115 protein-coding genes, 1 tRNA gene, 1 other RNA gene and 2 pseudogenes (2 of these 119 cut by a window edge) are annotated in these 115,343 nt (G+C 48.0%); 47 read left to right on the top strand and 72 right to left on the bottom strand.

Features of this window, described 5'->3' with window-relative positions; translation table 11 throughout:
• A protein-coding gene (locus AYY17_RS20770; protein WP_067427146.1) for a NupC/NupG family nucleoside CNT transporter crosses the window boundary here: on the bottom strand, positions 1-906 show its 5' portion. 363 nt of this gene lie to the left of the window's left edge; only the first 906 of its 1,269 coding nucleotides appear in the window; its start codon is at positions 904-906; its stop codon lies beyond the left edge, outside the window.
• A gap of 145 nt (positions 907-1,051) precedes the next feature.
• Between AYY17_RS20770 and deoD the strand changes: the two genes are divergently transcribed.
• Positions 1,052-1,759, top strand: a complete 708-nt coding sequence (gene deoD, locus AYY17_RS20765) for a purine-nucleoside phosphorylase (RefSeq protein WP_067427143.1) — start codon at positions 1,052-1,054, stop codon at positions 1,757-1,759.
• Between the two features lie 60 nt (positions 1,760-1,819).
• Here deoD and AYY17_RS20760 read toward each other — a convergent pair whose 3' ends face one another.
• On the bottom strand, positions 1,820-2,314 hold the full coding sequence (locus AYY17_RS20760; protein ID WP_067427142.1) for a DUF4822 domain-containing protein: 495 nt from the start codon (positions 2,312-2,314) through the stop codon (positions 1,820-1,822).
• Between the two features lie 338 nt (positions 2,315-2,652).
• On the opposite strand from AYY17_RS20760, the gene AYY17_RS20755 reads away from it, so the two are divergent.
• Positions 2,653-3,180 carry a hypothetical protein gene (locus tag AYY17_RS20755; RefSeq protein ID WP_067427139.1) on the top strand — a complete coding sequence of 176 codons (528 nt, stop codon included), beginning with the start codon at positions 2,653-2,655 and terminating at the stop codon, positions 3,178-3,180.
• 124 nt (positions 3,181-3,304) lie between these two features.
• On the opposite strand, the gene AYY17_RS20750 is transcribed toward AYY17_RS20755, so the two are convergent.
• The 5 genes from AYY17_RS20750 to AYY17_RS20730 form a co-directional block, all read right to left on the bottom strand.
• Positions 3,305-4,465 (bottom strand): MFS transporter, encoded by a 1,161-nt coding sequence (locus AYY17_RS20750; RefSeq protein ID WP_067427233.1) that lies wholly within the window; start codon positions 4,463-4,465, stop codon positions 3,305-3,307.
• Between the two features lie 286 nt (positions 4,466-4,751).
• The gene (locus tag AYY17_RS20745; RefSeq protein WP_067427230.1) at positions 4,752-5,600 is read right to left on the bottom strand and encodes an alpha/beta hydrolase; all 849 of its coding nucleotides are present in this window, start codon (positions 5,598-5,600) and stop codon (positions 4,752-4,754) included.
• A gap of 407 nt (positions 5,601-6,007) precedes the next feature.
• Positions 6,008-8,050 carry a TonB-dependent receptor domain-containing protein gene (locus AYY17_RS20740; RefSeq protein ID WP_067427137.1) on the bottom strand — a complete coding sequence of 681 codons (2,043 nt, stop codon included), beginning with the start codon at positions 8,048-8,050 and terminating at the stop codon, positions 6,008-6,010.
• A 387-nt stretch (positions 8,051-8,437) separates the two neighbouring features.
• Complete coding sequence (gene galE / locus AYY17_RS20735) at positions 8,438-9,454, bottom strand: UDP-glucose 4-epimerase GalE (protein WP_067404881.1); 1,017 nt, start codon at positions 9,452-9,454, stop codon at positions 8,438-8,440.
• Between the two features lie 45 nt (positions 9,455-9,499).
• Positions 9,500-9,997, bottom strand: coding sequence for a hypothetical protein (locus tag AYY17_RS20730; protein WP_067427135.1), 498 nt, complete (start codon positions 9,995-9,997; stop codon positions 9,500-9,502).
• 195 nt (positions 9,998-10,192) lie between these two features.
• On the opposite strand from AYY17_RS20730, the gene AYY17_RS20725 reads away from it, so the two are divergent.
• Positions 10,193-10,615, top strand: a complete 423-nt coding sequence (locus AYY17_RS20725; RefSeq protein ID WP_067427132.1) for a hypothetical protein — start codon at positions 10,193-10,195, stop codon at positions 10,613-10,615.
• Positions 10,616-10,619: 4 nt separating this feature from the next.
• Here AYY17_RS20725 and AYY17_RS20720 read toward each other — a convergent pair whose 3' ends face one another.
• On the bottom strand, positions 10,620-11,924 hold the full coding sequence (locus AYY17_RS20720) for a uracil/xanthine transporter (RefSeq protein ID WP_067427128.1): 1,305 nt from the start codon (positions 11,922-11,924) through the stop codon (positions 10,620-10,622).
• A gap of 97 nt (positions 11,925-12,021) precedes the next feature.
• Here AYY17_RS20720 and ghrB point away from each other — a divergent pair, with 97 nt between their 5' ends.
• Entirely contained in the window at positions 12,022-12,999 is a 978-nt protein-coding gene (gene ghrB / locus AYY17_RS20715; RefSeq protein ID WP_067427125.1) for a glyoxylate/hydroxypyruvate reductase GhrB, read from the top strand.
• 203 nt (positions 13,000-13,202) lie between these two features.
• On the top strand, positions 13,203-13,610 hold the full coding sequence (locus AYY17_RS20710) for a hypothetical protein (protein WP_067404865.1): 408 nt from the start codon (positions 13,203-13,205) through the stop codon (positions 13,608-13,610).
• A gap of 59 nt (positions 13,611-13,669) precedes the next feature.
• Here the strand turns inward: AYY17_RS20710 and AYY17_RS20705 are convergent, their stop codons facing one another.
• Positions 13,670-14,617 carry a cation diffusion facilitator family transporter gene (locus tag AYY17_RS20705; protein ID WP_067427122.1) on the bottom strand — a complete coding sequence of 316 codons (948 nt, stop codon included), beginning with the start codon at positions 14,615-14,617 and terminating at the stop codon, positions 13,670-13,672.
• 584 nt (positions 14,618-15,201) lie between these two features.
• Here AYY17_RS20705 and AYY17_RS20695 point away from each other — a divergent pair.
• The gene (locus AYY17_RS20695) at positions 15,202-15,639 is read left to right on the top strand and encodes a universal stress protein (RefSeq protein WP_067404859.1); all 438 of its coding nucleotides are present in this window, start codon (positions 15,202-15,204) and stop codon (positions 15,637-15,639) included.
• Between the two features lie 143 nt (positions 15,640-15,782).
• On the opposite strand, the gene AYY17_RS20690 is transcribed toward AYY17_RS20695, so the two are convergent.
• The 3 genes from AYY17_RS20690 to eco form a co-directional block, all read right to left on the bottom strand.
• On the bottom strand, positions 15,783-16,238 hold the full coding sequence (locus AYY17_RS20690) for a hypothetical protein (protein ID WP_067427116.1): 456 nt from the start codon (positions 16,236-16,238) through the stop codon (positions 15,783-15,785).
• 37 nt (positions 16,239-16,275) lie between these two features.
• On the bottom strand, positions 16,276-16,677 hold the full coding sequence (gene psiE, locus AYY17_RS20685; protein ID WP_067404856.1) for a phosphate-starvation-inducible protein PsiE: 402 nt from the start codon (positions 16,675-16,677) through the stop codon (positions 16,276-16,278).
• A gap of 134 nt (positions 16,678-16,811) precedes the next feature.
• Entirely contained in the window at positions 16,812-17,375 is a 564-nt protein-coding gene (gene eco, locus AYY17_RS20680; protein WP_082981468.1) for a serine protease inhibitor ecotin, read from the bottom strand.
• A 334-nt stretch (positions 17,376-17,709) separates the two neighbouring features.
• On the opposite strand from eco, the gene AYY17_RS20675 reads away from it, so the two are divergent.
• On the top strand, positions 17,710-17,922 hold the full coding sequence (locus AYY17_RS20675; RefSeq protein WP_067427113.1) for a DUF465 domain-containing protein: 213 nt from the start codon (positions 17,710-17,712) through the stop codon (positions 17,920-17,922).
• Positions 17,923-18,073: 151 nt separating this feature from the next.
• Positions 18,074-18,322 carry a YecH family metal-binding protein gene (locus AYY17_RS20670; protein WP_067427110.1) on the top strand — a complete coding sequence of 83 codons (249 nt, stop codon included), beginning with the start codon at positions 18,074-18,076 and terminating at the stop codon, positions 18,320-18,322.
• A gap of 93 nt (positions 18,323-18,415) precedes the next feature.
• Here AYY17_RS20670 and AYY17_RS20665 read toward each other — a convergent pair whose 3' ends face one another.
• Positions 18,416-18,664 (bottom strand): DinI-like family protein, encoded by a 249-nt coding sequence (locus AYY17_RS20665; RefSeq protein WP_074401152.1) that lies wholly within the window; start codon positions 18,662-18,664, stop codon positions 18,416-18,418.
• A 119-nt stretch (positions 18,665-18,783) separates the two neighbouring features.
• Between AYY17_RS20665 and AYY17_RS20660 the strand changes: the two genes are divergently transcribed.
• On the top strand, positions 18,784-19,131 hold the full coding sequence (locus tag AYY17_RS20660; protein ID WP_067427107.1) for a nitrous oxide-stimulated promoter family protein: 348 nt from the start codon (positions 18,784-18,786) through the stop codon (positions 19,129-19,131).
• Positions 19,132-19,136: 5 nt separating this feature from the next.
• On the opposite strand, the gene AYY17_RS20655 is transcribed toward AYY17_RS20660, so the two are convergent.
• The 6 genes from AYY17_RS20655 to AYY17_RS20625 all read right to left on the bottom strand — a co-directional run bounded on the left by AYY17_RS20655 (position 19,137) and on the right by AYY17_RS20625 (position 23,785).
• Positions 19,137-19,691, bottom strand: coding sequence for a GNAT family N-acetyltransferase (locus tag AYY17_RS20655; RefSeq protein WP_067427104.1), 555 nt, complete (start codon positions 19,689-19,691; stop codon positions 19,137-19,139).
• Positions 19,692-19,819: 128 nt separating this feature from the next.
• Positions 19,820-20,749, bottom strand: coding sequence for a bactofilin family protein (locus tag AYY17_RS20650; RefSeq protein ID WP_162271126.1), 930 nt, complete (start codon positions 20,747-20,749; stop codon positions 19,820-19,822).
• A gap of 219 nt (positions 20,750-20,968) precedes the next feature.
• Positions 20,969-21,592 (bottom strand): ATP-binding cassette domain-containing protein, encoded by a 624-nt coding sequence (locus AYY17_RS20640; RefSeq protein ID WP_067427094.1) that lies wholly within the window; start codon positions 21,590-21,592, stop codon positions 20,969-20,971.
• Positions 21,579-22,361, bottom strand: coding sequence for an ABC transporter permease (locus tag AYY17_RS20635; RefSeq protein WP_412779029.1), 783 nt, complete (start codon positions 22,359-22,361; stop codon positions 21,579-21,581). The genes AYY17_RS20640 and AYY17_RS20635 overlap by 14 nt, the downstream gene beginning before the upstream one ends.
• A gap of 146 nt (positions 22,362-22,507) precedes the next feature.
• Positions 22,508-23,266: a molybdate ABC transporter substrate-binding protein gene (gene modA, locus AYY17_RS20630; RefSeq protein ID WP_067427221.1), complete on the bottom strand. Its 759-nt coding sequence runs from the start codon at positions 23,264-23,266 to the stop codon at positions 22,508-22,510.
• Between the two features lie 117 nt (positions 23,267-23,383).
• Positions 23,384-23,785, bottom strand: coding sequence for a SycD/LcrH family type III secretion system chaperone (locus AYY17_RS20625; RefSeq protein ID WP_082981465.1), 402 nt, complete (start codon positions 23,783-23,785; stop codon positions 23,384-23,386).
• 1,237 nt (positions 23,786-25,022) lie between these two features.
• On the opposite strand from AYY17_RS20625, the gene AYY17_RS20610 reads away from it, so the two are divergent.
• The 4 genes from AYY17_RS20610 to AYY17_RS20600 all read left to right on the top strand — a co-directional run bounded on the left by AYY17_RS20610 (position 25,023) and on the right by AYY17_RS20600 (position 27,679).
• Complete coding sequence (locus AYY17_RS20610) at positions 25,023-25,844, top strand: helix-turn-helix transcriptional regulator (RefSeq protein ID WP_067427086.1); 822 nt, start codon at positions 25,023-25,025, stop codon at positions 25,842-25,844.
• Between the two features lie 122 nt (positions 25,845-25,966).
• Positions 25,967-26,110: a hypothetical protein gene (locus tag AYY17_RS21675; protein ID WP_156656751.1), complete on the top strand. Its 144-nt coding sequence runs from the start codon at positions 25,967-25,969 to the stop codon at positions 26,108-26,110.
• A 274-nt stretch (positions 26,111-26,384) separates the two neighbouring features.
• The gene (locus tag AYY17_RS22490; RefSeq protein ID WP_067427083.1) at positions 26,385-26,702 is read left to right on the top strand and encodes a hypothetical protein; all 318 of its coding nucleotides are present in this window, start codon (positions 26,385-26,387) and stop codon (positions 26,700-26,702) included.
• A 614-nt stretch (positions 26,703-27,316) separates the two neighbouring features.
• Complete coding sequence (locus AYY17_RS20600; protein ID WP_235845448.1) at positions 27,317-27,679, top strand: guanylate kinase; 363 nt, start codon at positions 27,317-27,319, stop codon at positions 27,677-27,679.
• Between the two features lie 134 nt (positions 27,680-27,813).
• Here AYY17_RS20600 and AYY17_RS20595 read toward each other — a convergent pair whose 3' ends face one another.
• Entirely contained in the window at positions 27,814-28,554 is a 741-nt protein-coding gene (locus AYY17_RS20595; protein ID WP_067427076.1) for a cyclase family protein, read from the bottom strand.
• A 175-nt stretch (positions 28,555-28,729) separates the two neighbouring features.
• Between AYY17_RS20595 and AYY17_RS20590 the strand changes: the two genes are divergently transcribed.
• The gene (locus AYY17_RS20590) at positions 28,730-29,020 is read left to right on the top strand and encodes a putative quinol monooxygenase (RefSeq protein ID WP_067427073.1); all 291 of its coding nucleotides are present in this window, start codon (positions 28,730-28,732) and stop codon (positions 29,018-29,020) included.
• Between the two features lie 113 nt (positions 29,021-29,133).
• Here AYY17_RS20590 and AYY17_RS20585 read toward each other — a convergent pair whose 3' ends face one another.
• On the bottom strand, positions 29,134-30,063 hold the full coding sequence (locus tag AYY17_RS20585; protein ID WP_067427070.1) for a LysR family transcriptional regulator: 930 nt from the start codon (positions 30,061-30,063) through the stop codon (positions 29,134-29,136).
• A gap of 134 nt (positions 30,064-30,197) precedes the next feature.
• Here AYY17_RS20585 and AYY17_RS20580 point away from each other — a divergent pair, with 134 nt between their 5' ends.
• From AYY17_RS20580 to AYY17_RS20510, 17 genes are all read left to right on the top strand, one after another.
• Positions 30,198-30,650 (top strand): DMT family transporter, encoded by a 453-nt coding sequence (locus tag AYY17_RS20580; RefSeq protein WP_067427067.1) that lies wholly within the window; start codon positions 30,198-30,200, stop codon positions 30,648-30,650.
• Between the two features lie 2 nt (positions 30,651-30,652).
• Positions 30,653-31,081 (top strand): DMT family transporter, encoded by a 429-nt coding sequence (locus AYY17_RS20575; RefSeq protein ID WP_067427064.1) that lies wholly within the window; start codon positions 30,653-30,655, stop codon positions 31,079-31,081.
• Positions 31,082-31,692: 611 nt separating this feature from the next.
• Positions 31,693-31,995 carry a helix-turn-helix domain-containing protein gene (locus AYY17_RS22605; RefSeq protein ID WP_082981464.1) on the top strand — a complete coding sequence of 101 codons (303 nt, stop codon included), beginning with the start codon at positions 31,693-31,695 and terminating at the stop codon, positions 31,993-31,995.
• A 185-nt stretch (positions 31,996-32,180) separates the two neighbouring features.
• The gene (locus AYY17_RS22480) at positions 32,181-32,438 is read left to right on the top strand and encodes a hypothetical protein (protein WP_235845446.1); all 258 of its coding nucleotides are present in this window, start codon (positions 32,181-32,183) and stop codon (positions 32,436-32,438) included.
• On the top strand, positions 32,423-32,725 hold the full coding sequence (locus tag AYY17_RS22475) for a hypothetical protein (RefSeq protein ID WP_235845445.1): 303 nt from the start codon (positions 32,423-32,425) through the stop codon (positions 32,723-32,725). Before AYY17_RS22480 ends, AYY17_RS22475 begins: the two co-directional genes overlap by 16 nt.
• 74 nt (positions 32,726-32,799) lie before the next feature.
• Positions 32,800-33,525 carry a fimbrial biogenesis chaperone gene (locus tag AYY17_RS20565; protein ID WP_067427061.1) on the top strand — a complete coding sequence of 242 codons (726 nt, stop codon included), beginning with the start codon at positions 32,800-32,802 and terminating at the stop codon, positions 33,523-33,525.
• The gene (locus tag AYY17_RS20560; RefSeq protein WP_067427058.1) at positions 33,509-34,060 is read left to right on the top strand and encodes a fimbrial protein; all 552 of its coding nucleotides are present in this window, start codon (positions 33,509-33,511) and stop codon (positions 34,058-34,060) included. Before AYY17_RS20565 ends, AYY17_RS20560 begins: the two co-directional genes overlap by 17 nt.
• Positions 34,061-34,083: 23 nt before the next feature.
• Entirely contained in the window at positions 34,084-34,662 is a 579-nt protein-coding gene (locus AYY17_RS20555; RefSeq protein WP_067427055.1) for a fimbrial protein, read from the top strand.
• Positions 34,663-34,679: 17 nt separating this feature from the next.
• On the top strand, positions 34,680-35,258 hold the full coding sequence (locus tag AYY17_RS20550; protein ID WP_235845444.1) for a fimbrial protein: 579 nt from the start codon (positions 34,680-34,682) through the stop codon (positions 35,256-35,258).
• Between the two features lie 13 nt (positions 35,259-35,271).
• Positions 35,272-36,039: a fimbrial biogenesis chaperone gene (locus AYY17_RS20545; protein ID WP_067427052.1), complete on the top strand. Its 768-nt coding sequence runs from the start codon at positions 35,272-35,274 to the stop codon at positions 36,037-36,039.
• A complete protein-coding gene (locus AYY17_RS20540) occupies positions 36,026-36,775 on the top strand; it encodes a fimbrial biogenesis chaperone (RefSeq protein ID WP_067427049.1) in 750 nt (249 codons plus the stop codon). Before AYY17_RS20545 ends, AYY17_RS20540 begins: the two co-directional genes overlap by 14 nt.
• A gap of 76 nt (positions 36,776-36,851) precedes the next feature.
• Positions 36,852-39,578, top strand: a complete 2,727-nt coding sequence (locus AYY17_RS20535; protein WP_082981463.1) for a fimbria/pilus outer membrane usher protein — start codon at positions 36,852-36,854, stop codon at positions 39,576-39,578.
• Between the two features lie 49 nt (positions 39,579-39,627).
• The gene (locus AYY17_RS20530) at positions 39,628-40,260 is read left to right on the top strand and encodes a hypothetical protein (RefSeq protein ID WP_067427046.1); all 633 of its coding nucleotides are present in this window, start codon (positions 39,628-39,630) and stop codon (positions 40,258-40,260) included.
• A complete protein-coding gene (locus AYY17_RS20525) occupies positions 40,238-40,729 on the top strand; it encodes a spore coat protein U domain-containing protein (RefSeq protein WP_067427043.1) in 492 nt (163 codons plus the stop codon). The genes AYY17_RS20530 and AYY17_RS20525 overlap by 23 nt, the downstream gene beginning before the upstream one ends.
• A gap of 88 nt (positions 40,730-40,817) precedes the next feature.
• Positions 40,818-41,936 carry an SPOR domain-containing protein gene (locus tag AYY17_RS20520; RefSeq protein WP_082981462.1) on the top strand — a complete coding sequence of 373 codons (1,119 nt, stop codon included), beginning with the start codon at positions 40,818-40,820 and terminating at the stop codon, positions 41,934-41,936.
• A gap of 78 nt (positions 41,937-42,014) precedes the next feature.
• A complete protein-coding gene (locus tag AYY17_RS20515; protein ID WP_067427040.1) occupies positions 42,015-42,329 on the top strand; it encodes an antibiotic biosynthesis monooxygenase family protein in 315 nt (104 codons plus the stop codon).
• Positions 42,330-42,339: 10 nt separating this feature from the next.
• The gene (locus tag AYY17_RS20510) at positions 42,340-43,026 is read left to right on the top strand and encodes an ArsR/SmtB family transcription factor (RefSeq protein WP_067427037.1); all 687 of its coding nucleotides are present in this window, start codon (positions 42,340-42,342) and stop codon (positions 43,024-43,026) included.
• Between the two features lie 102 nt (positions 43,027-43,128).
• Here AYY17_RS20510 and AYY17_RS20505 read toward each other — a convergent pair whose 3' ends face one another.
• Positions 43,129-43,395 carry a DUF2798 domain-containing protein gene (locus tag AYY17_RS20505; protein ID WP_067427034.1) on the bottom strand — a complete coding sequence of 89 codons (267 nt, stop codon included), beginning with the start codon at positions 43,393-43,395 and terminating at the stop codon, positions 43,129-43,131.
• A gap of 445 nt (positions 43,396-43,840) precedes the next feature.
• On the opposite strand from AYY17_RS20505, the gene AYY17_RS20500 reads away from it, so the two are divergent.
• Entirely contained in the window at positions 43,841-44,020 is a 180-nt protein-coding gene (locus AYY17_RS20500) for a hypothetical protein (RefSeq protein ID WP_067427031.1), read from the top strand.
• A 141-nt stretch (positions 44,021-44,161) separates the two neighbouring features.
• On the opposite strand, the gene AYY17_RS20495 is transcribed toward AYY17_RS20500, so the two are convergent.
• Positions 44,162-45,574, bottom strand: a complete 1,413-nt coding sequence (locus AYY17_RS20495) for a DKNYY domain-containing protein (RefSeq protein WP_067427028.1) — start codon at positions 45,572-45,574, stop codon at positions 44,162-44,164.
• Positions 45,575-45,722: 148 nt separating this feature from the next.
• On the opposite strand from AYY17_RS20495, the gene AYY17_RS20490 reads away from it, so the two are divergent.
• Positions 45,723-46,607: an EamA family transporter gene (locus AYY17_RS20490; protein ID WP_067427026.1), complete on the top strand. Its 885-nt coding sequence runs from the start codon at positions 45,723-45,725 to the stop codon at positions 46,605-46,607.
• A 66-nt stretch (positions 46,608-46,673) separates the two neighbouring features.
• On the opposite strand, the gene fdhF is transcribed toward AYY17_RS20490, so the two are convergent.
• From fdhF to xerD, 9 genes are all read right to left on the bottom strand, one after another.
• Positions 46,674-48,839 (bottom strand): formate dehydrogenase subunit alpha, encoded by a 2,166-nt coding sequence (gene fdhF / locus AYY17_RS20485; RefSeq protein ID WP_067427024.1) that lies wholly within the window; start codon positions 48,837-48,839, stop codon positions 46,674-46,676.
• A gap of 399 nt (positions 48,840-49,238) precedes the next feature.
• Complete coding sequence (locus AYY17_RS20480; RefSeq protein ID WP_235845443.1) at positions 49,239-49,874, bottom strand: GNAT family N-acetyltransferase; 636 nt, start codon at positions 49,872-49,874, stop codon at positions 49,239-49,241.
• A 123-nt stretch (positions 49,875-49,997) separates the two neighbouring features.
• Positions 49,998-50,360, bottom strand: a complete 363-nt coding sequence (locus AYY17_RS20475; protein WP_067427018.1) for a DUF1622 domain-containing protein — start codon at positions 50,358-50,360, stop codon at positions 49,998-50,000.
• Positions 50,361-50,655: 295 nt separating this feature from the next.
• A tRNA-Gly gene (locus AYY17_RS20470) sits at positions 50,656-50,729 on the bottom strand.
• A 102-nt stretch (positions 50,730-50,831) separates the two neighbouring features.
• Positions 50,832-52,349, bottom strand: coding sequence for a lysine--tRNA ligase (gene lysS, locus AYY17_RS20465; RefSeq protein ID WP_067427015.1), 1,518 nt, complete (start codon positions 52,347-52,349; stop codon positions 50,832-50,834).
• Positions 52,350-52,358: 9 nt separating this feature from the next.
• Positions 52,359-53,457 (bottom strand): peptide chain release factor 2 gene (prfB, locus tag AYY17_RS20460; protein WP_156656749.1). Its coding sequence is split into 2 segments (ribosomal slippage): positions 52,359-53,381 and positions 53,383-53,457, totalling 1,098 coding nucleotides; the frame shifts between segments, so codons are not numbered across the junction.
• Between the two features lie 104 nt (positions 53,458-53,561).
• A complete protein-coding gene (recJ, locus tag AYY17_RS20455; protein WP_067427012.1) occupies positions 53,562-55,295 on the bottom strand; it encodes a single-stranded-DNA-specific exonuclease RecJ in 1,734 nt (577 codons plus the stop codon).
• 25 nt (positions 55,296-55,320) lie between these two features.
• Positions 55,321-56,016 carry a bifunctional protein-disulfide isomerase/oxidoreductase DsbC gene (gene dsbC / locus AYY17_RS20450; protein ID WP_082981461.1) on the bottom strand — a complete coding sequence of 232 codons (696 nt, stop codon included), beginning with the start codon at positions 56,014-56,016 and terminating at the stop codon, positions 55,321-55,323.
• A gap of 22 nt (positions 56,017-56,038) precedes the next feature.
• On the bottom strand, positions 56,039-56,953 hold the full coding sequence (gene xerD / locus AYY17_RS20445) for a site-specific tyrosine recombinase XerD (protein WP_067427010.1): 915 nt from the start codon (positions 56,951-56,953) through the stop codon (positions 56,039-56,041).
• Between the two features lie 135 nt (positions 56,954-57,088).
• On the opposite strand from xerD, the gene fldB reads away from it, so the two are divergent.
• A complete protein-coding gene (gene fldB / locus AYY17_RS20440) occupies positions 57,089-57,607 on the top strand; it encodes a flavodoxin FldB (RefSeq protein ID WP_067404731.1) in 519 nt (172 codons plus the stop codon).
• A 26-nt stretch (positions 57,608-57,633) separates the two neighbouring features.
• Here fldB and AYY17_RS20435 read toward each other — a convergent pair whose 3' ends face one another.
• On the bottom strand, positions 57,634-58,041 hold the full coding sequence (locus tag AYY17_RS20435) for a protein YgfX (RefSeq protein ID WP_067427007.1): 408 nt from the start codon (positions 58,039-58,041) through the stop codon (positions 57,634-57,636).
• 269 nt (positions 58,042-58,310) lie between these two features.
• Positions 58,311-58,604 carry an FAD assembly factor SdhE gene (sdhE, locus tag AYY17_RS20430; protein ID WP_067427006.1) on the bottom strand — a complete coding sequence of 98 codons (294 nt, stop codon included), beginning with the start codon at positions 58,602-58,604 and terminating at the stop codon, positions 58,311-58,313.
• A gap of 388 nt (positions 58,605-58,992) precedes the next feature.
• On the opposite strand from sdhE, the gene ygfZ reads away from it, so the two are divergent.
• Positions 58,993-59,976 carry a tRNA-modifying protein YgfZ gene (gene ygfZ, locus AYY17_RS20425; protein ID WP_067427003.1) on the top strand — a complete coding sequence of 328 codons (984 nt, stop codon included), beginning with the start codon at positions 58,993-58,995 and terminating at the stop codon, positions 59,974-59,976.
• 142 nt (positions 59,977-60,118) lie between these two features.
• Positions 60,119-60,733 carry an HD domain-containing protein gene (locus tag AYY17_RS20420; RefSeq protein WP_067427204.1) on the top strand — a complete coding sequence of 205 codons (615 nt, stop codon included), beginning with the start codon at positions 60,119-60,121 and terminating at the stop codon, positions 60,731-60,733.
• A gap of 63 nt (positions 60,734-60,796) precedes the next feature.
• On the opposite strand, the gene AYY17_RS20415 is transcribed toward AYY17_RS20420, so the two are convergent.
• The 8 genes from AYY17_RS20415 to AYY17_RS20375 form a co-directional block, all read right to left on the bottom strand.
• On the bottom strand, positions 60,797-61,555 hold the full coding sequence (locus AYY17_RS20415) for a DUF6933 domain-containing protein (protein WP_067427001.1): 759 nt from the start codon (positions 61,553-61,555) through the stop codon (positions 60,797-60,799).
• A 134-nt stretch (positions 61,556-61,689) separates the two neighbouring features.
• Entirely contained in the window at positions 61,690-64,566 is a 2,877-nt protein-coding gene (gene gcvP / locus AYY17_RS20410; protein ID WP_067426998.1) for an aminomethyl-transferring glycine dehydrogenase, read from the bottom strand.
• An 85-nt stretch (positions 64,567-64,651) separates the two neighbouring features.
• Positions 64,652-65,047: a glycine cleavage system protein GcvH gene (gene gcvH, locus AYY17_RS20405; protein WP_067426995.1), complete on the bottom strand. Its 396-nt coding sequence runs from the start codon at positions 65,045-65,047 to the stop codon at positions 64,652-64,654.
• Between the two features lie 116 nt (positions 65,048-65,163).
• Positions 65,164-66,258, bottom strand: coding sequence for a glycine cleavage system aminomethyltransferase GcvT (gene gcvT, locus AYY17_RS20400; RefSeq protein WP_067426992.1), 1,095 nt, complete (start codon positions 66,256-66,258; stop codon positions 65,164-65,166).
• A 305-nt stretch (positions 66,259-66,563) separates the two neighbouring features.
• Positions 66,564-67,799 (bottom strand): FAD-dependent 2-octaprenylphenol hydroxylase, encoded by a 1,236-nt coding sequence (gene ubiI, locus AYY17_RS20395; protein ID WP_067426989.1) that lies wholly within the window; start codon positions 67,797-67,799, stop codon positions 66,564-66,566.
• Positions 67,800-67,808: 9 nt separating this feature from the next.
• Positions 67,809-69,005, bottom strand: coding sequence for a 2-octaprenyl-6-methoxyphenyl hydroxylase (ubiH, locus tag AYY17_RS20390; RefSeq protein WP_067426986.1), 1,197 nt, complete (start codon positions 69,003-69,005; stop codon positions 67,809-67,811).
• Between the two features lie 3 nt (positions 69,006-69,008).
• Positions 69,009-70,328, bottom strand: a complete 1,320-nt coding sequence (pepP, locus tag AYY17_RS20385; protein ID WP_067426983.1) for a Xaa-Pro aminopeptidase — start codon at positions 70,326-70,328, stop codon at positions 69,009-69,011.
• Positions 70,329-70,579: 251 nt separating this feature from the next.
• Positions 70,580-71,161: a YecA/YgfB family protein gene (locus AYY17_RS20375; protein WP_067426978.1), complete on the bottom strand. Its 582-nt coding sequence runs from the start codon at positions 71,159-71,161 to the stop codon at positions 70,580-70,582.
• A 151-nt stretch (positions 71,162-71,312) separates the two neighbouring features.
• Between AYY17_RS20375 and zapA the strand changes: the two genes are divergently transcribed.
• The 3 genes from zapA to AYY17_RS20360 all read left to right on the top strand — a co-directional run bounded on the left by zapA (position 71,313) and on the right by AYY17_RS20360 (position 72,574).
• Positions 71,313-71,642, top strand: coding sequence for a cell division protein ZapA (gene zapA, locus AYY17_RS20370; RefSeq protein WP_067404690.1), 330 nt, complete (start codon positions 71,313-71,315; stop codon positions 71,640-71,642).
• 109 nt (positions 71,643-71,751) lie between these two features.
• Positions 71,752-71,934: non-coding RNA, 6S RNA (gene ssrS, locus AYY17_RS20365), on the top strand.
• A gap of 34 nt (positions 71,935-71,968) precedes the next feature.
• A complete protein-coding gene (locus AYY17_RS20360) occupies positions 71,969-72,574 on the top strand; it encodes a 5-formyltetrahydrofolate cyclo-ligase (RefSeq protein WP_067426975.1) in 606 nt (201 codons plus the stop codon).
• Between the two features lie 192 nt (positions 72,575-72,766).
• Here AYY17_RS20360 and serA read toward each other — a convergent pair whose 3' ends face one another.
• Both serA and rpiA read right to left on the bottom strand, forming a co-directional pair.
• On the bottom strand, positions 72,767-74,017 hold the full coding sequence (serA, locus tag AYY17_RS20355) for a phosphoglycerate dehydrogenase (protein WP_067404682.1): 1,251 nt from the start codon (positions 74,015-74,017) through the stop codon (positions 72,767-72,769).
• Positions 74,018-74,313: 296 nt separating this feature from the next.
• Positions 74,314-74,971: pseudogene (rpiA, locus tag AYY17_RS20350) on the bottom strand (ribose-5-phosphate isomerase RpiA).
• A 130-nt stretch (positions 74,972-75,101) separates the two neighbouring features.
• Here rpiA and AYY17_RS20345 point away from each other — a divergent pair.
• Entirely contained in the window at positions 75,102-76,010 is a 909-nt protein-coding gene (locus tag AYY17_RS20345) for a LysR family transcriptional regulator ArgP (protein ID WP_067360588.1), read from the top strand.
• Here AYY17_RS20345 and AYY17_RS20340 read toward each other — a convergent pair.
• The 12 genes from AYY17_RS20340 to ampD all read right to left on the bottom strand — a co-directional run bounded on the left by AYY17_RS20340 (position 76,007) and on the right by ampD (position 91,007).
• Complete coding sequence (locus AYY17_RS20340) at positions 76,007-76,735, bottom strand: oxidative stress defense protein (protein WP_067426972.1); 729 nt, start codon at positions 76,733-76,735, stop codon at positions 76,007-76,009. The genes AYY17_RS20345 and AYY17_RS20340 overlap by 4 nt on opposite strands.
• A gap of 212 nt (positions 76,736-76,947) precedes the next feature.
• Positions 76,948-77,574 (bottom strand): arginine exporter ArgO, encoded by a 627-nt coding sequence (gene argO, locus AYY17_RS20335; RefSeq protein ID WP_067426970.1) that lies wholly within the window; start codon positions 77,572-77,574, stop codon positions 76,948-76,950.
• 125 nt (positions 77,575-77,699) lie between these two features.
• Positions 77,700-78,182, bottom strand: a complete 483-nt coding sequence (locus AYY17_RS20330) for a hypothetical protein (protein ID WP_067426967.1) — start codon at positions 78,180-78,182, stop codon at positions 77,700-77,702.
• 68 nt (positions 78,183-78,250) lie between these two features.
• Entirely contained in the window at positions 78,251-79,111 is an 861-nt protein-coding gene (gene mscS / locus AYY17_RS20325) for a small-conductance mechanosensitive channel MscS (RefSeq protein ID WP_067404668.1), read from the bottom strand.
• A gap of 163 nt (positions 79,112-79,274) precedes the next feature.
• Positions 79,275-79,640 carry a YacL family protein gene (locus tag AYY17_RS20320; RefSeq protein WP_067404665.1) on the bottom strand — a complete coding sequence of 122 codons (366 nt, stop codon included), beginning with the start codon at positions 79,638-79,640 and terminating at the stop codon, positions 79,275-79,277.
• A 182-nt stretch (positions 79,641-79,822) separates the two neighbouring features.
• Positions 79,823-82,420: a bifunctional aconitate hydratase 2/2-methylisocitrate dehydratase gene (acnB, locus tag AYY17_RS20315; RefSeq protein ID WP_067427201.1), complete on the bottom strand. Its 2,598-nt coding sequence runs from the start codon at positions 82,418-82,420 to the stop codon at positions 79,823-79,825.
• Between the two features lie 147 nt (positions 82,421-82,567).
• A complete protein-coding gene (locus AYY17_RS21665) occupies positions 82,568-82,792 on the bottom strand; it encodes a hypothetical protein (protein ID WP_156656748.1) in 225 nt (74 codons plus the stop codon).
• 61 nt (positions 82,793-82,853) lie between these two features.
• A complete protein-coding gene (gene lpdA, locus AYY17_RS20305) occupies positions 82,854-84,281 on the bottom strand; it encodes a dihydrolipoyl dehydrogenase (protein WP_067404662.1) in 1,428 nt (475 codons plus the stop codon).
• Positions 84,282-84,483: 202 nt separating this feature from the next.
• A complete protein-coding gene (gene aceF, locus AYY17_RS20300; RefSeq protein ID WP_067426962.1) occupies positions 84,484-86,355 on the bottom strand; it encodes a pyruvate dehydrogenase complex dihydrolipoyllysine-residue acetyltransferase in 1,872 nt (623 codons plus the stop codon).
• A gap of 13 nt (positions 86,356-86,368) precedes the next feature.
• Complete coding sequence (aceE, locus tag AYY17_RS20295; RefSeq protein ID WP_067426957.1) at positions 86,369-89,032, bottom strand: pyruvate dehydrogenase (acetyl-transferring), homodimeric type; 2,664 nt, start codon at positions 89,030-89,032, stop codon at positions 86,369-86,371.
• Between the two features lie 169 nt (positions 89,033-89,201).
• Positions 89,202-89,966 carry a pyruvate dehydrogenase complex transcriptional repressor PdhR gene (gene pdhR / locus AYY17_RS20290; RefSeq protein WP_067404652.1) on the bottom strand — a complete coding sequence of 255 codons (765 nt, stop codon included), beginning with the start codon at positions 89,964-89,966 and terminating at the stop codon, positions 89,202-89,204.
• A 468-nt stretch (positions 89,967-90,434) separates the two neighbouring features.
• Positions 90,435-91,007 carry a 1,6-anhydro-N-acetylmuramyl-L-alanine amidase AmpD gene (ampD, locus tag AYY17_RS20285; RefSeq protein WP_067426954.1) on the bottom strand — a complete coding sequence of 191 codons (573 nt, stop codon included), beginning with the start codon at positions 91,005-91,007 and terminating at the stop codon, positions 90,435-90,437.
• Positions 91,008-91,315: 308 nt separating this feature from the next.
• Here ampD and ppdD point away from each other — a divergent pair, with 308 nt between their 5' ends.
• The 6 genes from ppdD (at position 91,316) to yacG (ending at position 96,268) form a co-directional block, all read left to right on the top strand.
• On the top strand, positions 91,316-91,735 hold the full coding sequence (ppdD, locus tag AYY17_RS20280; RefSeq protein ID WP_067426951.1) for a prepilin peptidase-dependent pilin: 420 nt from the start codon (positions 91,316-91,318) through the stop codon (positions 91,733-91,735).
• 26 nt (positions 91,736-91,761) lie between these two features.
• A complete protein-coding gene (locus AYY17_RS20275) occupies positions 91,762-93,333 on the top strand; it encodes an ATPase, T2SS/T4P/T4SS family (protein ID WP_067426946.1) in 1,572 nt (523 codons plus the stop codon).
• Between the two features lie 27 nt (positions 93,334-93,360).
• Complete coding sequence (locus AYY17_RS20270; RefSeq protein WP_235845442.1) at positions 93,361-94,458, top strand: type II secretion system F family protein; 1,098 nt, start codon at positions 93,361-93,363, stop codon at positions 94,456-94,458.
• A 223-nt stretch (positions 94,459-94,681) separates the two neighbouring features.
• Positions 94,682-95,287 carry a dephospho-CoA kinase gene (coaE, locus tag AYY17_RS20265; protein ID WP_067426943.1) on the top strand — a complete coding sequence of 202 codons (606 nt, stop codon included), beginning with the start codon at positions 94,682-94,684 and terminating at the stop codon, positions 95,285-95,287.
• Between the two features lie 8 nt (positions 95,288-95,295).
• Entirely contained in the window at positions 95,296-96,048 is a 753-nt protein-coding gene (zapD, locus tag AYY17_RS20260) for a cell division protein ZapD (protein ID WP_067426939.1), read from the top strand.
• 13 nt (positions 96,049-96,061) lie between these two features.
• On the top strand, positions 96,062-96,268 hold the full coding sequence (gene yacG / locus AYY17_RS20255; RefSeq protein WP_067426935.1) for a DNA gyrase inhibitor YacG: 207 nt from the start codon (positions 96,062-96,064) through the stop codon (positions 96,266-96,268).
• Positions 96,269-96,325: 57 nt separating this feature from the next.
• On the opposite strand, the gene mutT is transcribed toward yacG, so the two are convergent.
• The 3 genes from mutT to secM all read right to left on the bottom strand — a co-directional run bounded on the left by mutT (position 96,326) and on the right by secM (position 100,218).
• Entirely contained in the window at positions 96,326-96,718 is a 393-nt protein-coding gene (gene mutT, locus AYY17_RS20250; protein ID WP_067426932.1) for an 8-oxo-dGTP diphosphatase MutT, read from the bottom strand.
• 76 nt (positions 96,719-96,794) lie between these two features.
• Positions 96,795-99,506, bottom strand: coding sequence for a preprotein translocase subunit SecA (secA, locus tag AYY17_RS20245; protein ID WP_067426929.1), 2,712 nt, complete (start codon positions 99,504-99,506; stop codon positions 96,795-96,797).
• A gap of 199 nt (positions 99,507-99,705) precedes the next feature.
• On the bottom strand, positions 99,706-100,218 hold the full coding sequence (secM, locus tag AYY17_RS20240) for a secA translation cis-regulator SecM (protein WP_082981470.1): 513 nt from the start codon (positions 100,216-100,218) through the stop codon (positions 99,706-99,708).
• A 33-nt stretch (positions 100,219-100,251) separates the two neighbouring features.
• Here secM and AYY17_RS20235 point away from each other — a divergent pair, with 33 nt between their 5' ends.
• Positions 100,252-100,779, top strand: coding sequence for a DUF721 domain-containing protein (locus AYY17_RS20235; RefSeq protein ID WP_067426925.1), 528 nt, complete (start codon positions 100,252-100,254; stop codon positions 100,777-100,779).
• Positions 100,780-100,853: 74 nt separating this feature from the next.
• On the opposite strand, the gene lpxC is transcribed toward AYY17_RS20235, so the two are convergent.
• The 13 genes and pseudogenes from lpxC to ftsI all read right to left on the bottom strand — a co-directional run.
• Positions 100,854-101,771 (bottom strand): UDP-3-O-acyl-N-acetylglucosamine deacetylase, encoded by a 918-nt coding sequence (gene lpxC / locus AYY17_RS20230; RefSeq protein ID WP_067360536.1) that lies wholly within the window; start codon positions 101,769-101,771, stop codon positions 100,854-100,856.
• A 100-nt stretch (positions 101,772-101,871) separates the two neighbouring features.
• Positions 101,872-103,029, bottom strand: coding sequence for a cell division protein FtsZ (ftsZ, locus tag AYY17_RS20225; protein WP_067404608.1), 1,158 nt, complete (start codon positions 103,027-103,029; stop codon positions 101,872-101,874).
• Between the two features lie 70 nt (positions 103,030-103,099).
• A pseudogene (gene ftsA / locus AYY17_RS20220) lies at positions 103,100-104,357 on the bottom strand (cell division protein FtsA).
• Between the two features lie 34 nt (positions 104,358-104,391).
• On the bottom strand, positions 104,392-105,189 hold the full coding sequence (gene ftsQ, locus AYY17_RS20215; RefSeq protein ID WP_067426915.1) for a cell division protein FtsQ: 798 nt from the start codon (positions 105,187-105,189) through the stop codon (positions 104,392-104,394).
• A gap of 1 nt (position 105,190) precedes the next feature.
• Positions 105,191-106,108, bottom strand: coding sequence for a D-alanine--D-alanine ligase (locus AYY17_RS20210; protein ID WP_067426913.1), 918 nt, complete (start codon positions 106,106-106,108; stop codon positions 105,191-105,193).
• 2 nt (positions 106,109-106,110) lie between these two features.
• A complete protein-coding gene (murC, locus tag AYY17_RS20205; protein WP_067426910.1) occupies positions 106,111-107,577 on the bottom strand; it encodes a UDP-N-acetylmuramate--L-alanine ligase in 1,467 nt (488 codons plus the stop codon).
• A 25-nt stretch (positions 107,578-107,602) separates the two neighbouring features.
• A complete protein-coding gene (gene murG, locus AYY17_RS20200) occupies positions 107,603-108,676 on the bottom strand; it encodes an undecaprenyldiphospho-muramoylpentapeptide beta-N-acetylglucosaminyltransferase (protein ID WP_067404590.1) in 1,074 nt (357 codons plus the stop codon).
• Positions 108,669-109,865, bottom strand: coding sequence for a cell division protein FtsW (gene ftsW, locus AYY17_RS20195; RefSeq protein WP_067426907.1), 1,197 nt, complete (start codon positions 109,863-109,865; stop codon positions 108,669-108,671). Before ftsW ends, murG begins: the two co-directional genes overlap by 8 nt.
• Positions 109,862-111,178, bottom strand: a complete 1,317-nt coding sequence (gene murD / locus AYY17_RS20190; RefSeq protein WP_067426904.1) for a UDP-N-acetylmuramoyl-L-alanine--D-glutamate ligase — start codon at positions 111,176-111,178, stop codon at positions 109,862-109,864. The genes ftsW and murD overlap by 4 nt, the downstream gene beginning before the upstream one ends.
• Positions 111,179-111,180: 2 nt before the next feature.
• Positions 111,181-112,263 (bottom strand): phospho-N-acetylmuramoyl-pentapeptide-transferase, encoded by a 1,083-nt coding sequence (mraY, locus tag AYY17_RS20185; protein WP_067426901.1) that lies wholly within the window; start codon positions 112,261-112,263, stop codon positions 111,181-111,183.
• Complete coding sequence (gene murF / locus AYY17_RS20180; protein WP_067426898.1) at positions 112,257-113,630, bottom strand: UDP-N-acetylmuramoyl-tripeptide--D-alanyl-D-alanine ligase; 1,374 nt, start codon at positions 113,628-113,630, stop codon at positions 112,257-112,259. Before murF ends, mraY begins: the two co-directional genes overlap by 7 nt.
• On the bottom strand, positions 113,627-115,114 hold the full coding sequence (gene murE / locus AYY17_RS20175) for a UDP-N-acetylmuramoyl-L-alanyl-D-glutamate--2,6-diaminopimelate ligase (protein WP_067426895.1): 1,488 nt from the start codon (positions 115,112-115,114) through the stop codon (positions 113,627-113,629). Before murE ends, murF begins: the two co-directional genes overlap by 4 nt.
• On the bottom strand, positions 115,101-115,343 hold the end of the coding sequence (gene ftsI, locus AYY17_RS20170; RefSeq protein ID WP_067426892.1) for a peptidoglycan glycosyltransferase FtsI. The gene runs 1,551 nt beyond the window's last position; only the last 243 of its 1,794 coding nucleotides appear in the window; its start codon lies off the right edge, out of view; it ends in the stop codon at positions 115,101-115,103. The genes murE and ftsI overlap by 14 nt, the downstream gene beginning before the upstream one ends.

The raw sequence follows: 115,343 nt of genomic DNA, 5'->3' as shown, positions 1-115,343 counted from the left end.
CAACACATACCCCAGAACAAGCTCCATACTGAGATTCGGCAAGCCAAACCAGCCCCCGACACCGCCGAGCAACCCGTTCAGTAACGCAACCAAGCTGACAAACGCCAGAAGCATAGCGCCCACCGCCAGTGCCATATTTAAGCCATTGATTGCGCCTTCAGCAGCGGCGTCAATAATATTGGCGGGGCGATTTTCCTGCACCGGTTTGGCATTGGACTCATCGGCGGTCTCCTGCGTTTCCGGGATCATCAGTTTGGCGAATAACAAGCCGCCGGGAGCGGCCATAAATGACGCAGCCAGCAGATACTCCATTTTTACACCGAGTTGCGCATAACTCACCAGCATCGTACCGGCAATCGAGGCCAGCCCGCCACACAGCACGGCAAACAGTTCAGAGCGGGTCATACTGCCGAGGTATGGTTTAACCAGTAACGGCGCTTCAGTCACACCGAGGAAAATATTTGCCGCCGAGTTCATTGATTCTGCGCGGCTGGTTTTCAGCAATCGCTGTAATCCCCCGCCGACCCAGCGCACAATAAATTGCATGATCCCCAGATAATAGAGCACCGCAGACAGTGCAGAGAAAAAGACAATAATCGGCAGAACCCGCAGTGCAATAATAAAACCGCCGTTGCCGAAAACTTCATACATTTTATCGCTGACCAGGCCGCCGAAAATAAATTGAGTTCCCGCATTATTAAAGTTGATTACCGTTGTAACCGCGTCTGCCATCACGAGCAGGACATTTTGCCCGACCGGGGAATACAGAATTAATCCGCCCAAAATCAGTTCAATAATAAAAGCCAGCCCTACTGTGCGAAAATTTATCGCACGCCGGTTCTCAGATAACAAATATCCGATCCCCAGTAACACCACTATCCCCATAATGCCGATTGCTGTATTCATAATGTGTATCCGGTAGAAATCCCTGGGTGAAAAATCTGAGCTGAAAATCCCGCCGTAAACGGCGGTACAAAAAGCAAACCGTGCTAACATGCTGACTGACAAATACCGCCCCCGCACACAGTTTGATTGAGAGGAGAGCACGTTTATGGCAGTTGCAATTCAGGCAGACGCAAACGATTTCGCTGAAACCATTATTATGCCCGGAGATCCCCTGCGCGCCAAGTTTATTGCTGAACATTATTTAACGCAAACACGGGAAGTAAATCACGTCCGTAATATGCTGGGCTATACCGGTGAGTATAAAGGTAAGCGCGTTTCGGTCATGGCACACGGCATGGGCATCCCCTCAATTTCCATGTATGCCTATGAACTTATTAACGATTTCGGGGCTAAAAACCTGATCCGTATCGGCACCAGCGGCGCGGTACGTGATGATGTGAAATTGTTGGATGTGGTCATTGCCATGGGTGCGAGTACTGACTCAAAAGTAAACCGCGACCGCTTTTATAACAATGACCTGGCCGCGATCGCAGACTGGCATCTGCTCTCCTGCGCGGTGAAAACTGCACAGCGGCTGCAACAGCCGGTAAAAGTCGGCAATGTCTTCACCGCCGACCTGTTTTACAGCACCCGCCCTGAACTGTTTAAGGTGATGGAACAATACGGTATTCTCGGGGTGGATATGGAAGTTGCCGGGCTGTACACCGTGGCGGCAGAACTCGGCGCACGGGCACTGGCGATTCTCACTACCTCGGATCATATTAAAAACGGCGGAAAACTGACTATCGATCAGCGCCAGAATGCGATGCACAATATGATCGAACTGGCGCTCGAAACGGCGCTGATACTGTGATCCTGCTGTAAAAACAGAAAAAGCGCCATAACGGCGCTTCTTCTGCTGAAAAATCAGTATTTATTCTGCAGCTTTAGGTTTATGGACAATATCCGCATAGTGTGTTTTGTCATCCGCTTTCGGATAGACGCGATAAATATATTCATCCGGGGTGACTTTAACATTCTCCACAACCCGGGTGAATAAAACCTCACCTTTATCATTTTTACCGGTCAGTGAGCGGGTTTTACCGTCTTTACTGAATGACCAGTCACCCTGCAATTTCAGCTTACCTTCCGGTGTATACATTTTGACTGTGCCGTCTTTTTCATAATCAGCCAGCCCGAAGAAACCGGCTACACTCTCATCCGTTGCCGGGATAGCTTTACCGTTCTGATCCAGCGCCTGCGTTGTCACCCAGGTTTTACCAATCAGATAATCTGCCGTATTGCCGGCCTGCACACCTTCAGCCTGAGTGGTGAATTTAACTGTTCCGGATTGGGCAGTGGTTGCAGCCACCGCAGAAAGTGAAAATGCAGATACGATGATACCGGCAATCAGGGTAATTTTTTTCATATCATTTCCTCAGGTTATTTAAATTTAGGTCTCTGTTAGTGATAACAATTCATCTTATGAATAATAAGAAGATTAGTCCTATTAGCGCATTTTTTGTGTAAGTAAATATAAATTTTATTAAATTATTTCATAGATTATATACTATTTTGTCAGTTTTTCCGTCACCTGAAATAAGGAGAAAAAAAGAGAATTATGAAGAGATTATGATGAATTGTGCAGGGATTATGATTTCACCGTCAGAAAGGGTAAAACGGATTGTCAGCAAATCCGGAATGTTTAATGATAGCGCCAACAGCAACACGAAGATTCATTCAAATTAATACAGAAGGAAAATTAACATGAATAAAATGATTGCAGGCGTTATCAGTCTCAGCTTATTAGGCGCAGGTTTTGCAGCAGTTGCAGCACCGGCTCCGGTTAATCAGCAACAGCAAAATACACAGAACATGAATGATAACGGTAATTACCATCGTGGTAATAACAATGGTTATTGCGATGGTAACGGCGGACGTCATGGCATGATGCGCGGTAACCACAACGGCAATAATAATCACAATGGTCGTGGTAATCATAACAATCGCGCACCGGTTTATCAGGCATCACAAACTACCGCCACACCGGGTGAAACGCTGAAAAAAATGATATCAGATGCCCCGGCGGTGAATAAAGACGGTAAACAATATTATGCACGCGCCAGTGTCCGTGACATGAACCATAATCAAATGTACCAGTCATCTGTCACAACAGATGCACCAAAAGATGCACTGACAAAAATGGCAGGTGATGTACCGGCACCGGTAAGTGGTCAGCAGTATTATGTCCGCACCAGCATTGTTGAGATTCTGCCGGATAACACCGCACAGTAATTCACTGATTAAAAAAAAAGAACGCCGCATTTATCAATGCGGCGTTTTTTTTTGGATATATACCCTTATTCATTCAAACTGCAGGTGTGTTGGCTGCGGAATGACGTTGGGTATAGCAGAGAAATCAGCTTGCCAGAATGTGTGACTTGCGGCGCACAGCTGACAGCAACATATAAATTGCGGTGGACAACAGAACAACAAAGAAGAAATTCATAATACCGTCGGGCTGTTTCATAAATTGCCCGGCAACCAGCGGGCCTGCCGCTGAGCCGACGCTGTAACAAAACAGCATAACCTGAGTGGCGGCAACAATGACATTCGCTGTGAGCGTGTCGCACGCCAGTGTGATCGCTACCGGATAAAGGGCAAATGAAGACATACCCAGCAATGCCAGCCCGGTAACCATCACCAGATAATGGCCGGAAATATAAATCATTCCCATGGCAAATACACCAAGCAGGGAAACCATTGCCAGCAATAATACTTTGCTCATCCGGGAAGATAGCTTGCTGATCACCGGCTGAATTATCATGCCGCCGAGAATAATTGCCGCCATCAGTCCGCCGACCTGCTCTGTATTATACTGTTTTTCCTGTAATGCCAGCGGCATCAGACCATATATGGTTCCCATCACAATGCCGGATGTCATACAACCGACCATCGCCGGTTTACTCAGACGAAAAATTTGCTTCAGGGAAAGGTTTTTGTGCCCGCCGTGACAAACCGGCTGTGCATCGGAAAACAGCAGTGGCAAAACAGCAATCAGCAGCAACGCGATAACCACGGTAAACGGCACCACACCCGCCGTACCGAACACACCGATAGCCAATTGTCCCAGCGTGGTTCCGCCGTACAACGCCGTCATGTAGAAACTCAGTCGTTTAGCCCGGACAGCCGGGTTATCGCCAATCAGTAACCAGGACTCAATCACCACAAAAATACCGGCAACCGCAAACCCTGCCAGCAGGCGGGAAACCAGCCAGGCACTGAGTTCAGTATAAAACGGCAAAATAACGACCGTGGCAGCCAGTGCCAGGGCAAACAGAATAAATGACCGGCGATGACCAATGCGGGCAATAACCGGTTCAATCAGCATTGAGCCGAGCAATAAACCGACATAGTAAGCGCTGGCTAACCAGCCGGCATATTCACTGCCGATAGCAAAGCTACCCAGCGACAGCGGGATCAGGCTCATCAGATAACCGGATGCGATTGCAAACAGGGTCAGACCCGCGACAGGGATTAACACGCTGTCGTGACGCGGCGTGCCGGTATTGTGAATCACTGCTCTATCTCCACCTAAACAAAAAAACCAAAAAAATAACGCTGCTTTTTTCTCAGGTTGATCCATCGCCAAAATAGTTAATGGCGGGTTTTAGCCGGAAGCAGTGGATTTATATCAGAAACGTTGCGGAATATAGACTGTTATGAAAGAGAAATGAAATCAAAAAAACTAATGCTGACGAATAGTTTTTGTCATGCGGGGCGTTAACAGGGAAAAATGTGGTTTCCCCTGTTGTTAACGATACTTTTAAATAAAAATTAACAAAAAACCAACGTAATTTCCGGATTTACGGAAGCTGTAAAATAACCGTATTAATCGCATCCGGAATCACACTGCCGTGTGATTTACCGGCAAAGCTGTGCAACTGACACTGTTTGCCCTGCTGTTGTAATTGATCACACACTTCACGCGCCGTAATCTTACTGTAACGGGCAGCAAGATTCTGTTTTTGTTCATCACTCATGCGTGACGGATCTGGTTTTTCCTCCAGCCCGCCCTGTGTAATGGTCAGGCGGATATCCGGCGAAACGGCTGCAATACGTTCCTGAGTCATATAAGTACCGTGCCCCCACCAGAGCGAGGGACTGGCGCTGATATAGTCGGTAAAGATATCCGGCTCTGACATGGCGGTGCGCAATACAAATAGCCCGCCCAGACTGTGCCCGAAGAAATAGCACCGTTGATTATCGACAGCATAGTGATTACTTACCCACGGAATAACCTGTTGGCGGATAAACTGCCGGAAAGCGACTTCACCGCCGCCATCAGCAAACTGCTCACCAACCGCCGGGGGCGTATAATCCAACGTGCGTGTTTTCGGATAGGCAATATCAGACGGATAGCCAATCCCGACCACCAGCGGCAGCGTACGAATATTCCCGGCACTGAGCTGATTGAGCATCATCGGAAACTGTCCGTTACCATCCAGCATATAAACCACGGTATAAGCCGCCTGCGGCTGTTTCGGCTGCGCGATATACAACCGGTAAGCCCGCGTTCCGTTATTCATCTCATGATGCGTCACCGTAAACTGCTGCTCTGCCGCCTCACTCAGCGGTGTTATCTCCTGTGAAGGACGCGCCATCAGCGGAAAAGCCGCCATCAGGCAACTGAGCACAATTACTTTCTTCCACATCACATAACCCCAGACATCATTTAAAAACACACGTACACTAATCATAATCATGATGAAAAATAATTACACCACATCAGATATTACGCTAGATCATTCGTTCTGTACCAAGGCGGCAAAGTGAGGATATCCCCGGGAGCATACACAGGTATGTGACCGGGGTAGCCGAACGAAGCCAACGCAGGTACGGGGCGAAGGATGACGCGTAATTTAGGCAAAATCATTCGTTCTGTGTCAAGGCGGCAACCGAGAAAAACCGGGGAGCATACATCGGTATGTGACCCGGTTTTTTAAGGGCGGCCAACGCCGCCACAGGACGAAGGATGAAGCGTAAGGGAGCATACACAGGTATGTGACCGGGGTAGCCGAACGAAGCCAACGCAGGTACAGGGCGAAGGATGAAGCGTAATTTAGAAGTTGATTTTCAGATTAGCCCAATACCTGCGCCCTTCATCGATTTGCCAGTTGCCGTTCACATCAATATCATCGCCTTTTTCATTGGCGATATTCAGAACGGCCAGGTTCAGCAGTGCATTTGGCATCACTTTGTAGGTCATTCCCAGATCCATTGTTGTTATACCGCTGCGTTCACGCGGCTGTTTTGCCCCGTTGCGCTGTGCGGCCCAGATCTGTTTGCCGGTATAGTTTGCGCGGGTATAAAAATTAATATCCGGACGGAATTGCCAGTCGAGGTTTGCATTTGCGGCATGACGCGGTGTCATTTCCAGCGGTTGGCCTTTGAGTGATTGTCCGTTCAGCTTTTCATCATCACTTTTACGTTCTGAGTCTGTAAAGGTGTAATTCATGCTCAGGTTCCAATCTTGTGCCACCGGAATGCGTGTTGCCATTTCAATACCACGGATATTGGCTTTACCCACGTTATCGTAGATAAACATATTCAGCCCGGTCAGCGGATCGGTTTCACCGGCGACCTGATAGCTGGTCAGCTTGTTTTTAAATTCTGTATTAAACAGTGTTGCGCTGGCAGAGAAACCAGATTCATGATCGTACGCAATACCCAGCTCTTCCGTGACACTGGTTTCCGGCTTCAGGTCGCGGTTACCATACATAATTGCAGCCCCGCCCTGGGTCGATGTCCCGAAGTTCGGGCTGAGCTCACGCAATGATGGTGCACGGAACGCTTTTGCCACGCCGCCTTTAATGGTGATTTCATCGGTCAGTTTGTACACCGCATACGCGCGCGGATTCCAGTGTTTACCATAAAACTCATGATCATCCATACGCAGACCGCCGGTCAGCGTCAGAGAATCCGTTACGCTGAATTCATCTTCCACAAAGAGCGCTTTTTGATCTGCGGTGATGGTTTCAGTGACTGTTTTCTTTCCTTTAATCACTGAGTCATCTTTCAGTTTTGCATACTGATATTGTCCGCCGACCGTCAGAATATTATCCGGCAGGAAGGCAGTTACTTTTCCGTCAACTACCGTATTGGTAATTTCCGGACGGCGTGCATCATAGGCCATTTCCCAGATTTCACTGTTTTTTTCCCATTTTCCGGTATTGGTTTTACGGATGGTATTTTCCTGATAAACACTGACATCACTGTTTATTTCATCCCAGTCACCTTTCCAGGTTAATGCCCAGTGATCGCGGTCATTATGAACTTCAGATTTATTATTTTTCTGTTTCAGTCCGCCACGGATACTGAACTCATCAATAGATTTACCCGGCGTGGACGTATGTTCCTGCGTGCTGCGCCCCATTTCAGCTAAGAATTTCTGCCCTTCAACCGGGGTAAACGCCAGTTTGGCGGTGATGTTTTTGTCATCACGGCGCGGTGTACCTTCAAGTAACTTATCTTCACGGCGATAGTTCATTCCGCCATAAACCTGTAAGCCCAGTTTGTCTTTAATCAGCGGACCGGAAACATAAAAATCGGTATTAGCAGAATTCCCGTACTCATTGCTCTCCTGGAGAATTCCCCCCATACCCATGGAGCCATGCCATTCTTCGGAGACAGCTTTGGTGATGATATTAATCACGCCGCCCATGGCATCAGAACCATAGAGGGATGACATAGGTCCGCGGATAACTTCAATACGCTCAATAGCTTCAACCGGCGGAATAAAACCGGACTCATAACCACCGCTGCCGTTCGGACGGGATTCACGGCTGTTCTGCCGGCGTCCGTCCACCATGATCAAGGTATAATCACCGGACAGCCCGCGAATACTGATATCCGGCTTCATGCTGCCGCCGATAATACTGACACCTTCCACATCTTTAACGGCATCGTTCAGATTGCTGATAGGCTTATTCTGCAATTGTTCTTTGGTGATAACGGTAATGCTGGCAGGTGCGTCACGCATTTCCTGCGCAAAACCGGACGCCGTAACAACAATGGTATCTTCTTTTTTATTTTCAGCGTAAGCCGTGGTGGCTGCGGTTATAACCGCGACCGCCAATAATGAGCGTTTGAATGAAGTGTGCATAAAATCCCTGACAAGATTGATATTTCTTACAAGAAATACTAAATGAGAATGATTAATCCTATCATTGATATCTGCTAATGAGAATATAACCAATAATGATAATTATTATAGAAATGATAACTATTTGATAGTTTATCGTTAAAAAATGAAGAAAATCTGGATGATTCATCAGCGGAAGGAAAAAAGATAAAAAAAAATGCTGTAATTTCGGGTGAAATTACAGCTTTCTAATGAAATGCCAATATGAATACTGAGGGATGGTTGATAAATAAAATTAACGCATATACGTCAGGGATTTCTGTTCATCACATCAACAACATGTGACTGAACCGACAATACCGACAGCATAGCGCATCTTTATCTGCACCCGGCGGACAAATCGTGCGGTCAGTCGGCATACCCCTGAGGATTCTGTAGCTGCCAGCGCCAGGCGTCCTGTGCCATATCATCCACAGAACGGACTGCACGCCATTGCATATCACGCGCCGCTTTTTCCGGGCTTGACCAGCACTCGGCGATATCTCCCGGCCGACGATCACAAATTGCGTACGGGACAGGTTTACCCACCGCTTTACTGAAGGCGCTGATCATTTCCAGCACACTGGTTCCCCGCCCGGTGCCCAGATTATAAATGTGCAATCCGGACGATTGTGCGACCGTATTCAGTGCCGCCACATGTCCGTCAGCCAAATCCATCACATGAATATAATCGCGCACCCCGGTTCCGTCTGGTGTCGGGTAATCATTACCATAAACAGAGACTTTCTCACGGCGTCCGATGGCAACCTGAGTAATATACGGTGTCAGGTTATTCGGGATACCGGCGGGGTCTTCCCCCATCGTTCCTGACGGGTGTGCACCGACCGGGTTAAAGTAACGCAGCAGAGAAACAGACCAAGTGTTATCAGCGGTCCATACATCACTGAGAACCCGCTCAGACATATACTTACTGGTGCCGTAAGGATTGGTGGTATTACCAATTTCAGATGTTTCGGTAATCGGCACACTTGCCGGATCCCCGTAAACGGTTGCCGATGAACTGAAAATAATCCGTCTGACCTGTGCCCGCGCCATACTGCGCAGCAATACCAGCGTACCGTTGATATTATTATCATAGTATTCAACAGGCTTACTGACGGATTCCCCGACAGATTTCAGACCGGCAAAGTGAATCACCGCATTAATCTGATGGGCGGCAAAGACAGAGTCCAGAAAGGCTTCATCACGGACGTCACCCTGATAAAAAACAGGCTCTTTCCCGGTGATTGCCTTTATTCTGTCCAGAACTTTTTTATTGGCATTACACAGGTTGTCAATAATAACGGGGGTCATTCCGGCATGAATTAACTGTACACAGGTGTGGCTGCCGATATACCCCATGCCGCCGGTGACAAGAATTTCCACATAAACCTCTCTGACTCAATTCTGAATAATAAATAGACCACGCAATCAGCGCGGTGGCTGTAATTCTGTCGGTACAGCATCTGCTGTCTTAATCAGGTTAATAAAATCAATGCCTTCCGGACTGAAAATAAACAGCGCGTAGTCTGTCGCCATTTTGATTTTGTCATCACGGGCAATTCCCGGGAAGCCCGGCATTGATCCACCTTTTTCAACCTGTTTAATCAAACCAACCTGATCAATCATCACGCTGCAGGCCAGCTGACCGTTCATCTCTTTCTGATCCATCCGGACCATATCGCCCTGATACGGACGGGAGGTGAAATAATCAATTCCGCCTTTATCCTGAACCGCCACACTGTACTGATTGGTGGATTTATCTAACCGCACCAGTCCGATATTCTGTGCATCGCCACGGACAGGCAGCTTATAAACACCGGTAAAATCAGGGCAATCTGCCTGTGTCTGTGCCGGTGGCAGAGGCGCGGCACAGCCGCTGAGCAGTATCGGGAGCAGTGCCGTTGCCAGCCAGAGTTTCCGCGTCATAATTATCCTTTTGTCAGTCCATTTTCCGGGTCCGGAACAGACAGATAGCTTATCATATTTTCGCCATCATCCGGAAAACGGAACCTCTGGTGCTGATATTGTCACCTTTCACAGAGTTATCTCATTGAATACATGCTGTTCATTCCCATAATGAATGGCTTTATTTTCCTGCTATTCATCACATGGATGATACACATGCCCCCTTTCACCCGTTATCTCCCGTTTCTGCCCTTTATTGTGATAGCCATCATTCTGTCTGTTTTTGTTTATCAGTTTGCACAAACCGATCTGCAGGGACGCTACCGGGAAGATAACCGGTTTATGTATTTTCTGCATACCGACAGTGATATCCGTGGTGTGCCGCGTATCTCAGGTGATTTTTATTTTGATTATTCACGGGGTGATAATGACACCATAATCAACAGCATTACCTTCACCGGCACAACACAAACCGGTGAAATCGGTGCTTATCTGAACACTCTCGGTTATGAACAAGTCCTGCGCCGCCTCGACGGAACAACGCTTTGGGAGCCCCGCAAAGGACGGGGAAAAAGCGATTTCCAACTGGAAACCGATGCACCCGCGGATACCGTCCGTCTGACCAAAACCCGCCGCTGACAAACTATTTTATCTTATCCCAGCGCACCAGATTCTCAGACACCACCGCCAGTAAAATGGCAACCAGCATACCGTTACCGAGCAACGGACGCAGTAATACAGGCAGGTCACTGATAAAAACAGCCGGCGGATTAATCAGAAAAATACCTGTAAACAGCGGCACCGCAAGACGGTAAATATTACGCGGATTAAGAACCGTTTTATCGACAAACGAGAGCGACGAAAACAGCAGCGGCAGATAGGTTGCCAGCATCACCGCACTGCCGATTGCCAGTGGCAGCCCGCTGAAAAAGAGCGTCAGCGGTGTAATCAGCCCCATCAGCAAAAACAATCCCGCGCCGACGACCAGCGAAGTCCGGCTGCTGTCATTGGTCTGGGTAATCAACCCGACTGATGATACAAAGGGCGCAAACGGCACGACTGCCAGCGGCGATGTCAGTAATGTCACGGTGCCGGTCACCATAAAACTGCGCCGGTACATTTTGCTGTTCTCCTGCAACCTGTCCATGTAAAACACATCCGTCGCACGGATAGCCCCGAAGGTATTACTGATATTCAGCAACCCGGTCAGAACACAGGTGATAATCACTCCCCAGCGCAATTCAAACCCGGCGGTATTCCCCAGTGGCAGCAGTTGCCACGTACCGGAAGTCGCATCACGGGCAGGCGGTGAAAATAACAGCACATACGCGCCCCAGCCCAGTAATACCCCAATCAGTAAGGCATATTTTGCAACGGACGCAGGCGCATAAATAATCAGCCCGAGAACCAGGAACAACGTCGCCAGCGCAAGGAAAAAGACCGGGTAATTCACACCGGCATCCGGCGGCATAATACCAAACGGCAGTCCCAGCATCCCTTTAAGAAAAATAGAAATAAGCTGTGCGCCCATCATAAACATAAACACAGCCATGACGGTCGGCGTAAAAATACGGGCGATCCGCGCCCCGGCACCGGTTATACCAATCACCAGCGTGATAAGTCCGGCACAGGCAATACCGATAGCGATATTTGCGCCGGTAACACCAGCTGAAGTGCCGAAAGAGGCTTCTGCCACAGAGATCCCCAATATAGTCGCCCACCACAGCCCGGTCGGCCCTTCCATAATTGCCCGCTGATGACCGGCAAATACCTGTACCAGGCTGCCCAGCGCCGTGGCAATAAAACTGTATTGTGTGATGGTCAGTGTCACCGCATCAGAGAGATTAAACGCAGATTGCAGCGTCGGCGGGATAAGCACCGTGTTACAGAAAATAAAGAAATACCACTGAAAACCGGAGAGCCAGTGGTCTTTGTGCATTTTGATCATGAGGTGACGCCTTTTGAATACGGAGACAGAATTATTTTTAGTATCGTGATAATGATCATACTATCAAAGTTCCGTAACGTCCCCCAGTGAGGTCATAATGAAACCATCCGTTGTTGTTTACCGCGATGTCCCTGATGATTTACTCGCCCGCCTGTCTGCTGAATGTGATGTTCACCGTGTCCCGGAGATTGATCCCTATATCGATCCGTCCGTAAAACCGCTGCTGGCACAGGCGGATGCTATTCTCGGCTCCGGCGGAAAAATTGACGCCCGTTTCCTGGCGATGGCGCCAAAACTGCGCGTGGCATCAACCATCACGGTCGGGTATGACAATTTTGATGTTACCGCCCTGAGTGAACACAATGTCGTACTGATGCACACTCCGGATGTACTGACCGAAACTGTCGCCGATGCCACAATGGCACTGGTGCTGGCAACAGCACGACGGATGATTATCAGCTCAGAGCGGGTGAAACGCGGAGAGTGGACACAAAGTATTACGCCGGACTGGTACGGGTGCGATGTTCACCATAAAACCATGGGAATTGTCGGCATGGGCCGCATCGGTGATGCGCTTGCCCGCCGGGCGCACTGCGGATTCGGTATGAATATTCTCTACCATGCCCGCTCCCGCCATGAAAAAACAGAAAACGCGTATCAGGCACAATACCGCTCATTGGATGCCTTACTGTCAGAATCGGATTTTGTTTGTATTACACTGCCGCTGACAAAAGAGACACATCACCTGTTTGGGCGCGAACAATTTGAAAAAATGAAACGCAGCGCCATTCTGGTGAATATCGGACGCGGTGCAGTTATTGATGAAGCTGCACTGGCACAGGCACTGACAGATAAGACTATCCTTGCCGCCGGTCTGGATGTCTTTGAACAAGAGCCGCTCTCCCCGGACTCCCCGCTGCTGTCGTTACCCAATGTGGTTCTGATGCCGCATATCGGCTCGGCAACACATGAAACCCGCTATGCGATGGCCGCCTGTGCTGTCGATAATGTGATCCGCGCCCTGAACCGGAATGTCAGCCAAAACTGTGTCAATCCTCAGGCATTGCAACACTAACCATCCCCTGCTTACACAGCAGATTATCGTAACCGGATAATCTGCTGTTGCATAACACTTTAAGCAACTCTCCGGAAATCGTAATTTCTATAATTATCAGATAAATACGATGGCATTCATCTCCGATATCGTTTGATCTATACACTATATTCCGGAATACGGATATTCAAGAATAGTCACGACAGTGTATTAAAGGTCAGCGTATGAAAAAAATCGGATTACCGCTTCTTTGTATTCCTTTGTTGCTTTTTGGTTTGTTTCTGTTCTTTCATGAGACAGGAAGGATTATTTATCATGAATCAGATACTTACCGATATTATCTGTATACCGACAGCGGCATTCGTAATGCCCCGCGGATAACAGATAATTATCAGTTTGAGTATATTCCGACGGAAGGGTCTATTTCAGAAATGAGCAGCATTGTGTTCCGTGATGCCGGGGATTCCGCCCCGCTGAAAAATTACCTGAGTAATGCCGGATATTATCTCTACCGGATCCAGGATCAGGGACAGGATGAGATCTGGCTGTCAGCACAGAATAATAAAGCACTTTATTCTCTGCGCTGGGATAAACAATCCGGGCTTATCCGTCTCTCCAGCGGATCACTGTAAAGCAGATGTAAAAAAGGCGCACGTGAACGTGCGCCTCAGATTGCTTATAAAGCAGAATATCAGGTTGTCAGCCCTGCGCGGACAGATTGCGCGGGGTCAATATGTGTCATCACACTCAGGACCTGCGGGTCGCGCCGGATATTCATTTCTGCGGCTATCGCAATCTCATGTCCCTCTTTGACAGTCAGATTTTCATCAATTTCAAGATGCACATCCACCAGCAGATAATCGCCGGACTTACGCGTTTTCAGATCATGAATACCTTCCACACCGGGCGTCGCCATGACAGATTCGGTAATTTTAGCAATCGTCTCTTCATCTGCACCACGATCCATTAAATCCTGGAGTGACTGCAGCGTAAATTTGATCCCCATCCGCAGAATAAACAACCCGACGATCAGGGCCGCTATCGGATCCAGAATCCGGTATCCCAGCAGACTGCCGGTGATACCAATCGCCACCACCAGAGATGAGGCCGCATCCGAGCGGGCATGCCAGGCATTCGCTTCCAGCATGTTGGATTTCACTTTACGCGCCACATACAGCATGTAGCGGAATAAACCCTCTTTTGCCAACAGCGCCAGCAATGCCACATATAACGCCACTGAATGAACTTCAGGGATCGTTTCCGGTGACATAATGCGGGAACCGGCTGTCCACAGCATACCGCCGCCAACGACCAGCAGCAGCACGCCCAGCACCAGCGAGGCGACGTTTTCGTAACGGAAATGCCCGTAAGGATGCTCTTCATCGGGTGCTTTACTGCTGCCCCGGTTGGCAATCAGTACCACAAAATCGGCAATCAAATCAGACAGGGTGTGAATACCATCAGCAATCAGCCCCTGTGAATGAGAAAATACCCCGATAACTATCTGCCAGACAGACAAAATCGCGTTTACCCAGACACTTATCCAGGTACTTTTTTTCGCTGCCGCAAATTTCATGTCCTGATTAATCACAGGGGTCTCATCTGTGATTTTATCCACATGTACAGGTATATTTGACATAATTTAATTCCACATTTATTTTGTGGTTAATAGTTCCGGTAAACGGATACGATAAATTAATACTATTTTAGTTCAGCGGGCGGATTTATGCCGTCCTTCAGAACAAAAATAAAAAAAACTACAGATAACAGTGAAATGTAAGAATAACAACACACTATTTTTGTGTCATATTTTACGGTAAGCAGTATGCCACAATAATTTAAAAACGTCTCCAATTTTATGATTTCATTTGGTTTTTATAATTGAGAATCATTATTCTTATCGCTTATAAAAACCATTATTCAGCCTGTTTCGTTAATTTATAATTTCTCTTTTTTAATTTATTTTTTTTAGTCTGATTACCCTGAAAATAAACGAGAGTTATTTTCATTCCATAAATTAAACAAGCTGACGCTATGATCACAACATATCTGTTCATTTTTTGCCATACTGGAAAATACCCAACGTCATTCAAGATGCAGGCAGGCGGCAAGGGAAGATAGACGGGGAGCATACACAAGTATGTGACCCGGCTGGCTGACCGAAGCCAACGAACCTGCAGTTTGAATGAATAAGGGTATAGAGTTCAATTAACAGGAGGCAATATGTACAACACAATTCTGGTTCCGATTGATATCCTGGAAGATGACCTGACCGACAAAATGCTGCCCCATGTGGAAGCACTGGCCAAAATTGATAATCCGAAAATTCACTTTCTGACCGTGATCCCGAATGTGGAAATGTTTTTTGGTGTGGAATATGCGTCACTGCCGGTCAGTCTGCGTGAATCCGGCGAGCGTATTGAATTAGCACTTGCAGCACTTCAGGACTTACTGAAAGGTATTTCTGTCCCGGCACGCCAGTACACTCTGCACGCCGTCATCGGCTCGGCAAAAAATGAAATTCTGTCTTATGCCAAAGAGATTAACGCTGATTTGATTCTGATGGGCTCTCACCGCCCCGATGCTGCGACGTTTTTACTCGGCTCAACAGCGGCAGGTATTGTCCGTCACGCCAAAACCTCCGTGATGGTTGTCCGGTAACCCCGGATAAATAATCATATAGCCAACGTCATTCAGGCTGCAGGAAGGCGGCAAGCTCCGATTGCCGGGGAGCATACACAAGTATGTGACCCGGCAGGCGTAGCGCAGCCAACACACCTGCGGTTTGAATGAATAAGGGTATCTCAGGATTCCGGTAAATCAAAAATATGCTCCGCCAAATAATCCACAACCGTATCCGGCAGGCAATTTACCGTGGTAATTAATTTATCACCTTTATACACAGTTACACCGCCGTCATAACGGCTGCCGGTATAACCGGAAAAAATTTGATAATGGTAATCACCATTCATAAAATTAAGTTCATAGCTGCTTGCCGTGCCGGTATCCGTATCCGCTGCACGGGTATTTAAATAGTTTGATGTCAGCTGAGCGGGTGCACGATCTATTGAAATATCCGCACCTTTGCCGATTTTACCAAAGCTGTAGTTATAACGTCCGTCCTTGAGTATCACATCAATCACTTTTTTGTCTTTATTCACACAGTGAAAAACCGTGACCGTATGTGAAGCGGCAGCAGCGGGCAGCGCCAGACACAATGCAGAAGACAGCACGCCTGCAATAATAAAAACTTTATTCATCAGAAAAATCCTTCCGGGGTGAATATAAAAAAATAACTCAGGCACGTTTTAACTTATCCGTGTTCGCCAGATATAACGCCACGATCAGCACCAGTATAGATAATGTATGCAGGAATGTTGCCATCGCATCAGTATGATCAACAATAATCAGGCGTACCATCGCCGTGATCCCGATATAGATAAAATAGCGCAGCGGAAAGTGATAGCCGGATAAAAAATATTTCACAATTAAGGCAATAAACTCAAAATACAAAAAATAGGTCACAATACTGTCTAATAATAAATAGGTCGTTTTTTCCTGCACGGAAAAAACTAATCTCATCAGCGTCAGCGTCTCTTTTCCCATAAAAATAATCAGGAGTACGCCGAGCATCAGCAGAGCAATATTTAAGATCCATTGCAACGCAGTGGCAATCTGGCGGGATGGCTGAAATTCCATAATTAGTATCTCTGTAAAAATAGTATCAGTAAGGCTCACAAACAGTGAGGTATTTAGTGTACGACGAAATCATTACAGAACAGAATAAAAAAAACACGGCCGGAGCCGTGTTTCTGAAGAGAAGAGTAATACTGTTATTTCGCAGGCGCATCCGCCAACTGGTTATCCGTACTCCAGATACGATATTTAACATCCACATCTTTCGGCGCATAAACCACAACCGGCAGACGGCTGTTGTAACGGACAAAAGCATCGTCACCCATATTTGCGCTGACAAATGCCTCGTGCTTTTCATTATTCAGGCAGCCCATCATAGTGGACATCGGCCCGGTTAATTCGCCGGTTTCATAATAATCATAACCAAAACCTTGTACCGTTTTTTGTGTCAGGCTGCCGCCAAACCACTGGTGATTACAATCCACCATCTGTTTTTTACCGATCACAAGTTCAATTTTATACAGCCCTTCATCCGCTTTCGGCTCAACCGCAATCACATGACGAACCATATCAGATGCAGCCTGCGGGAAATGTTTCAGCTCACTCATCCCGTTGTCGGTTTTAACTTCAATCAGTGGCACGGCTTTCGTTGCGTCAGTTTTCACAATCTTCATTGGCACCTGTGTCGTTGATTTTGTGTCTTCCGCATAAGCGCCGGCGGCAACAAGCATCGCCATAACAGGAAGAATTAATTTTTTCATCAAATAATCACCTTATTTTATAAGTATATTTAATTATGAACTCATCTCACAATCTTCATACTAACTGATAAGAACATTATAATAAGCATTAGTTCATTGCCAGATGAAAAGACAGATTACTCTTATAATCCAGCGCATAATAACGACAAAAAACAGATAAACCAGTGTATTAAACCAATAAGCACACACCCGGGCATTGATGTTATCAATGTTACCGGGAGTTCTATAATGTAAATATGCCATTATGATCACGGTTATAACGACATGTTCCATGCAATTCAGTGCGCGTTTGTTATACTGAAAAGGCTACATTCCCCGTCAAACAGGAGGTTCTATGCCACTTGATCAACAAGCCCTTATCGTACAGCTTAAAGATTCAAATCCTCGTTTTGCCGCACTGTACCTGAAGCATCACCAGTTGAATGATGAAATTGCCAAACTTGAAGGCCCGAATGGCGCAGGATACAACGATAGTGTTGCCCGTCTCAAAAAAGAAAAATTGCATGCTAAAGATGAGATGCAACGTATCCTGGAAGAGTGCCGGTAATTTCACTTCACTGACAGATAACGCCTGTCACAGGCGTTATCTTATGTCTCTTTGTTTCACATCTGATTTCACAATAAACTGACCTGACGCAACCTATTGCGCCCCAAAAGATGCATAATATTTACATCTTTAATAAACAACCGGGGTTATTATGTCTGATAAACCATCCGTTCATGGTCATGAAGTGATGAATATGATCATCGACAGCGGCAAAAACTACACCACAGAATCACTGATTGCGGATATTCACGCAACATTTGGCACAGATACACGCTTTCATACCTGTTCTGCCGACAATATGGATGCAAAAGAATTGGTCAGTTTTCTCGCTGCACGCGGAAAATTTACCAGTAATGAAGAAGGGTTCAGCACGTCAGCGGATAAAATTTGTAACCACTGATTTGTAACCATTGAGTTATATGAAAAAACCGCTATCACCTCAGAAAACACATAAAATGAGGGATAGCGTTTCCTTTGACAGGAAAAAGAAGGGTTATTGTGCGTTTTCGTCGCCCATCCAGCTGTCGTCTTCCCAGATATTCTGAATGGTATCCATCAGTACCTGTTTTTCATCAGCCGATTTCATACCGGAAATGTTGATAGCAGTCTGACTGCTTTGCCCGATACGAAATTGCATCTCCGGGTATTCCGGCAGGATCAGACGTTTTAACTGCACTTCAAGTGATTGGAGTACATGCTCAGGCACCGCATTCCGTTTATCTAATAAGATTTCAATACGCATGATGTTGCTCCCGTGAACTGTATGCATGTACAGTATTTTATTTTGAAATAAAAAGAAAGCTAATTTTAAGCATATTATTAAAATTTATTATTTCATTGCTGTGTAAAAGAGGAAAAACGATGTCCGGAAAACGTATTTCGCGGGAGATAGCGACGGTTACCCGCATGGTTGCGCTTTATGAGCTCAAACATCCGGCACCGGCAGACGCGCCGGCGTATTACAGTGAACTGCTGATTTATGCCACAAAACGTCTGGAAAAATGCCGCTACGGGGAAGATAAACCCGCCTGTAAACAGTGCCCGGTTCACTGTTATCAGCCCAAACCACGGGAAGAGATGAAAACGATTATGCGCTGGTCAGGACCGCGGATGCTGTGGCATCACCCGATCCTGGCTATCCGCCATCTTATTGATGATAAAAAACCGGTTCCGCCCCTGCCGCCCCGCATCAGGACGCCCCGGGACTGATGTCATCAGGTTTGTTGTGTGCGGTAATCTGCCTGTGAGATTTTATACAGCACATGCGTTTGCAGCGGATGCCCTTCCGGCAATGCCGGATGAGCAAAGTCACGCTCATAGTGCATACCAATTTTTTCCATCACCCGGGCTGAGGGGCGGTTTACACTTGCGGTAAATGCCACAATCTCCGACATATCAAGCTCAGCGAAGGCATGATGCAAAACCGCTTTTGCGGCTTGTGTTGCATATCCTTTCCCATGAAACTGCTTTGCCAGACGCCAGCCAATCTCCGTACACGGACTGAAATCAAACTGTAATTTCGGGATATTCAGACCGGTGAACCCGGTAAACGCCCCGCTGCTCTTTTCTTCAACAGCCCAAAATCCGAACGTGTTTTGTTTCTCAAAACGGCGGATAATTTCATCTGCCAGCGCATCACTTTCTGCGCCACTCAGACAAGCAGGGAAAAAACGCATCACATCAGGAGAGCCATTCAGTGCCCGGAATGGTGCATAGTCTTCAGGCTTCCACGGACGCAGGCGCAGATCAGGAGTATCAAGAATAATCATGGTTTCCTCCGGTAATGTTGTAATTGAAACCTACCGGAGAAGTATACCCGTCACACTTCAGGATGCACGGGTGTTGACTGCATCCTGAAGTGTGACGGGTATAACGAATGAATACAAAAACGATGTAATTAAACGTTTTTGAAGACAGACGGTACTTTCTGCGGCTCTTTGCCTTTCGCGGCAGAGGACTGCTGAGATGATGATTTCTGCGGCTCAGGTGCTTTTGTCTGCTGCGGTTCCGGCTTTTGTTCCTGCTTCAGATCCTGTACCGGTTCAGATGCCGGCTGCACTTTTAGCGGTTCAGGACGGGACATCTGTGGCACAGCGGTCGTTTTACTTCCCGCAGGAGCAACATACGGCTCAGACTGACCAATAAAAATCCCGCCTTTACGGATAGAAAAATTAGATGCACGACAGATGCCGTTCAGCTCGCCATGCTCCAGAATCTCCAGTTGCTCCACACTGCAGGTGCCGCTCAGGACGCCGTCAATCAGCAGTGTTTCCGCAATAACATCGCCATCCACCACACCGGACTGCATAATGCTGACGGTTCCGGAACGGGCTTTAATCTGACCTGTAATTTTACCCCAGATTTGCAGATTACCACTCAGATCGATATCCCCTGTCAGACGGGTTTCTTTGCTGATAACAGTTGGCTGGCGGGATTCAAGGGAAGCCAGCGGACGCGGCTGCTTTTCATCACCACGAACAGACAATAACTGAGAGATTTCATTTGCCTGAGCATTGATCTCTGCTGCTTTCTTCTCTTCAGCTTCTTTGGTTTTCTGTGCAGGGACAGCTGCAACTGCCTGCTCAGTCGCCTGTGTTTCAGCTTGTTTTTTCTTTCCGAACATGGATTGTTTCCTTTTCCTCTTCGAGATAACCATCGTTAAACAGATAACGGCGACAATACCAACTAAGTACACCGGCCAGAATTTGTGCCCGGTTATCGCCGCGTACAATAACAATCCCCATAAAAACCACAAGGATGTCAGTAAAATATTGAGCATGGCAGACCTATAGTGATGGCATTCCTGCTTTTCGGGAAATACGGTCATTATTGTAAACAGGTGCAGCTCCGGTAAAGACCGGATTAAGACGAGTATCGGTATGTAATTGAGGAAATAAGGAAGAGACAGCGGCGACAACATATAGATACACTCCGGTATCCGATGACAGCATCCCTTCAATATAATCCGTCACCGCCATCTCTGAGTTCAACCTTACTGAAGATAGCGGGACAAAAATATCACTATTGCATCCGGATTTTATCTCTATCAACCCATTGTCGTCGTTCGGATTTTTCCGTCTTCCATTTGTATACGGTATTCTGCCAGTGCATCCGACTCTTTAGGTTCATGTGTAACCAAAACGAGGGTAATCCCTTCATCTTTCAGCAGATTAATCTGTGACCATAACTGTTTGCGGGTCGTCCAGTCCAGTCCGGAGAAAGGTTCATCCAGCAAAAGGAGTGACGGAGAGGAAATAAGCGCCCGCGCCAGTGCCACTCTTTGCTGCTCTCCGCCGGAAATCTGATGCGGATAACGTGCAGCCAGGTGCGCCACGCCCATTTTGTTCAGCAACGCACATGCCTGTTCTTTATCCCGGCGCAGACCTGCGGCATACTGCGCCAGGCGCAGATTGTTCAGTACTGTCAGCCAGGGGAATAGCCAGAGCCGCTGATTCAGATAGCGGCAGGGGCGTTTCCAGACAGGCAAAGTATCCAGTGCTGTGTCACCCAGACGGATAGTGCCCTGATAGGATTGATAGCCGGCAATACAGTTCAGCAAGGTTGTTTTACCGCTGCCGGACGGACCACAAACCGCACTGCATTGTCCTTGCGGCAGATTCAGCGAGAGATCCCGCAGGATCCCCGCACTCAGATGTTCAATATGCAGCATGAGATGTCTGCCTTTTCAGCCGGTGCAGCGCAAACAACAGAACAATCGCCAGCGCCATCAGGATAAGCGCACAGCCCAGCGCGAGAGAAAAATCACCACTGGCGATATTGAGATAAACCGCCATCGGCAGTGTTTCTGTTTTAAACCGGGTAGCCCCCGCCAGCATCAGTGTTGCCCCGAATTCGCCCAGCGCGCGGGAATAAGCCAGGATCCCGCCGCTGAGCAGACTTTGCAGACACAACGGGATTTCCACCAGCAATAACGTTTTACCGGGCGTGAGCCCCAGATTCATCGCCGTGCGCACATACGCCGGATCCACTGACGAAAATGCCCCCTGCGACGCGCGGTAAAGTACAGCACAGGCAACATAGGTCTGCGCAATAATCACACCGACAGGTGAAAACAACCAGCGACTGAGTTGCGGAAAAAGACCGGAGAGTGGCCCCTGACTTCCCAGGAGCAGCAACAGTCCGATACCAATAACCAGCGGCGGTGTCACCAGCGGAATATCAAGCAGTGCATCAGCTATCCGTTTTCCCGGGAAATTACCCCGCACCATCACCCAGGCTGCCGGAACCGCTATCAGAAATGCCAGCACAAGTGATGTTAAAGATGTCGCCAGCGACATCATCACCGCAAAGTGAAACTCAGGCTCAGTAAACAGCTGCCCTAATAGTGATGGCGTTACCTGAAACAATAATGCCATCAGTGAACCGACAATCAGGGTCAGCAACAGCAGCAGAGGCAACAGCGCCCATTTCATAGCCATATATATCAGGTGCCATTCAGGATGCAGGCAGACGGTAAGCTCCGTCCGCCGGGGAGCACAGGCAAACTATGCGGCCCGGCGGGCTTCGTTCCGCCAACTGACCTGCTGTTTGAATGAATAAAGGTGTACATCAGGAGGAGCAGACGTCAGCGGGATTCAGCCGGACGAACCGGCAGAAAACCATAATCCGTAAATGCTTTAATACCTTCCGGTGAACTGAAATACGCGGCAAGACGTTTTGCTTCTTCAGGTGCGGCACTGGTACTGAGTACGGCCAGTGTTGCCACTTCTTCGGGAGCCCCTTCCGGTGATGGCAGGACAAGCAATTTGTCCTGATTTTTCATAGCATCTGCCCGTCCGATAACCGCCGCATCCACTTCACCATTGAGCAGATACATGGAAAGGTGCTTAATCGTCGCCGCACGGACAATAACTTTGTCACGCAGCACATCGCCATAACCGCTCGCATCCAGTAGTAACTCGCCACTGCGCCCGAGCGCGATAGCTTTCGGGTCCCCCATGCCGATACGCAGATTACTGGCTGCCAGGTCCGCTACAGTTTTAATTCCGTCCGCTTTATCCCTGCGTACAGCAATAACCGGAATATGCCGGACAATCGGATGACTTTCCGTCACCAGATTCTCTTTTTGCAGTTTTTCCACATAGTCAGCTGACCCCGGAAAAAAAAGATCGCCCTGCTTTGTCAGTTCAAACCGGGTCAGAATTTGCCCGGAACCACCGTACTCCACGGCGACTTTATTGCCGGTCTCTTTTTCAAATTTATCAATAATTTTTTCTACCGGAGGACGAAGACCCGCTCCGGCATACATGTGTAATTGTGCTGCTATTGCAGCCGGAACAGAACAACAGAGTAATAATGCGGAAAGCATCAGACGACGTGACATAGAAATCTCACCCAATCGTTATATATTTTTTTACATAATGATTAAAACCGGCTACATAAGCAAGGAATAAAACGCGCCGGAAACAGAGAGCGTATTGCGAGACACGATCACGCAAAATCAGTGATATTTTGTATTTCCCGCCTCCGTCTGCTCTGTGACTGCAGCCAGCATCATACCGGCCTTTTCTGCCAGTGCCTCATAACCGGGCTGTGTTTTTGCCAGTAACTCCGCGCATGTAAATGCCTGTTTAGCCGTACTGAATTCTTTCATATGAAGTAAGCACTCACCTGCATGGAGCAAAAAACGCGGATCTGACGGTGACATCAGTGATGCATAACTGTACGTTTCCAAAGCCTGGTGATAATGCGCCTGATGCTGACGGCAGGCACCTAATGCGAGAAAAAGCCGGGTATCATAATGATTAAGAATACACAGTACCTGAAATAATCTCTCAGCATCCTGATATTTACCTGCCTTATAAAGATCGCATGCAACGGAATATATTTTTTTTTGATTCATCCTCAGATATATTTTTCAGCATGGTTAATATACAATCTTCAGAAACAGACTCATTCCGTTCTGTTTCAATGTTATTATCGGTAACTTCCATATTACTTTCCTTTAATTACAGCGCTCTTGATACACTTTTAAATCATACGTCAGTTTTTTTAATAAACATGGCAAATACTTAAATTGATGAGTTATCTATATTACTCAACTTTCAACCTGACACTCTGTTTAGCAGGTAATTCCAAAACTAGTTGATAATGGCTGAAGTCAGAGAGAGCATTATGGTCAGCCGCGCTAGCATTTTATTATATTACTTATGGTATCCTGCATATATTCTGAAAACAAAAAATATTATTAGCCAGAGTTTTATTTATTATTTATCATGAAAAGTATAATAAAGTACAAGTTTCTTATTTTATGTCACTATTCATCCGTGAGTTTATAACTTAATCGACTTTCATTCTTTCAAGAAGTTTAATGTTCATCATCGGAAGCCCCCCTGATAAGAAAAAACCGGTAATGACGTAAATTCCTGCTCAATAAACTGTTTTACATAACGGCGGATATCCCGTATCACCCGATATGACTGCCAATCTGACCGGTTTATTTCAGTCAGACTGACGCGGAGATGTCGTTTTTGTTTCACTTTTCCCGGCTCTGTACTAAAAATCGATATCCGTAATATCTCTCCACAGAAAAGCATTAAAACATCATATCACTGAGTAATGCTTCCCCCGCAACCCCGGAATTAATCGCAGAAATACTGTGCCGACCGGAAAAAAATGATTCAGACAAAACCTGATTAACCGATTAACGCTACAACAATAAGTTGTAAATAAAAACAATAACGCAACATTAAATGACATAATCAATACAACACATGATAACTCATTCGTGAAAATTACGTTATTTTCATTTTAATTATTTCTGACCTGCTATTCACCCTGATTTTGTTAAAAAATATAAATTATAATTATTTTTTTTGTTATGTTATTATTAAAAATCCATCTTTTTGCGCCAAACTATTTAACAAAAGCATCTAATTAATAATTGATCAATCATCTGATTATGCTTTTATTTATTCATAATGTGAATAAAGAACCAACCAAAGCCATAAATAAAGCCATTAATGCCATAAATTTGCGCATAGAAGTAGAAAGCATCCTGATTAGCTATATAATTATCTATATTGAATGGATTGAATCTGTTCCTTTTATTACACAGCATTTTTCACTCAGAGATGCCTATGAATTTATATACTTTACCTGATATTGATACTATCAGCATACAGCCTGTGATTATTGATTCATCCGATTTCAATATTATTGAACAGAAGGAGAAAGGATTGTATATTCTTATTTCCGGTTCAATGAAATGGCAGGACTGCACAAGCACTTTTACATTGAATAAAAATGAGGTTATCTTCTCAAATCAGGGAAGCTATGCTTATCAACATATATCCGGCCAGGTTTGTTTATTATGGATACCATTAAGCAACAACTTTTTACGTGATTTTCTTCAGCGGTTTTCTGATACTCTGAGCCATTTGCAGCGGATTACAGAACCAACATCCGGTATTATCTTTTTTTCACATTCAGATATGATGGAAGACAGTATTGCAGGTTTGTATCATGCTCATCAGCATAATACACCCGCTGCACTAATGAAGTTAAAGCTGGAAGAGTTATTACTCATTATCGCGCTCAGCGAACAAGGAATACGGTTAATGTCCGTATTACGTCAATTAAGTAATCGCCAGGCTGAGCGTTTACAGATATTCATGGAAAAATATTACCTTAATGACTGGAAGTTAAATGAATTTTCCAAAGAATTCGGTATGGGACTGACAACATTTAAGGAATTATTCGGCTCTGTTTATGGCACATCACCACGAGCCTGGATAAGCGAACGCCGGCTTTTATTTTCTCATCAGCTATTGCTTAACACACAGATGAGTATTGTGGATATTTCAATGGAAGCCGGATTCTCAAGCCAATCCTATTTTACACAAAGTTACCGTAAGCGCTTTGGGTTTACACCAAGTAAAACCAGGTCTAACCAGGTCTAACCAGGTCTAACCACGTCATCTGACGAATAGTGATAAAAAGGTAAAATAAAAATCACACTAATATTATAACAGTTTTGCTAAGCTATCCTTTTGATGTATTTTATATTTCACCAGAGGAAATCATGCTTAATAAAACTAAAGATAATGTATTTTTATCCGATATTGAAATTCATGCTTTTGATGAACTATACGATGAAAACCATTTATTATCAAAATATATTTGTCGTGAAAACATAGATAAACTAAAAAAAAACAGCGTGGTTTAGGCGAAAGAAAAAATGGGGTATACCTTTCAGATATAATGATTTAACTATAATAAGAGAATCTATACGTCATCACCCTGATAATTGGGTAGATTATCTCGTTGAGACTATCCGGTTATCAAAATCACGTTATTGGAATGACTGGCTGATTACAGAAACCTATGAACATTGGTTAAATAATAACTATAGTGATTTAAATGTATTGAAGAAAAAATATAATAAATATACTACCACACGAAATCAATTATCTGCCTTGATAATACTTTATAAAAATAATATGACGCTGATCGGGGAAAACAGAATTACACAAACGGAACAGAAATTAGCAGATTGCAACAACAGCTTGTCTCATCTGAAAATGAATATAGATACACTTAGCCAGTCTGTTCCGTTTACCCGCCGTGATTTTTATGATGCATTACGTGCTGCTGTTTATTACAACGATAAACAGCAATATACTGATATCCCGGATGAGTTAAAAACTGTTATTGATTCCATTCTGTTACTGAAAGAAAATGATAATAATGAACTCCTGCATAAATTATTGTATCAACGAAATATCTGTCTGCGTGGTGACATACTGTGCTGGAACTGACCTGATACGGAAAAATATTATCTGGCAGGGCATTATTTGGCAGGGATAGTAATATCCCTGCTTTTTTCTGTTTGTTTGACTGTGTCTTTTACATCAGATGAGCTCTGTATTTTATTGCAAACAATACTCCGTTATCTTAGGTGTTCCCAGCAATGCTTATATCATCATAGAAATCTATTGATGACAGCTCAGTAATCACTGACGAATATATAAAAAAAATCAGATTCACTGATAAATACGCTTCTGTCTGACCGTGTTATTCTTGATTTTACGTTATCAGTACAACCAATTGGCGTAACCAAAACTGATTATCAGAGTAATTTCACCCGAAAGAGTGCCTGACGTTATTTTACATGACGGGTAAATATCATGAAGGTGAAAATCAACCTTAGTTACTTTATGACATGCCCGAAAAAGACATGCTGATATTATTATATTTACCATCTGAAGAGTACTCTCAGTCTCTTTTTCTATTTTAAGCATTAAGAGAACACTATATCGGCATGAACTATAACCATAAAAAACACAATAAAAACATTAAAATCCGACGAGAATAACGACTTAATGGTCTTTGCCAAACAATTTCAAGAGGATTTATTTTTATGTACAACCACATGGAAATCATAACTGATACACCAGCAAAAGAAGATAGCCGTCAATTATTATGGGAAAAATTAAAATGTACTACTCCGGAAAGCAGGGAATACAATATTCTGTGCGATAATTTACTGGCACCTGTTATTTCTGACCTGAAGAAATTCAGTTACACAGAAAAAATTGACAGGAAAATGTTATTAAAAATATTATTAAGCTACGATGAATATGGTATCCGCCAGGAATTTATTTTATCGAAGCTGTGTCAGGCGTTACCGGAATCACTGGCGGATAGCTACCTTATTTCTCTGATATCCACAGAACTTAATCAACAGATTTCAGTAAATAATCAACTGGCTTTCTGTCAATATAATATCCGGTAATAATAATGTTCTCAGTTCCCCCGGACTCCCTCCTGCCGCTGACGGAAACCCGTCTGTGCGCTGCGCGGGGACAGACAGGTTATCCATGCCACTTTGGATGATCATCTGACTTTATTACGTCGTATTTTGCAGGTTCAATCCGGCAAAACAGCAAATGACCGGACGGGGAATCCTCCCGCATTGTCCGGTTTTGCCACAATATTAAAAATCACCGCACCTTTTGCCGGAACCTGATCCAGGTTAGTCAGTAATTCAATCTGATATGCATCCTGATCCAGGACGAAATATTCTGCAAGCAATGCCTTGTTTTTACGAAAATCCACCGCAGAATCTGTATCAAATGTCTCATGCCCGACAGCACTTATGCCGCGTTCACGGAACAAAAACGCCAGTGCATCTGTTCCCCAGCCCGGAATATGATTATGTCCGTCCGCATCTTTGTTATCCATCAGTGCCTGTGATGGCCAGCGTTTGCTCCAGTCGGTGCGCAATGCCACAAAGCTGCCCGCATCAATGCGCCCGTGCTCCTGCTCAAACGTCAGAATATCCGCAGCAGACAGAGCAAAATCAGGATCCAGGTGCGCACGGGCAGACTGATCAATAACCACCAGCGGCAGCACTAATTCTTTCAGTTCCAGCTCATGCACAAACCGCCGTCCCTCAACAAAGTGGCAAGGTGCATCAATGTGCGTACCGTACTGACCGGGAAACGTAAATTGCTGGGCAAAAAAGCCATCCTGATAATTAAATAATGTTTTAAATTCTGCCGGATCAAACATAAAAAAGTGCGGCGAATCAGCATTGAATGCATGTGTTAAATCAACCCATTTTTTAGATTTTAACAGTTTAACGGCGTCAATTAATGATGATGACATCAGGCCCCCTTAATATGTGCTTTTTAGTGTGATGTGTTTTGTACCCTTATTCACTCAAACTGCATTCTGAATGACGTTGAGTGTATACTTTGCGTATCAGCTGAATTTACACGGCATACCACATAAATTCAGTTGCAGATATTTCATGACTGTCCGCACACAATCAGGAGTAGGAATGTTAAAAGTAATTGCTGAAGATTTTATGCAGCCGGATGCCGTTGAAATCCTGATGCCGATGTATGAGGAATTAGTTGCAGCCACCCGTAAAGAGCCGCTGTGTATCAGTTACGATCTGTTTGTTGACCGCCGGGATCCGGGACATTTTGTCTTTATTGAAACCTGGCCTGATCAGGCTGCACTGGATATTCATTGTGCCAGTGAACATTTTCAGCGCCTGGTGCCGGCTATCAATAAATATCAGCGGGATGAGCCACGCTTTGTTCTGATGAACAGCGCGGTTGAATAACAGCGCTGAACTGACGGGGCGGATAACGGCCCCGTTACTGAAGTGTCATATAACAAATCGAGGCAGGGAACCGAAAAATAATATAACAGACAGATTGACGGCAATATTAAGAACTACACATCTGCGGACAGCGGTTGTTCATAATCCTGCTGATAATGTCCGGCTGCCCCCAGTTTCTCCTGTAAAAACTGCAAAAAAACCGCCACTTTGTTCGGCAGATACTCTCTGTCCGGGTACACCGCATAAATATGATGCACCGGTAAACTATAATCAGGTAACAGCACCTGCAATCTCCCGGCGCGGATATCCGGTGCGGCAATAAACTGTGGTAACTGGCAAATACCGGTGCCCTGTAAAACAGCCAGATGCAATGCCAGACTATTATTCGCCCGGTAATTTCCCTGCGGGGTAAAACGCACCGTTTCTCCCCTGTGTAAAAACGCCCATGTTTGTCCTGCCTGAAAATAACTGTAAAACAGGCAGTTATGTTCTTTCAGTTCGGTCAGATCCTGCGGGTTACCGTGCGCCGCCAGATATGCCGGGGAAGCACATAACACACTGCGGCACGGCGACAGTGTCCGGGCAATAAGTGAAGAATCTTTCAGTTCTCCGATACGCACAGCCAGATCAAACCCGTCCCCGACCAAATCAGTCAGCTTGTCATCAAAGACAAGCTCCGCAGTAAGCCGCGGCCAGCGCTGCAAAAATTCCGGCAGTAATTTGGCCAGATGCAGACGGCCAAAAACGGTCGGCGCACTGATTTTCAATACACCATCCACATCACTACGATACCGGGAAAGTGCATCCTGCCCGTCGAGAACCGCCTGATGTGCTTTTTTCAGCCAGGAATAATAAAGCAGCCCGGCTTCTGTTAACTGCAAATGCCGGGTTGAACGGGTGACTAAGCGGATCCCCGTGTGTGACTCCAGTGCTGTCAGCTTTTTACTGACCGCCGATTTGGTCATGTGCAGATACTCAGCCGCCTTTGTCAGACTACCCTGCTCTGTAATTGCAATAAATACCGGCAGAAGTGAAAAATCCATCCGGACGCCTCCATTATCAACCGTAAGGAAACTTAGTTTTTCCATTTATAGCGTTTATCACGCCCCCCGGCAATCTCTATACTCTGTCTGCTTCACCGCCATCCATACTGTGATAACTAAATATGATAAACATAATGAAAAAAAACACTGTACTGCCGCTGTTTGCCCTGCTCTCCGGTGTATTACTCACCCTGATGATTATGAGCAACAGCTATTTATCCACTTTTACCTCTCCGCTCCATGCCTCATGGCTGACACATGGCATCGGATCCGTTGTCGCGCTGGTTATCTGGCTGTCCGTAAAACGCCATTTACCACAGAGCAAATCATCAGGGGAAATTTCCCGCTGGTGTTACCTTGGCGGTATTCCCGGTGCCTTTACGGTATTACTGGCGGCGATCACCGTTAACAGCCCGCTTTCTCTTTCCGGATCACTTGTTCTGATGCTGGCAGGGCAAATTGTGACCGGGTTGATTATCGACCATACCGGTCTTATGGGATTAACAAAACGAAAAATCATATGGCGGGATATTCTGACACTGCTGCTTCTGCTTACCGGCTGCACACTCATCATTGCAGGAAAATAATTATGTTACTGTTTTATATTACAATCGCACTGACTAATGGTATCTGCATTATTTTCAGCCGCAGTATCAACGGACGCTTATCACAAAGCCGTAATGCTTTCTATGCCTCACTGGTTAATCACATAGTCGGTTTTCTGTTTTTAAGTGCCATAGTTCTGTATTCACTGCCACAATTTCCCGTTAATTTACATGATATTCCGTTAGTCGCTTTTTCCGGCGGAATTATCGGAGCGGGTTTTGTGGTGATAAACAGCTATATTCTGCCCCTGCTGGGAGCTACGTTAACGACTATCCTTGCCATTTGCGGGCAGATACTCTCCGGCTTTATTATCGACATCCTGCAACACGGCATTCCGGAGCATTTCTTCCTGCAATTAACCGGTATTCTCTTAATTCTTGTCGCTATCAGCGTGCGTTACCGAGGGAAATAACCTGTTACGAGATCTCGATCGGCAGGATGACTGATAATAAATTATTTATTTCTGATAACATTGTACACACAAAAAGTCATCCCACCGTTTTCCCTCTGACACAAACCCCAGACAGGACGGTGCTTCACGGCATCCCCGACACATAATGATACATGTAGCCACCTAATGTGTCTGTTTTGTGTTTTTTTCTTAAAAAATTAAATATACGATATATTATGTCATTTTAATCACCACATGCGGATTAATTTGAAATTAAATATCGTTAAATTTGAAATTTAATTAAATGATAAAAATAAAGAAAAACAGATACACCCTCATGATTTATAACATAAATTTCACATCACGATGAAACTATTCATCCTGTTTACAATTACGAAGAGTAACCAGATGAACAAATAACGACTATTGCATTGAGGCGTTTATCACACGTAGAATTAACTCATCCGAAAGGCACCACTAAATTAATCTGATTTCTTTTTTTTAGATTTCTATTTTATGTTTTGGTTTATTCTTTTTATTGTGTAAACAGCACGACAAATTTGAAGTCACTTATTTATTTTAAAGGCACCTAATTATGTCCGGTATGAAAAAACGGGACTCCGGGATGATTAATCAATCTTCCGGAGAGGTTATCCGTTTATTGCGTAAAAAAAAAACAATTATCCGGCTATGAGTTTGGTCAACTGACAGGATTAAGTCAGCAACAGATATCCCGCTACGAGCGTGGCAGGAATCACCTGACGTTAAATTTACTGATAAAAATGCTGATAGTACTTGATGTTACGCTGGAAGATTTCTTTTATCAGCTCAGCATCGTGTGTGGTTTTGCGGATACCAGGGATATGTTGTCCGTGTACGACAAACAGAGTATTGCGACTAAATCAACTGCGGATGATGAAGAAGAATACCTGTAAAAATTAATGTTATTACGGACTGAACATTAATTTACATAATTATACCTGATATATATAAATATCAACATAATTAAGCAAACACAAAACAATGACATCAATAACATTATTATCTCTAAGGGATAATTAATGCTTGTTGTCTCACCTGCACCTTTTATTTTTAATTAGAATATTGATAGGAATTTTATATGACGTTTAAAACTCAATTACTTTCTGTTGCACTGATTACCGGTATGTCTGCTGCCAGCCTGAATGCGGTTGCCGCGCCATCATCGGAAGTCACTCTTCAGGGCATCCTGACGGATACCACCTGTGACGTTACCATCAACGGCGGTAAATCTGTTCTGAACGTGGGTGTATTCAATACCAAAGTCGGCGGCGCGACGGCAGCTTTACAGCGGCAAATGCAATCACGCCTCAGCAGGTCGATATGCCGGTTACCCTGACAGGTTGTGCAAAAGGCGAAAGCGGTGAACTGATTGTTCAGGGAATTACCTCTGTCGGTAACAATGAGCAAAATGTTTTTGTTGCTCAGGATACTCAGACAACCGGCTTTATGATTCAGGATACTAACGGTCAGAATCTGATGAACGGCAAAGGGGCAGTCGTTGCCCTTGATGCAGAAGAAACCAGCGGTCAGTACACCTTTAAAGTCGGTATGGCGACAACCAACAGCTCTCCTGTAGCCGGTTCTTACAGCGCACCGATTCTGGTGGCTTATATCGTTAACTGATTCGCCTGCCCGATGTTCCGGCAGAGCGGTTTACCGCTCTGCCCTGTACCTGTTAATTTCCCGGAGAGACTGACATGAAAAACGTTACTGTAATTACGCATATTATCGGAAGTTTGGTTTTCCTCTCCGCATCAGCCTCCGCCGGGATAGCTATTGATAACACCCGGGTTGTTTTTCAGGCAACCGACGACACAACAGGGAAAAGTGTCGGGGTAACCAGTTCATCAAACTCACTGACGCCTTATCTGGTCAAAGCCCAGATATTGCAGACACCAACAGGCGACAATGCGGATACTCCGTTTTTGGTAACGCCTTCGCTGTTTCGTCTGGAACCGGGGTCGACCAACCAAATCCGGATTATGAAAAAACCCGGCGGATTACCACAAAATAAAGAATCTGTTTTTTATTTACGCACCATCGCTGTACCGGCCGGTGAAAAAGATAACAACAATCAGCAGAGCAATATCGGCGGTATGCTGCAGGTTTCAACCGGCAATGTTATCAAATTATTTTATCGTCCTGCCGGTCTTGGCATGACACAACAGCAGGCAATGCAGTCACTGCAATTCTCCGCTGCCGGAAACGGACTGAAAGTCACGAATCCGTCACCGTATTACATCTCGCTGGATACGCTGAATATTAACGGGCGCAAGGTTGCGATGAGTATTAAAAACGGCAGCACTATGATCGCACCGTTTTCGGACAATACCTTCGCCAATACACCACATCAGGGGCGCGCCGAATGGAAAGCCATTAATGATTATGGCGCAACGGAGGTGTTTTATGGTCAGGTCAGGTAAATGGCTGGCTGTGCTGTACCCGGCGCTGTTCAGTGCGTCACTGACCGCCCTTGCGGATACTACCGAAATCAGCGCGGTTATCACCGACGATATCGGGTGCGGCATGACAGTTGCGTCTGTACTTAAATTCACACCACAGCGCACATCTGATTTTCAGGGTGCGGTAACAACACATGAAATCAAACCATTACAGGCTATTTTCACCTGTACCGGTAAAACCGGAAAACTGACACCAAAAATCACATTGCAGGGCAATACGCCCTACAACAGCGACACTGTTTTTCTGGATGGCACGCCCAACAGCACCGGTTTTATGCTGCGCCTGAGTGACGGTTCACCGCCGTCTCTGAATGATTTTTACGATACCGGCAAGGCGATTCAACGCGGCAAACAGATCGCTCTGGGCCCGGTGAATACTGAAAACCAGTACCGGACAGAGGAAACCTTCCTGGTCGGACTGGTAGGTCCGCTCGATGGTCCCGCAACAGCGGGCACATTTTCAGCAGCACTCACGTTTAACCTGATATTTCAGTAACAGATTAACAGTGGAATACCATTATGCATTTGATTAAAAAGTTATTTTTTGTTTTCTCCCTGCCTGGCGCACTGGTTTTCACCTTACTTCAGAGCGCACAGGCAGCCACTTCTGCAACCACAGCCTTTACCGCCACCATTGTCGGCGGCGCCTGTGATATCAGCGCACCACCGACTGTGTCCGTTAACAGCGGTGCCGTCATTGCGTCAGAAGATATTGCTGCCGGTACCGGCCCTGAAGCACCTTTTAATCTGACGCTATCCGGCTGTAAAGGGTATGGACTGGTACCGTCAATCACCCTGGAAGGTGATGTCAGCAATACATCAGGAAAGCCGTTATTTCTCAGTAATACCAGTACCACCAAAGGTTACGGTATTTTGCTGACCACAAAGGGCAACACCAATTTCAAAATGAGTGACAACCTTGCCGCTGATATGAAAATCACCGCAGAAAATAAAACATGGGCCACCACAATGGCGTCATCCCTCAACGGGACGATCCCGGTTATAGCCTCAGTCAGTTGCGGCGACTGTGCCGCTGATGCGGATATTCAGGGCGGTGAACTGAAAGCCACTGTTGCCTTTAAATTTGAATATAACTGACCGCGGGCTACATACCCATGATGATGACACCTGAATTACGTATTTCCGCCCTGGCAGCCGTGCTGTTTTTATCCCTGTCCACCGCACGGGCGGACAGCAACTCGCAGGTGATTAACTTCAATGCCACGTTTTACGGCGGCAGTTGTGAAGTCACCGCTCCGGCGGAACTCCCGTTTGCTGACGGCGCACCGGTTGCCGATGATTCCATCCCCGGTGATAAACGTTTCCGGCAATTCAGTGTCACGCTCTCCGGCTGTCAGGGATATTTTATGGCGCCGAAATTATCCGTTTCCGGAAATACCATAACCGGCAGCGGTGGCACAAAATTATTTGCCGATGCTGCCAGTACCACAAAAGGGTATGGCATCCGGCTGGCAACCGACGGAAATACCCGCTTTGAGGCAAACAGTAATACCGCTGCCAACGGGCTGATTAAGGCAAAAAACTGGCCGGCTGCCGGCAGTAATACTGTTACGACACTAAACGGTCCGCTGGAATTCAAAGGCTATTTATCCTGCGGAACCTGTACTCCGGCCACTGGTTTACAGGGCGGCGAGCTTAAAGCAACTGTCACTTTTGCATTTTTATACGACTGATACCGGGGATGTTATGAAGACAATCCATTTTTTCCGCCACTTCGCAGTACTGACATTAACCCTGATGTCACTGACAACCGCTGTACACGCAACAGAAGGCGGACTTCGTCTGGGTCAGACACGCGTGATATTTAACGGACAAAACAACAGCGCCAAAGCGATTATTAAAAATAATGGTCAACAGGTGTACCTGATTAAAGCAGAAGTGATGAACACACCGGATGGTAATAATCCGCAGTTAATAACACCACCTTTTATTGTCACCCCGCCGATGTTTCGGCTGGAAAAAGAGAGTGTCAGTACCGCGTTGATTGTCCGCAACGGTACAACACAGTTACCGGCAGACCGTGAGTCGGTTTTTTATCTCAGCCTGCTGGCGATCCCCGCAGTCAGTAAAACCGGTACGCCCGGGGAAAATATGACCAGCGCACAGGTCTCTGTCGGGATCCGCAATGTGATTAAATTATTTTACCGCCCGGCAGGATTGAAACCCGGTGTTCAGGAAGCCGCGGAAAAACTGACCTTCCGCCAACACGGCGGGCAGATTCAGGTAAATAACCCGACGCCGTACTATCTGACACTGGCGGCACTGTCCGTTAATCAGCAGCCGGTCAATGTGCAGGATGCCAATCCGATGATAGCGCCCTTCTCCGCCAATTCTTATGCGGTCAGTGGTACGCCATCACAGGTGCAGTGGTCTGTTATCACTGATTTCGGTGATGCCGGGCAGACTTTTACCGCAGCGGTAACAGCGGGGGAGTTCACACATGAATCCCCGTAATTTTTATCGCGCCATCAGTCTGTTCTCTGTGCTGAGTGTCAGTGCGGCAATGTTTCCTGCCTCCGCACAGGACGGCATTACGCTCAGTACAACGCGGGTCATTTATCCGGGTGACGCCCGCAACGGCATTACCTATACGCTGACAAATAATACACGGAGCCCGTTTTTATTACAGTCACGGGTAATTGCGCGGGATACGGAAAAACAGCAAAACAGTGATGATGATGCGGAACAAACTCCCTTTATCGTGCTACCGCCATTAACCCGTTTTGAACCGGATACCGCCCTGACCCTGCGGATCCGCCTGACAAAAAACACACTGCCGGACGATCGGGAGTCTGTTTTTACCCTGGCACTCAATGCGATCCCGGCACAACAAAATAATGATGAAGCACAAACCAGTCTGGTGATGAGCACACAAAATAATTTAAAACTGTTTTACCGCCCGTCTGGTCTGCCACCGGCTGATATCGAACAGATTGCAAAACAAATTGAATTCCGGCGCGCTAATAACGGACTGACAGTTAAAAACCCGACGCCGTTTTACATCACGTTTAATACGCTTTTTATCGGAAATACAGAAGTTGAATTAGGTAATAACCGGATGATCGCTCCTTTTTCAGAACATAAATGGCCGTTGCAACCGGATATTTCCGGCGATATCCGCTGGCAGTTAATTACAGATGACGGTAGCTCAGGTAAAACAACAAGCCACCCGCTGACATCAGCCCGATAACACATAATAAGCATAAAAACTAACCCGTTTCCGGTGCAACGGCGGGTTTCCTGCATCCGCAGGAGAGAGGAAGAAAATGAAAGTATCCCGTAATATGATTAATACACCGCCGCGGCGCCCTTTTTTCCGTTACCGTCCGCTGGCATGGCTGTTATTTGCCGCCGCCCCGCCGATGATGGCAGATGATTATTTCGACCCGGGATTTTTAGGTGTTGCGGGTGAAAACAGTGATGTTGATTTGTCCGCATTCTCACAGGCGGGCGGCGTCGCTGAGGGCGAATATACCGTATCCGTTTTTATCAATCGAGAGGATGCCGGTCAGTACACACTCAGTTTTGTCAAAAATACAAAAGGTCAGATAGCACCGGAACTGACACCGGCACAACTGGAAACATTCGGTGTTAATGTTCCGCAGATCCCGGATTTAAAAAATCTGCCGTCCGATTTGCCGGTAACTGATTTAGGCACACTTATCCCGCAGGCAGAGACACGGCTGGATCTGGCCCGCCTGCGCCTTGATATCAGTATTCCGCAGGTTGCCATGCAATCTGTTATTAACCGTAACAGTGATCCTGCTTTATGGGATGACGGTATTCCGGCGCTGATGGCGAACTATAACCTGAGCGCCGGGCGCACAACCAATAGTTATGACGGCGGTCTGAAAACCCATAATAACAACCTGTTCGCCTCCGTTCGTGCGGGAGCCAATGCAGGTCCGTGGCGTCTGCGCAGCAATATTACCCATACCCGTTTTGAATACAGCGGCGGACAGAATCAATCTGCAACAAGTGAAAACCGGACCTATTTTTCCAATACCTATTTAGCCCGGGATATCCGCCCGCTGCGCTCATCATTACAAATTGGTGAAACCAGTACCGGCAGTGATGTTTTCGATGGCGTTTCATTTAAAGGCATAAAACTGACCTCCAATGAGCAGATGCTGCCGGGTCAGTTACGCGGCTATGCGCCGGCGATAAGCGGTGTGGCAAACAGTAATGCCCGTATCACCGTGCGCCAGAACGGCAACATTGTTTATGAAACCTATGTTGCACCCGGCGCATTCTACATAAATGATATTCAGCAGGCCGGATTATCCGGGGACTATGATGTCACGGTGACCGAAGCAGACGGTACTGAGCGTCAGTTTGTGGTGCCTTATTCATCACTGCCGGTCATGCTGCGCCCGGGCGGTTGGAAGTATGAAATAGCCGCCGGTCGTTATGACGGTAACATCACCACCAGCTCACGCCGTTCCGATTTTATGATGGGGACGGTTATCTATGGTCTGCACAATGATGTGACATTATTCGGCGGCGCATTACTGGCAAAAGATTATCAGGCACTTAATGCGGGCAGTGGCATTTCGCTGGGTGATTTCGGCGCCGTTTCTGCCGATGTGACACATTCCACCGTCCGCTTCGGCGGGGACAACAAACAGGATGATGAGCGCAAAACCGGTCAGTCATACCGGATCCGTTACTCAAAAAGTATGATGTCGACTGGGACATCGGTTGATTTAACCGCCCTGCGTTACTCAACTGAGCACTTCTATAATTTCAGTGAATTTAACAGTCACGGCTATCGTCTTGAAGACGGGTTAAGCCCCTGGACATTACAACGCCGCCGCAGCAGCTTTCAGACACAGCTCAGCCAGCAGATGGGGGAATACGGCTCACTGCATTTTCGCGCCAACCGTGATGATTACTGGGGAAGTGACCGCAAACTGACCGGGATGTCCCTGGGGTACAGTACCAGTATCAAAGGTATCAGTTACGGCGTGAACTACAATATCGATCGTGTGAAAGACAGCAACAATAACTGGCCGGAAAACCGTCAGTTATCCCTGAATGTCAGCGTGCCGTTCAGCCTGTTCGGTTACGGGCAGAATCTGCAATCCATGTATGCCACCTATTCAGTGACCCATGATAATAACGGCAGAACACAAAATAATACCGGACTGAGCGGCAGCCTGATGGATGGCAAACTCTCCTATGGTGCAACGCAAAGCTGGGGCAATCAGGGACAGGTTGCAAACACAAACCTGAATACCGGCTATCAGGGAAATAAAGGCAATATCAGCGCCGGTTACAGCTACAGCAATAATACTCAGGCCGTCAATATGAGTGCGTCAGGCGGTATGTTGATCCATTCAGAAGGTGTCACATTCGGTCGCTCAATGGGTGATTCAGTGGCATTAGTCAGCGCACCGGGCGCTGCCGGCGCCAGTGTTAACGGCGGGAGTGCTGTCACCGACAGCGGGGGTTATGCCGTCGCACCTTACCTTGCTGATTACAATAAAAACAGCATCGGGCTTGACCCGTCCACACTGCCGGATGATGTTGATTTAACACAGTCAAATATTAATGTTTACCCGACAAAAGGTGCCGTTGTAAAAGCAAACTTTGCCACGCGGATTGGGTATCAGGTATTGATGACTCTCAGACACGGTGCAAAAAGTGTTCCGTTCGGGGCGATTGCCACACTTATTGATGATAATGCAGCGGAAAGTGTCAGCAGTATCGTCGGTGATGCGGGTCAGGTCTATCTGACCGGTCTGCCGGAAACCGGGAAATTACAGGTGAAGTGGGGAGAATCAGATGCACAGCAATGTCAGGTCAGTTTCGATTTACGCCACCTGACCACAACTGACGATATGCCTGTCCGCCAGGTTACTTATAAGTGTGTGGGCGGGAAAACACAGGCTGAGATGATAACTGAAACACAGGTATCCGCTGAAATTAAACCGGTAGCGCCACGATTAACTGATATTCAGGTCAAGTCACGCTGGTTACACATAAAATAACCCTGTGAAAATAAAGATTATTCGTAGCTCAATTTACGGTAACAATTATATGAAAATAAAAAAATTATTTCGCTTTACTTCTCCTGTTAATAATAAAAATTTATCTGCTGTTGCGGGCATTTCATTATTAATGATATCAACCACCTGTTTTAGTGCTTATACCATAAGACCAGGAAGCCAGGTCCAAATACCGGTAAACGTCACACAACAAAATAAAAATTATCAGGGCGGTCTGGGAACCACTGATGCTCCAATTTGGGGGGCTATAGTACCAGCGGGTAAATGGGTGAGATGTGAAAAACCGAATGGTTATTCATTTGGCTGGTCAAGTGATAATAAAATCTATGGTCTTGTTTTAGCTAATGATGTCATACTTGGCTTTACCGGAACCGGATATAATAGTCCATATGCATATTATGGTAATGGCAGCACAATATATGGAGCATGGTCTGTTAATGCATCTACCGGAAAAACCACATACAGTGATGCAGCAAAAGCATGCAACCAGAATGGCTGGGGAGGATATGCAGTTGGTACAATGAATATTGATGGTTCAGGAACGGCCAGGGTAAATGGCAATCTTATTGCGTACGCAGGACCTAAAGCCGGACCCGGAAGTTATCCTGTATCATTAATTTTGGTGACCGGTGATTTCCAGAATGCGAGTACCCAATTTTTTTAATAATACTATTATCGTAGATAAACCTTTGCGTAACTGCACCGTCAGCACAGATAACACCATTACGTTTCCCCCGGTGGATGTAAGTGATGCCAAAAATAACCAGGCGCTGGCAAATAAAACCGGTAATTTAACGGTTAATTGTGATGATACTTCAAATACACCGGTTACGGTTGAAATTCAGGGAACCAAAGGCCGCTATACGGATACGATGGCTCTCACTATGAAAGATGGCAGTGATGCCCCGGCTGAAGTTCGCGGATTTATCGGCAAAGATATTCCGCTGACCGGTCAATGTAACGGGCGATTAGATGGCTATTCCGGCATTGTCTATTTTATTCCTAACGCCGGGCTGGAGAAAATGACACTCACACCGGGAACCAGTAAATACAATTGGGTATTGTGTTCCAAAGGGCAAAATAAAACCGGCCAGGCAACCGGCTCTGCAAAATTGATCCTGAACTGGAACTAAAATAATAACAGAAGATACGTGTTTGTATCCGCACTTATCTTCTGTTTTGTTCTATTTTGTTATTACGATAAAAATAACTCAAACTATTATGCAAAAAACACATACGGCCTTTTTTAATACACTCTTTATCCGTATAACAGCAACCCTGCTGTATCTCTCTGTAATACCTTATGCCTACAGCACGACAGATAATGAAGAACAAGGTACTGTTGAATCTGTTCATGATCTTGGTGTGAAATATATTAATGGTGATGGTGTTAACGCATATCCAGAAAAGGGGCGTTATTATATTCATCAGTCAGCACTGCGGGGTTATCCGCCCGGACAATTTCATCTGGGTATATTATTTTACACTGGTGTTGGTGGTGACAGGGATATTTCCTGTGCGCGCTGGTGGCTGGGGAAATCAGCACTTTCCGGTGGTGAAACCGCTAACCGTGCTCAGTATATATTGCAGGATATAAAGGACGATATTCTTGCAGACCCGGCACAAAAAGAGATTCTGACCAAGCCAACAGATACCCGCCGGTGTATGCAACTACCGGAAAGCCCGTATTCTGCTGCTGCCGTACAGGGTATAAAGCATATATTATCAGTCGCAGAATCAGCTCCTGTTGCTCCGCCTTTTCTGACACAGATTAATCGCGGAAAAAAACAAGCCGGAAATATAAAAATATACCTGAATAAGTATCTGCCATTATTACAAGCAGAACTGATCACCCGCCGGGCAGCACCGGTCACAACAGAAATACCGGAAGAAATAACCATTACCATTGCCGTTCCGCCGCCGGTGACCGTTTATCCGTCAGAAACCGTTTATCCGCCTGCGTTACCTATACAGGTAAGCCACACACCGGAAAAGACACAAGAAATAATAAAATCCCCGACTGTACCGAAAACCAAACCTGTTTTTGCCGGTAATTCAGGCAGTAATCTGCGCACCGCCCCGGGCAGTCATTACACATTACAGCTCAGCAGCGCCGCAACGCTGGGAGGGTTATATGATACCGCACGTCACTATAAACTATCCAATTACGTAGTTTATGAAACTGTCCGTCACGGACGTCAGTGGTATGTTCTGGTTTATGGCGATTATCCCGATTTAACATCAGCCCGACGCGCACTCAAAACGCTACCGGCTGCTATCACAGCAAACAAACCCTGGGTGCGCAGCCTGAAACAGGTTCAGGCTGAATTAATGAAATAATCCATATTTCGTTATTCATCAAAGTGTTTTTTATTCGTTTCCGTTATGCTCCTTTTCACCCCGCAAAAGGAGAACAAAATGTTTGCTGTTATTTTTGAAGTATCAATGCCGGAAGATAAGCAAAGCCGTTACCTGGAAATTGCCGCAACACTACGTCCACTACTCGAAAATGCAGAGGGTTTTATTTCGATTGAGCGCTTTCAGAGCCTGAGTACACCGGGAAAATTGCTGTCACTTTCTTTATGGGAAGACGAAGCCTCTTTACTGAAATGGAAACAAAACCAGCAACACCAGTTGGCGCAGCAGGAAGGTAAAACCGATATATTCTCATTTTACCGGATACGTATTGCCGAAATTGGTCGCGAATACACCTTTACGCGTGAAGATAAATAACCGGAAACCGATGATAAAAGAACAACCCCCTGAACTGGAAAGTGCTCTGGCAACTGTCGCGGCGGCACTGGCTGATCCGTCACGCATAAAAATACTCTGTGCGCTGATGGACGGCCGATCCTGGACGGCCACTGAGCTGAGCATTGCCGCAGAAATCAGTGCATCCACAGCCAGTGCTCACCTGACAAAACTGGTTATGGGTAAGCTGATCGCCTGCCTGCCGCAGGGACGGCACCGCTATTATCATCTTGCGGGTCAGGATGTGGCGGAATTGCTTGAAAAAATGATGGCACTGACCGGGATGCCGGTCACGGCGGTTACGCGAAAATCATCCACGCCGGACAATCTGCGGCTGGCGCGGACATGTTATGACCATCTGGCAGGCGAAACCGCCGTTGCTATCTATGCCGCTATGCAGGAAAAAAACTGGCTGACGCCGGAGGGGTACGGGCTGACCACCGAAGGCGAAACAGCGCTGATACAACTGGGGTTATCACTGACTCCCGCCACAAAGCGCGTTTTTTGCTGTGGCTGCCTGGATTGGAGTGAACGCCGGTTTCATCTGGGCGGTTACCTCGGTGCGGCATTTTTTACACACTGTGAGCAAAAAGGCTGGCTGACCCGGACGTCGGGCTATCGCGAAGTCACTGTTACAGAAAAAGGGAAAATACAATTCCGCCGTATATTTAATATTTAATTATTTGATTTTATTAAGATATAAATATCGTACTGTTATCCGGAATATAGTATTCCGGATAATATCTGATACTGACAGTAATATTTAACAGCCCACGTAATATTATGAATTTCTGACCATCAACAATGATAATTTCCGGGCAAATGGCAGTACAAATAAGACTGTCGGGAATGCCACCATCCATGATAATCCCCACGATGTCAGCCAGGGAGAGACTAAAATCCATGAAAAACCAAGGGCTTTAATCGTACTGATAAGGGAAACTATTCCGCTCATTACCAGAGACAGGAAAAATGGCACCAAAAAAATCAGGGCGCGCTGAGGAAGTTTAGGGATACCTAAGATATAATTTTTGTCCTGAAAAGACATAGACGACTCCGTATATTTACGACACAACAACATATAACCGCTGTAATGTAAAAAGTTATATGCGTTGATTAACGTAAACGCTTACGGGCCAATAAGACCTTGAAGCCGCTATTCTATAAACTTGTATTTATTTGTCAAACATTATTTTTGTATGAATGTTATAGACGAATACCTGAAAAATGTGATCACCCCTGTAGCACTGCCAGTAGTGGTTTTGTATTTATTGTAATGTCAGGATAAGGATAATTCCTGATAAAAAATACTAAGATCAGACCCTCAAAATTATATATTGTTAATAATAAACACTCACTTAATTATCTATTTTCATTCTGTTTGTTTTTTTTAATTTGACAACAAAACAACATTGTCTATATTTTAATTAAGTGCAGTAAAGTAAAAACTGATACTTATCAGGGATATATTCATTAATAAAAGGATATTAACCATGAGAAAATTATCAAATCAGGAAGTAAATGCAGTCAGCGGTGGTCGTTTCGCAGCGAATGCAGAAAGTAGTCCTTTCCCGGGTGACTGTACACCACCAAGCAGGGTATCCGGTATTTTGGGCGCAATAAAAAATATTATTGACTATATCAGGACAATTAGACCGCGTCCGGTGAATTGATCAGCACTGGTCTGTTTTTAACATAAAAAACAGACATGCCACCTATTTAACAGCCATATAAAAATATCTATATGGCTGACCTGATTTAAATATGCAGCCGAATGTCATACCTGATTAACTATTTATTTTATATACGTAAAATCAATCATCATTGAAAAAATTCAAAGAACTCATAAATGTCTTTTTATAGCGTGTTTTTGCTTGTAAAACACTTGTGCAGGCTACAGGTTGCAAGTGCCCGTTCCTCACCATCTGACGTATATTCTCAGGTCGTAAATTATCATTAAGCAGACTGTTCAATGTTTGCTTATCGGTAATTTCATAAATCGTATGGCGAACGAGCTGAGTTACACCCAGTTTGTCAAAATAATAATACTTATTTCCTTTTTTCCAGACTTCACCATAACGGTGATTCATGACATCGCCTGTTTTCTCCCATTCTTTAGATGAATTATCTTCAAAAAGGCAAATATGGGTACTACGGGAAATAAGACCGGGTGATTTATTAGATCCCCAACTTTCTGAACCCTGTAAATAATAGGTTTGGTTATTACAACTGAAAACCATGGGTGCCATTTCCTGACAGCTATTATCCAAAAAAGGATTATCCCCTGCCCTGATTATTTTTTCTTTTTTCCCGTCATAGAAATAAACTCCCTTTGCAGATAAAAAGAGTACATGATTAACATGTCCACCATAGCGGCTGATAACCTTATACGGTGCAAATTCAGGAGGAAATACGATATTATTTGTCGCAACCAGACCCGATTGCGGGTCAAAAAGATACGCTTCCCGAAATAAATTACCAATGTAAAATCCATATAGCACCGCATTACTTTTTAGCGGTAATTTATTGTGCTGATAATAGACATTACGGTTATCGCGATAAAAAACATGGCTCTTACGCACTGAGAGGTCACTTTGCTGTACATCAATCGCCGTAAGTGTCTGCGGGTCAGCATCCGGCATAAGTTTGCCGTTAAAGAAAACAGACGTTCCGTTACCGGCTAATCCGGTTTCAGGCAATAATTGGTAAGGTGTCACAGATGCAGGCAATACCTCTGTCGGGTAGTAAAAGGCCTGTGGTTTGCCACCAAGATCCCAACCATAAAGCCAGGTCTCACGTAACTTTTTCCAGCCTGTCATTGCCTCGTTTTGTTTAGTAAACGGAGCGCAATAAATAGTATTCCGGTCATCCGTAAAATAACCATTGCCGATTGATTTTGCGGCTCCGGGATTAAAATCAGGAACAATCAGATTACCGCAATAGGCATGGTGTTTATCAACCGCAAACTGGCGTGCTTTATAATCATCAGACACCCGCTTAAAGCTCACAGGATCTGCCGCCTCAATAACATACTGACCATCAGACGGAACACCGGCATAAATATTGCCATTATAGAGCGTAAAAATACTGTGACCTATCTGCTGGCCGTTATCAATATCTCTGCCTGATACTTTGTTCATCGACAGGATAAAACCTGACAATAATATAAGCAGAGTCAGCAGAACACAGCCACCGACAATAAGACCTGCAACGTTATTCTTTTTCATATACCGATGATATTATCTAAAACTTACAACTCATGCTATCCGAAAATATTTGTGTCCGGCGCATCCGCTTTTTTTTTGTATTTAATCAGGATTTCGTGAGAGTCAGATTTCCATAATACACATAACACCATGATTATATGGATAATTAATGAAAACAAATGCCAGTATTATTGTCTTTTTAGGTGCGGTAAGCTACGGGATCCCGGCCTCTTTATTTAAAATGGCGGCAGGTAATGGCGCATTACCTGCTAATTTATTACTTTCTCAGGTTTTTTGTGCAGCTCTCATCCTGATATGTCTTAATTTCACCCGCAGAAACTCACGGTTATTCACATTAAATAATATTCAGCGGGGAAAATTACTGCTATCCGGACTGGCAATGGCCAGTACAAATACATTATATTTTGCATCATTGCAGTTTATATCAGTGACGGTTTCAGCTGTTCTCTTAATGCAATCAGTCTGGATAACAATGATTTTAGGATTTATTTTCAAACGAAATGTTCCATCTAAAAATCAGATAATTGCTGTTATTTTCATTATGATAGGTACTGTCCTGGCAACACAGATTTTTACCGCTGATATGACGTTATCCGTAATCGGAGTGATATTAGCTTTTGGCTCTGCCTGTGCTTACGCCTGTATGATGATGATAACAAATTCTGTTGTTAAAGATGCCGATCCTATACAGAGAGCAATGTATGTCTCTGTTGGTGCTGTTTTTTTTCTTATCCTTTTTTTGGGAAGTCAGATTGAATTTAATGATCAGCTTGTTGTATTCAAATGGGCACCTGTTATCGCTATATTTTCAGTCGTTTTTCCTTTAATTTGTTTCAGCAAAGGAATGCCACAGTTAAGCCCCGGATTAGGCGGAATACTCTCCTCTGTTGAACTACCGTCTGCTATTATTTTTGCTTATATTTTACTGAATGAAGATATCACATTAATACAAATAGCCGGGATTTTAATTATTATGCTATCGGTTATTTATCCAAATTTAAGCTATATAATACGAAAAAAGAAAGTAATTTGATAAATAAAAAGGGATCGCTTAATGTAAGGATCCCTTTAGTTAGTCGTTATACTCTATCCGCTTTAATTAAATCTGCCGCTCCGCAGACTCAACCAAACCGATTAACCGCGCCCGCATGCCTGAATATTTTTCTTTTACAAGATCCTCGGCGGCTCTTTGGTCATCAATTTTCACTATTCTTGCAGCGCAGTATTTTGTTTCCGGTGTTTTAGATACAGGATCGAGATTATCCTGTGTTAATTCATTACAGGCACCAATCCACCACTGATATGTCATATAAATCGCAGGTTTATTAATCGTATCGTTGATACTGCAACGGGACATCACTTTCCCCCTGCGTGACTCCACCCAGACAATATCCTGATCTTTTATGCCTAAATTTCCGGCAGCTTCCGGGTTAATCTGAACATAGCCCGGCTCATCCGCCAGAGAAGCTAATGCTTTACAGTTTCCGGTCATCGAGCGACAGGAATAGTGCCCGACTTCACGCACAGTTGAAAGGATAAGCGGATATTCGTCATCAGGCAGTTCAGCAGGCTTGCGCCATTCTGCTGCAAATAACTGCCCCTTGCCGGTCGGTGTATCAAACGCATTATTCTGATACAGGTAAGGTGTTCCCGGATGCTCTATTGTCGGACACGGCCACTGAATATGAGCCAGCCCCGCCAGTTTTTCATATGTTACACCATAAAACAGCGGGCAGAGTTTCCGTACTTCATCCCAGATGGCTTTATTATCCGCATAAGACATCGGGTAGCCCATTTCTGTTGCCAGCAAGCAGATGATTTCCCAGTCCCGTTTTACATTTCCCTGTGGTTCAATTGCTTTTTCGAATCGTTGAAATCCGCGGTCAGCACAGGTGAAGATACCGGCATGTTCACCCCAGCTTGTGGAAGGTAAAATAACATCGGCCTGCTCTGCTGTTTTAGTCATAAAAATATCTTGTACAACAACAAATTCAAGCGCATCAAAGCCTTTACGGACAAGCTGTAAATCCGCCTCTGTCTGTAGCGGATCTTCTCCCATGATGTAATAGGCTTTTACCTTACCTTCTATCGCCAGATGAGGGACTTCTGTAATGCGATAGCCGACGTCAGGATCCATACTTTCAAACGGGATCCCCCATTCGCGGGCAAATTTCTGTCGGGCATCCGCATCAGTCACTTTTTGATAGCCCGGGAAAGTATCAGGTAAGACACCCATATCACAAGCACCCTGGACATTATTTTGTCCCCGGACCGGCGCCACACCAACCCCCGGTTTACCCAGGTTTCCCGTCAGCAGAGCCAGACCGGAAAGGCCTTTAACCACATCCACCGCCTGTCCGAACTGTGTAACACCCATCCCCCACATAATGGTGGCTGTTTTTGCTTTCGCATAGGTTCTCATCGCCTGACGGATTTGTAATGCAGAAAGACCGACAATCTCCTCAACCGCTTCCGGACTGTAAGCCTGAACTGCTTTTTTATACTCTTCAAATCCTTCAGTATGCTGATTTACATAATTTTTATCGTAAAGATTCTCGTCTATCAGAGTGTAAGCAAAGGCATTTACCAGTGCCATATTCGACCCGTTTCGCAGGGGAAGATACTGTGTGGCTATTTTAGCTGTCTCTATTTTTCGCGGATCACAAACAATGATCTCCGCCCCTTTTTCTTTGGCTTTGATAACGCGGCGGGCAACAATCGGGTGAGAATCCGCACAGTTATAGCCGAATACCAATAAGCAATCTGAGTTTTCAATATCCGCAATTGAATTACTCATCGCACCGTTACCTAATGTGACCTGCAACCCGGCAACGGAGGGTCCGTGACAAACACGGGCACAACAATCCACATTATTATTACCCAACACCGCCCGGGCGAATTTCTGCATCACAAAATTGGTTTCATTACCGGTTCCGCGGGAGGAGCCGGTACACATAATCGATTTTGCGCCATACTTTTCTTTTATTTCTTTCAGTTTATGCGCGGTATAATTAATCGCCTCTCTCCAGCTGACCACTTCAAACGGCCCGCCTTTTTTCCGGCGGATCATCGGTTGGTTTAATCGGGCTGTCAGTAATTTATTATCATTCAGAAAATCCCAGCCATATAACCCTTTCAGGCACAGTTGCCCCTGGTTAGTAACACCATCAGCACCTTCAGCTTTAATTATTTTGCCGTTTTCGACACAGAGATTTAATTTACAACCAGCACCGCAGTATGGGCATACAGATATGACTTTGTTCATTTGACGTCCTTTCCCCTGACCAGGGAGTAAAAGAGTAAGAAAAGAAATATCAGACATGCATATTATGTGCCAATAGAAAATAAGATAGAAATCAGTTGGATAAAATTTACAGCGGTTATTTGATATGGGATTTCGACATTTTTGACGAACAGGAAGTAACAGTTTATTTTATTACGCAGACAAAGCCGGGTGTATGATTGAATCAATACTTCAGCCCTGCTAAGGGTGACACTACGGTTACAGTCCGCGACAGGAAGAAGGCATTGGCTACGTCCCTAAAGGACCCTGTAAATAATTCTGTGTAATTTCCCCCGCGTTTTTCACGACTCAGTTTCAAACGGAATCGTAAAATTAACACTGATGCGATTTCAAATTGAACCGGCTATTAATCAATCTTATTTAAACTTCATGTTCAGGCTTGAGCCTGAACATGATGGTAGTTGATTCAAGATCACCATTAACTGATTGAGCGAACTGTGGGATTTCACCACTAACCTGCCATCCCAGAGAACTATATAAGCTGACAGTTATACCTTTGGTATTTGTATCCAGTGTCAAAAGTGTCAATCCTGATTCCCATGCTACTTGTTCTGCTTCCAGCATCAATTTTCTTGCAAGCCCTTTGCGCCTGTAGTCAGGTAATACCAATAGCTTACAAATTTCACCCCGGTGTTTACCATTTGGTTTTGTACATAACTCAAGTCCGACTACACCAACGATTTTATTGTCAGCCTCTACTGAAATAAGCTTAAAATTATTTGTTGATAATGAATGATTGACACCAACCCAATAATTTCTCATGTCATCCATTTGAGCTTCTGCGTCAGTATACCCAACACTGGCACCACCAAGGACACAGTTGTGTAGCAAACTGGTCAGCGCGTCTATTTTATCTTCACTTATTTTGTCGTTATAACAATTAATAACCATATTGATACCCCTGCTCAGAAATGCCATTGCACCATGCGTCAGTATATTAAGTAACTTTATTTGAACTTGCATGCAACTAAATTCAATGGGTAATTTTGGAGGCATTTACAGCCACCACCACCCATCGGAACATATGCTTATCCTTTGATTTTTATCGTTTAATTACCATACCTGCCTGCTTCGTAAAACACCAACCAGCCGAATTGGATCAACTCTTACCTTCGCGCGCTATTGATGCTTACTTGTCTTACCCTTTGGTTCCTCACCTAAAAGATTGTGCTCCAGTTCTTTGGCAAGAAAGTAATTTAAGAACGTTCTAATCACGGCGATAATTGCCAGCTTAATGAGGCTATCTAAATCAGGATCAACAGTAGTAATCAAAATATCCGCTGCAAGCTGAAATTCTAAGGCAATTGCCAGCCAGTTGCCGAAATAAAAACGTGCAGCCCTGCCATCTTTAACCGTAATTAAAATATACAGTGTTTTAACAAGCCCTATAGCAACGCAAATGACTGATATAGCTTCAAGAAAAAGCTGTAAATAATTAACGCCTGAGACTAATAGCTCACGTAAAAAAATCAGATCTGGCATTACACCCCCCTAAAAACGTATTTTGACGCACTGATATAGCAAGCATTCATTTAGCTAATAACAGTGTATAACGCTGGGTTTATTATCTTTCGTCTGCCTGCTGAAATACAAGCTCTGTTTAATGAGGCCGGCTTCCGGCACACGGCATAACCCGATATCCTGATACGCATTACTTATACACAAAGATGTATAGATTCCAAAAGGCGGTGGCAGACTTCAGAAGACAGTGATTTTGCTGTAAGGCTTGATTTTAGTGGGGTTTGTAGACTTCAGGAGACGTTCAGAGAGGTTTGTTTGGAGCGGGCGAAGGGAATCGAACCCTCGTATAGAGCTTGGGAAGCTCTCGTTCTACCATTGAACTACGCCCGCTTTGGATGAAAGGATTATACGCTGGTCATCTTGTATATCAAGAGGATAGTGAAAAAAAAGCCCCACAAATTTGTGAGGCTTGGTTTTATTTAAAATACAGTTTTATTTACCCGGGCGCATTGCCGGGAACAGGATGACGTCGCGGATAGTGTGGCTGTTGGTAAACAGCATCACCATGCGGTCGATCCCGATACCCAGACCCGCTGTCGGCGGCAGACCGTGCTCCAGTGCAACGACGTAGTCTTCGTCATAGAACATCGCTTCATCATCACCGGCGTCTTTCTGACGAACCTGTTCAGCAAAGCGCTCTGCCTGGTCTTCTGCATCATTAAGCTCAGAGAAACCATTACCGATTTCACGACCGCCGATAAAGAACTCAAAACGGTCAGTTACAAACGGATTATCGTCATTGCGGCGCGCCAGCGGTGACACTTCTGCCGGATATTCAATAATGAATGTCGGCTGGATCAGATGGCTTTCCGCCACTTCCTCGAAGATTTCACACTGTACGCGACCCAGACCCCATGATTTTTCTACTTTAATACGCAGAGACTCAGCAATCGCAACCGCTTTATCCATATCATCCAGGTCTGCCACATTCGTTTCCGGACGGTATTTGCAAATGGCTTCTTTCATGGTGAGCTTGGCGAACGGCTTACCGAAATCGAATTCCTGTTCGCCATATTTCACAACCGGGTTACCGGTCACATCCAGCGCAATGATACGGAACAGCTCTTCAGTCAGCACGATAAGGTCTTTATAATCGGCATACGCCATATAAAGTTCCATCATGGTGAATTCCGGATTATGGCGCGGTGACACACCTTCATTACGGAAGTTACGGTTGATTTCAAACACGCGTTCAAAACCACCGACAACCAGACGCTTGAGATACAGTTCCGGCGCAACACGCAGATACATATCAATATCCAGCGCATTGTGATGCGTGACAAACGGACGCGCCGTTGCCCCGCCCGGGATAACCTGCATCATCGGCGTTTCAACTTCCATAAAGCCTTTGTTCACCATAAATTTGCGGATTTCCGCCATAATGCGTGAACGGACAGCGAAAGTATGACGGGAGTCATCATTGGCAATGAGATCAAGATAGCGCTGGCGATAGCGGGTTTCCTGGTCATTCAGACCATGGAATTTATCCGGTAACGGGCGCAGTGCTTTGGTCAGCAGACGCACTTCAGTACAGTGAACAGTCAGTTCACCGGTTTTGGTTTTAAACAATTTACCGCGTGCTGCCAGGATATCGCCCAAATCCCATTTTTTAAAGGATTCGTTATAAATGCCTTCCGCCAGGTCATCACGGGAAACGTAAATCTGAATACGGCCCGCTGTATCCTGTAATGTGGCAAAAGAGGCTTTACCCATAATGCGGCGGGTCATCATACGACCGGCAATCGCGACTTCAATATTCAGTGCTTCCAGCTCTTCCGCTGTTTTTTCACCATATTTTGCATGCAGCTCACCGGAGACGGCATCACGGCGGAAATCGTTCGGGAACGCAACAGATTCCTTTTCACGCAACTGCGCTAATTTCTCACGGCGGGTTTTTAATTCGTTATTTAAATCAGGTGCCTGCTCGGCAGGTTGTTGGTCGTGTGACATTTTTAATCCTTATAAACCCGCTTTTAAGCTGGCCTCAATAAATTTATCCAGATCACCGTCTAACACCGCCTGGGTATTACGGGTTTCAATGCCGGTGCGGAGATCTTTAATGCGTGCATCATCAAGAACGTAGGAGCGAATCTGACTGCCCCAGCCGATATCTGATTTATTATCTTCCATTTCTTGTTTATCAGCGTTTTTCTTCTGCATTTCATATTCATAAAGTTTTGCTTTCATTTGTTTGAAAGCCTGATCTTTATTTTTATGCTGCGAGCGGTCGTTCTGGCACTGAGTGACAAGTCCGGTCGGAATATGCGTGATGCGCACGGCGGATTCGGTTTTGTTTACGTGCTGACCACCGGCACCGGAGGCGCGGTAGACGTCAATACGGATATCTGCCGGATTGATTTCGATGTCGATATCATCAGCCACATCCGGATAGATAAACGCAGAGCTGAATGAGGTATGACGACGGCCGCCTGAGTCAAACGGACTCTTGCGCACCAGACGGTGAACCCCGGTTTCAGTCCGCAACCAGCCATATGCGTATTCACCGATAATCTTGATTGTTGCTGATTTCAGACCGGCGACATCGCCGTCAGATTCTTCAATGATTTCAGTTTTGAAACCACGGCTTTCTGCCCAGCGCAGATACATACGCAGCAGCATACTCGCCCAGTCCTGAGCTTCTGTACCGCCGGAGCCTGCCTGAAGATCAAGGTAGCAATCCGCGCTGTCATATTCACCGGAGAACATCCGGCGGAATTCCAGCTTCGCCAGCTTATCTTCCAGCCCGCGCAGCTCTTCAATGGTTTCGTTAAAGGTTTCTTCATCGTCAGCTTCAACGGCGAGTTCCAGCAGTCCGCTGACATCTTCAAGCCCTTGATCTAACTCATCAATGGTCTCTACGATAGCTTCCAGTGAGGCGCGCTCTTTACCGAGTGCCTGCGCACGTTCCGGTTCGTTCCAGACATCGGGCTGTTCCAGCTCGGCGTTAACTTCTTCTAAGCGCTCTTTCTTGGCATCGTAGTCAAAGATACCCCCGAAGTACCGAGGTACGTTCAGTCAAATCCTGGATCTGATTTTTTACCGGGTTAATTTCAAACATGTCTTTTATCTTTTTGTTGATTATCGGCTAATAATGTGAGAGCTGGACATTGTAACGAATATCCGCCCATCATGACAGCACCGGGAGGCGCTTTCAGACTAAAATTAATCCGGCCAGATATGCTCAATTAATAACTGGGCGCTGCGCTGTCCGCGAAACTCATTCACATCCAGTTTATAGGCCAGCCTGACCCGCTGCACACTGTTATCAGGCCAGTAATTTACATCGACATTAAAGGCAATACCGTCCAGCAGCGGACCGCCGCCTTCCGGCTCCACCATGACTTTCAGGTGTTTTTCACCGACTATGCGCTGTTGCAGCAGGCGGAAATATCCGTCAAACAAAGGCTCAGGGAAACCCTGCCCCCACGGACCGCCTTCCCGCAGTAACCCGGCGGTTTCCAGTGTCATTTCCTGTATATCCAGTGCGCCGTCACTCCAGATAACCCCCTGAAGCTGTGCGGGATCGACCATTTCGCTTACCAGCGCGGCAAATTTTTCCTGAAAATCAGGAAAACAGTTTTCCGGCAGTGATAAGCCGGCCGCCATTGCGTGTCCGCCGAATGCGAGGATCATTCCCGGATTCAGTGTGTCCAGCCGCTCCAGTGCGTCACGCAAATGCAACCCCTGTACCGAGCGCCCGGAACCTTTCAGCAGGCCGTCACCACAGGGAGCGAACGCAATCACCGGGCGGTGATAACGCTCTTTGATGCGTGATGCCAGAATACCGACCACGCCCTGGTGCCATTCCGGATGGTACAGCGCAATACCGGATGGCATCTCCGTTGTACTGCGTTCTATTTTATCAAATAAAACAACCGCTTCCTGCTGCATTCCCTGCTCAATCTCACGCCGGGTCTGGTTCAGTGCATCAAGTTCGTGCGCCACCATGCGCGCCTGAGCCATATCGTCAGTCAGCAATAATGCCACGCCGACAGACATATCATCCAGTCGTCCGGCCGCATTCAGGCGTGGTCCCAGCGCAAAGCCGAGGTCACTGGCCACCAGCGCAGGGGCATTTCGTTTGGCTATCTCCAGCAGTGCGGTGATACCCGCACAGCAGCGTCCGGCACGGATACGGTTCAGCCCCTGATGCACGAGGATCCGGTTGTTCTGATCCAATACCACCACATCCGCCACCGTACCCAACGCCACAAGATCCAGCAGCTCAGCCAGATTCGGCTCGGCAATCCCCTGCTCCGCAAACCAGTTATCGGTACGCAGTGACGCGCGCAGCGCAGACATCAGATAAAATGCCACGCCGACACCCGCCAGCGATTTGGACGGAAATTCACAGTCGGCCAGGTTCGGGTTAATGATGGCTTCCGCCGGTGGCAGAGTCTCGCCCGGCAGGTGGTGGTCTGTCACAATAACGCGGATCCCCGCCGCATGTGCGGCACTGACTCCATCATGGGAAGAGATACCGTTATCGACAGTCATAATGAGTTCAGCGCCTTTTTTGCGGGCTTCCTCCACGACCTGCGGGCTCAGTCCGTAGCCGTCTTCAAAACGGTTCGGTACCAGAAAATCAATACGGCGAAATCCCATCAGGCGCAGGGCACGGACAGAAAGTGCGGTGCTTGTCGCGCCATCGGCATCAAAATCACCGACAATCACAATATGCAGATTCTGATGCAGCGCCTCTTTGAGCAGAGCCACGCCCTGTTCGATTCCGTTCAGTTGCCGGTAATTCAGCAACCCGCGGGCACCGCGATCTAACTGCTCAGGAGAGGATATTCCCCGTGCCGCATACAGGCGGCACAGCAGAGGAGAACGTTCAGGCGCTGACAGTGCAGAGCCGTCCGCCACATCGCGGCGGCGGAGTTCAGTTTTAATCATAACAACCTAATTATATTGATGATATTTATTTACTTGCTACTACTTCAGCCAATTTATCCGCAGATAAATAACCGGCAATAAGCGTACCATCTTCAAGCACAATGGCCGGTGTACCGGTGATCCCAAACTTGAGACCCAGATTATAGTGTTTGCTGATATCAATATTACATTTTTCAATCGGCGCAATAGGCTCATTTTTAAAGGCACCGTTCAGCGCTTTGGTTTTAAAACCGTTACACCAGACAGACTGCATCTCTTTTCCGACAGCCGAATCCGGCCCTTTGCGCGGGAATGCCAGATAACGAACCGTAATGCCTTTATCATTTAATGCATTATTTTCATTATGTAATTTAAGGCAATACGGGCAAGTCAGATCGGTAAACACGGTAATAACATGTTTTTCCCGGGGAGATTTATAAATGATCATCTCCTTTTCCAGGCTGTTCAGCTCACTCAGTAGCACCCGGTTTGTTATATTTTCGGGGGTTTTTCCGCTCATATCAAACATCGGCCCCTGTAACAGATAGCGCCCGTCATCACTGATATAAAAAATGCCCTGTGACGTACTGACTACCGCAACACCGGCAACCGGAGAAGGTTGGATTTGCTGCACCGTCATATCCATTTTGGCAAATGCGGCTTTAATCTCACTTTCCCCGGCAAATGCGCTGTGATTTACCACCAGCAGAAAAGCCAGAACAGACAATAATTTTTTCATCATAATACTCTTCCGTTGTTCCTTATCAGCCCCGCGGGTGGTGCTGTTGATGCAGTGTACGTAACCGTTCGGTCGCCACATGAGTATAAATTTGTGTGGTGGATAAATCACTGTGCCCCAGCAACATCTGTACCACGCGCAGATCTGCACCATGATTAAGCAAGTGTGTGGCAAACGCATGGCGCAGAACATGGGGGGATAATTTTTCAGTTGCGATCCCCGCGACAACCGCATAGCGTTTGATCCGGTGCCAGAATGTCTGGCGGGTCATCTGCCGCCCGAGTTTGCTGGGAAAAAGCACATCCTGTGTCTGTCCGTTTAATAATGCCGGGCGCGCCTGTGCCAGATATACCTCGACCCAGTAAACCGCCTCTTCACCCATCGGCACCAGGCGCTCTTTATTACCTTTACCGATAACGCGGATAACACCCTGACGCAGACTGATATCCGGCAGAGAAAGCGATACCAGTTCTGTTACCCGTAAGCCACATGCGTACAATACTTCCAGCATCGCTTTATCCCGCAGTTCAACCGGATCAGACAGATCCGGTGCGCTGAGCAGGTCATCCACCTGGCTTTCACTGAGATCTTTCGGCAATCGTGCCGGTAATTTCGGCGCAGCCAGCTGAATGGTCGGATCATCCGGGCGCTGTTTTTCCCGGTAGCAATACTGGAAAAAACGGCGCAGAGAACTCAGTAACCTGGCTGAACTGGTTGCTTTATATCCGCCGTCCATCCTGGCGGCGAGAAATGCCTGTAAATCCATCGTGGTCAGCGATAGCCAGTCCAGATTCTGCGGCGCGAGCCAGTCTGATAATGCCTGAAGATCCAGGCGGTAAGCTGCCAGCGTATTTTCTGATAAATTCTGTTCGAGCCAGATAGTATCAAGAAACAGCTCTGTCAGTGCATCACTTTCTCTGTGTTGTCCGGCGTCGCTCACGACCGCCCTCCCGTTTGAATTACCCGTGTCAGAACTCACTTATCTTCTGTTACAATACCTCAATATTGCCGTGAAAGCAGCGCCGGTAACAGGCACGCTCTCATTCTCTGACCTGACATACAGCAGAATAAATAAATGAAAATTGGTCTTTTTTATGGCTCCAGTACCTGCTACACCGAAATGGCGGCAGAAAAAATCCGCGATATTTTAGGTGAAGATCTTGTTGAACTCCATGATGTGAAAGATGCCGCCCCCGGGTTGATGGAAACCTATCCGGTGCTGATTTTAGGCATTCCGACATGGGATTTCGGGGAGATTCAGGAAGACTGGCTGGCTATCTGGGAAAGTCTGCCGCAGCTTAATCTTTCCGGTAAAATTGTTGCCCTGTACGGCATGGGTGACCAGGTGGATTACAGTGACTGGTTCCTGGATGCACTGGGCTATCTGCATCAGCAGTTACTGGCGACAGGTGTTCAGTTTGTCGGTTACTGGCCGGTTGACGGCTATACTTTTACCAGCCCGAAAGCGCTCACGCCGGACGGAAAGCACTTTGTCGGTCTCGCGCTGGATGATGTCAATCAATATGACGAAAGCGAAGAGCGTATCGCGACCTGGTGTATGCAGGTGCTCGAAGAAACAGAAGCCCTGTTGTAAACCGCGACGGCTGTAGCGGCATCAGTTTAAATATCCGGATATTGCGGAAGCAGTTGATTAAGACTGTGCCATGCCTCTTTCGGCATACTGTCAGAGGCAATCCAGAGGTATTTTTGCCGTTTTGAGGTCAGTGAGCGCAACAGCAGCCGCACACCAAACCGGGTAATACAGGGAGGTTTAATTATCTCCCACTCATTTTTACGCCACAGGATCCTGTTTTGGTTATACAGACTGAGAGGTCCGGTCCGCTTACTGATTTTATGTTGTGCCCGTCCCCATCCGCCAATTATCAGCAAAATAACCGGCAGCCAGATAAAAGAGGTTTCAGCCGGCCATGGTGCAAATAAAAGCCCCATCGCAAGGGCACCATAAATCAGTGTAGAGTAAACCTGCGTCTTAAATGAGACGCGTAATACTGATTTCCACAAAATCACCGGTCCGCCCCTTCTGTCATCATCAAAAAAACAGCAGCGCAGTACGCTGCACGGCTAATTATATACAACGATATAGCGCCTGACAGCAAGCTCCGCCAGCAAACCTGCAGTTTGAATGTATGAGGGTATATACCCAACGTCATTCAGGGCAGTTTGAATGAATAAGGGTATAAATACTAAATAATAACTGTGACCAGTTATTACCTTGCTATTACTGCCCGTGCAGCGACTGTGTACAGCTATCCGGATACCAAAGAAGCAACCGGCGGTCAGTCGGGATAATATGCCGCTGTCTGTGCTGCCATCCGTGCCTGATTGCGTTCCTGAATCAGCCGGACTATCTCATAAAGTGCATCATCATCCGGGCGGCCTTTATTCATCAGCCAGTTAAATAAGTCCGGATCAGGACTGGTGAGTAACTGTACAAAATTGCGCTTTTGTTCATCAGTCAGCGTGTCATATTCATGCTGAAAAAACGGCATAACCGCAATATCCAGTTCCCGCATGCCGCGACGGCAGGCCCAGTGGATGCGGGGTTTATTTTCAATATCGAGCACCGGCATATCCTTTTATTTTATGGAGAACGGTATATCCGTACAGACACAGCCTAGCAAGCCTTGAGTATAAAGAAAATCGTCTGCCGCACACACCGGTAAAAAATGCAGTATATCCGGAAAAATAATGTCATTTTCTCTGCCCGGTTTCATATTCTCTCCGCACCTGTCGCAGCACACGGTTGCAGCGCACAAAGGGGCAATATATTTCCTTGCAATGTCTGTTATCTCTTTTACCATATACCCAACGTCATTCAGGATGCAGGCAGGCGGCAAGGGAAGACTGACGGGGAGCATACATCGGTATGTGACCCGGTTGTCCTCGTTCCGCCAACGAACCTGCAGTTTGAATGAATAAGGGTATACATTATTATTGTTCTCCGGACAGGAAACACACATGAATTCAGAAACGACTGTAATGCACCCTCATCTGAGTGATGCACTTCCCCTGACACTGATGGCTCTGAATGACCTTGCACTGGTCACTATCACAGGCCCGGACAGTCAGAAATACCTTCAGGGTCAGGTCACGGCGGATATTGATGCCCTGACCGACAGTCAGCATGTGCTCTGCGCTCATTGCGATGCAAAAGGCAAAATGTGGAGTGACCTGCGTTTGTTTCATTACAAAGACGGATATGCTTATCTTATCCGCCGGAGCGCACTGGATACCCAGCTTGCCGAGCTGAAAAAATACGCGGTATTTTCCAAAGTGACGATCGCCGCAGATGAAACAGTTACCTTAACCGGGCTTGCCGGTGCCGGAGCAGCTGATGCACTGCGTACGCATGTGGCGCAATTGCCTGATGCAGATACGCAGGTAGTAAACAACGCGGATAGTGCGGTACTTTATCTGCCGCTGCCACAGGCGCGTTTTATTCTGATCCATACACAAACGCAGGCTGATGCACTATCTACGGCTCTTTCCCTGCCGCGCATCACCGGTAATCAATGGCTGAGCCTGGATATTGAAGCCGGTTACGCCGTTATTGAACCGGCTAATATCAATCAGCTTATTCCGCAGGCAACCAATTTACAGTCCTTACCGGGCGGGATCTGCTTTAAAAAAGGGTGCTATACCGGGCAGGAAATGGTCGCCCGTGCCAAATTCCGCGGAGCCAATAAACGCGCCATGTACACTCTGATTGGTGAAAGCCGCCATGTGCCGCAGCCCGGAGACGATGCTGAATGGCAGTTAGGCGAAAACTGGCGCCGGACAGGAACCGTGCTGGCAGCAGTCCGTTTGCAGGATGCGCGCATCCTGGTGCAGATTGTTATGAACAATGATATGGAAGCAGACAGCGTTTTCCGTATCCGGGAAGATGAAGAGAGCCGCCTGGCGCTTTTCCCGCTGCCGTATTCTTTTAACGAAGAAGCCTGATTTTTATATTGTCCGCGTATTAACGGTGCCGTAAAACGTACTGTTAATGCGCTTGTATTCTGTATGATTTACACCCGACATCATTCAGGATGCAGCCAACGAACCTGTAGTTTGAATGAATAAGGGTATATCTGAGGTTGTTATGTCATCAGCAGTTGCCGCACCAGTCGCACAACAAATTATTCCGTTTTCACAATTAATCACGTTTGTCATGGAACTCGATAAACTCAAAAGTATTTACCGCAAAACAAAATTACTGAATAACGAGCGTCAGGAAAATTCTGCCGAACACAGCTGGCATTTCGCCATGATGGCGATGGCATTTGCCCCTTATGTGCAGGATGCTGATATGTTGCGGATCCTGAAAATGGCGTTATTGCATGATGTGGTGGAAATTGATGCCGGTGATGTGCTGGTGTTTGATTTAGCGGCGCGCAAAGCAATTGCAGAACAGGAAGTGGCGGCAGCGCATCGTATTTTCGGCTTATTACCACAACCGCAGGCAGATGAATTTCTGGCGCTGTGGAATGAGTATGATGCCGCCGAAACCCGTGAATCACGCATTGCAAATATGCTGGATCGCGTGATGCCGGTGCTGATGAATCTGCATAATCAGGGTCAGAGCTGGGTGGAACATAATATTTCCCTGGCGCAGGTGATCGATCGCACAAAGTTTATCGCTGATGTGCATCCGCAATTCTGGGACTGGCTGCGCCCTGAGCTGGACGCGGCACAAGAGAAAGGCTGGCTGAAATAGTCCGGCAGACTGATATCCGGCGCTGAGTATAGCGCCGGATATTTATACAATAAAAACAGTAAACTATCGCTTATTCCGCTCTGCGCGTACTTTTGCCAGGTCAATCACATTGTCAGGAAGTGGTTTATCATGGCTTTCTTCATCACTTTCTGCATAACTTAATGGTTGTCTGCGTAACGCATCAAAACTGCGGAGTATTACGGCTTCATCGCTGTTACCCCGCCCGCTGTAGCGGGTAAACCAGCGGGTAAACATGGCTTCATCAGGGAAAAAATAGTCTTTACTCTGTCTGACTGAACGGATTGTACTGTTTGCCCATTCATCAAATGATGCTGCCTCCCCGTAGTTATCCGGAAAGCTCCCGACATCATTTACAGTATCTTCGAATTGCCACGCCACATCATTAATATGACTTTGTACGCTGCGATCACCCCGCAGACAAAAGCAGACATCACCATGATACATATCAAACCCGGCGAATATCTGCCTGAACTCACTTTCATCGCATAATGCAAATTCCTCTGCGAAAAACAGCATGCCATTAAACAGCCGCTCCGTGAACAGAGTAAGAAATCCGCTCTTGTCCGCTTTTTTTAAATCGCAGAACACCATCGCATAACGGGTGTGAATATGCATCGCAATCAGGACATGTTTGCGCCTGACTTTAACTGCATGCACTAACCACTGACTGATCGGCTGTGTCTCAGTGCCGGAATCGTCCACAGTTTCTGTTTGCGGTGCCAGCAGCGGAGAATGTTTTTTGCCGTGCCGGGTAACCGTGAAAAATTCCGCAGCCGCTTTGGTGCAGTTGAAGACCAGCATGATAAATTCCTTTATTAACAGGCGGCTTTAAACAAAAAGTCCGGAAGCAATGTGCATTTCCGGACTTTTTATTACAGCCTTGCAGCAATAACAGGAGAGTTTACACTATTTTGCGGCTCCCGCTGCCCTGTCTGTCACTCATAATCACTCATCGGTGCGCAGGAGCACTGAAGATGACGGTCACCATAAGTGTCATCCAGACGTTTTACTGTCGGCCAGTATTTATTTTCACGGGTTGCCTGAGTCGGGAACACCGCTGTTTCACGACTGTACGGATGCGTCCACTCCTCAGCCAGTTCAGTCTGAACGTGCGGCGCATTGACCAGCGGGTTATCATCCGCTGCCCATTCACCACTGCCGACCCGCTCCATCTCATTGCGGATCCCCAGCATCGCATCAATAAAGCGATCCAGTTCAGCCTGACTTTCTGATTCAGTCGGCTCTACCATCAGGGTTCCGGCAACCGGGAAGGACATGGTTGGTGCATGGAAACCATAGTCAATCAGTCGCTTGGCAATATCCATTTCCGTAATGCCGAACTTCGCTTTCAGCGGACGGATATCCAGGATGCATTCATGTGCCACATAACCGTTACGCCCTGCATATAACACATCATAAGCAGATTTCAGCCGTGCCGCGATATAGTTGGCATTGAGGATAGCCACCTGACTTGCCTGACGCAGACCCTGCGCGCCCATCATGCGGATATACATCCAGCTTATCGGCAAAATTGAGGCGCTGCCGAACGGTGCTGCTGATACCGCACCTTGTGACGTCAGCAGTTCTGATGCCACAATGGTGTGTCCCGGCACAAACGGTGCAAGGTGTTTTTTCACCCCGATTGGTCCCATACCCGGACCGCCGCCGCCGTGCGGAATGCTGAAAGTTTTGTGCAGATTAAGGTGAGAAACGTCCGCGCCGATAAAGCCCGGTGTGGTGATCCCGACCTGAGCATTCATGTTTGCGCCGTCAAGGTAAACCTGTCCGCCGAATTCATGAATGATCTCACACACCTCGCGCACACCCTCTTCATACACGCCGTGAGTGGACGGATAGGTGATCATCACACAGGAGAGTTTTTCACTGTGCTGCTCTGCTTTTGCACGCAAATCAGCCAGGTCAATGTTGCCGTCTTCATCGCAGCCCACAACAATCACATCCATACCCGCCATATTGGCAGAGGCCGGGTTGGTGCCGTGCGCTGAGCTTGGGATCAGGCAGATAGTGCGGTGCCCTTCGCCTTTGCTCTCCTGGTAACGGCGGATAGTCACCAGACCCGCGTATTCGCCCTGCGCGCCGGAGTTCGGCTGCATACACATGGCATCATACCCGGTCAGCAGCACCAGCCAGCGGGAGAGCTGTTCAATCATCACATAATAGCCCTGCGCCTGCTCCGGCGGGCAGAACGGATGCATATTACCGAATTCCGGCCAGGTGATAGGGATCATCTCCGCTGCCGCATTCAGTTTCATGGTACAGGAGCCGAGCGGGATCATCGCCTGATCCAGCGCCAGATCTTTGCGCGCCAGACTGTGCAGATAGCGCATCATGTCTGTTTCGCTGTGATAGCGGTTAAAATTAGGATGAACCAGAATCTTACCTTCACGGCGCATTGCCGCAGGAACAGATGCGGTTGTACCCGCAACCTGAGCATCCAGCGCATCAATATCTAATACTGCTTCCTGCCCGGTCAGTACCGCATACAGATTTTCCAGGCATTCGCGCTGTGTCGTTTCGCTCAGCGTAACCCCCACGGCACCATGAAGATCGGTGCGCAGGTTAATCCGCGCAGCTTTTGCCCGCGCCAGCACCGCCGGTTTATCTTTCACTTCAATGGTCAGGGTATCAAACCAGGTGGTATTGCGCAGATGCAGACCCGCGTCTGTCACCGCTTTCGCCAGAATGTCTGTCAGACGATGAATTCGGGTGGCAATCCGTTTCAGACCTTCCGGTCCGTGGTACACCGCGTACATACCCGCAATATTGGCGAGCAGAACCTGGGAGGTACAGATGTTGGAGTTGGCTTTTTCGCGGCGGATATGCTGCTCGCGGGTTTGCAGTGCCAGACGCAGCGCCCGGTTTCCGGCGGCATCAATGGACACCCCGATAAGTCGTCCCGGCATTGCGCGTTTATATTCATCACGGCAGGCAAAGAAAGCGGCATGCGGGCCACCATAGCCCATCGGCACACCAAAGCGCTGGGCGGAGCCGAATACAATATCCGCGCCCTGTTTACCCGGTGCTTCCAGCAGCACCAGCGCCATAATATCAGCTGCCACACTGGTGATTACCTGGCGCTGATGTAACTGCGCCAGTAATTCACGATAGTCATGAATTTGCCCGGTCGTGCCGGTTTGTTGCAGCAACACACCAAAAACATCATCATAATCAAGTGCTTTTTCCGCACTGTCGATGGTCAGTTCAAATCCGAAATAGGTGGCACGGGTGCGGATCACATCCAGTGTTTGCGGATGGACATCATCTGCAATAAAAAAGCGGTTGGCATTTTTCTTTTTGCTGATGCGTTTTGCCATTGCCATTGCTTCCGCAGCGGCTGTAGCTTCATCCAGCAGCGAGGCGGAAGCCAGCGGCAGCCCGGCTAAGTCAATGGTCACCTGCTGAAAATTCAGCAGTGCTTCCAGGCGGCCCTGGGAGATTTCCGGCTGATACGGCGTGTATGCCGTGTACCAGCCCGGGTTTTCAAGCAGGTTACGCAGAATAACCGCCGGCAGAATGGTCGGCGTATATCCCTGCCCGATATAAGAGGTAAACTGCTGATTCAGACCGGCAATGGTTTTCAGTTCGGTCAGCGCATCTTGTTCTGTCGCGCCGTCACCCACTGCGGGCGGGATATCCAGCTGAATATCACGGGGCACAATTTTGTGCATAAGGTCATCAAGTGACGCGGCACCGACAGTGGTCAGCATGTCATGTTGTTGTTCAGGGGATGCACCGATGTGACGGCGGATAAACTCCCCCTGGTTTTCAAGCTGGGCTAATGTTTGAGTCATTGTTCTCCGGTTCCTGAAGTTACTTAATCGATAAAATCCCGAAAAAAAACCCTGTTATGCAAGCAGAACAGGGTTTTGGTATTCGTTAGTCGTCTTCTTCTTCCAGCAATTGTGCGTAATTTTCCGCATCCATAAGACCTTCGAATTCGTCCGGGTCAGAGGCTTTAACACGGATTATCCACCCACCTTCATAAGGCTCGCTGTTAACCTGCTCCGGTTGATCTTCCAGCGTGTCATTGACCGCCAGAACAATACCGGAAACAGGAGCAAACAGGTCAGAAACCGCTTTTACCGACTCAACAGACCCGAATGCATCACCGAAAACTATCTCATCACCGACTGCCGGTAATTCAACATACACAACATCACCCAGCAGTTCCTGAGCCTGGTCAGTGATCCCGACAACGTATTCATCGCCACCCTCGTGACGAACCCACTCATGCTCTTCTGTATATTTCAGATTTTTAGGTACATTACTCATCACCAACCGCTCCTGTTATCTGGTTATACTCTTATTCATTCAAACTGCAGGTTCGTTGACTGCATCCTGAATGACGTTGAGTATATTTTTTACTAATCAATAAAATAAATTCAGCTTCAAACTAATTTTTTTCCGTTACGGACAAAACCCGGCTTCACAACCTCAACGGGCACTTCGCGATTACGTACCTGAACGACGGCGGTGGCACCAATACCTTTCGGAACACGCGCAAGGGCGATGCTGAATCCTAATGTCGGCGAAAACGTTCCGCTGGTGATTATTCCGGTTTGCTGCTTACCAAGATCATCCGTAAAACGGACTTCCATCCCGCCACGCAATACGCCTTTTTCCCGCATCACCAGACCAACCAGTGTCTGCGTTCCGTCACGACGGGCTTTCTCCAGCGCCTCACGACCAATAAATTTACGGTCTTCCGGCTGCCAGGCAATAGTCCAGCCCATATTTGCCGCCAGCGGATTTACGGTTTCGTCCATCTCCTGGCTGTAGAGGTTCATCCCTGCTTCCAGACGTAATGTATCCCGCGCGCCTAATCCTGCCGGTTTTACACCGGCTGCCAACAGTTTTTTCCAGAGGCTGACAACCTGCTCTGCGGGCAGTGCAATTTCATACCCTTCTTCGCCGGTGTAACCGGTGGTGGCAATAAAATAATCACCGCTCTGTACACCATAAAATGGTTTCATACCGGCGACAGCGGCATTTTGCTCTGCACTCAGTATGGTTGCCACTTTGGTTTTCGCCATTGGCCCCTGAACGGCAATCATCGCTAAATCATCGCGGACTGTCATCTCAAGAGCGAAGTTTTTGCGATGCTCATCAATCCACGCCAGATCTTTTTCGCGGGTGGCGGAGTTCACCACCAGCCGGTAAAAATCATCCGAAAAATAATAAACGATAAGATCGTCAATTACCCCGCCGGATGCATTGAGCATCCCGGTGTAAAGGGCTTTTCCTTTTTCAGTGAGTTTTGCCACATCATTGGCGAGAAGATAACGGAGAAACGGCTGACATTGCGGACCATGAAAGTCAACGATTGTCATGTGGGAAACATCGAACATACCGGCGTCGCTGCGGACAATATGATGTTCTTCCAGTTGGGAGCCGTAGTGCAGCGGCATCATCCAGCCATGAAAGTCCACCATTTTTGCCCCGCAGGCAACATGCTCACCGGACAGTGGAGTGTGTTGTGCCATTCTATCCCCTTTCAGTCAGACATAGTGCGCAGCTTGTACCGCGCAAACGATACCCTTTTCCTGACGTTATCACCGAATCACAAACGTAACCATAAGGAAAAATTGTGACCGTATAATCGGGCGGAAAAATATGAGCACTTAGTATGCAGTTTTTTCATCTGCCATTCTGCGGCTTAAGGCGCAAAACAGTATTAACGGAGGATAGTTTTGAATTAAGCGACGGGATTGCACTAAAATACCGGACGGATCCGCCGGTTAAATTTTAGTGCATTATGAATAAAACTAATGTGAAAAACAGCCTGAGATTAGATTTTTTCAGCTGATACCGCGTCAGATCCGCGCAGCCAGTCCGGCATATCGCTCAGACCCCGGGCATGATGCAACAGCGCCGGTTTTACCCCGGGTAAGGTGTCTGCCAGTACCAAACCAACATCACGTACCAGTTTTTTTAACGGGTTATTACCCTCAAAAAGTTCACGGAAGCCCTGCATACCAGCTAGCATCAGCGCGGCACTCTGTTTACGGCGGCGTTCAAAACGGCGCAGCCAGAAATAGTTGCCGATATCTTTGCCTTCAGCAGTCAGGCGGCGGATTTCACCAATCAGTTCCGCGACATCCATAAACCCGAGATTCACCCCCTGACCTGCCAGCGGATGAATAGTGTGCGCGGCATCCCCAAGCAGTGCCAGACGTGGCGCGGCAAACTGGCGTGCATAGCGCGCAGTCAGCGGGATAGCCCGACGCTCACTGACAACCTCACATAACCCGAGCTGCACATCAAACGCGGCTGCCAGTTTGTGATTAAACTCAGCATCATCCAGATCCAGACAATTCTGTGCAGAAAGCCCGGCCTGTGACCAGACAATCGAGCAATGATGAGCATCCGGCAGCGGCAGGAAAGCCAGAATGCCGTCACCGTGAAACATCTGCCGGGCAATATTGTCATGCGGTAATTCTGTGCGGATAGTCGCGACCAGCGCGTGATGCTCATAATCCCAAAAGGAGACAGGAATATCCGCATGCTGACGCAGCCACGAATTGGCGCCATCGGCACCGGCCACCAGCCGCGTACTGAGCATTTCATCATTTTCCAGCGTGATAAAGGCATCGTTTTCGCCCCACGCCACCTGACTAATCTGCGTGCCGGTCAGCAATGTGATATCCGGCAGTTTCTGTGCATGCTCCCAGAGCGTATTGCGGATAATATCATTTTCAATAATATGACCAAGATGCCCGCAGTGAGCCTCCTGCGCGCTGAATGCAATCCGCCCGAAGCTGTTATTGTCCCGTACTTCCATACCCTGATAAGGGGCGGTGCGTTTTGCCAGAATATCCTGCCAGACACCAAGGCGCCCCAGTAAGCGCTCACTGGCGCTGTTAATGGCAGAAACCCTGACAGAAAATGGTGACTGCGGGTCAAACCGGGTATCCGGTGCCTGTTTTTCAATAACGGCAATCCGCAGCCCGCTGCCCTGCAATCCACAGGCCAGAGCGAGACCTACCATGCCGCCACCGGCAATAACCACATCATATGACTGCATTGTTTATCCTTATTTTGTGGTGAGGTGAACGGAATTCTGTGTCCGGCCGAGTGTTTGTTGTGCCAGCCGGTTGCGCAAAAACGGCAACATTTCCATTGCCATCAGCCCGAGGTTTCGCCCGGCCGCCAGCGGAAAGCAACGGTTGGAAAACAGGCGGACAAGACCGTCTGTTAAGGTCATGGTCGTCTGACGATCGGCTTCACGCGCTGCCTGATATTGCATCAGTACGCGGTACTGACCAATATCTTCCTGTGATAAAAATGCCTGACTGATAACTTCCGCCAATGTCATCACATCCCGCATGCCTAGGTTAAAGCCTTGTCCGGCAATCGGGTGCAATGTCTGGGAGGCATTTCCCACCAGCGCAAGACGGTGTGAAATCTGTGATTGTGCCGCACTCAGTGTCAGCGGATAGCTGTGCCGGGTGCCGACAGTCAGAATCTCACCCAATTGCCAGCCGAATGCTTTCTGTAATTCACGGCGGAATGTTTCATCATCCCATCCGCGCACCGTATCCGCCATGTCGGCATGATGACACCAGACCAGCGAGCTGCGCCCTTGTGTCATCGGCAGCATCGCCAGTGGTCCCTGCGGGGTAAAGCGTTCAAATGCACGCCCGGCAGGATCCCGTTCAGTCATCACATTGGCGATCACCGCCACCTGCTCATACGGTGTATCCGTCCACTGAATACCGCATTGCTGCGCGACTGCCGAATGACTGCCATCGGCGGCAATCAGCATTTGGCCTGTCAGTTCCCGGTCGTCATTCAGCCGGACAGTAACCGCATCGGTTGTCCGCGTGATGCTTTTTACCGTATCAGGACAATATAATGTGACATTTTCCGCTTCTGCCAGACGGGCAAACAGTGCCTGTCCCGCATCATGCAATTCAATGACCTGACCCAGGGCATCAATATCATAATCTGCCGCCGCCATATTCACACAGCCGGTATGTCCCTGATCAGACACATGAACCCGGGTGATTGGTGCGGCATACGGTTTCAGGTAAGACCACAGCCCTATCTTATCCAGCCGCTGACAGGTGCCGTGAGCAAGCGCAATCGCCCGTGCATCAAAGCCCGGGTGATTGTCATCCGGTCGTTTTGCTTCCGCGATCGCGACCGGAAGCCTGCCGTGACTGAGGCGGGAAAGTGCCAGTGCCAGTGTCGCACCGGTCATTCCGCCCCCGGCGATAATAACGCTCATTAATTATTCAGCCTGTTTTGCTTTCGCCATCAGGGCTTCTATCTCATCAGCCGTTTTCACCACTGTGGCGGTCAGGTTTTCATTACCCTGCTCTGTGATAACAATGTCATCCTCAATACGGATGCCAATCCCGCGGTAGGCTTCCGGCACATCAGCATCCGGCGCGATATACAGCCCCGGCTCGATAGTCAGCACCATACCCGGTTCCAGAATGCGATCCCGGTCTGTGCCGTAATGCCCGACATCATGCACATCCAGCCCTAACCAGTGACTCAGACTATGCATGAAAAACGCACGGTACGCTTTGGTTTCGATCAAGTGCGGTACATCACCCGTTAATAATCCGAGTTTCACCAGCTCTTCGGTCATAATTTCAACCACCCGGTCTGTCACCGCTGCAATGGAGGTGCCCGGACGATAAAGCTCAAGAGATACATCCAGCGTTTTCAGGACGATATCGTAAATTTCGCGCTGCTCTTTCGAGAATTTCCCGCTGACCGGGAAGGTGCGGGTAATATCACCTGCGTATCCTTCAATCTCACAACCGGCATCAATCAAAACCAGATCGCCGTCTTTCATCCGGCTCTCATTTTCGGTGTAATGCAGAATACAGCCGTTTTCGCCGCTGCCGACAATCGTGTTATAAGATGGAAAACGCGCACCATTGCTGACAAATTCGTGTTCAATCTCACCCTGCAACTGATATTCAAACATACCCGGACGGCAGATTTTCATTGCTCTGGTATGTGCCAGCGCACTGACTTTTCCGGCACGGCGCAGAATATCCAGCTCGGCAGGAGATTTAAACAAACGCATATTGTGCACAACCGGACGCCAGTCAATCAACGTGGCGGGTGCGCAGAGATTACGACGGCTTCCCTGACGCAATGTTTCCAGTGCATTAAAGACAATCGTATCCGCATACGCCATCTCACCTTGCGCAAAATAGAGCGTGTCCAGACCATTGAGCAACTGAGACAGCTGTTCATTGATATCATCAAACGGTAACGCACGATCAACACCCAGCTTCTCAGGCGCTGCATCCTGACCGAGACGACGCCCGAACCAGATTTCGGCAGTCAGATCACGCACACGGTTAAACAGGACGCTGTGATTATGGGTTTCATCACTTTTGATCAATACCAGCACCGCTTCCGGCTCACTGAATCCGGTGAGATACAAAAAGTCACTGTGCTGACGGTAAGGATATTCGCTGTCTGCATTGCGCTGCGCCGGTGGTGCGGCAAAAAAAACCGCCGCACTGGCAGGTACCATTTTTTCCAGCAATGCCTGACGGCGTGAGATAAATTCCTGCTTATTCATACCCGCTCTCCTTGTTCTATACCCTTATTCATTCAAACTGCAGGTGTGTTGGCTGCGGTCAACCAGCCGGGTCACATACTGGTGTATGCTCCCCGTCTGACTTCCCTTGCCGCCTTCCTGCATCTTGAATAACGTTGGGTATACATGATATTTAGCCGTGTAATGTGAGTGTTCAGACTGCCCCGGTTTTCCTGAAACCGGCAGATTATAATTTATCAGCGCAGTCAGACCGGAACATGTTTGCATAAGGCTTAGTGTAATGTGGGTTTCTGCTCCGCCGCATCAGCCGTTTGTGCGCTGCGTGGTTTTGCCAGTGAAATATAGCAAAGTTGCACCACTACGCGAATATACTCAATAACTTCTTCCAGCGCTTCCGCCAGTTCTTCCGCGTCATCCGCCTCATCATAGCCGAGCATGCCGATTTCACGTAAGTCCGTGACTATTTCCTGCACTTCTTTACGCTCACTCAGTTTCGGATCCGCCACACCCAGACCTAATAAAAAGTGATTTACCCAGCCCGCCAGTTCATCCGCACGGGCAAATACACCGGCATCATCATCCGGTAATAACAGATTGAACTGACATTCAGTATCATCCAGCAGTTCAAATGTGGTGTTAAACAGAGCGCGTAACGGCTGTGATAAAATTTGAGAGAATGCCATTCCTTCATTCGTCAGGTCATGAACCAGCGCCTGCCAGGTATCATCAGTATTCCCGCCGCACAGTAAGCCCGTGATAAGGCCATGCATTTCTGACGCAGTCATTGCGACGGCCTGCTGGCGTAATAGTTCATCAAGTGTTTTAAAATCAGGCAGTGTTTTATCCGGGGTCATTATTTTGCTCACCAGTCGGGTTTTAGTTCGTGATATGCTACCATCAAGAGGCGCCGCTGTACCAGATTAGGGCTTCAGCCTGCTGGTATATCGTACATAATTCACGATACACAGGATAAAATATCCTGTAGCTGAACTAAAGGAAGATGTCATGTCTGCACAACCCGTTGATATCCAAATATTCGGGCGTTCCATGCGCGTTAATTGTCCACCGGAACAGAAAGAAGCATTGATTGCTTCTGCTGCGGAGCTTGAACAACGGCTGCAGGACCTGAAAGTACGCAGTAAAGTGACTAACACTGAGCAGCTCGTTTTTATCGTGGCATTAAACATTTGTCACGAACTGACACAAGAAAAATTGAAAACGCGCGATTATGCCTATAACATGGAACAGAAGATAAAGCTGTTACAACAGACTATCGAGCAGGCGCTGCATGATCAAACACGAATCACTGAGCGTCAGGTAACAGCTATTGAATAAAATTGTTTAGAAATCAGTCACTAGACAAAAAAAATAATGAAATTAGGTTGCAATCTCAGCGCAGATTCATACAATGAACCTAAGAAAAGATTTAACGAAAGTTTAAAAAAATTCTCTGGAATGTTTGTCAGCGGGCGAGTCCCCTGAGCCGATATTGATACAGACAGAATGTGGTGATTTGTCACCGGTGAGCATACCTGATTCGTTCAGGCAGCCTAATGGAAGCAACACTGCGTTCACCTTGAACCAAGGGTTCAAGGGTAACAGCCTGCGACGGCATTCCGGAGATCTCCATCTCTACTCTTCGTTTACTCCCTGACCTTACTATGACTAATGAAACGTTGTTACAAACGCGACATCATCTGCGTCAGTCAATCCGCCAAAAACGTCGTGAACTCAGCCCGCAACAGCAATCAGATGCTGCTCATGCCCTGGTTCAGCAAATCATTCGTCATCCTGATATCAGTGATGCAAATAATATTGCCCTGTTTCTTTCTTTCGATGGTGAAATTGATACCGGTCCGCTGACAGAATGGTTATGGTCTCAGGGAAAACACGTATTTTTACCTGTTTTGCACCCTTTCAGCCGCCATCACCTGTTATTTCTGGCTTATCGCCCTGATACCCCGCTGATTAAAAACAAATTTTCAATTTCAGAACCGGCACTCGATGTCACGCAAGTGCTGCCGCCGGAAAAACTGGATCTGATGTTTATTCCGCTGGTCGCGTTTGATTCACAGGGAGAACGGCTGGGAATGGGCGGCGGTTTTTATGACCGGATGCTGACAAACTGGCAAACGAAAGGATTTTACCCGGTGGGGCTGGCACATGATTGTCAGCAAGTCAGTGAATTACCCGCCGCACAGTGGGATATTCCGTTGCCGGAAATACTCACACCTTCACGCCGCTGGCTGTGGTCTGAGCATAAATAAATAGATGTAACGTTATGAGATTGTACAGCGTATGTCTTTACACCGGAGAAGCTACCGGCAACGGGCAAAACGAAAAGACGCTGTAAATACATCCGTGTAAGCTCAGCCGCGCCATCCATGGCGCGGATGCTTTTCGTTCCTCTGCCCGTTACCGTTCGTGCACTTTAACTACCCATAACAAAAACGACCAAATCAGAAAAGCTGGCGCGCGCGAACCGTTCCCGGTAAGGCTTTTAACTGAAGTAAAACCTCATCAGCTTCCTGCGGGTTATTCGCCACCATATCAATGACCACATAACCCAGTTCACCCGCTGTTTGTAAATACTGCGCCGCGATATTAATTCCGCGATCAGTAAATATCTGGTTGATGCTGGTCAGCATTCCCGGACGGTTTTCATGGATATGCAGCAAACGATTGGCATTTCGGGCGTGCCCCGGCAGTGAAACCTCCGGGAAATTGACCGCAGAGAGCGTCGAGCCGTTATCGGAGTATTTCGCCAGTTTTCCGCCGACTTCAAAACCGATATTTTCCTGCGCTTCCTGCGTGGAGCCGCCGATATGCGGTGTCAGAATGACATTATCGAAACCAATCAGCTGAGAAATAAACGGATCCGCCGGGTCATTATTTGCCGCCGGTTCAGACGGGAACACATCCACAGCCGCACCGGAAAGGTGTTTTGATGCCAGTGCCTGACTCAGTGCCGGGATATCAACAACGGTCCCGCGTGAGGCATTAATCAGAATAGAGCCCGGCTTCATCAGCTCAAGCTCATGTTTACTAATCATATTTTTAGTGGAATCTATTTCCGGCACATGCAGCGTCACCACATCACTCATATTAAGCAGTTCAGAAAGATGGTGCACCTGGGTGGCATTTCCGAGAGGAAGCTTATTCTCTATGTCATAAAAATAAACATTCATCCCGATAGATTCTGCGAGGATCCCTAATTGTGTGCCGATATGCCCGTAGCCGATAATCCCCAGCTTTTTACCCCGCGCCTCATAGCAACCTTTCGCCTGCTTATCCCAGAGACCACGGTGGGCTTTGGCATTGGCTTCCGGAATCCGGCGCAGCAGCAGTAATAACTGTCCCAGTACCATCTCAGCCACGGAACGGGTGTTTGAGAAAGGTGCATTAAAGACAGGAATACCGCGTTTTGCCGCCGCAGTCAGATCAACCTGATTGGTGCCGATACAAAAACATCCGACAGCGACCAGTTTTTCGGCACAGGCAAAAATCTCTTCCGTCAGTTGAGTCCGGGAGCGGATCCCGATAAAGCGGGCATCACGGATAGCGTCTTTTAATTCTTCCGTGGATAATGCCCCTTTATGGTATTCAATGTTGCTGTAACCCGCTGCTTTCAGGCTGTCTACTGCACTCTGGTGTACGCCTTCCAATAGCAGAAATTTAATTTTCTCTTTTTCCAGTGATACTTTTACCATGACCCTGCCCTTTATTAGTTCCCGAATGTGTCTGTCCGTATACCAAAATAACAAAAAATGACGGCACCGCAATACACGTCCCTGTATGGTGCTCAGCACAAATCGCAGGAAATGAAGGGATTTACAGAAGAAAATGAAATAATGCCGGAGAGTGATGATATATTGGTCATATCAAAGACAAAATTGTGATATATATCACCGAAATTTATGATTTTAAAAAAATAAAAAAGGAGCGGTTATCCGCTCCTTTCCGCAATACTGATATCAATACCTATCATATTATATATCACGTTGATTTATTTGATGGTTTTCACACCATCCTGCGTCCCCATCAGCACCACATCGGCACCACGGTTAGCAAATAAACCGACCGTCACAACACCCGCAATCGCGTTAATTTTGTTTTCCATCTCAACCGGATTGAGAATTTCCAGGTTATGCACATCCAGGATCACGTTGCCGTTATCTGTCACCACATTCTGACGGTATTCCGGCTGCCCGCCCAGTTTAACCAATTCACGGGCAACATATGAACGCGCCATCGGGATAACTTCAACCGGCAGAGGGAATTTACCCAGTAAATCGACATATTTGCTGTCATCGACGATGCACACAAAGGTTTTTGCCGTTGCCGCAATGATTTTTTCACGGGTGAGTGCCGCACCGCCGCCTTTGATCATATTCATATGATGGTCGATTTCATCAGCACCATCCACATACACATCCAAACCGTCAACATCGTTGCAATCAAATACCGGAATGCCGTAGCTTTTCAGTTTTGCAGTAGATGCCTCTGAGCTGGATACCGCGCCGTCAATCTGACCTTTCATAGTGGCAAGTGCATCAATAAAATGTGATGCGGTAGACCCCGTGCCCACTCCGACAATGGTTCCCGGCTTCACGTAGTCCAGTGCCGCCCAGCCAACTGCTTTTTTTTAATTCATCCTGATTCATTGTTTTGCCTTTTATTATTCATGATATGCCACCGCATAGCCCGACTTAATTATAGCAATTATTTCTCCGGCAGAATGCGAATTGTGGCATATTGTGACTTAGTGACAAATGAAAAGAGGAGACGGCAGTAATGAGACGACCGGACTACCGCGCTCTTCAGGCGCTGGATGCAGTTATCCGTGAACGCGGTTTCGAGCGCGCAGCACAGAAACTGTGTATTACCCAGTCTGCGGTATCGCAGCGGATCAAACAGCTGGAAAATTTGTTTGGTCAGCCGCTGCTGGTGCGTACCGTGCCGCCACGCCCGACAGAAGAAGGGCAGAAATTACTGGGATTGCTGCATCAGGTGGAGTTGCTGGAAGCCGAATGGCTGGGCGATGATGCCGGAAATATTGAGCCACCACTGATTTCACTCGCTGTCAACGCAGACAGCCTGGCGACCTGGTTGCTTCCGGCACTGCGTCATGTGCTGGCGGATCTTGCTATCCGGCTGAATATTCAGGTGGAAGATGAATCACGTACCCATGAACGCCTGCGGCGCGGAGAGGTGGTCGGGGCGGTTAGTATACAGCCGCGCCCCTTGCCGGGATGCCTTGCAGATCAACTGGGTGCGCTGGATTATCTGTTTGTCGGCTCCCCGGAATTTGCCGCGCGCTATTTTCCTGACGGTGTAAGCCGCAGTGCGCTTCTCAAAGCACCGGCAGTGGCGTTTGACTATCTTGATGATATGCACATGGCATTCTTACAGACTAATTTCGACCTGGCGCCGGGCAGTGTGCCGAGCCACGTTCTTAATTCATCAGAAGCCTTTGTGCAGTTGGCAAAGCAGAGTTCGGCCTGTTGTATGATCCCGCATTTACAGATTGCGGGCGAGCTGGAGCGCGGAGAACTGGTGGATCTGACACCGGGTCTGTTCCAGCGCCGCATGCTGTACTGGCACCGTTTTTCACCGGAAAGCGCCACCATGCGCCGGGTGACTGACGCCCTGATCAAACACGGGCGTCAGACATTGCGGCAGGCGCCGCCCGAAACAGATTAACGTTTCAGTTCAAACACAACATCCACCTGATCACGGAAATCAACTGTCTGCTGTTCGTAAGTTTCATCAGCCGTAGCCCCCGCAGGTGCCGCGTCCATGTTCATCATCATTTTACCGCGGGCCATAACCGGAACCGGCTGTGGCGCGTTATAACCAATGCTGTACACGGCACCCAGCTCAGAACCAAAGCCTTTGGCAACCGCTTTTGCCTGTGAGACGGCATCATCAATGGCTTTCTGACGTACATCCGCCCGATATTTTTCCGGATTATTCACCCCGAATTCCACAGAGCGGATATCATTCAGGCCACTTTTAAGTGCACCATCAAGCAGTGTATTTAGCTTATTGAGATCATACACTTTAACTGTCACCGAGCGGGATGCATTGTAACCACGGATCACCGACTCTTCTTTTTCTTTATCATAGACATAGTCAGGGCTGGTATTAATATTTGCCGCATTAATGTCTTTTTTCTCAATTCCCTGCGCTTTCAGGAAATCAAAATATTGCGCGACGCGTTTATCTGCCTGTGCTTTGGCAGCCGCGGCCTCATTTTCCTTCACTGTCACATTAATAGACAGTGTCGCCATATCAGGTTCAGCCTGAATAACCGCACTGCCGGAAGTTGAGATATGCGGACCGGCCGGGGTTTCCGCTGCCTGCGCAGCAACCGAATAACTCCCTAAAGCAACCATAGCGGCAAGGGCAAGAGATTTAAGTTTCACATATCCTCCTTCTGTTAAAATCCGGTCACATAACAGAACGTTATGCCGGAATCATTAACACTAACATAGATTAGCAAAATAATATTTCGGATTAATAAGAAATATCCAATCCTTTTAAGGCGCGCTCTAAATAATTCCGGATGCATGTAGGCGACAAGCGAAGACTGACGGGGAACATAGATAAACTATGTGACCCGGCTGGCTGAACGCAGTCAACAACCAGGCATCCTGAAGTATGACGAGGCTAATTGAATTGCGATATACCACATGACTGAACCGACAAACAGATTAATTATCCGTTGCGATACCGGTCTTTGTAATACCGGGGAGAACCAGGCTGATAACAGCGCCAGCCCGAAAAACCACAGAACAGAAGCACACACAGCGCCGGCAGTAAACCAGATACGCAGATCAGCACCCAGTTGTCCGCCGACACTGCCCAGCACCACAAAGGTATCAAGATAGACATGCGGATTGAGCCAGGTCACTGCCACCAGCGTCATAATCACCCGCCAGCGGCTACGGACCGCCTGCTCCTGTATTGTCAGTGCCACATCATTTGTAAAAACTGAGCGCAATGCCCCGAATCCATACCATAACAGAAACGCCACCCCGCCCCAGGTTACCAGCGCCATCAGCCAGACAGACTGACTCAGCAGCGCACTGCCGCCGAAGACACCGGCGGCGATCAGCAGCACGTCACTTAGTGTGCATAAAAATGCACTCATCAGATGATACTGCTTCCGGCAGCCTTGTTGCAGAACGAATACATTTTGTGGCCCCAGTGGCAATATCATTGCAGCACCAAGCAATAACCCCTGAAAATATGTTTGTAACATGCAAAAAATCCCGGTAAATATTCATTTCGCTTCAGATGGAATGAATATTACCGGGATTTTATTATTAGTGAAATTAATACAATTAATGGGTCATTAACGCGACTAATGACCCTGAAAGATATTACTCAGATCCATTCCCAGACCAGATGTACCGGTGTGCCAAGGCACTGACTGACACGGCGGATGATTTCATCCCGCCCGTTATCCATACATACAATAAAACTATTATTGTAACGGACAGTCAGACCGTAACGGGCAAAGCCCCCCGTTTCATCATAATCCATATCAGGAAGTGCAACCGGCGCTGAACAGCATGGCGTCTGACGCGGCTCAAGCACAGCGGCAATACGGCTATTACCTTCACAGGAAAAAACCGCATTCATCTGCGCGCTCCACCATGAACCGGAAACGGCTTTCCGGCAGGCGGGACAAAGCGGATAACGAAAATTTTCGCTGCCGGACCAAAAAATAACATCCGGCTCCGCCTTATGAATAATATCATCAGACCCGATCCATTCACTCAGATAGGTCTGTGCAGCCTGCTGTTGTTCAGTATCCGGTACATAATTCAGAGCGACAGGGATAAAATGGAGAAGATGCTCACTCATCTGATGCCTCCCGGCACTATGAAAAACGACGGTACCATTACTCAGGTACCGTTTATAATGTAATACCATTATGCGTTTTCTTGCTTACTTTTCTGATGCATATGGACATCAAGCTGCGGGAACGGAATGCCGATATTATGTTTATCCAGTGCGCGTTTGAAATTTTCCAGTAAATCCCAGTTAACACTCAGAAAATCCCCGTTAACCGTCCAGTAGCGGACAATAAAATTCAACGAAGACGGTGCCATTTCATTAAGACGAACCACAATACCTTTATCCTGCTGCACGCGTGGGTCGGCTTCTACAATATCGGTCAGGATCTTCTTCACCAGATCAATATCGGCATTGTACGCCACACCCACAATAATATCGCGGCGGCGGTTTGGCTCACGGGTTACATTGATAATATCACCGGAAATAACTTTACCATTCGGAATAACAATGATTTTATCGTCAGCACTGCGCAGTGTTGTGGAGAAAATTTGTACCGTCTGAACCGTTCCTTCCGCAGCACCTATTACCACGTACTCACCGGCACGGATCGGGCGGAAAATAACCAGCAGCACACCCGCCGCCAGGTTGGAAAGAGAGCCCTGTAAGGCCAGACCAATGGCTAAACCTGCCGCACCCATGACCGCTATCACTGATGTCGTTTGCACACCAAGGCGGCCTAATACAGCAATCAGCGTAAAAGCAATCATCGCATAACGGACAATTGCGGAAAGAAAATCAGAAACCGTGGTATCCACGCCGCGCATTGCCAGCAGACGTGATACGGCTTTACCGGCCATTTTTGCAACAAACAGACCTATAATCAGGATCAGAACTGCGGCAACAAGATTCACGGCATATTCCAGTAATAGTGTCTGGTTATTTGCCAGCCAGCCGGTAGCCTGGTTCAGGCCATCCGTCAGGAGTTGTTCATTCATTCTTCCACCTCAATGTGTTATCAGAAAAAAAGCAAAATACTATCAACAGTATTAATCACGGCAATAATCATCAGCCAATAATCTGCCTGATTATTGCTGATGATTAAATTACGGGTTTATATTACCGTAACAAATGAAAAAATCAGAATAAAAAGTGTCAGTTTCACCGGTCAGTCGTAACAAATTTACGGTAATTTTCCAGTAAAATCATAAAGTCATCGATTCCGCAAAAGGCAATGCTTTCATTATCGTAATAGCTCATGCCATCTTCAGGTTCGTCAGTTTCAAACACGATTTGATTCGCGTTAATCATCACTTCCTCATCATCCAGCAGCAGCGTGTATTCATGCCCCACCCGCTGCCATTGCTGCTCCCGTCCTCTGACAACCTCACGGGCGCTGACAATCTCATCAAGGACAGAGAGATCCCCTTTTACCTCTTCATTCAGCCAGTGACCGACGGCTTCGTGATCCATTGACAGCTTAACTATCACGTTCCCGTCGATTCCCCGTAAAAATTCATATTCCATCGCTGTGTACCTCTTATTGATGCTTTGCCGCAATCTTATTTATTACATTCTTCTATTTTAGCGGGTTATCACTCTTTCCGGTACATTAACCCGGTAATTACCGGATGCCAGAGATAAAAAAACGGGAGACAGCCATCAGGCCACTCCCGTTGTATGTCAGCGATATAATCAGATATTCAACATCACACCTGAGTCTGGAAAATCACGCCGTCAGCCACTTTTGTATACTGATCCAGCTTATCAAAGTTCAGATAACGATAAGTATCTTCTGCCGTTTCATCTACTTTATTCATATAGGTCTGATATTCAGCCGGTGTCGGCAGGCGCCCCAGTAGTGATGCTACCGCCGCCAGTTCAGCTGATGCCAGATACACATTGGCTCCGGTGCCGAGACGGTTCGGGAAGTTACGCGTGGAGGTGGACACAACGGTTGAGTTATCCGCCACCCTTGCCTGGTTGCCCATGCAGAGTGAACAGCCCGGAATTTCCACCCGCGCACCGCTCTTACCGAAGATGCTGTAATAGCCCTCTTCTGTCAGCTGAGCTGCATCCATCTTAGTCGGCGGAGCAACCCACAGACGGGTCGGTAACTGGCCTTTGTGGCTGTCGAGCAGTTTACCCGCCGCACGGAAGTGCCCGATGTTAGTCATACAGGAACCAATGAAAACTTCATCGATTTTGCTGCCCGCCACATCAGATAACAGACGCGCATCATCCGGGTCATTCGGTGCACACAGAATCGGCTCTTTGATTGCATCAAGATCGATATCAATCACGGCGGCGTAATCTGCATCTGCATCACCTTCCAGCAATTGCGGATCTGCCAGCCACTTTTCCATACTCTGAATGCGACGCTCGATAGTCCGGCGATCGCCGTAACCTTCTGCGATCATCCATTTGAGCAGCACAATATTGGAATTCAGGTATTCGGTGACCGGTGCTTTATCCAGTTTAATGGTACAACCTGCCGCAGAGCGCTCAGCAGAAGCATCAGCCAGTTCAAACGCCTGTTCAACTTTCAGTTCAGGCAGCCCTTCAATTTCCAGAATACGACCTGAGAAAATGTTTTTCTTACCTTTTTTCTCAACCGTCAGCAGCCCGTCCTGTATCGCATAATACGGAATAGCATGAACCAGGTCGCGCAGGGTGATCCCCGGCTGCATTTTACCTTTAAAGCGCACCAGCACAGATTCCGGCATATCCAGCGGCATCACCCCGGTAGCAGCAGCAAACGCCACCAGACCGGAGCCTGCAGGGAATGAAATGCCAATCGGGAAACGGGTGTGGGAATCCCCGCCTGTACCGACAGTATCCGGCAGCAGCATGCGGTTAAGCCAGGAGTGAATAATACCGTCGCCGGGACGCAGCGAAACACCGCCGCGGTTCATAATAAAATCAGGCAGGGTATGGTGAGTGTTCACATCCACCGGTTTCGGATAGGCGGCAGTGTGACAGAAAGACTGCATGACCAGATCAGCGGAGAAACCCAGACAGGCAAGGTCTTTCAGCTCGTCACGGGTCATCGGACCGGTGGTATCCTGAGAGCCGACAGACGCCATTTTTGGCTCGCAGTACTCGCCCGGACGGATACCGGCAACACCGCAGGCACGTCCGACCATTTTTTGTGCCAGCGAAAAACCACGGCTGCTTTTCTCAACCTGTTTCGCCTGACGGAAAATATCTGCCGGTGGCAGACCAAGAGACTCACGCGCTTTTGCCGTCAGCCCACGTCCGATAATCAGCGGAATTCGCCCGCCTGCACGGACTTCGTCAAGCAGTACATCCGTTTTCAGTTCAAATGTAGCCAGCAGTTCATTGGTTTCATGATTGCGGACCTCGCCTTTATACGGATAAACATCAATCACATCACCCATATTCAGGTTATTAACATCCACTTCGACCGGCAACGCGCCCGCATCTTCCATGGTATTGAAGAAAATCGGGGCGATTTTGCTGCCCAGCACAATACCGCCGCCGCGTTTATTCGGCACATACGGGATATCATCACCCATAAACCACAAAACAGAGTTGGTTGCCGATTTACGGGAAGACCCCGTGCCGACCACATCCCCGACATACGCCAGCGGAAAACCTTTTTTGCTGAGCAAATCAATCTGATTAACAGGCCCGATGCTGCCCGGCTCATCAGGATCAATACCCTCACGCGGATTTTTCAGCATCGCAAGTGCATGCAACGGAATATCAGGACGCGACCAGGCATCAGGCGCGGGAGACAAATCATCGGTATTGGTTTCGCCGGAGACTTTAAAAACCGTCACTGTTAGTTTTTCAGCTAATTTCGGACGCTCCAGGAACCATTTGGCGTCTGCCCATGATTGAATAATCGCTTTGGCGTGAGGATTACCGGCCTTGGCTTTCTCTTCCACGTCATAAAAATTATCAAACATCAGCAGGGTATGAGACAGTGCTTTCGCCGCAACCGGCGCAAGTTTTTCGTTATCAAGGGCTTCAATCAGGGCGTGAATATTATATCCCCCCTGCATTGTTCCCAGTAATTCAATCGCTTTTTCCGCTGAAATGAGCGGTGAGTGAGCATCACCTTTTGCCAGCGCAGCCAGAAAACCGGCTTTAACATACGCCGCTTCATCAACACCCGGCGGAACACGGTTGGTTATCAGATCAACAAGAAATGCTTCTTCGCCTTGCGGCGGGGATTTCAGCAGTTCGACCAGGCCTGCGACCTGAGCCGCATTCAGTGGTACAGGGGCGATCCCTTGTGCTGCGCGTTCGGCAACATGCTTACGATAATCTTCCAGCACGACATACTCCTTGCTTTCATTGTTTTTTATGAGTGCCCGGCAACGGGGTTTCAGCATATCAAAATTTAAACACATTGTTAATTCATTCACATTAAAGCAACATAAACAATTTGTGAGCTGAATAACATTAGTGAATTAAACTTGCGATTAACCCGTTCCCCCGGCGTTGCGCTGCTTTAAGCAGGAATTTGCCCGATAATTCATTATGCCTGCATCAGGAAAAATGGCTGATCCGCCATCAGGATGCACATAATTTATTAATATCTGAATAATATGAATTTGTCTACGCAAGCCGGTGCATACCCAGTGCCATTCAAAATGCAGGCAGAGATTGCCGGAACACAAATAATAAACAAAAAAATCCGGCGCCATGACAGCAGCCGGATTTTTATTTTCAGTCGGATGATGTCAGAACATCATCACAAACAACTGATTATTTTTTCTTTTTCGCTTTAGCATTAGGAAGGTCAGTAATGCTGCCTTCGTAAATTTCCGCCGCCATACCGATTGATTCATACAGTGTCGGGTGAGCGTGAATGGTCAGTGCGATATCTTCTGCATCACAGCCCATTTCGATTGCCAGACCGATTTCACCTAACAGCTCACCGCCGTTGGTTCCGACAATCGCACCACCGATAACACGATGAGATTCTTTGTCGAAAATCAGTTTGGTCATGCCTTCAGCGCAGTCAGACGCGATAGCACGGCCGGAAGCCGCCCACGGGAACGTAGCTGTTTCGTAGCTGATCCCTTTCTCTTTCGCTTCTTTCTCGGTCAGACCAACCCATGCGACTTCCGGTTCGGTATACGCGATAGAAGGAATGACTTTCGGGTCGAAATAGTGCTTCAGACCGGAAATAACTTCTGCGGCAACGTGACCTTCGTGAACACCTTTGTGCGCCAGCATCGGCTGACCGACGATATCGCCGATAGCAAAGATGTGCGGTACATTGGTGCGCATTTGTTTATCAACGTGGATGAAACCGCGATCGTCAACTTCAACGCCGGCTTTATCTGCAGCAAGTGTTTTACCGTTCGGCGTACGGCCGATAGCCACCAGAACCGCATCATAACGCTGTGGCTGTGCAGGGGCTTTCTTGCCTTCCATTGTGACATAAATACCGTCTTCTTTTGCTTCAACGGCGGTCACTTTGGTTTCCAGCATCAGGTTAAACTTACCGCTGATACGTTTGGTAAACAGTTTAACGATGTCTTTATCCGCTGCAGGAATGACCTGGTCGAACATTTCAACCACATCAATCTCTGAACCCAGCGCATGATAAACGGTCCCCATTTCCAGACCGATAATACCACCGCCCATGACCAGCAGACGGCCCGGGACAGTTTTCAGTTGCAGCGCATCGGTTGAATCCCACACACGCGGGTCTTCATGCGGAATGAACGGCAGCTGAATCGGACGTGAGCCCGCAGCAATAATTGCGTTGTCGAATGTGATTGTGGTTTTACCCTTCTCACCTTCAACATCGATAGTATTCGCACCGGTGAACTGGCCGAGACCATTCACAACAGTTACTTTACGGCCTTTCGCCATACCGGCCAGACCGCCGGTTAACTGAGAAATAACTTTCTCTTTCCACAGACGGACTTTATCAATATCAGTCTTAGGTTCGCCGAAAACGATACCGTGAGAAGCCAGCGCTTTCGCTTCTTCGATCACTTTCGCAACATGCAGTAATGCTTTGGACGGGATACAACCCACGTTCAGGCACACACCGCCTAAAGTTGAATAACGCTCAATCAGAACTGTTTCCAGACCTAAGTCAGCACAGCGGAAAGCCGCTGAATACCCTGCAGGGCCCGCACCAAGTACAACGACCTGGGCTTTAATTTCAGTACTCATCGTGACCTCTTATTTGTTTGTCCGGCGGGTCAGACAAAATGATATTCCACCGGGACGTACACACTGAGAGTAGTTTACAGAATTGTTAATAACCTGAAAAGACACAGTTCCGTGACCTGACTCCCGTTCTCCGGGATGGTCTCGTTTCAGCCTGCGTCAGCGGGACCGGCGCAACGCCGATCCCGGTGAGGTTACTTACAAATTACATCGTCAGACGGCGTAAATCACTCATGTACTGATTAATCAGCGTGATAAAGCGGGCGCCGTCAGCACCATCGATCACACGGTGATCGAAGGAGAGTGACATTGGCAGAATGAGACGCGGAACAAATTGTTTGCCATCCCAGACCGGTTTCATGGATGAACGGGACAGACCCATGATAGCGACTTCCGGTGCGTTAACAATCGGTGCAAAACCGGTCGTTCCGATACCGCCGAGGCTGGAAATAGTGAAACACCCGCCCTGCATATCAGAGGATGTCAGCTTGCCGGTACGCGCTTTTTTGGAGATTTCAGCCAGCTCGTAAGACAGCTCCAGAATGCCTTTTTTGTTCACATCTTTAATGACAGGAACAACCAGGCCATTCGGGGTATCAACCGCGATACCGATATTGACATATTTCTTCAGAATCAGGCGCTGACCATCTTCAGTGATAGAGCTGTTTACACGCGGCATATCAACCAGCGCTTTAGCAGCAGCTTTCATCACAAAGACCAGCGGGGTGATTTTCACGCCCAGCTGTTTTTTCTCAGCTTCTTTATTCTGCTGCTTACGGAATTCTTCAACATCCGTAATATCCGCTTCATCCATCAGCGTAACGTGCGGGATAACCACCCAGTTACGGCTCAGGTTAGCGCCGGACAGCTTCTGAATACGGCTCAGTTCCAGTTCTTCGATTTCACCGAACTTACTGAAATCAACTTTCGGCCATGGCAGCATACCAGGTAAACCGCCGCCGGTTGCAGCTGGTGCTGCTTCAGCGCGTTTAACCGCATCTTTCACATAAGCCTGAACGTCTTCGCGCAGGATACGACCTTTACGGCCTGTACCTTTGACTTTCGCCAGATTCACACCAAATTCACGCGCAAGACGACGGATAACCGGGCTTGCATGAATATAAGCGTCATTCTCAACAAAATCATTGCCGGTCGCAGGTGCTGCGGCCGGTGCAGCTTTCGCCGCCGGCGCTGCAACAGGTGCGGCTGCCGCTGGTGCTGATACTGCTGCCTGAGCCGGAGCGGCGCCTGCCACTTCAAAGACCATAATCAGTGAGCCGGTTTTCACTTTATCACCGACCGCGACTTTGATTTCTTTGATTTTGCCTGCCATCGGAGACGGGACTTCCATTGAGGCTTTGTCGCCTTCAACAGTAATCAGAGACTGTTCTTCCGTCACGGTATCGCCGACGCTGACCATAATTTCAGTCACATCAACTTCATCCGCGCCGATATCCGGAACATGAATTTCTTTATCTGCTGCAACAGCAGGCGCTGCTGCGGCCGGAGCCGGTGCAGCTGCGGCAGGTTGAGCTGCTGAGGCAGCCCCCGCCACTTCAAAGATCATGATAAGAGATCCGGTGCTGACTTTATCGCCGACAGTCACTTTAATCTCTTTCACAACACCAGCCATCGGAGACGGGACTTCCATTGAGGCTTTATCGCCTTCAACAGTAATCAGAGACTGTTCTTCAGTCACTGTATCGCCGATGCTGACCATAATTTCAGTCACATCAACTTCGTCACCGCCGATATCCGGCACATGAATTTCCTGCAATGCAGATGCTGCTGCCGGTGCTGCCGGAGCAGCTGCCTGTGCTACAGGAGCGGGAGCTGCTGCCCCTGCTTCTGCTTCAAAGACCATGATGAAAGAACCGGTGCTGACTTTATCGCCCACGGCGACTTTAATTTCTTTAACAATCCCTGCCTGCGGCGACGGAACTTCCATCGACGCCTTGTCACCTTCAACAGTGATGAGTGATTGTTCTGCTTCTACTTTATCGCCGACACTGACCATAATTTCAGTCACATCAACTTCATCTGAACCAATATCAGGCACATTGATTTCAATAGACATTAATAATTACCTCTTATGCCACGCGCGGGTTAACTTTTTCCGGATTGATGCTGAATTTCTTAATGGCTTCTTCAACCACTTTCACTTCAACTTCGCCACGTTTAGCCAGTTCACCCAGTGCAGCAACAACAACATAACCGGCATCAATTTCAAAGTGATGACGCAGGTTATCACGGCTGTCTGAACGACCGTAACCATCAGTACCCAGAACGCGGTAGTCGCTTGCAGGCACATAAGAACGAACCTGTTCAGCGTACAGTTTCATCCAGTCAGTAGATGCAACCGCCGGAGCATTATTCATCACCTGAGCGATGTAAGGCACGCGTGGTGTTTCTGACGGATGCAGCATGTTCCAGCGATCACAATCCTGACCTTCACGTGCCAGCTCGGTGAACGAGGTAACACTGTAGATATCAGAGCTGATGCCGTACTCAGAAGACAGGATCTGACCTGCTTCACGTACGTGACGCAGAATCGCACCTGAACCCAGTAACTGAACTTTACCTTTGTCGCCTGTCAATGTTTCGAGTTTATAGATACCTTTACGGATACCTTCCTCGACACCTTCCGGCATAGCAGGCATGTGATAGTTTTCGTTCAGTGTGGTGATGTAGTAATAGATGTTTTCCTGAGCTTCACCATACATGCGCTCTAAACCATTCTGCATGATAACCGCGACTTCATAGGCGAAAGACGGGTCATAAGAGAGGCAGTTAGGAATAGTCAGCGACTGAATGTGGCTGTGGCCATCTTCATGCTGTAAGCCTTCACCATTCAGAGTGGTACGACCGGATGTACCGCCGATCAGGAAGCCGCGTGCCTGCTGGTCGCCAGCCATCCACATCAGGTCACCGATACGCTGGAAACCGAACATTGAATAGTAAATATAGAACGGGATCATCGGCAGGTTATTGGTGCTGTAAGATGTCGCAGCCGCTAACCAGGATGCGCCGGCACCCAGTTCGTTGATACCTTCCTGCAGAATCTGACCTTTCACATCTTCACGGTAATAGGCAACCTGCTCACGGTCCTGCGGGGTGTACTGCTGACCTTTGGAGTTGTAAATACCGATCTGACGGAACAGACCTTCCATACCAAAGGTACGTGCTTCATCCGCAACAATCGGAACGATACGCTCTTTGATGGATTTGTTTTTCAGCATTACGTTCAGTGCACGCACGAATGCAATGGTGGTGGAGATGTCTTTATTCTGCTCTTCCAGTAACTGGCTGAAATCGCTCAGTGCAGGAATATCCAGTTTTTCATCAAAGTGTGAACGACGTGAAGGAACTGAACCATGCAGCGCTTCACGATGTGACATCATGTATTTCTGCTCTTCAGAGTTTTCGTCAAACTTGATGAACGGCAGTTTTTCCAGTTGGTCATCAGCAACATTGATGTCGAAACGATCACGGAGATGGCGTACGCCGTCCATGTTCATTTTTTTCACCTGGTGCGCGATGTTTTTACCTTCAGCGGTATCACCCATACCATAACCTTTAACGGTCTGGGCCAGGATCAGGGTTGGTTTGCCTTTGGTGTCATGCGCTTTTTTCAGTGCTGCGAACATTTTCTTAGGATCGTGACCACCGCGGTTCAGTGCGAAGATCTGCTCATCAGTCCAGTCTTTGACTAATGCAGCTGTTTCCGGATAACGATTGAAGAAGTTTTCGCGAACGTAAGCACCGTCTTTTGATTTGAAGGTCTGGTAGTCACCATCAACGGTTTCGTTCATCAGCTGAATAAGTTTACCACTGGTATCTTTCTTCAGCAGTTCATCCCAGCGACCGCCCCACATGACTTTAATGACCTGCCAGCCCGCGCCGGAGAACATACCTTCCATTTCGTTAACGATTTTACCGTTACCGTTTACAGGGCCGTCAAGGCGCTGCAGGTTACAGTTGATAACAAAAATCAGGTTATCCAGGCTTTCACGGACCGCGATGTTAATCGCACCTTTAGATTCCGGCTCATCCATCTCACCGTCGCCCAGGAAGGCATAAACGGTTTGTTCTGAGGTGTCTTTCAGACCACGGTTATCAAGGTATTTCAGGAATTTAGCCTGATAAATTGCAGATAGCGGCCCCAGACCCATAGAAACAGTCGGGAACTGCCAGAAGTTTGGCATCAGTTTAGGGTGCGGATAAGAAGGCAGACCTTTACCGTCAATTTCCTGACGGAAGTTGTTCAGTTGCTCTTCAGTCAGACGACCTTCCATAAATGCGCGTGCGTAGTAGCCCGGGCTTAAGTGGCCCTGGAAGAAAATAACATCGCCGCCGTCTTTCGCGTTCTGCGCACGGAAGAAGTGGTTAAAGCACACTTCATACATGGTTGCAGCAGACTGGTAAGATGCCATGTGACCGCCCAGATCCAGATCTTTCTTGGATGCACGCAGAACCATCATGACCGCATTCCAGCGGATAGCAGAACGAATCCGGCGCTCCAGCTCAAGGTTACCCGGGTAAGCTGGTTCATCCTCAACAGGAATCGTGTTGATATAGTTACGGTTTACAGCACCTGCTGCAACACTAACACCGCCCTGACGTGCAGTATTCAGAACCTGATCGATCAGGAACTGTGCACGCTCAACACCTTCTTCACGGATGACCGATTCGATCGCCTGTAACCAGTCGCGAGTTTCGATCGGATCCACGTCATTGTTCAAAATGTCTGACATGGTGTATTCCTTATAGTTTATTTGTTTCTGATGTATTCGGAGCCTATCTTCACGTTTCACGCCATCCGTGACGGGCGACGTGAAGATAGGCCCGGCTATATATTGCCGCTGATGCTAAGGTCAGCTTACAGACGCAGCATTCAGGATCTGTAAGCCCCAAAAATGTTACTCACTCCATGTACTGCTGAAGACGACGCAATGAACGTTCCCGCCGGGTATGTTCACGGCTCATATCCAGCAATACATCTTCCAGAAACGCCAGATGACGGTGGGATGCTTCCCTCGCCTTCTCCGGCGACCGTCCCATGATAGCCTGGAAAACCTGCTCCCGGTGCTCACTGACCATAGCCAGCATCTCTTTCCGGGTATAAAGAAATTCAAAATTCTGCCGGATATTTTTTTCCAGCATCGGCACCATACAGCGTAATAAATGCAGAAGCACAACATTATGTGCCGCTTCTGTCACAACCAGGTGATATTGAAGTACCGCGTGAGACTCCGCATCTGCACTGCCCTCATTACGGGCATCAGTAATTGCCTGATGACTGCTGCGGATACGGACAAAATCAGCTTCAGTTCCGCGCAGAGCTGCATAATAAGCAGCAATACCTTCGAGGGCATGGCGGGTTTCAAGCAGATCAAACTGGGATTCAGGATGCCCTTCCAGAAGTTGGGCAAGCGGGTCACTGAAACTTTGCCAGAGATTATTCTGTACAAATGTGCCGCCGCCTTGTCTGCGCAGCAAAAAGCCTTTCGCTTCAAGTTTTTGAATTGCTTCGCGCAGTGAGGGACGTGAAACATCGAACTGTTTGGCCAGTTCGCGTTCAGGCGGAAGCTTCTCCCCCGGGCTTAAAGAGCCATCGAGGATTAAGTGTTCCAGGCGCCGTTCTATCACGTCGGCTAATTTAGGTTGGCGGATTTTGCTGTAAGCCATAATTGCATCAGAACCATCGATATGGATAAATAGTGCTTCATGGGTTTGTAGTCAATTGGTAATACCAATTCTTTTTTACAGGCTCTTAAAGTAACAAAGTATTCACCTACTGTCTATAAAGACCTTGAGCTAAATCATAAAAACCTGCAAGTTTTAACAATTTATTTTAAAAATTAGCATAAATTGATAACCGATACGGTTACATGTTGCATTGCAAATGTTACAGGATTTAACGTTTAAAATTCAGATAAATACGCAAACTGAACCGTTACAGTAACCAACCATGTGAATATTTAATCTTTTATTGTGCATTTTTAGCCATCCGAAATCAGCACAAATATCCCCGTCCGTGATACTCACTTATCCGCAACGACCGCAACTATCATTGGCTATAATATAAATCTGACAAGATTCTGCCGCAGAACTGATTTTAGCCGGAAATACATAAACAGGTAGTATTTCACTGCGCTATTTTACCGGCAATGTGACAGGCGTATCTGTCTGTGCCAATGACTCCCGGTATCGGTTCCAGTCAAAATAAGGACCGGGATCCGTCTTACGCCCCGGGGCTATATCACTGTGCCCGGTAATATGCTCTGTCATTTGCGGATAGTCAGATAAAAGCGCCTGAGTCACTTGCGCCAGCGTCTGATACTGCTCATCCGTAAATGGCTGTGCATCTGTCCCTTCCAGTTCAATTCCGACAGAAAAATCATTACACTTTTCTGTTCCCTGGTAACAGGAAAGCCCCGCGTGCCAGGCCCGCTGATGAAACGGAACATACTGAACAACCTCCCCGGTACGACGGATAAGACAGTGTGCGGATACCCGCAAAGTCTGAATTTCAGCAAAAAACGGATGCGCATCCGGATCCAGTTTTCCCTGAAAAAGCTGATCAATATACGGACCGCCAAACTGACCCGGTGGCAGACTGATATTGTGGATAACCAGCAGGCGGGGAACCGTATCGGCCGGGCGGGTATCGCAGTGCGGTGAAATAACCTGCCGGGCGGCTGTCAGCCAGCCTTCCTGAATCTCCATCAGTTCTCCTCTGAATACAATTTGTCTTTTGAATGTCTGTCTGCTGAATGCCAGTCTTGTGAACCGGCCGGTAAGCGCACATTTGTGCCGCTCAGTATACGCAACGGATCCTCCGTCAGGAACATACTGAGTTTACGGCGCTTTTTTCTGCGTCTCAGAACGCAAAAAAAATTCGCGGAATTTCATTATTACATCACAGTTTTCCGCCGGAACCGAAAAAAACATATACCTCTCTTTTTTGCTGATCCGTCATTGAATAGAGTGCATCACGCTAATTAAGTAACCCGTTCACACACAAAGGAGCCAGTATGAATCAACGCGGATTTACCTTAATTGAAGTGATGGTTGTTGTTGCCATTGTCGCTGTTCTCAGTGCGATAGCCGTTCCCGGCTATCAAAACTATATTCGCAAAGCGGCCCTTATCGATGTTTTACGGACAGTCACTACATTTAAAACCGGTATTGAGCTGTGCAGTTTTGACAGCCCGTCATTTACCGGATGCAGCAGTGGTCAGGGAACGATCCCTGAGGATTCACCGGGACGTTACCTCAGGACAATTAAAGCTGAAAATGGCGTTATCTCCGCTGAAGGAAACAGTTCACTTGCCTCTCTCACTATTACAGCCACACCTGCCGGAAACACGATAAATGGCGTCACCCGCTGGACAACAACCTGTGAATCCACACTGGAAAGCCTGAAAAAACTTTGTCTCGATGTCATAAAATAACATACTGATATGAAAAGGAATTCATTATGCAACCGGACACTGTATCACCTGTTACCCACTTGTACGGGGAAGATCAGCTCCTATTTGCTGAAGTTCATGCGCTCTGTGAGAGGAATGAGCTGATGCTGATTGACTATAATCCGGATGCGGTCCGGATAGCCGCCGCGCAACAGCCCCGCAGAGATGTTGTTTCCGCCATCCGTTTTCTTGCCGGAAAACGTGTTGAGATTGAATTATGGCACAGTGAAAAACTGGCCTATTGCCGGCAAAATACACCACTGCCGGAACCGGTACTTTTTCCGGGTGTATCGCCGGTGCCCGGCTCTCCGGCAAACCGCCACCGGTCACAACCGGCATCCGTAGTGCCGTTATCATCCACTGCAGGCTCACCATCCGCAGAGCCCGCCTCCCGGCCTGATGCGGATTATTATCCCGCAGAGCAGCAATCCGCGGCAGTCAGGTTTGTGAATCAGCTGGTGACACATGCCATTGCCAAACGTGCCTCTGATATCCATATAGAACCAATACAGCAAGGCTACCGGATCCGGGCGCGGATAGACGGACAACTGCATACACTGAATTCGCCGCCGCCGGAAATCAGCAGTGAAATATCTATCCGTCTGAAAATTATTGCAGGTCTTGATATTGCCGAAAAAAGGTTACCCCAGGATGGTCAATTTGAATGGCTGGAAAGAGATATCCGTTATGCCGTGCGTATCGCCACACTGCCGACTATCTACGGTGAAAAAATCGTACTTCGCCTGCTGAGCACCTCACAAAACCTGGCGCTGGAAAAATCTGGGCTGACCACGGCGCAATTGACAACACTTCACACACAGCTGAATGGTTCTCAGGGTATTATTTTGCTGACAGGCCCGACCGGCAGCGGAAAAACCGCCACACTTTATGGCTGCCTGCAGTACCTTAATCAGAATAACCGTAATATCTGCAGTGTTGAGGACCCGGTAGAAATTCCGTTGCGGGGAATAACCCAGACACAAATCAATCCTAAAATTGAGCTGGGTTTTGCCACTATATTGCGCGCACTTCTGCGCCAGGATCCTGATGTCATCATGGTCGGGGAGATAAGGGATAAAGCCACCGCAGAAATGGCAATTAAAGCAGCACATACCGGGCATCTTGTACTGTCGACGCTGCATACCAATTCGCCGGAAGATACTTTTTCCCGTTTACAACAACTGGGTGTTGATGACTATTTTATCCGCACCTGCATCAAACTGGTTATCGCTCAGCGGTTAGTCAGGATCCTGTGTCCGCACTGCAAAACACCGGCATCAAAACCGGTGCCCGTCACACTGCACAACGGGAAAATCCGCAATATCACTGTATGGCAGGCAAACGGATGCACAGAGTGTTTCTCCGGTTTTTACGGACGCACCGCGTGCTTTGCCTTTCTGACACCGGAAGATTGCCCGCCCGCAAGAGGAGCAACGCTTTACGCGCGGGAACCGGAATGTACTGAGAAGATATCCTCTGCCCCCGGTACCATACCGGACACCCTGTTTGACGCAGGTATAAAACTGGCAGAAGCCGGTGTAACCACACTCAGTGAAATTCACTATATGCAGGATATCTGAGGAAATCTGATAAACAGGAGTGATGCTATGCGTATTTTCCGGCTTTATCTCTGGTCCGGTCTGACACAATGTAATCAGATACTGTCCGGTACTATTATTTCGCGTACAGAAAATGAAGCTATTCACCAGTTAATTTCGCAGAGCATTACACCTGTTTCCCTTCGCTGTCACAGGCGTCTGGTATATTCGTATAAAGAAAAACAGTATTTACCGCATTTCACACAACAGCTGGCAACATTACTTATTTCCGGGCTGCCGTTGTTACGGGCGCTGGTATTACTTCACAATGAATGTCGCTTTCCACTCTGGAAACAGGTAATTGATGACCTGGCCCGACAATTACAACAGGGGAAAACATTCACCAGGGGAATCAGTTTATATCCTGATTTATTTAATTCTTTTTTTTGTCAGATGATTACAGTCGGTGAAGAAACCGGTAAATTACCTGAATGTTTACACTGTATTTCAAAGCATATTCATGATCAGCAACACCACCGCACCTCACTAATAAAGGCAATCCGTTACCCTGTTACATTATTAATAGTTAGCTCACTTATGATAATACTTATGTTTATCTTTATTATTCCTGAATTCTCACAAATATATCAATCCTTTAATGCAGAGCTGCCTTTATTAACACAACAATTGATTATTTTCTCTGAAGCAATTACTGACCACATATTACTCCTTTTAGGTTTGACCATTATTACTTTATCCATTTATCAGGTATTACGTAAAAAATTTACATATATAAAAACAAAAGAATCACGTTGTTTTTTATCTGTCCCTTTTTTGGGAAATATCATTATTTATACTCAGACCGCACAAATTTTTCAGATGCTGGCAATAACTCAACGAGCCGGAATTACGCTGATAGCGGGTATAGATACCCTGATTATGACAATCGCGCACCCTCTTTATAAACAAGCCTTAATCACAGTCAGGGCGGAACTGCTCAGAGGACAGGCATTCAGTAAATCAATTAAACAGTCCGGGCTATTTCCTGAATTATGCTGTGAATTCATTGCAACAGGTGAAGCAACAGGTAAATTTGACCATTTCTTTACCTATACATCAGATTGGTTTAAATCTCTCGCCTTAAATCAAATTCAACATTTTTTTTAAGATCCTTCAGCCGGTTTTATTTGTTCTTATGGCTCTTATCGTCGCACTTTTATTAATTGCCATGTATTTACCATTATTCCGACTGGGTGAAGTTTTGGTCTGAACAAAATAGAGTTAATTATCAATCCTGTGAAATACATCTGTATTAATTTATTTTTACCATAGGCTAAATTAAATTCATCAGGTACAATTTATCTATAGTTTCAATCAATGCAGGAACACAATGGCTTATATCGTGGCATTAACCGGAGGGATCGGAAGCGGAAAAAGCACCGTTGCCGATATATTTGCCGGTCTCGGCGTTCCCGTCATTGATGCGGACATTATTGCCCGCCGGGTCGTTGAACCCGGAACCGCCGCGTTGCAGGCTATAGCCCGGCACTTTGGTCATGACATACTGACTGCGGATAATCATCTCGACAGAGCGGCCCTGCGCCGGAAAATTTTCGATAATCCGGCAGATAAAGCATGGATTAACCAATTACTGCACCCGTTAATCCATCAGGAAACACAGCAGCAATTACATAATGTCACTGCACCTTATGCTCTCTGGGTCGTGCCTTTGCTGGCTGAAAATAATTTAGCACCACTTGCTGACCGCGTACTGGTTGTGGATGTATATCCGCATGAGCAAATCGCCCGGACAATGCGCCGTGATTCCGTCACCAGAGAACTTGCTGAGAAAATGTTGCAGGCTCAGGCATCCCGGGAACAACGCCTGGCGATTGCTGACGATATACTGACGAATCATGATAATGATGATTCGCTGATCCCCCGCGTCTGCGCATTACATGAACAATATTTAGCTTTGGCCCGTCAGCCAAAATAGGGATCCTTATGAATGAAGCTTGTCAGTCAGTCGTTTTTGAACATCCGTTAAACGAGCGAACCCGTTCATGGCTGCGTATCGAAACATCACTACAACAGATGCATACACTGGCACCACTGGATTCACTCCCCGCCAGCCTCGCCTTTTTCCGTGCTGCCGCTGAATTTATTGAAGTGACTGACCGCGGGGAAGTCCGCTCTGAAATATTAAAAGAGCTGGAAAAACAGCAAAAAAAACTGTTGAAGTGGGCTGAAGCACCTAATGCAGATCAGGCACTGATTCAGGGTTTTTCTGATGATTTAAAGCAACAGTCTGTTGCACTGAGTGCAGCCCCACGCATAGCACAACACCTGAAAGATGATAAAATTATCGCTATCGTCCGCCAGCGCCTGAGTATCCCGGGCGGCTGTTGCGGTTTTGATTTACCCTATCTTCATTTATGGCTTAATTTATCACAGGATGTGCGGGACAATACGCTTGCCGGCTGGCTGGAAGGCTTACAACCACTGAAGAATGCTCTCGGCAGCCTGCTGACAATGTTGCGCCGGTCAGCGCGTTTCAGTGCCGTCGAAAGCCATAACGGCTTTTATCAGGATAATGCGGAAGGTGCCGATTTACTGCGTCTGCGCCTTCCGGTGGACTATCTTATCTACCCGCAGGTTTCAGGACATAAATCGCGCTTTGCAATACGTTTTCTGCATACGGACAGCGAACACGGTATAATACCGGTGAAGTTACCGTTTGAAATCGCCTGTTGTTAAAAGGAAAACCGTTATGTCTGAAGCCGTTATTGTCAATTGCCCCACCTGTAAAAAAGAGGTGGTCTGGGAGCCGGAGAGTGCTTATCGCCCATTTTGCTGTAAACGCTGCCAGTTAATTGATCTGGGGGAATGGGCGGCAGAAGAGAAGCGGATAGCGAGTCAGAGCGACCTTTCTGATACTGAAGCCTGGAGTGAACCGGAAGATACATCTGCGTACTGAACCGGGTAGGCGGCTGTTCAACAGCCGCCCTCACAGGTCAGGCAGCAGCTTAACGACTTATTTCGTCAGTAATGCCACAATACCGCGGTTTGCCGGCGGAAATTCATCTGCAATAAGATCCTGCTGTTTTACCCAGCGTGATGCCTGCCCTTCCCGTCCGTATGGCGTATTCTGCCACTCTTCAACCAGAAAAAAATAAATCGTTATCAGACGCTCAGGAAATTCATGCTCTGCGATTTGCAGCTGTTCACCCGGGGTTGCGATAATGCCCAGTTCTTCATCCAATTCCCGGACAAGAGCCTGTTCCGGCGATTCACCCTCTTCCAGCTTACCACCGGGAAATTCCCAGTATCCGCCCATATGTGAACCCGCCGGGCGTTGAGCAATAAAAATCTCACCTTCCGGGTTACGGATAACACCGGCGGCAATAAATAAGTGCTGTTTTTCCATAATTACTAATCCGTTTTGCTGGCATAAAAAAGACGGGTTTCCCCGTCTTCCTGTTTTAACCTTTACCGGGATCTGATTATTTCAGCGCACCGTGGCATTGCTTGTATTTCTTACCGGATCCGCAAGGACATGGGTCGTTACGGCCCACTTTACGGACACCAGAGGCCATTTCAGCTTCCTCTTTTGTCATCAGTGCCGCATTGTCATCCCCGTGACTGAGCTGCTGGCGCTGTGCCAGACGTTCAGCTTCCTCACGGCGGCGCTGCTCCAGAACTTCCACTTCTTCCGGCATACGAACCTGAACTTTGGAAATCGTGCTGACGACTTCATATTTCAGTGATTCCAGCATGTTAGAGAACATAGAGAATGATTCACGCTTATATTCCTGCTTAGGATCTTTTTGCGCATAACCACGCAGATGGATCCCCTGACGCAGATAATCCATCGCCGCCAGATGCTCTTTCCACAGTGTATCCAGCGTTTGCAGCATCACGCCTTTCTCAAAGTGGCGCATCATCTCTGCACCCACAATCTCTTCTTTCGCCTTGTACACTTCAATAGCTTGTTCAAGGATACGTTCACGTAATGTTTCTTCGTGCAGCTCAGGCTCTTTATCCAGCCACTCTTTGATTGGCAGATGTAAATCAAAATCCTGTTCCAGGCGTTTTTCCAGCCCTTCGATATCCCACATTTCTTCCAGAGACTGCGGCGGGATATAAGAATCAAGCACCGTTGTATACACATCACCACGGATACTGTCGATAGTTTCGCTGATGTCCTGACTGTCCAGCAGATCATTACGCTGGGTATAAATGGCACGACGCTGGTCACTTGCCACATCATCGTATTCAAGAAGCTGTTTACGGATATCAAAGTTGCGGCTTTCCACTTTACGCTGTGCGTTGGCGATAGCTTTTGTCACCCACGGATGCTCAATTGCCTCACCTTCTTTCATGCCCAGTTTACGCATCATGCCGGTTACGCGGTCTGACGCAAAAATACGCATCAGTGAATCTTCCATGGAGAGATAAAAACGGGATGAACCCGCATCCCCCTGACGACCTGAACGACCACGCAGCTGGTTATCGATACGACGTGATTCATGACGCTCAGTACCGATGATATGCAGACCACCGGAAACCAGTACCGCATCATGACGCGCCTGCCATTGTGCTTTTGCAGCAGCAATATTCTCTTCTGTCGGCTCATCCAGTGCATTGATATCTGCCTGTAAGCTGCCGCCCAGCACGATATCCGTACCACGACCAGCCATGTTGGTGGCGATTGTGACGTGACCGGCACGACCGGCCTGTTCAACAATATCCGCTTCCATAGCATGGAATTTAGCGTTCAGTACGCTGTGTTCAATTTTCGCTTTTTTCAGTGCATTGGAAATAAGCTCTGATTTTTCGATAGAGATAGTACCGACCAGTACCGGCTGCCCGCCGGCTGTACGCTCGCGGATATCTTCAATAATGGCGGCAAATTTATCCGCTTCATTCATATAAACCAGATCCGGTAAATCTTTACGGATCATCGGGCGGTTTGTCGGAATAACAATGGTATCGAGTTTATAAATTGAGCTGAACTCAAACGCTTCCGTATCCGCTGTACCGGTCATCCCGGCCAGTTTGGTGTATAAACGGAAATAGTTCTGGAATGTAATGGATGCCAGGGTCTGGTTTTCATTCTGAATCTCCACTCCTTCTTTCGCTTCCACTGCCTGATGCAAACCATCAGACCAGCGACGACCCTGCATGGTACGCCCGGTGTGTTCATCAACAATGATGACTTCACCTTCACTGACAATATAATCCACATCGCGGACAAACAGAGAGTGCGCACGCAGACCCGCCATCACATGGTGCATCAGCATAATATTAGCCGGTGAGTAGAGGGATTCACCTTCATTCATCAGACCGGCTTCTGACAGTAACTCTTCCACCAGTACCAGGCCACGCTCCGTCAGTGTAACCTGGCGGCTTTTCTCATCTACAGAGAAGTGACCTTCACCTTTAAATGTGTCTGAGTCGTCTTTTTCCTGGCGCACAAGGTGCGGGATCAGTTTATCGACTTTCATATACAGCTCAGAGCTGTCTTCTGCCGGACCGGAGATAATCAGCGGAGTACGCGCTTCATCGATTAAGATGGAGTCAACCTCATCCACCAGTGCATAGTTCAGTTTACGCTGAACACGCTCTTCCGGGCTGAATGCCATGTTGTCACGCAGGTAGTCAAACCCGTACTCATTGTTAGTACCGTAAGTAATATCTGCGGCATACGCTTCACGTTTTGCCACTGCCGGCATGTTCGGCAGGTTGATACCCACCGTCATCCCTAAGAATTCAAACAGCGGACGGTTATTTTCAGCATCGCGCTGTGCCAGATAGTCATTCACTGTTACGACGTGAACCCCTTTGCCGGACAGTGCATTCAGATAAGCAGGCAGTGTTGCGGTCAGCGTTTTACCTTCACCTGTACGCATTTCAGCAATACAGCGCTCATTGAGAACCATACCGCCGACTAACTGCACATCAAAGTGACGCATACCGAATACACGTTTACTGGCTTCACGCACAGTGGCAAACGCTTCCGGTAAAATACTCTCTTCTGATTCGCCTTTTTCAAGACGCTCACGGAATTCCTGTGTTTTTGCTTTTAATTCGTCATCACTGAGTTTTTCGAACTCAGGTTCCATGCGGGTTATAGCTTCAACTGATTTGCGCAGGCGGCGTAAAGTACGGTCATTACGGCTGCCGAAAATTTTGGTCAGTAATTTAACTAGCATATTTAAACATCTCTGTTCAGGCTCAATCAGGCCCGGTAAATAAAATGGTTATACCCTTATTCATTCAAACCGCAGGTTCGTTGGCTGCGCTCAACCAGCCGGGTCACATAGTTTATCTATGCTCCCCGTCTGTTTTCCCTTGCCGCCTGCCTGCAACTTGAATGACGTTGTGTATATAGAAAACAGGTAAAAAAAGGAATTATACTGATTGTGCGGGGCCTGCGCGGATCCCGCCGGTACGGGCTATCCACTGAACAGAAAAAGAAGGAACCGGGTTATCGGCAAGAATTTCCAGTGGCATAACTGCCGGATGGTAAACAGGCAGTGCCGGGGATTTGGTTAAAATAGCGTGCAGTGCCGCTAACATGTTCTGAGCAGAAGCGTCGTGGCGGTTTTTTACCGGAAAATTGTCTTCAGATGCGTCTTCCGGTCCGGAAAAAGCAAACGAGATTTGACGGATAGCATTACGCACCGCATGCTGTTGCCAGTAATTAACACTTTGTGATGTTCTGGCCGATGACGAGGTTTGCAGAAAAATACTGTCAAAGGCGGATAATGCCTGGCTCTGGCGGTTTTGTGTTGTCCCGGCACCTGCTGTGGTAACATCACCACCGGTCAGTACAGCAGGCAGGCCAAAACCGGTCGCCACAATCCCTATAAAGAGATGGCACCAGAAATAACGCCTGCCAAGTTGCCGCCAAAGATTTAAAATAGTGTTTCCCTCACGAGATCCGGAGTATATGTGATGCGCGATAGTCAGCCAGTTTCCCTTGAAAGCCTGCTTGAAAAAGGCACTCAGGATAATAATACGCTTAAAAGTATTCAACAGCGCGCGGTCACTTTACTGAAACTCAACCGTACTGTAATTGCACTTTTGCCTGCACAACTGCAACGGCAATGCCGTGTTGCTAATTATCGCAAACAACTGCTGATACTGGAAGTGGCGAATGCAAGCTGGATGACCCGCCTGCGTTACGAACTCCCTGCGCTGCGTTCCGCATTACGTCAGCAGATTTTACCATCATTATCGTCCATCGACATCAAAATCAACCCGTCATTGATGAAATCAGAGTCAATATCATCATCAACCGGAGAAAAAAACAGCAGTTTACAGAGCAGAAACGGAAAAAGAGAGGAACCGGGGCGTCAGTTAAGTACTGAAAGTGCCAATGCACTGAAAGCGCTGGCGCAGAGAAGTCCGGAAAAACTGAGGAAAACACTGGAAAGATTAGCTGCACTGGCCGGAGAGAGTGCCGGTGCAGCTGATAAATAAACGGTTATTTATTCAATAACGTCAGTGACAAGAGTGTCAGTGTCAGCGCAACAAGTTGTGGTGCCATACACTGATTATGCCAGTACAGTTGACGGCGCACGGAATGCAACCGGCATCTGAGCTTCATCTTCAAATGTCACGAGTTCCCAGGCACTTTCTTTTGCCAGAACCGCTTGCAGTAACTTGTTGTTCAGTGCATGGCCGGATTTGAATGCGGTAAACGCACCAATAATATTATGGCCGCACATAAACAGGTCACCAATTGCATCCAGCATTTTGTGACGAACAAATTCGTCTTCAAAACGCAGCCCGTCTTCGTTCAGTACGCGGTAATCGTCAACGACGATTGCGCAATCAAAACTTCCGCCCAGGCATAACCCTTTGGACTGGAGGTATTCGATATCCCGCATAAACCCGAAAGTACGCGCACGGCTGATGTCTTTCACAAAGTTCTCCGCGGAAAAATTCATCGCGTAACGCTGTGTGCTGGCATCAATCGCCGGATGGTTAAAATCAATGGTGAAATCTAAGCTGAAGCCGTTGAACGGAGAGAGCTCAGCCCACTTATCGCCATCTTCAATACGGACGGTTTCTTTCAGACGCAGGAATTTCTTCGCGCTGTTAAGCTCTTCGATACCCGCATCCAGTAACAGAAACACAAACGGACTCGCGCTGCCATCCATAATAGGAATTTCAGCCGCGTCGACTTCGATAACAATGTTATCAATGCCAAGACCCGCAAGTGCTGCATTTAAATGTTCAACCGTGGATATACGCACATTGTCTTCATTTACCAGACATGTACATAACATCGTATCACGCACGGATTTCGCATCTGCCGGAAAATCAACAGGCGGATTAAGATCAGTACGGCGATAGATGACCCCGGTGTTTGCCGCAGCCGGACGCATTGTCAGCGTAACTTTTTTGCCGGTATGTAAGCCTACACCCGTAGCCTGAACAATACGCTTTAATGTTCTTTGTTTGATCATCGTGTCTGTCTCGTTTGATTAACTGTCTCACCTGCCATTATAAACTAATAGCAGGGGAGATAGTTTAGCACAAAAAGCGGAGATGCAAACCTTTTCGCAATTAATCAGCCTGTTTACGTAAAAAGGCAGGAATATCTAAATAGTCCGGCTCTTTGTTACTTTGCGCTGATGAATCGTTTACAACTTGTGCGACGGATTTGCTTTCATCCATTGTTGTCATGCTGTTTTGCATCTGAGCATAACGATGTTCCATGTTGTTAGTCTGGACAGCTTTATTGGTTACCAGCGTAATTTCCGGACGTTTGTCCATGCCGATACCCGTTGCCACCACAGTCACACGCAGTTCATCGTTCATTTCAGGATCTAAAGATGTCCCGATTACCACGGTTGCATTATCAGATGCGAATGCACGGATAGTGTTACCCACCGTTTCAAACTCATCCAGGCGCAGGTCAAAGCCCGCCGTGATGTTAACCAGCACACCACGCGCACCTGACAGGTCAATATCTTCCAGAAGCGGACTGGAGATAGCCATTTCAGCGGCCTCTTCAGCACGGTCTTCACCGCGTGCCGCACCGGAACCCATCATTGCGTAACCCATTTCTGACATGACTGTGCGGACGTCCGCAAAGTCAACGTTCATCAGACCCGGGCGGGTAATCAGTTCTGCAATACCCTGTACCGCGCCACGTAATACATCATTCGCTGCACCAAATGCATCCAGCAATGAAATACCACGGCCCAGCACTTTCAGCAGTTTGTCGTTCGGGATGGTAATCAGTGAGTCAACGTGTTTGGATAACTCGGTGATCCCCAGCTCAGCAAATGCCATGCGTTTTTTGCCTTCGAAGTTGAACGGCTTGGTCACGACCGCAACGGTCAGAATACCCAGCTCTTTTGCAACTTCAGCCACAACCGGTGCGGCACCGGTTCCTGTACCGCCGCCCATACCAGCTGCGATAAATACCATATCTGCGCCATCCAGGGCGCTGCGCAGAGCTTCACGATCTTCTTCTGCTGCATTACGGCCGACTTCCGGGTTAGCACCGGCGCCCAGCCCTTTGGTAATCCCGTTACCAATCTGAATAGTCTGCCCGACAGCGGTTTTACGAAGCGCCTGAGCGTCCGTATTCACAGCGAAGAACTCAACGCCTTCAATGCGTTCGCGGACCATGTGCTCAACAGCGTTACCGCCGCCCCCACCGACGCCGATGACTTTAATCACCGCATCGTTGGTCAATTCCATCGGTTCAAACATAATCTCTCTCCGTTTTGTGCCTTTCTTTAATAGCGGCAATAGCGGCTATTATCGCCAGCCTTAATGCAAATTAAAATTCTTTTCTGAGCCAGCCCGTCAATTTTTTTAAACCAACTGCCAACCGAGGCACGTTTTTCCGTCTCGGTATCGCCGACCAGGTGAGATTCTTTTCCGTAATGCAGTAACCCTACCGCTGTAGAATAATACGGTTCCTGCGCATAATCCGTTAAGCCGGTTATATTCAGCGGTTGTCCGATACGAACCTGAGTATGGAAAACCCGCTGGGCGCACTCAACTAATCCGTTAATCTGAGCCGCACCACCTGTCAGCACGATACCAGCGGCCAAATGGTGTTTGACACCCTGCTGACGTAATTGTTCCTGTACTTTCAAAATTTCATCATTAACCAGATTGAGTAATTCCGTATAACGCGGCTCAATCACTTCGGCTAATGTCTGACGCTGAAGACTGCGCGGCGGACGCCCGCCGACACTCGGGACTTCCAGTGTTTCATCTTTACTGACCAGCGCCCCTAATGCACAGCCGTGACGGACCTTGATCGCTTCTGCGTCATTCGGCGGTGTGCCGAATGCGTAAGCGATATCCCCGGTCACCACATTCCCTGCATAAGGGATAACTTTGGTGTGACGTAACGCACCACCGGTGTAAATCGCGATATCCATTGTGCCGCCGCCGATATCAACCACACAGACGCCCAGTTCGCGCTCATCTTCTGTCAGCACGGCAAAACTTGATGCCAGTCCGGCAAAAATCAGCTGATCGACTTTCAGTCCGCAACGTTCAACGGCTTTCACAATATTTTTTGCCATATCATTATGACAGGTAATCAAATGGACTTTTGCCTGCATCCGCACACCGGATAATCCGACCGGATTTTTAATACCTTCCTGATAATCAATGGCATATTCCTGCGGGATAACATGCAGGACACGGTGTTCATCACGGACACGGACAGATTTTGCCGTATGCACGACATTTTCCACATCTTCCTGTGTCACTTCTTCTTCTGAAATCGGCACCATACCGATTTCGTTCTGGCAACTGATGTGTTTACCGGACAGCGCCAGGTAGACAGATGAAATCTGGCAGTCGGCCATCAGTTCTGCCTGGTCGATGGTGCGCTGAACGCATTTCACCACCGACTCCAAATCATTGACGCCGCCTTTATCCATGCCGCGTGACGGGCAGTTTCCCGCCCCGATAATGTTCACCACACCGTCCGGCAGAATTTCACCAACAAGCGCAGATACTTTGGCGGTGCCTATTTCAAGGCCGACGACTAATTTTCTATCCGTTGCTTTTATCATTGTTATTCTGCCTGCCTTCTTTACCTGTAAAGTCTTAATTTCCGTTTGCGAAAGGATCGATCTGTAATGGTGCCCAGCCAACCGCAGCGCCGCTGTCATAGCGGAGATCGACATAATCGACCCGTTTGTCCTGAACCTGGGTCAGCGTCGGATACAGCTCAATAAACCGTCGTAACCGCCCTTCTGTATCCAAACGCCCCAGTTCAACCCGGATATCATTATCCAGTACCAGTTGCCAGGCATGGCGCGGTGACATTGAGGCTGATTTCAGCTTCAGTTGCGCCCCCGCCAGTTGCTGCGTTATCTCGCGATACCCTTTCAATACGTCCTTTTCACTACCCTGTGCCCCGTACAGCATGGGAAAAGATTCTTTTTCAGTCAGTTGCACCGGCAGGCTGAAAACCCGTCCGGCGTCATCTATCATCTGGGTGTCGTTCCAGCGTGCATAAGGCACATACTCCACCAGATGTATTTTCAGTTCGTCAGGCCACTGTTTACGCACAGTCACCTGACGTAACCACGGGATCCGCTCCAGTTGTTGCTGCACTTCACTGACATCCAGCGTCATGAAGGTACCGGGCGTCCCGAGGGATAACACCGCTTTGCGCACATCATCATTTTTCGTGTAATGGCGATCACCGGTTAAAACCAGTTTTGACATCGGCAGACGGTCTGCATCTTTCATCCAGTTCAGCACCATCAGACCGCCCCAGACCAGTGTTCCCAATACAATCAGGAAAAACAACAGTCCGGAAAGATAAGTGCCGTTACTGGGACGTGAACCGTCAAACTCCGGCTCAGGTTCACGCATATTCAGTGCAGCCTGTGACATATCAGTCCGCCAGAGCCAGGACGTTTGCCACAAACACAGAGAAACCCATGCCTGCTTCGCGCGCCGCCTGCGGTACTAAACTGTGGTTAGTCATACCCGGTGAGGTATTGACTTCCAGCAGATAAAATTGTCCGTCGCTGTCGAGCATGACATCCACGCGTCCCCAGCCTTCACAGCCCACGGCTTTATACGCCGCTTTTGCCAGGTCACGAATTTCGGTTTCACGCGCACCTTCAAGACCCGGACAGAAATACTGCGTATCATCTGAAATATATTTAGCTTCATAATCATAAAAAACAGCGGCAGGCTGAATGCGGATAGACGGCAGCATTTGCTCACCAAGGAACCCGACGGTAAATTCCGGGCCGCTCAGCCATTTTTCAATCAGCACATCTTTGTCATGTTTAAATGCCAGTTCCAGTGCCGGACGCAGTGCCTGCGCGCTGTCCACTTTGGACATTCCCACGCTGGAGCCTTCCAGGCTTGGTTTTACAATGACCGGAAAACCTAAGTGTGCAACACCCTGCTGCAATTCATCATCACTGATAGTCGCAAAACGGGCAGCATTGATGGCAAAATAAGGGGCAATCGGCAGCCCGGCGCCCGCCCACAGCTGTTTGGTGCGCAGTTTATCCATTGAGAGTGCGGATGCCATAACACCACTGCCGGTGTAAGGAATACCGAGTTGTTCCAGGCAGCCCTGTAATGTACCGTCTTCACCACCGCGGCCATGCAGCGCAATAAAGACACGGGTAAAGCCATCTTCTTTCAGACGGGTAACCGCGTACTCTTTTGTATCGACACCAAACGCATTAATACCGGCTTCTTTTAACCCGGCAAGTACAGCTGCACCTGATGCCAGGGAAACTTCACGCTCTGCGGATGTACCGCCCATCAGTACCGCGACTTTATCAGTCATTCTTAGTTATCCTCACTCAAAACCGGCCGCAATTTTGTGTCAGCCAATGTACGCGCTATTTTACCGATATTTCCGGCGCCTTGAACCAGTATTAAATCATTATCTTCAAGAACCTGTGCTAATACGGATGAAATTTTGCCGGGATCAGTGGCTAAAATAGGATCCAGCTTGCCGCGCTGACGAATTGTCCGGCACAATGAGCGGCTGTCCGCGCCCGGAATGGCAGGTTCACCGGCTGAATACACATCCAGCATCAGCAGAACATCCACCTGATCCAGCGTATTGGCAAAATCTTCGTATAAATCACGCGTACGGGTATAACGGTGCGGCTGAAAAATCATCACAATACGTTTATCCGGCCAGCCTGCGCGTGCAGCTTTAATTGTTGCGTCAACTTCTGTCGGGTGATGACCATAGTCATCCACCAGCATCACACTGCCCGGTTTTTGGTTGACATGTTCCAGCGGGAAATTTCCGAGGAAATCAAACCGGCGACCGGTTCCCTGGAATTCACGCAGGGATGCAAGGATATCGTCATCCGCAATGCCTTCCTCAGATGCCACTGCGATCGCGGCGGTCGCGTTCAGCACGTTATGGCGACCCGGTGCATTCAGTTCCACATGCAAATCAGGCAGGTTTTCACGATAAACCGTAAAGAAACACTGAGCGCCGCGCTGTTCAAAATTACCGATCCGCACATCAGCATCTTCATGAAAACCATAAGTAATCACATAACGTCCGATACGCGGAACCAGCTCACGGATAACCGGGTCATCCATGCACACCACCGCAAGACCATAGAAAGGCAGGTTGTGCAAAAACGTAATGAACGTATCTTTCAGCGTTTCAAAATCGCCGTGATACGTGTCCATATGATCCGGTTCAATATTGGTAACAACAGCCACCATCGGTTGCAGATGCAGGAAAGAGGCATCGCTTTCATCTGCTTCCGCGATCAGGTAACGGCTTGATCCCAGACGCGCATGCACACCGGCAGCTTTAACCAGCCCGCCGTTAACAAAGGTCGGGTCCAGACCACCGCGCCCGTAAATACCGGAGATCATTGCCGTGGTCGTGGTTTTGCCGTGAGTTCCGGCAATCGCCACGCCGTGACGAAAGCGCATCAGTTCTGCCAGCATTTCCGCGCGGCGGATAACCGGGATACGGGCTTCACGTGCCGCAACAAGTTCAGGGTTATCCTGTGAAATCGCCGTGGAGACCACAACAACACTGGCGTCTGCAATATTTTCAGGGCGGTGATTAAAGAAAATCGTCGCCCCCAGATAAGTCAGTTGTTTTGTCACTGCATTAGGCGCCAGGTCAGACCCGCTTATCTCATAGCCTTCATTCGCCAACACTTCCGCTATTCCGCCCATACCGGCACCGCCGATACCGACAAAGTGGATGTGCCGGACGCGTTTCATTTCCGGAATGAAGGATCGTAATTTCGCCAATTGCTGTGTATTCACGTTAGTTATTCGCTATATCAATTCGTTAGTGTTTTTTTGCAGCCGCAATAATTGCATCTGCCACTCGTTTGGTGGCATCGGTAATAGCCACACTGTTTGCCTGCTCTGCCATTTTCAGCAGACGCGGTCTGTCCCACTCTTGTAAGTATCCCGCCACCGCTTGCGCAGTAAACGCGGGCTGCTCAAGGATAACCGCGGCCCCGGCTTTTTCCAGCGGTAGTGCGTTCCGGTACTGCTGACGGTCTTTATGCTGAAACGGCACAAAAACAGCGCCCAGGCCCACAGCCGAAATTTCGCTGACAGTCAGCGCACCGGAGCGGCAGATGACCACATCCGCCCAGGTATAAGCATCCGCCATATCATCAATAAATTCAGTGACAGTGACATTATCCGCTGAATTGTGTTCGTTATACAGTGCCTGAGTACTTTCCATGCTGCCTTTTCCGGCCTGATGGCGGATACAGACAGCATCACCCATTAATTCCGCGACTTCCGGTACTGTCTGATTCAGAATTCGTGCACCCTGACTGCCGCCGATCACCAGTATCCGGATTGGTCCTTCGCGCCCGGCAAAGCGTTGTGCCGGCGCCGGTAATACCAGCAGATCTTCACGTACCGGGTTTCCGACTACCGGTGCATCCGCAAATGCGCCCGGAAATGCCTGTAACACCGTCGTGGCGATTTTGGATAACCAGCCGTTGGTCAGACCCGCAACACCATTTTGTTCGTGCAGAATAACCGGGATCCCGCAGCGCCAGGCCGCAACACCACCGGGACCGGAGACAAACCCGCCCATGCCGAGAACGGCATCAGGCTGATAGTCCCGCATAATTTTTTTCGCCTGTTTTATCGCTTTTGCAATACGGAACGGCGCCGTCAGCATGGCTTTTATACCTTTGCCACGCAGCCCGGTAATTTCAATAAAATCAATATCAATGCCGTGTTTCGGCACCAGCTGAGCTTCCATCCGGTCGCGTGTTCCCAACCAGCGGATCTCCCAGCCCTGAGTCTGCAAATAGTGCGCAACCGCAAGCCCCGGAAATACATGTCCGCCACTTCCGCCGGCCATAACCATCAGACGGGGGGCTTTATTACTCATCGCGCTCTCCTTGAGAATGCCTGGCTTTTGCCAGACGGGTTTCAAAATCAATCCGCAGCAACAACGCGATGGCTACGGTCATAATCACTAAACTGGAGCCGCCGTAACTGATAAGCGGCAGTGTCAGCCCTTTGGTCGGCAGCATGCCGGAGGCCGCGCCCACATTGACCAGCGACTGAAAACTAAACCAAATCCCGATAGCACAGGCCAGAAAACCGGCAAAACGCTGGTCAAGCTGCAATGCGCGGCGACCAATCACCATGGCGCGGAACGCAACAAAAAAGACCATAAGCAGGACAAGGATCACGCCCACATACCCCAGTTCTTCCCCGAGGATGGCAAAAATAAAGTCAGTATGTGCTTCCGGCAGGTATTCCATTTTCTGGATCGAGTTACCCAACCCCTGCCCGAGATAATCACCGCGTCCGAACGCCATCAGTGACTGTGTTAACTGATAACCGCTGCCGAACGGATCTTCCCACGGGTCAAGAAAAGAGGTTACACGGCGCATACGGTAAGGCTCGGCGATAATCAGCAGTACAACTGCCGCAACCCCGCCGCCGATAATGGCGATAAACTGCCACATCTTTGCGCCCGCCAGAAACAGCAGCGCCAGTGTGGTAACAAACAGCACCACCACCGTACCTAAGTCAGGCTGTAACAGCAGTAATACCGCCAGTATAAACATCACGCCCATCGGCTTGCAGAATCCCCAGAAATTATTTCTGACCTCTTCCACTTTGCGCACCAGATAGCTTGCCAGATAGACAAACAGCGCCAGTTTGGATACTTCCGCAGGCTGAATACGCATCGGCCCGATAGCAATCCAGCGTGATGCCCCGTTAACTGAGCTGCCCACGCCGAGCACAATAATCAGCCCGGCAACTGTACCAATCAGCAGCAATGTGCTGTAGCGCTGCCACATTTCCAGCGGAAAGCGCATCACCACGGTCGCGATAATAAAGGCAAAAATCAAAAAGCCGCCGTCACGTTTGGCAAAATAAAACGGATCTTCCGCCAGGCGCTGTCCGACCGGCATGGAGGCGGATGTCACCATCACAAAACCGACCGCCGCCAGCCCCAGAGCAAACCACAGCAATGTCCGGTCATACATTACGACCGTGCTGAACTCACCGTTTCGTTCACCGATAAGCCAGTTTTTCAGACGCTGTGATCCGGGAAATTTCATGCGCTCAGCTCCTGCGCAAGACGGGTAAATTCGTGCCCGCGCACTTCAAAGTTACGAAACTGATCCAGACTGGCACAGGCCGGTGATAACAACACCATGTCACCCGTCGCCAGCACAGGCGCTAATGCCCGCATCGCCTGCTCCATTGTGTCAGTCAGTACAGACACATCCGGGCGCAGTTGCGCCAGTTGTGCACCGTCACGACCAAAGCAATATAAACGGATATTATCCCCGCCCAGATACGGCAGCAGCGGCGAGAAATCAGCCGATTTACCGTCACCGCCCAGCAGCAGATGCAGACAGCCATCCACCCGTAATCCGTTCAGTGCCGCTTCTGTACTGCCGACGTTGGTCGCTTTGGAGTCATTAATCCAGCGCACACCTGCCGCTTCATGCACCAGCTGAAAACGGTGCGCCAGCCCGCTGTAGGTGCGCAGTGCCTGTAGCGCCCCTTCACGCGGGATGTTTACCGCATCAGCCAGCGCCAGGGCAGCCAGGGCATTACAATAATTGTGCTGACCGTGCAGGATCATTTCACTACAATCGAGCAGTTTTTCACCGTGAAAATAAAGCGCCTGCTCTTCAGTATCCAGCCAGTAATCACCGGTATCGCTGCCGAAACTGACATAGTCGGCTGAGTTACAATCACAGCCCGGCTGTGTCAGTGCATCTTCTGCGTTATACACGCATACTGCTGCATTATGGTAGACGCGCAGTTTTGCCGCGCGATACTGTTCCAGTCCCTGCGGGTAGCGATCCATATGGTCTTCTGTCACATTCAGCACAGTGGCGGCAGCCGCTTTCAGGCTGAATGTGGTTTCCAGCTGAAAGCTGGATAACTCAAGCACACACAGGTCATACTCTTCTTTCATCAATTCAGGTGCCGGTAAACCGATATTACCGCCGACACCGGTGCGTAACCCGGCACAGCGTCCCATCTCACCAACCAGTGAGGTGACAGTACTTTTGCCGTTAGAGCCGGTAATAGCCACTACCGGCACAGTTACTTCGCGGGCGAATAATTCAATATCACCGATAATTTCGACACCCGCCTGCGCCGCCGCATACAGTTCAGGGGTGCTGACTGCCACACCGGGACTTGCGACAATCAAATCTGCATCCAGCAACCATTGCGGCTCAAAACCTCCGCAGTGACACTCAATGCCGTCCGGCAGTTTATCCATGCCGGGCGGGGACGTGCGGCTGTCCATGACCCGTGGCGTGACGCCGCGCGACATAAAAAAATCCACACAGGAAAGCCCGGTTAAACCGAGCCCGACAATTACGATGTCTTTCCCCTGATAATTCGTCATGATTAACGTACCTTGAGTGTCGCCAGACCAATAAGCACTAACATCAGGGAGATAATCCAGAAACGGACAATCACCCGCGGTTCAGGCCAGCCTTTTAATTCATAATGGTGATGAATAGGTGCCATCCGGAAGATACGCTGACCGCGTAACTTGAAGGATCCAACCTGTAAAATCACCGATAGTGTTTCTGCCACAAACACGCCGCCCATAATCAGCAGCAGGAATTCCTGACGCAGCAGCACAGCAATAGTTCCAAGCGCCCCGCCGAGTGCCAGCGAGCCGACATCGCCCATGAAAACCTGTGCCGGATAGGTGTTAAACCAGAGGAAACCGAGCCCCGCCCCGACAATCGCGGTGCAGACAATCACCAGTTCCCCGGCATACGGCAGATACGGAATGCTCAGATAGTGTGCAAAATTGACATTACCGGTCGCCCAGGCCACCAGTGCAAATCCGGCGGCAACAAAGACCGTCGGCATAATTGCCAGACCGTCCAGACCATCGGTTAAATTCACCGCGTTGCTGGTGCCGACAATCACAAAATAAGCCAGCAGGATATACAGCACACCCAGTTGCGGCATCACATCTTTCAGGAACGGCACAACTAACTGTGTCGCCGCGGTATCTTTACCGATGGCATACATACTGAATGCGACAGCCAGCGCCAGCACGGACTGCCAGAAATATTTCCAGCGCGCAATCAACCCTTTGGTGTCTTTGCGCACCACTTTGCGGTAGTCATCCACAAAACCAACCACGCCATAGCCGATAAGTACCAACAGCACACACCAGACATACGGGTTATCCAGTCGCGCCCATAACAGCACGGAGATAACGATAGAGAAGAGGATCATCATGCCGCCCATGGTCGGCGTGCCGCGCTTACTGAAGTGCGATTCAGGTCCTTCGCTGCGGACAACCTGACCAATCTGCATTCTCTGGAGATACGCAATCACATGCGGTCCCATCCATAATGCGATGATCAGTGAGGTCAGCAGACCGACAATGGCGCGGAACGTCAGATAGGAAAAGACGTTAAACGCGGTATGAAACTGCACCAGATATTCAGCCAGCCAGGTCAGCATGGGATAGTCTCCTGCAAGGCGTGCACAACTTCTTCCATTGCGGAGCTGCGTGAACCTTTAACTAAAATTGAAATGGACGGATGCTGAGCTAACAACGGGGTCAGCTCAGCGATTAACGTTGATTTATCAGCAAAATGATGTCCCTGACATTCGTCGCTGATGAAGTGACTGAACTTACCGACACTAAAGACGGCGTCCAGTCCCGCATCGCGGGCTGCCTGCCCGACTTTGCGGTGATTCGCCTGTGCGTATTCACCTAACTCTGCAATATCGCCGGTGACCAGGATACGGTAGCCCGGTAACTGCGCCAGCACGCGGATAGCAGCAATCAGTGAACCGTCATTAGCATTGTAAGTGTCATCCACCAACAGTTTGCCCGGTGCCAGTGCTATCGGATATAAACGCCCCGGTACAGCACTGACCTGTGCCAATCCGTTACGGATATCAGTCAGTGTCGCGCCTGCTGACAATGTCAGCGCAGCAGCAGCGAGGGCATTAGCAATATTATGGCGGCCGGGTAACGCCAATGTGACAGCTGTACTGCCTGCCGGTGTGTGAAGTGTAAAATCAGTCGTCAGCGGGTTAATCACCACCTCTGTGGCGTAAAAATCCGCCTGCGGGTGCGGATCAACAGAAAAACACCAGCGGATCTGGCGGGATGTCAGATGTGACTGCCAGTGAGCAAGGTCGTTGCTCTCCAGATTGATGATTGCAGTGCCCTCATCAGTCAGACCGGCAAAAATTTCGCCTTTTGCCTGTGCTATCGCGTCTGCAGAGCCGAACTCACCAATGTGCGCGGCAAACAGATTATTAACCAGCGCCGTCTGCGGGCAGGTCATAGCAACTGTATACGCAATCTCACCAATATGATTGGCGCCCAGCTCAATAACCGCAAACTGATGTTTTTCCGTCAGACGCAATAACGTCAGAGGTACACCAATATCATTATTGAAATTGCCGGCAGTAAACAGGGTTTTCCCTGTGTGCTGTAAAATAGCCGCTGTCATTTCTTTGACGGACGTTTTACCCGATGAACCGGTCAGCGCAACCACTTTTGCCTGACTGCGCAGACGGTTACCTTTTGCAATTGCGCCCAGCGCAATACGGGTATCATCCACAATAATCTGCGGGCAGTTAACATCCGTGCGGCGGTTAACCACAACGGCTGTGACGCCTTTCGTTGCCACATCCTGAATAAAATCGTGTGCATCAAAATGCTCGCCTGCCAGGGCGATAAACAGGGCCTTGCTGCCGATAGTACGACTGTCTGTTGTGACGCTTTCAACCTGTTCTGATGCCGCATGACCGCTGAGGATAAGCTCCCCGCCGGTCAGTTGTGCGATATCAGCAAGAGAGACGGGTATCATGCGAGCACTCCCAGCAACCGGGCGACCGTCAGACGATCTGAGTAATCCAGACGGCGGCTGCCGACCAGTTGATAATCTTCATGACCTTTCCCTGCCACCAGCACCACGTCGTCAGCTTTTGCCTGCATCACCGCAAAGGTGACAGCTTCAGCACGCCCCGGGATAGGCAGTGCGCGCGAGGTATCAACCAGGCCGGACATGATGTCATTGATAATTGCCTGCGGCTCTTCACTGCGCGGATTGTCATCTGTGATAACCACCACATCAGACTCCTGCTCAGCAATTGCCCCCATCAGCGGGCGTTTGCCTTTATCGCGATCACCGCCGCAGCCAAAGACACACCAGAGTTTACCTTTGGTATGCAGGCGCGCCGCACTCAGCGCTTTTTCCAGGGCATCCGGGGTGTGAGCGTAATCAACCACAACCGTCGGGCGGTTTTCAGCGCTGAACACTTCCATGCGTCCGCAAACCGGGGCTAAGGACGTTGCGCTGCTCAGCAGGCTGTTCAGTTCATAACCCAGTGCCAGCAATGTTGCTGCCGCGACTAACAGGTTACTGACGTTAAATGCGCCCATTAACGGGCTGTCCAGTTCGCCGTCACCCCAGCTTGAGGTAAAGGTGATATGTGCACCGCTGTCGTGATAATCCACCGCAGTCGCTTTCAGGAAACGCCCCTGCCAGTTTGCCGGCAGACGGTCTTCCATAGTGACTGCAACTGCCTCAGGCAGATTTGCCAGCCATTTTTGCCCTGTCTCATCATCCGCATTAATAATTTTTTGTTCGCTGTGATGGGTTGAGAAGAGCAGCCATTTGGCGGCTTCGTAATTGGCCATATCACCGTGATAATCAAGGTGATCGCGGCTTAAATTCGTGAAAACAGCCGCCCGGAACGCCAACGCGGCAACACGGCTCTGCACCAGACCGTGGGAGGAGACTTCCATTGCCGCAACGGTAGCGCCTTTTGCCGCCAGTTTGTCCAGCTCAAGCTGAATATCAACCGCAGAACCTGTGGTATTTTCTGTCGGGATAACATGCCCGAGCAGCCCGTTACCGACTGTTCCCATCACCGCACTGGTTTCACCCATTGCCTGTGTCCACTGTGCAAGCAGTTGCGTGGTGGTGGTTTTACCGTTAGTACCGGTAACACCTATCAGTTTCAGGCGCTGCGCCGGGTGGTGATAAAACTCACCGGCCAGGCGGGATAATTTTTCATTGAGGTGGCTCAGATACACAACCGGTACGCCGTGCAGGATTTGTACACTGCCATCTTCTGCCGTACCTTCAGCTTCTGCCACAACCGCCGCCACACCCTGTGCTATCGCCTGAGGAATATAGTGACGTCCGTCCGACTGATGACCTTTTACCGCCAGGAACAGATCACCGGCAGCCGCTTTGCGACTGTCTAATGTCATATCACGTAACGCCTTCGCCGGTGCATCAACACCGAGCGGCGCGAGTAAATCGCGCAAATTACGATCTGCCACTTGTACCCTCTTTTGGTTTTGTAGTAACCACGTCGTTAGTTTGTTCTTCCGGCGGCAACGCGTCGGGTTCCACATTCATTGTGCGCAGAACACCGCCCATGATGGCACCGAATACCGGTGCGGAGATCGCACCCCCGTAATACTTGCCGCCCTGCGGGTCATTGATAATCACAACCAGCGCAAAGCGCGGACGACTCGCCGGTGCGACACCGGCGGTATACGCGATATA

Origin of the sequence: Morganella psychrotolerans (assembly GCF_001676055.1) — a bacterium.
GTDB classification, from domain to species: Bacteria; Pseudomonadota; Gammaproteobacteria; order Enterobacterales; family Enterobacteriaceae; genus Morganella; species Morganella psychrotolerans_B.
Note: the sequence above shows the minus strand (reverse complement) of the source record. Positions and strands in the feature narration are given on the sequence as shown.

Coding starts and splice junctions, on each gene's coding strand:
- deoD (WP_067427143.1), top strand. CDS start 1,052: ATGGCAGTTGCAATTCAGGCAGACGCAAACGATTTCGCTGAAACCATT.
- AYY17_RS20760 (WP_067427142.1), bottom strand. CDS start 2,314: ATGAAAAAAATTACCCTGATTGCCGGTATCATCGTATCTGCATTTTCA.
- AYY17_RS20755 (WP_067427139.1), top strand. CDS start 2,653: ATGAATAAAATGATTGCAGGCGTTATCAGTCTCAGCTTATTAGGCGCA.
- AYY17_RS20745 (WP_067427230.1), bottom strand. CDS start 5,600: ATGTGGAAGAAAGTAATTGTGCTCAGTTGCCTGATGGCGGCTTTTCCG.
- AYY17_RS20740 (WP_067427137.1), bottom strand. CDS start 8,050: ATGCACACTTCATTCAAACGCTCATTATTGGCGGTCGCGGTTATAACC.
- AYY17_RS20730 (WP_067427135.1), bottom strand. CDS start 9,997: ATGACGCGGAAACTCTGGCTGGCAACGGCACTGCTCCCGATACTGCTC.
- AYY17_RS20725 (WP_067427132.1), top strand. CDS start 10,193: ATGCCCCCTTTCACCCGTTATCTCCCGTTTCTGCCCTTTATTGTGATA.
- AYY17_RS20720 (WP_067427128.1), bottom strand. CDS start 11,924: ATGATCAAAATGCACAAAGACCACTGGCTCTCCGGTTTTCAGTGGTAT.
- ghrB (WP_067427125.1), top strand. CDS start 12,022: ATGAAACCATCCGTTGTTGTTTACCGCGATGTCCCTGATGATTTACTC.
- AYY17_RS20710 (WP_067404865.1), top strand. CDS start 13,203: ATGAAAAAAATCGGATTACCGCTTCTTTGTATTCCTTTGTTGCTTTTT.
- AYY17_RS20705 (WP_067427122.1), bottom strand. CDS start 14,617: ATGTCAAATATACCTGTACATGTGGATAAAATCACAGATGAGACCCCT.
- AYY17_RS20695 (WP_067404859.1), top strand. CDS start 15,202: ATGTACAACACAATTCTGGTTCCGATTGATATCCTGGAAGATGACCTG.
- AYY17_RS20690 (WP_067427116.1), bottom strand. CDS start 16,238: ATGAATAAAGTTTTTATTATTGCAGGCGTGCTGTCTTCTGCATTGTGT.
- psiE (WP_067404856.1), bottom strand. CDS start 16,677: ATGGAATTTCAGCCATCCCGCCAGATTGCCACTGCGTTGCAATGGATC.
- eco (WP_082981468.1), bottom strand. CDS start 17,375: ATGAAAAAATTAATTCTTCCTGTTATGGCGATGCTTGTTGCCGCCGGC.
- AYY17_RS20675 (WP_067427113.1), top strand. CDS start 17,710: ATGCCACTTGATCAACAAGCCCTTATCGTACAGCTTAAAGATTCAAAT.
- AYY17_RS20670 (WP_067427110.1), top strand. CDS start 18,074: ATGTCTGATAAACCATCCGTTCATGGTCATGAAGTGATGAATATGATC.
- AYY17_RS20665 (WP_074401152.1), bottom strand. CDS start 18,664: ATGCGTATTGAAATCTTATTAGATAAACGGAATGCGGTGCCTGAGCAT.
- AYY17_RS20660 (WP_067427107.1), top strand. CDS start 18,784: ATGTCCGGAAAACGTATTTCGCGGGAGATAGCGACGGTTACCCGCATG.
- AYY17_RS20655 (WP_067427104.1), bottom strand. CDS start 19,691: ATGATTATTCTTGATACTCCTGATCTGCGCCTGCGTCCGTGGAAGCCT.
- AYY17_RS20650 (WP_162271126.1), bottom strand. CDS start 20,749: ATGACCGTATTTCCCGAAAAGCAGGAATGCCATCACTATAGGTCTGCC.
- AYY17_RS20640 (WP_067427094.1), bottom strand. CDS start 21,592: ATGCTGCATATTGAACATCTGAGTGCGGGGATCCTGCGGGATCTCTCG.
- AYY17_RS20635 (WP_412779029.1), bottom strand. CDS start 22,361: ATGGCTATGAAATGGGCGCTGTTGCCTCTGCTGCTGTTGCTGACCCTG.
- modA (WP_067427221.1), bottom strand. CDS start 23,266: ATGTCACGTCGTCTGATGCTTTCCGCATTATTACTCTGTTGTTCTGTT.
- AYY17_RS20625 (WP_082981465.1), bottom strand. CDS start 23,785: ATGAATCAAAAAAAAATATATTCCGTTGCATGCGATCTTTATAAGGCA.
- AYY17_RS20610 (WP_067427086.1), top strand. CDS start 25,023: ATGAATTTATATACTTTACCTGATATTGATACTATCAGCATACAGCCT.
- AYY17_RS21675 (WP_156656751.1), top strand. CDS start 25,967: ATGCTTAATAAAACTAAAGATAATGTATTTTTATCCGATATTGAAATT.
- AYY17_RS22490 (WP_067427083.1), top strand. CDS start 26,385: ATGACGCTGATCGGGGAAAACAGAATTACACAAACGGAACAGAAATTA.
- AYY17_RS20600 (WP_235845448.1), top strand. CDS start 27,317: ATGGAAATCATAACTGATACACCAGCAAAAGAAGATAGCCGTCAATTA.
- AYY17_RS20595 (WP_067427076.1), bottom strand. CDS start 28,554: ATGTCATCATCATTAATTGACGCCGTTAAACTGTTAAAATCTAAAAAA.
- AYY17_RS20590 (WP_067427073.1), top strand. CDS start 28,730: ATGTTAAAAGTAATTGCTGAAGATTTTATGCAGCCGGATGCCGTTGAA.
- AYY17_RS20585 (WP_067427070.1), bottom strand. CDS start 30,063: ATGGATTTTTCACTTCTGCCGGTATTTATTGCAATTACAGAGCAGGGT.
- AYY17_RS20580 (WP_067427067.1), top strand. CDS start 30,198: ATGAAAAAAAACACTGTACTGCCGCTGTTTGCCCTGCTCTCCGGTGTA.
- AYY17_RS20575 (WP_067427064.1), top strand. CDS start 30,653: ATGTTACTGTTTTATATTACAATCGCACTGACTAATGGTATCTGCATT.
- AYY17_RS22480 (WP_235845446.1), top strand. CDS start 32,181: ATGACGTTTAAAACTCAATTACTTTCTGTTGCACTGATTACCGGTATG.
- AYY17_RS22475 (WP_235845445.1), top strand. CDS start 32,423: ATGCCGGTTACCCTGACAGGTTGTGCAAAAGGCGAAAGCGGTGAACTG.
- AYY17_RS20565 (WP_067427061.1), top strand. CDS start 32,800: ATGAAAAACGTTACTGTAATTACGCATATTATCGGAAGTTTGGTTTTC.
- AYY17_RS20560 (WP_067427058.1), top strand. CDS start 33,509: ATGGTCAGGTCAGGTAAATGGCTGGCTGTGCTGTACCCGGCGCTGTTC.
- AYY17_RS20555 (WP_067427055.1), top strand. CDS start 34,084: ATGCATTTGATTAAAAAGTTATTTTTTGTTTTCTCCCTGCCTGGCGCA.
- AYY17_RS20550 (WP_235845444.1), top strand. CDS start 34,680: ATGATGATGACACCTGAATTACGTATTTCCGCCCTGGCAGCCGTGCTG.
- AYY17_RS20545 (WP_067427052.1), top strand. CDS start 35,272: ATGAAGACAATCCATTTTTTCCGCCACTTCGCAGTACTGACATTAACC.
- AYY17_RS20540 (WP_067427049.1), top strand. CDS start 36,026: ATGAATCCCCGTAATTTTTATCGCGCCATCAGTCTGTTCTCTGTGCTG.
- AYY17_RS20535 (WP_082981463.1), top strand. CDS start 36,852: ATGAAAGTATCCCGTAATATGATTAATACACCGCCGCGGCGCCCTTTT.
- AYY17_RS20530 (WP_067427046.1), top strand. CDS start 39,628: ATGAAAATAAAAAAATTATTTCGCTTTACTTCTCCTGTTAATAATAAA.
- AYY17_RS20525 (WP_067427043.1), top strand. CDS start 40,238: ATGCGAGTACCCAATTTTTTTAATAATACTATTATCGTAGATAAACCT.
- AYY17_RS20520 (WP_082981462.1), top strand. CDS start 40,818: ATGCAAAAAACACATACGGCCTTTTTTAATACACTCTTTATCCGTATA.
- AYY17_RS20515 (WP_067427040.1), top strand. CDS start 42,015: ATGTTTGCTGTTATTTTTGAAGTATCAATGCCGGAAGATAAGCAAAGC.
- AYY17_RS20510 (WP_067427037.1), top strand. CDS start 42,340: ATGATAAAAGAACAACCCCCTGAACTGGAAAGTGCTCTGGCAACTGTC.
- AYY17_RS20505 (WP_067427034.1), bottom strand. CDS start 43,395: ATGTCTTTTCAGGACAAAAATTATATCTTAGGTATCCCTAAACTTCCT.
- AYY17_RS20500 (WP_067427031.1), top strand. CDS start 43,841: ATGAGAAAATTATCAAATCAGGAAGTAAATGCAGTCAGCGGTGGTCGT.
- AYY17_RS20495 (WP_067427028.1), bottom strand. CDS start 45,574: ATGAAAAAGAATAACGTTGCAGGTCTTATTGTCGGTGGCTGTGTTCTG.
- AYY17_RS20490 (WP_067427026.1), top strand. CDS start 45,723: ATGAAAACAAATGCCAGTATTATTGTCTTTTTAGGTGCGGTAAGCTAC.
- fdhF (WP_067427024.1), bottom strand. CDS start 48,839: ATGAACAAAGTCATATCTGTATGCCCATACTGCGGTGCTGGTTGTAAA.
- AYY17_RS20480 (WP_235845443.1), bottom strand. CDS start 49,874: ATGCCTCCAAAATTACCCATTGAATTTAGTTGCATGCAAGTTCAAATA.
- AYY17_RS20475 (WP_067427018.1), bottom strand. CDS start 50,360: ATGCCAGATCTGATTTTTTTACGTGAGCTATTAGTCTCAGGCGTTAAT.
- lysS (WP_067427015.1), bottom strand. CDS start 52,349: ATGTCACACGACCAACAACCTGCCGAGCAGGCACCTGATTTAAATAAC.
- recJ (WP_067427012.1), bottom strand. CDS start 55,295: ATGATTAAAACTGAACTCCGCCGCCGCGATGTGGCGGACGGCTCTGCA.
- dsbC (WP_082981461.1), bottom strand. CDS start 56,016: ATGATGAAAAAATTATTGTCTGTTCTGGCTTTTCTGCTGGTGGTAAAT.
- fldB (WP_067404731.1), top strand. CDS start 57,089: ATGAAAATTGGTCTTTTTTATGGCTCCAGTACCTGCTACACCGAAATG.
- sdhE (WP_067427006.1), bottom strand. CDS start 58,604: ATGCCGGTGCTCGATATTGAAAATAAACCCCGCATCCACTGGGCCTGC.
- ygfZ (WP_067427003.1), top strand. CDS start 58,993: ATGAATTCAGAAACGACTGTAATGCACCCTCATCTGAGTGATGCACTT.
- AYY17_RS20420 (WP_067427204.1), top strand. CDS start 60,119: ATGTCATCAGCAGTTGCCGCACCAGTCGCACAACAAATTATTCCGTTT.
- AYY17_RS20415 (WP_067427001.1), bottom strand. CDS start 61,555: ATGCTGGTCTTCAACTGCACCAAAGCGGCTGCGGAATTTTTCACGGTT.
- gcvP (WP_067426998.1), bottom strand. CDS start 64,566: ATGACTCAAACATTAGCCCAGCTTGAAAACCAGGGGGAGTTTATCCGC.
- gcvH (WP_067426995.1), bottom strand. CDS start 65,047: ATGAGTAATGTACCTAAAAATCTGAAATATACAGAAGAGCATGAGTGG.
- gcvT (WP_067426992.1), bottom strand. CDS start 66,258: ATGGCACAACACACTCCACTGTCCGGTGAGCATGTTGCCTGCGGGGCA.
- ubiI (WP_067426989.1), bottom strand. CDS start 67,799: ATGCAGTCATATGATGTGGTTATTGCCGGTGGCGGCATGGTAGGTCTC.
- ubiH (WP_067426986.1), bottom strand. CDS start 69,005: ATGAGCGTTATTATCGCCGGGGGCGGAATGACCGGTGCGACACTGGCA.
- pepP (WP_067426983.1), bottom strand. CDS start 70,328: ATGAATAAGCAGGAATTTATCTCACGCCGTCAGGCATTGCTGGAAAAA.
- AYY17_RS20375 (WP_067426978.1), bottom strand. CDS start 71,161: ATGACCCCGGATAAAACACTGCCTGATTTTAAAACACTTGATGAACTA.
- zapA (WP_067404690.1), top strand. CDS start 71,313: ATGTCTGCACAACCCGTTGATATCCAAATATTCGGGCGTTCCATGCGC.
- AYY17_RS20360 (WP_067426975.1), top strand. CDS start 71,969: ATGACTAATGAAACGTTGTTACAAACGCGACATCATCTGCGTCAGTCA.
- serA (WP_067404682.1), bottom strand. CDS start 74,017: ATGGTAAAAGTATCACTGGAAAAAGAGAAAATTAAATTTCTGCTATTG.
- AYY17_RS20345 (WP_067360588.1), top strand. CDS start 75,102: ATGAGACGACCGGACTACCGCGCTCTTCAGGCGCTGGATGCAGTTATC.
- argO (WP_067426970.1), bottom strand. CDS start 77,574: ATGTTACAAACATATTTTCAGGGGTTATTGCTTGGTGCTGCAATGATA.
- AYY17_RS20330 (WP_067426967.1), bottom strand. CDS start 78,182: ATGAGTGAGCATCTTCTCCATTTTATCCCTGTCGCTCTGAATTATGTA.
- mscS (WP_067404668.1), bottom strand. CDS start 79,111: ATGAATGAACAACTCCTGACGGATGGCCTGAACCAGGCTACCGGCTGG.
- AYY17_RS20320 (WP_067404665.1), bottom strand. CDS start 79,640: ATGGAATATGAATTTTTACGGGGAATCGACGGGAACGTGATAGTTAAG.
- AYY17_RS21665 (WP_156656748.1), bottom strand. CDS start 82,792: ATGGCGCCGGATTTTTTTGTTTATTATTTGTGTTCCGGCAATCTCTGC.
- lpdA (WP_067404662.1), bottom strand. CDS start 84,281: ATGAGTACTGAAATTAAAGCCCAGGTCGTTGTACTTGGTGCGGGCCCT.
- aceF (WP_067426962.1), bottom strand. CDS start 86,355: ATGTCTATTGAAATCAATGTGCCTGATATTGGTTCAGATGAAGTTGAT.
- aceE (WP_067426957.1), bottom strand. CDS start 89,032: ATGTCAGACATTTTGAACAATGACGTGGATCCGATCGAAACTCGCGAC.
- pdhR (WP_067404652.1), bottom strand. CDS start 89,966: ATGGCTTACAGCAAAATCCGCCAACCTAAATTAGCCGACGTGATAGAA.
- ampD (WP_067426954.1), bottom strand. CDS start 91,007: ATGGAGATTCAGGAAGGCTGGCTGACAGCCGCCCGGCAGGTTATTTCA.
- ppdD (WP_067426951.1), top strand. CDS start 91,316: ATGAATCAACGCGGATTTACCTTAATTGAAGTGATGGTTGTTGTTGCC.
- AYY17_RS20275 (WP_067426946.1), top strand. CDS start 91,762: ATGCAACCGGACACTGTATCACCTGTTACCCACTTGTACGGGGAAGAT.
- AYY17_RS20270 (WP_235845442.1), top strand. CDS start 93,361: ATGCGTATTTTCCGGCTTTATCTCTGGTCCGGTCTGACACAATGTAAT.
- coaE (WP_067426943.1), top strand. CDS start 94,682: ATGGCTTATATCGTGGCATTAACCGGAGGGATCGGAAGCGGAAAAAGC.
- zapD (WP_067426939.1), top strand. CDS start 95,296: ATGAATGAAGCTTGTCAGTCAGTCGTTTTTGAACATCCGTTAAACGAG.
- yacG (WP_067426935.1), top strand. CDS start 96,062: ATGTCTGAAGCCGTTATTGTCAATTGCCCCACCTGTAAAAAAGAGGTG.
- mutT (WP_067426932.1), bottom strand. CDS start 96,718: ATGGAAAAACAGCACTTATTTATTGCCGCCGGTGTTATCCGTAACCCG.
- secA (WP_067426929.1), bottom strand. CDS start 99,506: ATGCTAGTTAAATTACTGACCAAAATTTTCGGCAGCCGTAATGACCGT.
- AYY17_RS20235 (WP_067426925.1), top strand. CDS start 100,252: ATGCGCGATAGTCAGCCAGTTTCCCTTGAAAGCCTGCTTGAAAAAGGC.
- lpxC (WP_067360536.1), bottom strand. CDS start 101,771: ATGATCAAACAAAGAACATTAAAGCGTATTGTTCAGGCTACGGGTGTA.
- ftsZ (WP_067404608.1), bottom strand. CDS start 103,029: ATGTTTGAACCGATGGAATTGACCAACGATGCGGTGATTAAAGTCATC.
- ftsQ (WP_067426915.1), bottom strand. CDS start 105,189: ATGTCACAGGCTGCACTGAATATGCGTGAACCTGAGCCGGAGTTTGAC.
- AYY17_RS20210 (WP_067426913.1), bottom strand. CDS start 106,108: ATGACTGATAAAGTCGCGGTACTGATGGGCGGTACATCCGCAGAGCGT.
- murG (WP_067404590.1), bottom strand. CDS start 108,676: ATGAGTAATAAAGCCCCCCGTCTGATGGTTATGGCCGGCGGAAGTGGC.
- ftsW (WP_067426907.1), bottom strand. CDS start 109,865: ATGAAATTTCCCGGATCACAGCGTCTGAAAAACTGGCTTATCGGTGAA.
- murD (WP_067426904.1), bottom strand. CDS start 111,178: ATGACGAATTATCAGGGGAAAGACATCGTAATTGTCGGGCTCGGTTTA.
- mraY (WP_067426901.1), bottom strand. CDS start 112,263: ATGCTGACCTGGCTGGCTGAATATCTGGTGCAGTTTCATACCGCGTTT.
- murF (WP_067426898.1), bottom strand. CDS start 113,630: ATGATACCCGTCTCTCTTGCTGATATCGCACAACTGACCGGCGGGGAG.